The organism is Pseudomonas sp. E6002 (assembly GCF_013385565.1).
Classification (GTDB): domain Bacteria; phylum Pseudomonadota; class Gammaproteobacteria; order Pseudomonadales; family Pseudomonadaceae; genus Aquipseudomonas.
This window is the reverse complement of record NZ_JACAPT010000038.1, coordinates 1-100,711: the sequence shown is the minus strand read 5'-3', so window position 1 is coordinate 100,711 and position 100,711 is coordinate 1. Positions and strand designations below refer to the sequence as shown.

General features: G+C 61.9%; 83 protein-coding genes and 1 pseudogene. 26 read left to right on the top strand and 58 right to left on the bottom strand.

Annotation, left to right across the window (positions count from 1 at the left end; genetic code table 11):
• Positions 1-111: 111 nt before the first annotated feature.
• Positions 112-1,107 carry a succinylglutamate desuccinylase/aspartoacylase family protein gene (locus tag HX815_RS27720; RefSeq protein ID WP_177029240.1) on the bottom strand — a complete coding sequence of 332 codons (996 nt, stop codon included), beginning with the start codon at positions 1,105-1,107 and terminating at the stop codon, positions 112-114.
• 74 nt (positions 1,108-1,181) lie between these two features.
• On the opposite strand from HX815_RS27720, the pseudogene HX815_RS31785 reads away from it, so the two are divergent.
• Positions 1,182-1,694, top strand: a pseudogene (locus HX815_RS31785) (TetR family transcriptional regulator C-terminal domain-containing protein); the annotation flags it as partial.
• Here the strand turns inward: HX815_RS31785 and HX815_RS27715 are convergent.
• The 7 genes from HX815_RS27715 to HX815_RS27685 all read right to left on the bottom strand — a co-directional run bounded on the left by HX815_RS27715 (position 1,650) and on the right by HX815_RS27685 (position 9,007).
• Complete coding sequence (locus HX815_RS27715; protein ID WP_008433732.1) at positions 1,650-2,648, bottom strand: DMT family transporter; 999 nt, start codon at positions 2,646-2,648, stop codon at positions 1,650-1,652. The pseudogene HX815_RS31785 and the gene HX815_RS27715 sit on opposite strands and share 45 nt — an antisense overlap.
• Positions 2,645-3,343: an ABC transporter permease gene (locus tag HX815_RS27710; protein WP_003217050.1), complete on the bottom strand. Its 699-nt coding sequence runs from the start codon at positions 3,341-3,343 to the stop codon at positions 2,645-2,647. The genes HX815_RS27715 and HX815_RS27710 overlap by 4 nt, the downstream gene beginning before the upstream one ends.
• A 7-nt stretch (positions 3,344-3,350) precedes the next feature.
• A complete protein-coding gene (locus HX815_RS27705) occupies positions 3,351-4,055 on the bottom strand; it encodes an ABC transporter permease (RefSeq protein WP_134326647.1) in 705 nt (234 codons plus the stop codon).
• Between the two features lie 147 nt (positions 4,056-4,202).
• Positions 4,203-5,039, bottom strand: a complete 837-nt coding sequence (locus HX815_RS27700; protein WP_177029239.1) for a transporter substrate-binding domain-containing protein — start codon at positions 5,037-5,039, stop codon at positions 4,203-4,205.
• Between the two features lie 25 nt (positions 5,040-5,064).
• Positions 5,065-7,059: an aminotransferase class I/II-fold pyridoxal phosphate-dependent enzyme gene (locus tag HX815_RS31840; RefSeq protein ID WP_177029238.1), complete on the bottom strand. Its 1,995-nt coding sequence runs from the start codon at positions 7,057-7,059 to the stop codon at positions 5,065-5,067.
• Positions 7,060-7,162: 103 nt separating this feature from the next.
• Positions 7,163-7,954, bottom strand: coding sequence for a CDP-diacylglycerol diphosphatase (locus tag HX815_RS27690; RefSeq protein WP_177029237.1), 792 nt, complete (start codon positions 7,952-7,954; stop codon positions 7,163-7,165).
• Between the two features lie 69 nt (positions 7,955-8,023).
• Positions 8,024-9,007: an aldo/keto reductase gene (locus HX815_RS27685; RefSeq protein ID WP_003217060.1), complete on the bottom strand. Its 984-nt coding sequence runs from the start codon at positions 9,005-9,007 to the stop codon at positions 8,024-8,026.
• 111 nt (positions 9,008-9,118) lie between these two features.
• On the opposite strand from HX815_RS27685, the gene HX815_RS27680 reads away from it, so the two are divergent.
• The 3 genes from HX815_RS27680 to HX815_RS27670 all read left to right on the top strand — a co-directional run bounded on the left by HX815_RS27680 (position 9,119) and on the right by HX815_RS27670 (position 15,369).
• Positions 9,119-10,030, top strand: a complete 912-nt coding sequence (locus HX815_RS27680; RefSeq protein ID WP_087692315.1) for a LysR family transcriptional regulator — start codon at positions 9,119-9,121, stop codon at positions 10,028-10,030.
• 102 nt (positions 10,031-10,132) lie between these two features.
• Complete coding sequence (locus HX815_RS27675; protein ID WP_256351184.1) at positions 10,133-13,924, top strand: hypothetical protein; 3,792 nt, start codon at positions 10,133-10,135, stop codon at positions 13,922-13,924.
• A gap of 98 nt (positions 13,925-14,022) precedes the next feature.
• The gene (locus HX815_RS27670) at positions 14,023-15,369 is read left to right on the top strand and encodes a sodium:proton antiporter (RefSeq protein ID WP_177010015.1); all 1,347 of its coding nucleotides are present in this window, start codon (positions 14,023-14,025) and stop codon (positions 15,367-15,369) included.
• A 3-nt stretch (positions 15,370-15,372) separates the two neighbouring features.
• On the opposite strand, the gene HX815_RS27665 is transcribed toward HX815_RS27670, so the two are convergent.
• The 3 genes from HX815_RS27665 to HX815_RS27655 form a co-directional block, all read right to left on the bottom strand.
• Entirely contained in the window at positions 15,373-15,513 is a 141-nt protein-coding gene (locus tag HX815_RS27665; protein ID WP_003217070.1) for a hypothetical protein, read from the bottom strand.
• A gap of 11 nt (positions 15,514-15,524) precedes the next feature.
• A complete protein-coding gene (locus HX815_RS27660; RefSeq protein ID WP_003217072.1) occupies positions 15,525-15,737 on the bottom strand; it encodes a hypothetical protein in 213 nt (70 codons plus the stop codon).
• A 72-nt stretch (positions 15,738-15,809) separates the two neighbouring features.
• Positions 15,810-16,355: a hypothetical protein gene (locus tag HX815_RS27655; protein WP_003217074.1), complete on the bottom strand. Its 546-nt coding sequence runs from the start codon at positions 16,353-16,355 to the stop codon at positions 15,810-15,812.
• Between the two features lie 413 nt (positions 16,356-16,768).
• Here HX815_RS27655 and HX815_RS27650 point away from each other — a divergent pair, with 413 nt between their 5' ends.
• Together HX815_RS27650 and HX815_RS27645 are read left to right on the top strand one after the other, a co-directional pair.
• On the top strand, positions 16,769-18,178 hold the full coding sequence (locus HX815_RS27650; protein WP_003217076.1) for a circularly permuted type 2 ATP-grasp protein: 1,410 nt from the start codon (positions 16,769-16,771) through the stop codon (positions 18,176-18,178).
• A 2-nt stretch (positions 18,179-18,180) separates the two neighbouring features.
• Positions 18,181-19,131: an alpha-E domain-containing protein gene (locus HX815_RS27645; RefSeq protein WP_003217078.1), complete on the top strand. Its 951-nt coding sequence runs from the start codon at positions 18,181-18,183 to the stop codon at positions 19,129-19,131.
• A 172-nt stretch (positions 19,132-19,303) separates the two neighbouring features.
• Here HX815_RS27645 and msrA read toward each other — a convergent pair whose 3' ends face one another.
• The 3 genes from msrA to msrB all read right to left on the bottom strand — a co-directional run bounded on the left by msrA (position 19,304) and on the right by msrB (position 22,446).
• On the bottom strand, positions 19,304-19,999 hold the full coding sequence (msrA, locus tag HX815_RS27640) for a peptide-methionine (S)-S-oxide reductase MsrA (RefSeq protein ID WP_008433754.1): 696 nt from the start codon (positions 19,997-19,999) through the stop codon (positions 19,304-19,306).
• Positions 20,000-20,146: 147 nt separating this feature from the next.
• On the bottom strand, positions 20,147-21,904 hold the full coding sequence (locus HX815_RS27635) for a cytochrome c biogenesis protein DipZ (protein ID WP_177029236.1): 1,758 nt from the start codon (positions 21,902-21,904) through the stop codon (positions 20,147-20,149).
• A gap of 29 nt (positions 21,905-21,933) precedes the next feature.
• Positions 21,934-22,446: a peptide-methionine (R)-S-oxide reductase MsrB gene (gene msrB / locus HX815_RS27630; RefSeq protein ID WP_177029235.1), complete on the bottom strand. Its 513-nt coding sequence runs from the start codon at positions 22,444-22,446 to the stop codon at positions 21,934-21,936.
• A gap of 301 nt (positions 22,447-22,747) precedes the next feature.
• Between msrB and HX815_RS27625 the strand changes: the two genes are divergently transcribed.
• On the top strand, positions 22,748-23,458 hold the full coding sequence (locus tag HX815_RS27625; RefSeq protein WP_003217086.1) for a response regulator transcription factor: 711 nt from the start codon (positions 22,748-22,750) through the stop codon (positions 23,456-23,458).
• On the top strand, positions 23,455-24,921 hold the full coding sequence (locus HX815_RS27620; RefSeq protein WP_008433761.1) for a HAMP domain-containing sensor histidine kinase: 1,467 nt from the start codon (positions 23,455-23,457) through the stop codon (positions 24,919-24,921). The genes HX815_RS27625 and HX815_RS27620 overlap by 4 nt, the downstream gene beginning before the upstream one ends.
• Here HX815_RS27620 and HX815_RS27615 read toward each other — a convergent pair.
• Both HX815_RS27615 and HX815_RS27610 read right to left on the bottom strand, forming a co-directional pair.
• Positions 24,884-25,825 (bottom strand): alpha/beta fold hydrolase, encoded by a 942-nt coding sequence (locus HX815_RS27615; protein WP_177029234.1) that lies wholly within the window; start codon positions 25,823-25,825, stop codon positions 24,884-24,886. The two genes, HX815_RS27620 and HX815_RS27615, sit on opposite strands and share 38 nt — an antisense overlap.
• The gene (locus tag HX815_RS27610; protein WP_008433765.1) at positions 25,818-26,744 is read right to left on the bottom strand and encodes an AraC family transcriptional regulator; all 927 of its coding nucleotides are present in this window, start codon (positions 26,742-26,744) and stop codon (positions 25,818-25,820) included. Before HX815_RS27610 ends, HX815_RS27615 begins: the two co-directional genes overlap by 8 nt.
• A gap of 97 nt (positions 26,745-26,841) precedes the next feature.
• Here HX815_RS27610 and HX815_RS27605 point away from each other — a divergent pair, with 97 nt between their 5' ends.
• Positions 26,842-27,801, top strand: a complete 960-nt coding sequence (locus HX815_RS27605; RefSeq protein ID WP_177029233.1) for an oxidoreductase — start codon at positions 26,842-26,844, stop codon at positions 27,799-27,801.
• A gap of 16 nt (positions 27,802-27,817) precedes the next feature.
• Here the strand turns inward: HX815_RS27605 and HX815_RS27600 are convergent, their stop codons facing one another.
• Positions 27,818-30,076 (bottom strand): ATP-dependent DNA helicase, encoded by a 2,259-nt coding sequence (locus HX815_RS27600; RefSeq protein WP_177029232.1) that lies wholly within the window; start codon positions 30,074-30,076, stop codon positions 27,818-27,820.
• Positions 30,073-31,722 (bottom strand): VRR-NUC domain-containing protein, encoded by a 1,650-nt coding sequence (locus tag HX815_RS27595; RefSeq protein WP_177029231.1) that lies wholly within the window; start codon positions 31,720-31,722, stop codon positions 30,073-30,075. Before HX815_RS27595 ends, HX815_RS27600 begins: the two co-directional genes overlap by 4 nt.
• Before the next feature lie 188 nt (positions 31,723-31,910).
• On the opposite strand from HX815_RS27595, the gene HX815_RS27590 reads away from it, so the two are divergent.
• Complete coding sequence (locus tag HX815_RS27590) at positions 31,911-32,135, top strand: YgdI/YgdR family lipoprotein (protein ID WP_102369114.1); 225 nt, start codon at positions 31,911-31,913, stop codon at positions 32,133-32,135.
• Positions 32,136-32,323: 188 nt separating this feature from the next.
• Here the strand turns inward: HX815_RS27590 and HX815_RS27585 are convergent, their stop codons facing one another.
• The 10 genes from HX815_RS27585 to HX815_RS27540 form a co-directional block, all read right to left on the bottom strand.
• The gene (locus HX815_RS27585) at positions 32,324-33,754 is read right to left on the bottom strand and encodes a lipase (RefSeq protein WP_177029230.1); all 1,431 of its coding nucleotides are present in this window, start codon (positions 33,752-33,754) and stop codon (positions 32,324-32,326) included.
• A 178-nt stretch (positions 33,755-33,932) separates the two neighbouring features.
• On the bottom strand, positions 33,933-37,043 hold the full coding sequence (locus HX815_RS27580; protein WP_177029229.1) for an autotransporter serine protease: 3,111 nt from the start codon (positions 37,041-37,043) through the stop codon (positions 33,933-33,935).
• A gap of 184 nt (positions 37,044-37,227) precedes the next feature.
• Complete coding sequence (locus HX815_RS27575; protein ID WP_177029228.1) at positions 37,228-40,185, bottom strand: autotransporter serine protease; 2,958 nt, start codon at positions 40,183-40,185, stop codon at positions 37,228-37,230.
• A gap of 197 nt (positions 40,186-40,382) precedes the next feature.
• Positions 40,383-41,720 carry a TolC family outer membrane protein gene (locus HX815_RS27570; RefSeq protein ID WP_003217106.1) on the bottom strand — a complete coding sequence of 446 codons (1,338 nt, stop codon included), beginning with the start codon at positions 41,718-41,720 and terminating at the stop codon, positions 40,383-40,385.
• A gap of 2 nt (positions 41,721-41,722) precedes the next feature.
• Entirely contained in the window at positions 41,723-43,057 is a 1,335-nt protein-coding gene (locus HX815_RS27565; protein ID WP_008433775.1) for an HlyD family type I secretion periplasmic adaptor subunit, read from the bottom strand.
• Positions 43,054-44,805, bottom strand: a complete 1,752-nt coding sequence (locus HX815_RS27560) for a type I secretion system permease/ATPase (protein ID WP_134326662.1) — start codon at positions 44,803-44,805, stop codon at positions 43,054-43,056. The genes HX815_RS27565 and HX815_RS27560 overlap by 4 nt, the downstream gene beginning before the upstream one ends.
• 104 nt (positions 44,806-44,909) lie before the next feature.
• Positions 44,910-45,278, bottom strand: coding sequence for an AprI/Inh family metalloprotease inhibitor (locus HX815_RS27555; protein ID WP_050550305.1), 369 nt, complete (start codon positions 45,276-45,278; stop codon positions 44,910-44,912).
• A 74-nt stretch (positions 45,279-45,352) separates the two neighbouring features.
• The gene (locus tag HX815_RS27550) at positions 45,353-46,801 is read right to left on the bottom strand and encodes a serralysin family metalloprotease (protein WP_177029227.1); all 1,449 of its coding nucleotides are present in this window, start codon (positions 46,799-46,801) and stop codon (positions 45,353-45,355) included.
• Between the two features lie 364 nt (positions 46,802-47,165).
• Positions 47,166-48,266 (bottom strand): P1 family peptidase, encoded by a 1,101-nt coding sequence (locus HX815_RS27545; protein ID WP_177029226.1) that lies wholly within the window; start codon positions 48,264-48,266, stop codon positions 47,166-47,168.
• 9 nt (positions 48,267-48,275) lie between these two features.
• The gene (locus tag HX815_RS27540; RefSeq protein WP_003217116.1) at positions 48,276-49,640 is read right to left on the bottom strand and encodes an APC family permease; all 1,365 of its coding nucleotides are present in this window, start codon (positions 49,638-49,640) and stop codon (positions 48,276-48,278) included.
• 197 nt (positions 49,641-49,837) lie between these two features.
• Between HX815_RS27540 and HX815_RS27535 the strand changes: the two genes are divergently transcribed.
• Positions 49,838-50,632 carry a helix-turn-helix transcriptional regulator gene (locus HX815_RS27535; RefSeq protein WP_008433783.1) on the top strand — a complete coding sequence of 265 codons (795 nt, stop codon included), beginning with the start codon at positions 49,838-49,840 and terminating at the stop codon, positions 50,630-50,632.
• Between the two features lie 104 nt (positions 50,633-50,736).
• Here HX815_RS27535 and HX815_RS27530 read toward each other — a convergent pair whose 3' ends face one another.
• From HX815_RS27530 to HX815_RS27515, 4 genes are read right to left on the bottom strand one after another with little or no spacing between them, the layout of a single operon-like run.
• Positions 50,737-51,816: a polyamine ABC transporter substrate-binding protein gene (locus HX815_RS27530; RefSeq protein WP_177029225.1), complete on the bottom strand. Its 1,080-nt coding sequence runs from the start codon at positions 51,814-51,816 to the stop codon at positions 50,737-50,739.
• Positions 51,817-51,876: 60 nt separating this feature from the next.
• Entirely contained in the window at positions 51,877-52,218 is a 342-nt protein-coding gene (locus HX815_RS27525; RefSeq protein WP_003217122.1) for a cupin domain-containing protein, read from the bottom strand.
• Positions 52,219-52,245: 27 nt separating this feature from the next.
• Positions 52,246-53,652, bottom strand: coding sequence for an FAD-binding oxidoreductase (locus tag HX815_RS27520; protein ID WP_008433786.1), 1,407 nt, complete (start codon positions 53,650-53,652; stop codon positions 52,246-52,248).
• Between the two features lie 49 nt (positions 53,653-53,701).
• Positions 53,702-54,517 carry an AraC family transcriptional regulator gene (locus HX815_RS27515; RefSeq protein ID WP_177029224.1) on the bottom strand — a complete coding sequence of 272 codons (816 nt, stop codon included), beginning with the start codon at positions 54,515-54,517 and terminating at the stop codon, positions 53,702-53,704.
• Positions 54,518-54,778: 261 nt separating this feature from the next.
• On the opposite strand from HX815_RS27515, the gene HX815_RS27510 reads away from it, so the two are divergent.
• A complete protein-coding gene (locus tag HX815_RS27510) occupies positions 54,779-55,051 on the top strand; it encodes a DUF1652 domain-containing protein (protein ID WP_003217129.1) in 273 nt (90 codons plus the stop codon).
• Positions 55,052-55,199: 148 nt separating this feature from the next.
• Here HX815_RS27510 and HX815_RS27505 read toward each other — a convergent pair whose 3' ends face one another.
• Entirely contained in the window at positions 55,200-57,668 is a 2,469-nt protein-coding gene (locus HX815_RS27505; RefSeq protein ID WP_177029223.1) for a UvrD-helicase domain-containing protein, read from the bottom strand.
• A 218-nt stretch (positions 57,669-57,886) separates the two neighbouring features.
• Here HX815_RS27505 and HX815_RS27500 point away from each other — a divergent pair, with 218 nt between their 5' ends.
• On the top strand, positions 57,887-58,582 hold the full coding sequence (locus tag HX815_RS27500) for a pirin family protein (protein WP_003217133.1): 696 nt from the start codon (positions 57,887-57,889) through the stop codon (positions 58,580-58,582).
• Positions 58,583-58,709: 127 nt separating this feature from the next.
• Here HX815_RS27500 and pgm read toward each other — a convergent pair whose 3' ends face one another.
• The 4 genes from pgm to HX815_RS27480 all read right to left on the bottom strand — a co-directional run bounded on the left by pgm (position 58,710) and on the right by HX815_RS27480 (position 64,988).
• Positions 58,710-60,356 (bottom strand): phosphoglucomutase (alpha-D-glucose-1,6-bisphosphate-dependent), encoded by a 1,647-nt coding sequence (pgm, locus tag HX815_RS27495; protein ID WP_087694418.1) that lies wholly within the window; start codon positions 60,354-60,356, stop codon positions 58,710-58,712.
• 99 nt (positions 60,357-60,455) lie between these two features.
• A complete protein-coding gene (locus HX815_RS27490; protein WP_177029222.1) occupies positions 60,456-61,868 on the bottom strand; it encodes a PLP-dependent aminotransferase family protein in 1,413 nt (470 codons plus the stop codon).
• A 24-nt stretch (positions 61,869-61,892) separates the two neighbouring features.
• Positions 61,893-63,314 (bottom strand): hypothetical protein, encoded by a 1,422-nt coding sequence (locus HX815_RS27485; protein ID WP_177029221.1) that lies wholly within the window; start codon positions 63,312-63,314, stop codon positions 61,893-61,895.
• Positions 63,315-63,965: 651 nt separating this feature from the next.
• A complete protein-coding gene (locus tag HX815_RS27480; RefSeq protein ID WP_003217140.1) occupies positions 63,966-64,988 on the bottom strand; it encodes a zinc-dependent alcohol dehydrogenase family protein in 1,023 nt (340 codons plus the stop codon).
• Between the two features lie 248 nt (positions 64,989-65,236).
• Here HX815_RS27480 and HX815_RS27475 point away from each other — a divergent pair, with 248 nt between their 5' ends.
• On the top strand, positions 65,237-66,151 hold the full coding sequence (locus HX815_RS27475) for a LysR family transcriptional regulator (protein WP_003217142.1): 915 nt from the start codon (positions 65,237-65,239) through the stop codon (positions 66,149-66,151).
• Positions 66,152-66,226: 75 nt separating this feature from the next.
• Here HX815_RS27475 and HX815_RS27470 read toward each other — a convergent pair whose 3' ends face one another.
• From HX815_RS27470 to HX815_RS32025, 4 genes are read right to left on the bottom strand one after another with little or no spacing between them, the layout of a single operon-like run.
• Positions 66,227-66,412 carry a hypothetical protein gene (locus tag HX815_RS27470; protein WP_134326668.1) on the bottom strand — a complete coding sequence of 62 codons (186 nt, stop codon included), beginning with the start codon at positions 66,410-66,412 and terminating at the stop codon, positions 66,227-66,229.
• A gap of 20 nt (positions 66,413-66,432) precedes the next feature.
• Entirely contained in the window at positions 66,433-68,301 is a 1,869-nt protein-coding gene (locus HX815_RS27465; RefSeq protein ID WP_177029220.1) for an FUSC family protein, read from the bottom strand.
• The gene (locus HX815_RS27460) at positions 68,301-69,209 is read right to left on the bottom strand and encodes an HlyD family secretion protein (RefSeq protein ID WP_177009963.1); all 909 of its coding nucleotides are present in this window, start codon (positions 69,207-69,209) and stop codon (positions 68,301-68,303) included. The genes HX815_RS27465 and HX815_RS27460 overlap by 1 nt, the downstream gene beginning before the upstream one ends.
• 10 nt (positions 69,210-69,219) lie before the next feature.
• On the bottom strand, positions 69,220-69,408 hold the full coding sequence (locus tag HX815_RS32025; RefSeq protein WP_032899212.1) for a DUF1656 domain-containing protein: 189 nt from the start codon (positions 69,406-69,408) through the stop codon (positions 69,220-69,222).
• A gap of 127 nt (positions 69,409-69,535) precedes the next feature.
• Here HX815_RS32025 and HX815_RS27450 point away from each other — a divergent pair, with 127 nt between their 5' ends.
• Positions 69,536-70,330 (top strand): helix-turn-helix domain-containing protein, encoded by a 795-nt coding sequence (locus HX815_RS27450; protein WP_008433826.1) that lies wholly within the window; start codon positions 69,536-69,538, stop codon positions 70,328-70,330.
• 2 nt (positions 70,331-70,332) lie between these two features.
• Here the strand turns inward: HX815_RS27450 and HX815_RS27445 are convergent, their stop codons facing one another.
• The gene (locus HX815_RS27445; RefSeq protein WP_087694537.1) at positions 70,333-71,250 is read right to left on the bottom strand and encodes a LysR family transcriptional regulator; all 918 of its coding nucleotides are present in this window, start codon (positions 71,248-71,250) and stop codon (positions 70,333-70,335) included.
• Between the two features lie 110 nt (positions 71,251-71,360).
• Here HX815_RS27445 and HX815_RS27440 point away from each other — a divergent pair, with 110 nt between their 5' ends.
• The gene (locus tag HX815_RS27440) at positions 71,361-71,579 is read left to right on the top strand and encodes a DUF2790 domain-containing protein (RefSeq protein WP_003210829.1); all 219 of its coding nucleotides are present in this window, start codon (positions 71,361-71,363) and stop codon (positions 71,577-71,579) included.
• Here HX815_RS27440 and HX815_RS27435 read toward each other — a convergent pair.
• From HX815_RS27435 to HX815_RS27400, 8 genes are all read right to left on the bottom strand, one after another.
• Positions 71,576-72,823 carry an OprD family porin gene (locus tag HX815_RS27435; protein WP_177029219.1) on the bottom strand — a complete coding sequence of 416 codons (1,248 nt, stop codon included), beginning with the start codon at positions 72,821-72,823 and terminating at the stop codon, positions 71,576-71,578. The two genes, HX815_RS27440 and HX815_RS27435, sit on opposite strands and share 4 nt — an antisense overlap.
• 30 nt (positions 72,824-72,853) lie before the next feature.
• Positions 72,854-74,188 (bottom strand): MFS transporter, encoded by a 1,335-nt coding sequence (locus HX815_RS27430; RefSeq protein ID WP_177029218.1) that lies wholly within the window; start codon positions 74,186-74,188, stop codon positions 72,854-72,856.
• 55 nt (positions 74,189-74,243) lie between these two features.
• Positions 74,244-75,005, bottom strand: coding sequence for a 1,6-dihydroxycyclohexa-2,4-diene-1-carboxylate dehydrogenase (locus HX815_RS27425; protein WP_177029217.1), 762 nt, complete (start codon positions 75,003-75,005; stop codon positions 74,244-74,246).
• A gap of 10 nt (positions 75,006-75,015) precedes the next feature.
• Positions 75,016-76,038: a benzoate 1,2-dioxygenase electron transfer component BenC gene (gene benC / locus HX815_RS27420; RefSeq protein ID WP_008433832.1), complete on the bottom strand. Its 1,023-nt coding sequence runs from the start codon at positions 76,036-76,038 to the stop codon at positions 75,016-75,018.
• A 10-nt stretch (positions 76,039-76,048) separates the two neighbouring features.
• On the bottom strand, positions 76,049-76,537 hold the full coding sequence (gene benB, locus HX815_RS27415; protein ID WP_008433833.1) for a benzoate 1,2-dioxygenase small subunit: 489 nt from the start codon (positions 76,535-76,537) through the stop codon (positions 76,049-76,051).
• Positions 76,534-77,910, bottom strand: a complete 1,377-nt coding sequence (locus tag HX815_RS27410) for a Rieske 2Fe-2S domain-containing protein (protein ID WP_177029216.1) — start codon at positions 77,908-77,910, stop codon at positions 76,534-76,536. The genes benB and HX815_RS27410 overlap by 4 nt, the downstream gene beginning before the upstream one ends.
• A gap of 85 nt (positions 77,911-77,995) precedes the next feature.
• A complete protein-coding gene (locus tag HX815_RS27405; RefSeq protein ID WP_008433834.1) occupies positions 77,996-78,955 on the bottom strand; it encodes an AraC family transcriptional regulator in 960 nt (319 codons plus the stop codon).
• A gap of 118 nt (positions 78,956-79,073) precedes the next feature.
• Entirely contained in the window at positions 79,074-80,474 is a 1,401-nt protein-coding gene (locus tag HX815_RS27400) for a DHA2 family efflux MFS transporter permease subunit (RefSeq protein WP_102604625.1), read from the bottom strand.
• A 263-nt stretch (positions 80,475-80,737) separates the two neighbouring features.
• Between HX815_RS27400 and HX815_RS27395 the strand changes: the two genes are divergently transcribed.
• Genes HX815_RS27395 through HX815_RS27380 form a run of 4 tightly spaced genes read left to right on the top strand, consistent with a single transcriptional unit; the run spans position 80,738 to position 84,658 of the window.
• Positions 80,738-81,583 carry an ABC transporter substrate-binding protein gene (locus HX815_RS27395; protein ID WP_177029215.1) on the top strand — a complete coding sequence of 282 codons (846 nt, stop codon included), beginning with the start codon at positions 80,738-80,740 and terminating at the stop codon, positions 81,581-81,583.
• Positions 81,584-81,599: 16 nt separating this feature from the next.
• Positions 81,600-83,108, top strand: a complete 1,509-nt coding sequence (locus HX815_RS27390) for an amino acid ABC transporter permease/ATP-binding protein (RefSeq protein WP_177029214.1) — start codon at positions 81,600-81,602, stop codon at positions 83,106-83,108.
• 18 nt (positions 83,109-83,126) lie between these two features.
• The gene (locus HX815_RS27385) at positions 83,127-83,792 is read left to right on the top strand and encodes a GntR family transcriptional regulator (RefSeq protein WP_003210850.1); all 666 of its coding nucleotides are present in this window, start codon (positions 83,127-83,129) and stop codon (positions 83,790-83,792) included.
• A gap of 14 nt (positions 83,793-83,806) precedes the next feature.
• Positions 83,807-84,658: a DUF1989 domain-containing protein gene (locus HX815_RS27380; protein WP_008433843.1), complete on the top strand. Its 852-nt coding sequence runs from the start codon at positions 83,807-83,809 to the stop codon at positions 84,656-84,658.
• A gap of 30 nt (positions 84,659-84,688) precedes the next feature.
• Here the strand turns inward: HX815_RS27380 and HX815_RS27375 are convergent, their stop codons facing one another.
• The 8 genes from HX815_RS27375 to HX815_RS27340 all read right to left on the bottom strand — a co-directional run bounded on the left by HX815_RS27375 (position 84,689) and on the right by HX815_RS27340 (position 92,572).
• A complete protein-coding gene (locus HX815_RS27375; protein WP_177029213.1) occupies positions 84,689-85,663 on the bottom strand; it encodes an ABC transporter permease in 975 nt (324 codons plus the stop codon).
• Entirely contained in the window at positions 85,660-86,652 is a 993-nt protein-coding gene (locus HX815_RS27370; RefSeq protein ID WP_102369138.1) for an ABC transporter permease, read from the bottom strand. The genes HX815_RS27375 and HX815_RS27370 overlap by 4 nt, the downstream gene beginning before the upstream one ends.
• On the bottom strand, positions 86,639-88,174 hold the full coding sequence (locus tag HX815_RS27365; protein ID WP_177029212.1) for a sugar ABC transporter ATP-binding protein: 1,536 nt from the start codon (positions 88,172-88,174) through the stop codon (positions 86,639-86,641). Before HX815_RS27365 ends, HX815_RS27370 begins: the two co-directional genes overlap by 14 nt.
• On the bottom strand, positions 88,174-89,160 hold the full coding sequence (locus tag HX815_RS27360; protein ID WP_003210861.1) for a sugar ABC transporter substrate-binding protein: 987 nt from the start codon (positions 89,158-89,160) through the stop codon (positions 88,174-88,176). Before HX815_RS27360 ends, HX815_RS27365 begins: the two co-directional genes overlap by 1 nt.
• A 188-nt stretch (positions 89,161-89,348) precedes the next feature.
• On the bottom strand, positions 89,349-89,759 hold the full coding sequence (locus tag HX815_RS27355) for a VOC family protein (RefSeq protein WP_177021731.1): 411 nt from the start codon (positions 89,757-89,759) through the stop codon (positions 89,349-89,351).
• Between the two features lie 16 nt (positions 89,760-89,775).
• Positions 89,776-90,306 (bottom strand): ester cyclase, encoded by a 531-nt coding sequence (locus HX815_RS27350; RefSeq protein ID WP_177021732.1) that lies wholly within the window; start codon positions 90,304-90,306, stop codon positions 89,776-89,778.
• Between the two features lie 34 nt (positions 90,307-90,340).
• The gene (locus tag HX815_RS27345; RefSeq protein WP_177021733.1) at positions 90,341-91,357 is read right to left on the bottom strand and encodes a polysaccharide deacetylase family protein; all 1,017 of its coding nucleotides are present in this window, start codon (positions 91,355-91,357) and stop codon (positions 90,341-90,343) included.
• Positions 91,358-91,387: 30 nt separating this feature from the next.
• Positions 91,388-92,572 (bottom strand): MFS transporter, encoded by a 1,185-nt coding sequence (locus tag HX815_RS27340; RefSeq protein ID WP_177009928.1) that lies wholly within the window; start codon positions 92,570-92,572, stop codon positions 91,388-91,390.
• A 101-nt stretch (positions 92,573-92,673) separates the two neighbouring features.
• Between HX815_RS27340 and HX815_RS27335 the strand changes: the two genes are divergently transcribed.
• The 6 genes from HX815_RS27335 to HX815_RS27310 all read left to right on the top strand — a co-directional run bounded on the left by HX815_RS27335 (position 92,674) and on the right by HX815_RS27310 (position 100,569).
• On the top strand, positions 92,674-93,597 hold the full coding sequence (locus HX815_RS27335; protein WP_177009927.1) for a LysR family transcriptional regulator: 924 nt from the start codon (positions 92,674-92,676) through the stop codon (positions 93,595-93,597).
• Between the two features lie 32 nt (positions 93,598-93,629).
• Positions 93,630-94,016: a cupin domain-containing protein gene (locus HX815_RS27330; protein WP_177029211.1), complete on the top strand. Its 387-nt coding sequence runs from the start codon at positions 93,630-93,632 to the stop codon at positions 94,014-94,016.
• A 68-nt stretch (positions 94,017-94,084) separates the two neighbouring features.
• Entirely contained in the window at positions 94,085-94,495 is a 411-nt protein-coding gene (locus HX815_RS27325; RefSeq protein ID WP_177029210.1) for a DUF3757 domain-containing protein, read from the top strand.
• A gap of 225 nt (positions 94,496-94,720) precedes the next feature.
• Positions 94,721-95,962, top strand: a complete 1,242-nt coding sequence (gene mexE / locus HX815_RS27320) for a multidrug efflux RND transporter periplasmic adaptor subunit MexE (RefSeq protein ID WP_003210867.1) — start codon at positions 94,721-94,723, stop codon at positions 95,960-95,962.
• A gap of 15 nt (positions 95,963-95,977) precedes the next feature.
• A complete protein-coding gene (locus tag HX815_RS27315; protein ID WP_003210869.1) occupies positions 95,978-99,157 on the top strand; it encodes an efflux RND transporter permease subunit in 3,180 nt (1,059 codons plus the stop codon).
• On the top strand, positions 99,154-100,569 hold the full coding sequence (locus HX815_RS27310; RefSeq protein ID WP_102604616.1) for an efflux transporter outer membrane subunit: 1,416 nt from the start codon (positions 99,154-99,156) through the stop codon (positions 100,567-100,569). The genes HX815_RS27315 and HX815_RS27310 overlap by 4 nt, the downstream gene beginning before the upstream one ends.
• Positions 100,570-100,711 lie beyond the last annotated feature (142 nt).

The following is a 100,711-nucleotide window of genomic DNA, read 5'->3' as shown; positions in this document are numbered from 1 at the left end:
CGAGTGGTGGGGCAAGAGCGTTTTGCTTACTTTTGCGCTCTTCAAAAGTGAGCCGCTGTAAGAGCGGAACCAATACCAGCCATAACCGAAGAAACGGATATGTACTCCCGCCTAAGGATCCAACACCCCCCCGCTGTACCCCTCAGACAACCGCGTCCCGGTAAACTTGGCCACCACCGAACCCTGTGAAACCAGCCGCTCCCGATGCCCCGTCACCATCCGCCCGGTTTGCGCCGCATGCAGTACAACCTCAGAAGCCGGATCCCCAGGCCGCCGAATAATCCGCGCAAACCGCTCACCCTCTTCCACCTGTTCACCCAAACCTTTCTCAAACACCAACACCCCGGCACACGGCGCCAGGATGGTCTCCATGCAGCCCATATCCACCACCTGCCCGTGCCATTGCGCAATCACCGGCGCCTCATCAATCACCCCACTGGCACAAAGCCAAGCCCAGATCCCATCACCATCCTGCCCGGCCAGGGCATCACTCACATCCGCCTGCCCACGCAATTCAATCGTCGCCGCCAACCGCGGCTGCCCATGATCAATGATGGTCTCCTCAAACGACCCATCACCACCCTCGTCCCAGACAATCACCACATCCACCTGCAACGCCGCCGCAAGCGCCCGGCCCGCGGGCCAAAAGCTGCGGTGGATGTAGAGATATGGCAGGGCTTCATCATCGGTGTGCAGGTCCAGCACCAGGTCAGCATCGGCGGCCAGTTGCACCAGGCTTTTCTGCCATTGCGCCAGGTTGCTGGCTGGCCGCTCCATGGCCAATGAATGATCAAACGCCCGGTTGAAATTCTGCCCGGTGGCTTCGTGAAACCGCCCCAACAACCGCCCCTGGCGAAACTGGCCAATGCCAAACGGGTTGGCCTGGGGCACCACCGTCACCGTGCCCTTGAGCCGGCCCTGATCCTGGCAGGCCTGCAAACGCGGCAGCAGTTGATGCAACACCAGCATCCCGGCGATTTCATCGGCATGCACACCGGCCTGCAGGTGCACCCGAGGGCCGTCGCCGTCACCCTCGAAGCGCCAGGCGCCAATGTGCAGGGTGTTCCCGGAATCCCCGGGGACTTGCCACGAAAGGTCTTTTGCCATGCCGTTGCCCTCCTCTTGTTGGTTCTGCAGGTATATATTGAACACACGTTCAACCATGTATCTTCACCGAGGGTGTGCCTGTGGCCGAAGACCGTCGCGACCTGTTGATTGCCGCCACCCTCACCAGCCTCGCCCGTGACGGGCATGCCGGCATTTCCGTGCGGCGCATCGCCGCTGAAGCCGGGGTTTCGGTGGGGTTGCTCAATCACCATTTCGGCAGCATCGATGCACTGATCGCCGAGACCTACCACAAACTCGCCAGCGAACTGACCACCGCCCTGTGGCAGGAAGTCGACCAGGCCGTGGGCCCTGCCGCGCGGCTCGATGCATTCCTCGCCGGCTCGTTTTCCTCGCGGGTCATGGACCCGAAACTGTTGGGCGTCTGGGTGGTGTTCTGGAGCCTGATCCGCCACTCGAACCACGTGAACGACTCCCATGAAAAAAGCTACCGCGCCTACCTCGACCTGATCCGCCAGTTGCTCGACGACCTGGCCGAGAGCGAAGGCTTCGTGATCCACGACACGCGCCTGGCCGCCATCGGCTTATCGGCGATGCTCGACGGACTCTGGCTCGAGTGGTGCCTCAACCCCGGCACCTTCAGCCCCGCCAACGGGCTGCACATCTGCCGTTGCTGGATACAGGGGCTGCGTCACGGAGCATTCGGCGCCGACCACATCCTGTGACACGGGGTGCCGGGCGCTGAGCATGGCCAGGGTGCCGCTGATGGCGATCAGCACGGCGCCGAAAATCAGCGACACGTCCATCACCGTGCCCCAGACCAGGCTCGACAGCAGGAACGCCCAGATCAAACCGGTGTATTCAAACGGCGCCAGCAGCGTCGCCGTGGCCCGGCGGAAGCTCGCAAACAGCAGGAACTGGCCAATCCCGCCCACCAGCCCCGCGCCGAGCATGCCCAGCCATGCCGGGGTCGGCGATGGCGTGTGGGTCCAGGGCAGCGTCAGCGCCATGCAGATCACAAACACCACATTGGTGATCAGCATCTGCTCCAGCACCGAGGTGTTGTCGTCCACCTGGCGCAACTGGATATAGGTAAACGCCCAGCACAGTGCTGCCGCCAATGTCAGGGCGATTGGCAATGGGTCGAGCATGTTGCTGGGGCGACAGGCGATCACCACGCCGACAAAGCCGATGATCAGCGAAATCCACTGGCCGCGACTGGCGCGCTCCTTGAGGATCAATGCCGCGAGCAACGTGACCATGATCGGTGCGGAAAAATACAGCGTGGTCATTTCCGCCAGGGTCAGGTCTCTGGCGGCGGTGTAGTACAGCAGCCAGGCCAGCAGCGACAGCAGGCCGCGGATGATCAACAGCTTGCGGCTGACCGAGTGCCAGGCACGCTTGAGCAAACCCATTCGCCCGGCGATCACGCACGCGGCGACCACCACCAGGCTGCGCCAGAACAGGATGGTGAACACTGAATAGTCGGCCACCAGCCATTTGATCCCGGCGTCCTGCAGCGCCAGGAACGCATAGGCCAGCGAGCACAGGGCAATCCCTTGCAACGAGCGATCGGTTTTCATCCGGCAGACCTGCGCAACGGTGTGCCGCGTCGCTCGGCAATCGCGTACAGGGCTTCAATCAAAAAGGTCAGGCACAGGTAGACCCCGGCCACCAGCAGCAGCGGCTGGTAGATCTGCAAGGTCTGGGCGCGTACCACGTTGGCGGCGCCAAGCAGGTCGACCACGGCAATGGTCGAGGCCAGCGCCGTGGACTTGAGCAGCATCACCGTCTCCCCCGCCAGGGTCGGCAGCAGCAGGCGCATGGCCCGTGGCAGGCGCACCCGCAACAGTGCCTGGCGTGGCGTCATGCCGAACGCCGAGGCGGCTTCCATTTCACCCTTGGGCACGGCCAGCAGCCCGCCGCGAATCACTTCACCGACGTACGCGCCCACCGACAACACCAGGGCGAACACGATGTACCAGTAACCGTCCCGCAGGAACGGCCAGAGGAAACTCCCGCGAATCATCGGGAACTGGGCAAACAGGCTGCCCAGGCCGTAATAGAAGATGTAGATCTGGATCAGCAGCGGCGTGCCCCGCAGCACACTGGTGTAGCCCAGTGCGCAACGGGCCAGCCACTTGCGCCGGGACAGCCGCGCCAGCGCTACCAGCACCGCCAGGGCGAAGCCGAGCACTGCCGAGATCACCAGCAGCGACAGCGTCGTCTGCAAGCCCTTGGCGATCAGTCCTGCGTAATAACTTATCCACTCAGGCATGTGCGGCTCACTCGACAACCGGCATCCAGCGACGAATACGTCGCTCCAGGCGCCCGGACAGGTAGTTGGAGGCCAGTGTCACCAGGTAATACAAGGCGGCGGCCGTGAGGTAGAACAACAGGTAATGCCGGGTCGAGCCCGCCGCCTGTTTGGCGGTGTACAGCAGCTCGTTGGTGCCCACTACGCTGATCAGCGCGCTGTCCTTGATCAGATTGATCCACAGGTTGGACATCCCCGCCAGGGCGTATGGCGCCATGATCGGCAGGGTCACCCGACGGAACAGGCCAAAGCCGCTCAAGCCAAACGCCCGCGCCGCTTCGATCTGGCCATGGGGAATCGCGAGGATCGCCGCGCGGAAAATCTCCGAGGCGTACGCGCCTTGCACCAGCCCCAGTACCAGGACCGCTACCAGCGGGCCGCTGATGTTGAACTGCGCAAACCCCAGCCACAGCATCAATGCGTTGAGGCCCATCGAGCCTGCGTAATACAGCAGCAGGATCAGCAGCAACTCGGGCACCGCGCGAAACACCGTGGTGTAGCCGCGCATCAGCATGGCTATCGGGCGCGGTGCACTGAGCTTGGCGCAGGCCACCACCAGGCCGATCAGCAGCCCCACCGCAAACGAGCCGGCGGAGATCTGCAGGGTCATCCAAAGCCCTTTGAGCAGTGCATTGCCCCAGCCTTGTTCGCTGAAGTTGAGTAGATCGAACATCGCTGCTCCCTATTTCGATGACACGCAGTGACCCTGTGGCGAGGGAGCTTGCTCCAGCTGGACTGCGCAGCAGGCCCATTTTTTGGGGGCGCTTCGGACCCCAGCGGGAGCAAGCTCCCTCGCCACAAGCACTCCCTTTCTACCGGGTTAGTTTGTGTAGGGGCTGTCGCAGACTTTGCTCACATAGGCAGGCGTGTCGGCGCGTTTGCACGGGCTGACCGATACCCCAAACACGCTCTGGGACAGGTCGGCGTAGTCCTTGCTCACCAGCAACTCACCGATGGCCTTGTCGAGCCGGGCCTTGAGTTCGGTGTCTTCCTTGCGCAGGCCAGCCCCCACGCCGCGGCCGATGATCGGGTCGTAAGGCACTTCGGCGATTTCGGCCAGGCCCTGGGCCTCAGGGGTCTTGACCATCATGGCGATGGCGACGCCGTCGGCCATCATCAGGTCGGTGCGCCCGGCAATCAGGTCGGCGTTGGCCGATTCCTGGGTGTCGTAGTACTTCAGGTCAGCAATGTTCTCGTAGTACTTCTTCAGGTAGTTGGCGCTGACGGTGGAGATCTGCACGCCGATGATCTTGCCCTTCAACCCCGCCGGCGTGACCTCGACGGTGGTGCCCTTGGGGCCGGCAATGCCCAGCAGCGAGTCGTAGTAGGCGCGGCTGAAAGCGATCTGTTTTTCGCGCTCTTCGGTGACCGACATCGAGGAGAAAATCACGTCGATTTTCTTCGCCAGCAGTGACGGAATAATCCCGTCCCAGGCCACTTCCTTGATCTGGCACTCAGCCTTCATCAAGCCGCAGAGCTTATGGATCAGGTCGACTTCAAAGCCCGTCCACTCACCATTGCCGCCCTTCACCGTGAACGGTGGGTAGGGTTCTGCCGCCACCGCGAACACAATGGGTTTCTCCGCCGCCAACGCAGTACCTGCCGCCAGCATCAACACAGCACTGCTCAACCACTTTGCCAATCGTTTGGATTTCATGATCTTGCCCCGTCTTTTTTTGGAGTTAGCGAGTTTGATGCGCGTTGACGAACTGCCGGCAACGTTCACTGCGTGGGTCGATAAACACCGAGTCCGGCGAGCCGGTTTCCTCGATCAGGCCTTGATGCAAAAACGCGACTTTGGATGACACATCCCGGGCGAACGCCATTTCATGGGTCACCAGGATCATGGTGCGGCCTTCTTCGGCCAGGGAGCGAATCACCCGCAGGACTTCGCCCACCAGCTCCGGGTCGAGGGCCGAGGTGGGTTCGTCGAACAGCATGACTTTGGGGCGCATGGCCAGGGCTCGGGCGATGGCCACCCGCTGCTGCTGGCCGCCGGAGAGGAACGCCGGGTATTCATTGCGCTTGGCGGCCAGGCCAACCCGGTCGAGCAAGGCTTCGGCGCGCTCGACGGCTTCGGCCCGGCTTTCGCGCAGCACCTGGATCGGCGCTTCGATCAGGTTCTCCAGCACAGTGCGATGGGGCCACAAGTTGAAGTTCTGGAACACCATGCCGAGTGTCGAGCGAATCCGCACCAGTTGCCTGGCGTCGGCCACCAGCGGTGCGCCGGGCCGGCCGTAGTTGAGCTTGATGCTTTCACCGTCGACGTGGATGCTGCCCTGGTCCGGCACTTCGAGCATGTTGATGCAGCGCAGCAAGGTACTTTTGCCCGAGCCGCTGGCGCCGATCAGCGAGATCACCTCGCCTTCGTGGGCGGTCAGGGAGATGCCCTTGAGCACCTCGATATTGCCAAAGCGTTTATGCAGGTCGAGCACCTCAATCATCTTCTTCGCAGCCACCGGCTGTACGCTGATGATTTTCGCCGCAGGCTCGATTCGCGGTTCTCCGGCGAGCTTGGCGACGAAGCGGCTGATACGTTCACAGGCTTCGGCCAGTCGCGCTTCACCCAGGGTAAACGACAGCCGCACAAACCCCTGGGCCGGCTCGCCGAAGGCCGCGGCATCCAGCACGGAAACCCCTGCTTCGCGGAACAGCCGCCAGGCGAAATCCAGGGAGCCGAGGCCGGTGTCCCGCACATCCACCAACACGAACATGCCTGCCTGCGGGGCCCGCACGTGAATGCCCGGGCAACCGCCGAGACCTGCTACCACCAGGTCGCGGCGGCGGCGGTAGGTTTCGCGCATGCCCTGGGTGACTTCATCGTGGGCCAGCACGGCGGCGGTCGCGGCTTCCATCACGAACCCCGGCAAGCCGTAGAGCATGCTCAATACCAGGGTTTCCGCGTGGGCCACCATCGCAGGCGCGGCGACGATCCAGCCGATGCGCCAGCCGGTCATGGCATGGGACTTGGACAGGCTGCCGATCACGATGCAGCGATCGGCCATGCCCGGCAACGCGGCCAGGCTATGGTATTCGCCATCGAACACCAGGCTTTCGTAGACCTCGTCCACCACTACCCACAGTTCATGCTCGATCGCCAGGTCGGCGATCACCTGCAATTCCTGAGGGTTGAGGACAACGCCGGTGGGATTGTTGGGGTTGGAGAAAAAGATCGCCCGGGTGCGAGGCGTAATGGCGGCAGCCAGCAGTGCCGGGTCGAGGCGAAAGCCCGAGTCGGCGGAACACGGCACCCGCACCAGCGTTGCGCCGCTGGCCTTGAGGGTCGCTTCGTAGGTGACGTACATCGGGTCGAGCACGATCACTTCATCACCGGCCTGCAACAGGCACAGCGAGGTGACGAACAAGGCGTTCTGCGCACCGGCCACGGTGATGACGTTTTCAGCGTTGAGCGGGCGAGCCAGGGACTGGCTGTAGCGCGCGGCGATGGCATCGCGCAGTGCCGGGCGGCCGGGGATTTCGGTGTAGTGGGTGTCGCCCTGGCGCAGGGCCTCGACGGCGGCGTCGGTGATGAACGAGGGTGTGGCGAAATCCGGATCGCCCACACTCAGGATGATGATGTCTTCGCCTTTGCTGCTGGCCTGGAAGGCGGCGTGGTGGATGTCCCAGGCGGCTACGCCCTGCCCTGCAATTCGCTCGACAAAAGGTGAAAACCGCATGCCAGTGCCTCTCGTTCAATCAGAAAAAGCGCAAGCCCGCCTGTTACCAGGCAGGGGGTGCAGCCAACATAATTGAAACTGAACACTCGTTCAACGGCAAACTTCACCGGATGTCGTTAACAGCTAAAATAGGTCGTTGTGGTGGTTTGCTCATCAGGTTGCATTGGCGGTCCTGCAGTTCTTCGGCGGAGGCCAGGTTCCATTCCTTGAGCGTCAACCGCGTGGTCAACAGTACGAAGTTGCCGTTCGCCGCCGGTGCCAACAGCAAGCTGTAACTGGCCATGGCATCGCCCTGGGCCTGCACGTAGTCATTCAGGATGGCCAATGGGTCGCGCAGGTCGAATTCCACCGCCGACAACGTACGGGCACTGTAGGTATGCCCCTGCAGTTTTACCGGCAGGGTTTGCCAGTGCTCGTCGAGGGTTGCCGCGCGTTCGTTGAGGGTGTTGAAAATGTCGGGGCGCAGGCAGGCGATATGAATGTGCAACTGGTTTTGCGTGCGGCCATACCGCGAGTTGATCGCCAGGGATACATAACGGTCGGCAATCGGCGTTTGCAGGCCGGCCGAGAGTACATCGTGGTGTTTCCACGCCTGGGCAAAGTAATGCGGCAACAAGTCCCGGGCCAGCGCGACGTCTTCGATTCCGGTGACTTTATCGGTGGGGATCAGTAAGTCCTGGTACGGGCCGTTGATGTCCTTGAGCAGCGCGAACCCCTTGTCCGGATCAACCTCGAGGCAGGGGCGCGGATTCTGGTGCTGGTTCTGGTCGGGCACGCATTGACGGCTGACGATCTGCCACAGCACATCGGGATTGCCGCGCCATTTCCAGGCGGCTGCCACCGCCACCACACACAGCAAACCACCCATGATCTTGAACAAGGGACCGCGCTTCATGCCAAAAACCTCAACGCCAAAGGAATGTCTTTTGTGTTTTGCAGCTGCAAGACATCCCTGTCGCAAAGGTTAACGCTGGGCCGGGGCCATGAACTCCGGCCCTACCGGGTCTTTTATCGTGCTGGCCAGAATACGGTCGATATGTTGCAGGTCATCGGCCGTGAGCTGCCAGCCGAACGCATCTTCAACGCCTTTGAGCTGCTCCGGCCGGCGGGCGCCCCACAGTGCAACCGTGGGGCCCTGGTCCAGCACCCAGCGCAACGCCAGGGCCAGCACAGACTTGCCGTGGCATTCGCGAGCGTACACGTCCAATGCCGCGACCGCCGCCAGGTACTGCTCAAAGCGTGGCGCCTTGAATTTCGGGTCGAGCTTGCGCACGTCATCCCCGGTAAAACCCGTGGCCGCGTGCATGCTGCCGCTCAACAAACCCCGGCACAGCGAACCGTAAGCCAAAACCACCAGTGAATTTTGCTTGGCGTACGGCAGGATATCGCTGTCGATCGCCCGCTCAAACAGGTTGTAGGGCGGCTGCACGGTGTCCAGGTGCGTGTACTGGCGGAAATCGTCCATTTGCGCAGGCGAATAATTGCTCACCCCCACGGCAAGGATCTTGCCTTCACGGCGCAGTTTTTCCAGCTCGCCGGCGGTTTCCTCCTGAGCTACCAACGGGTCGGGCCAGTGAATCTGGTAGAGGTCGATGTAGTCGGTTTCGAGGCGCAGCAGTGAGTCTTCGATTTCCTTGCGGATACGTCGGGCCGTGGCATTGCGGCGCACCGTGCCGTCGTCCCATTGCAACCCGGCCTTGGTGGCGATCACCGCCGTGTGGCGTACACCGCGCAGGGCCCGGCCGATCAGTTCTTCCGACAGCCCAAGGCCGTAGACCGGCGCACTGTCGATAAAGTTGATGCCGCTGGCCAGCGCATGACGAATGGTCTTGACCGAGACCTCATTATCGGCGCCGCCCCACATCGAGCCACCCATGGACCAGGTGCCCAGTGCAATCCGCGAGACGGCCTTGTCGATGCCTGGGATCTTGATGGTTTCGATACTCATGAAAAAGCCTCCGCCAGAAACAATCAGTAAAAAAACGATTACTCTAGATCATCCGTGGTTGAATCGGGCTCAACGCCGCGTGCAACCCAAACCCCATATAAGGTGCTTGATATGGCTGCGTTCAATCGCTCCGAGTTGGCCGACCTGAATGTCTTCATGGCGATCATCCGTCGCCGCAGTTTCCGGCATGCCGCCAATGAACTTGGCGTCACCACCTCGGCCCTGAGCCACACCATGCGCAACCTGGAAACGCGCCTGGGGGTCAAATTGCTGTATCGCACCAGCCGCGCCGTAGAGCCTACCGATGCCGGTGTGGTACTGGCGGAAAAACTCAGTGCCGGCTTTGCGACGATCCAGGACGGCCTCGACACCCTCGAACTGTACCGCGAGGCGCCGATTGGCCGCCTGCGCCTGAACGTACCCCGGGATGCCGCGGTGCTGCTGATTTCGCCGGTGCTCGGCGAGTTCACCCGCACCTACCCGCAACTGCGCCTGGACGTGATGATCGAGGACCGCATGCTCGACATCGTCGCAGAGGGCTACGACGCAGGAATCCGCTATGGCGCCACGGTGCCCCAGGACATGGTGGCCGTGCCGCTGACCGGCGAGCTGCGCTGGATCATGGTCGCCTCCCCGGCCTACCTCGCACAGGCAGGGACACCTGCAGTGCCCAGGGACTTGCTCACGCACTCCTGTGTACGCATGTACCTGGGCGACAAGACCACCTACAAATGGGAACTGGGCAATGGCGTACGCCAGCAGCGGCTCGATGTGCCCGGCCACTTCAGCGCGGCCGACACCCAGACCATCGTTGATGCGGCCCTGCAAGGCGTGGGTATCGCCTACTGCCTGGAGAATCGCGTGCTGGCGGAACTGGCCGACGGGCGCCTGGTGGAAGTGCTGCCCGACTGGGCCTGCATCGGCGCGCCGCTGTGCATGTACTACCCCAGCCGGCGTCAGTCGCAGCCGGGATTGCGCCAGCTGATCGACATGATTCGGCTGAGGACCGCGGCGCACCCTTAGCATGGGCGCGTAAAACGCCGTATCAATCTGCATGCCAGTGGGATGGAATCGCTGAGGGGGCATCGGGTACGAAGAGTTACACCCGCTGGAGCGAAGCGCTGCTTGGGTGTACTCGATAAATTACCGGATCCCCCTCCTATGACAATTGCTCCTACTCAGGCTACGGCTTCTTTCATTCCTTTGAACGCACCTGACAAGCCGCTTCCCCCGGCGCGGCTCCAGGCCGCAGCGCCGGAAAATGCCGCGCCAGGCTCCCCCGGGACCAGGATCCCCAGCCCGCGTGCCGATGCCGACGGTGAACTGGCAGGCCAGGTAGCCAGCGCGCTGCGTCAGGTCAAGGGCGACGGCCATGACGACGCGATCATGGTCGAGAACATTCCGCCGAACTCAACGTTCGGGCAGTGGTGGTCGCAGTTGGGGCGTGCCATGGAGTCCCCGCAAGTCCGTGACTGGATGAGGGAAAACGGGATAAACCCCAATTCAGTGATGATTGACCCCAATACCGGGAAGATCACCTACCAGCGCAGGCCCTCCGCCGCCGCGCAACCCAACGGCCCCGATGACAAAGGCTGGGCGCAGGTGGGCGCACAGGTCAGGGACGCCGCACGCGTTATCGGCGACGGTAACCCGATCCCCTTCAAACCGCCGCTCTCCCAAAACAGCAACAGTGCCCCCCTGTGGTTGGTGAGCCAATTCTACAAAGAGCAAGAACATATCCTGCCGGATCATGCCCACGAGCGTGCAGATGAGTTGGCGCGCGACAAAGCTTTTACCGGCGTGAGCGGCCCGCGTTTTGCGGACCTGCACGAAACCCGTGGTGAGGATGAGGTTGAACGCCAGAAAGCCCTGGTGGGCAATACCCAGACGCTGAACACCGTGGGGCGTGAACTCAATTACCTGCTTGAGCGGATTCGATCGGGCAGCATTGGGAGCGGTGACGTTCTCGACTACCTGCAAAAGAATAAAGTCGAGCTTCACCCCGACAGCGCTTACCGCCAGGTCGGGAGCACCGACTCAGGGAGCACCATTAGCCTCAAGGAATTCCTTGAGATCAATGGCTGGGACGTGCCAACCACGCCCGAGGAGGTGGAGAACCTGACGAATTATCTGCTCAGGCCTGAACTCCAGGCGCCGCTCCATGGCAATTATGGCGGTGCGCTGGAATGGCAGCCCCCGCTTGCGCCCGAGGCGGCGAATCAGCTGCGGTCCGACCTGCGCCGCGGCAAGATCGGCGACGTTGATTTGAACGGCGCCAGGAACGTAGTGGAATACCTCATGCAGGGCAAGTCGTTCACGCCTTCCGAGCTGGCTGACCCGCAGCGGGTGCTCGACTCGCTGATCCGCTCCCCCAAGGGCAAGGCGTTGGGCGAGGCCCTCCAGGCAAAATTTGACGCGCAGTCCATCAAAGGCAGTGCCACTGATTGGCTGTTGGCGGCCATGAGTGTGGACAAAGACAACTCGTTCCGCGCGACAGACCCCAGGTCCAGGCATCACATCGCCGGTTTTGCCGTGACCGGGAACAGTACCTGGGGCAAACCCGCCTCCGGTATCGTCAGCCGGTTGGCCGAACATCTTGTCAGCACCGGCAAGGCATCGTCACCCGAGGCAGCGGCGCTACAAGCGCATCTGCTGCTCTCCACCCGCGCTCCGGAGTTCCTGGTTAAAGACATCCCGGACCAGGTCACCCCGGGTTCCCATAGTTGGGTCAGTTTTGTCACCGCGGTAGAACGCATCGAAGCGCAGTCTCCGGGTTCAACCGCAGGGATGTCCTACGGGCAGGTCATGCTCCACGCTGAGGTCGCGCCGGTCTCCGCCCAGGAGCGTTATGTCGAATATGCCGCCCAGCAAGAGGCGCTCAAGGATTGGGGAAGCGCGAACGGTATGCCGTATCCGGTGACCGAAGGCCAAATGAATGATGTACGCGATGCATTCGATGCGCAGATCACCGAGCTGAGCGCGGCCAGTCAAACACAGAGCATGCCGATGCCATTACGCAAGGAAATGGCCCTGGAGCAGTTGCGCAAAGCCCTGCCAGGCATGGATACGGCAACCCTGGAAGACAAGAGCATCACGCTGGAACCCGCCCATAGCGATTTCCCGGGGCCTTATTCGATCCTCGACTTGTATATGAAGGACGCGCTTCACCATCGACCTGGCGTCGAAGAACCACCGGCCGTAGGGGTACTTGGAATTGGGCCCCCGCCCCCCGCTGACAATCATTGGGTGACCTCATCCAGTACGTTGAACCTCAGCGAGGTGCTGGAAAAAACCAAAGACCTGCCAAGTATGCCGAACGTGTTCCAGGACGCGTTCGGGGAATACGCCGACGGCATCGAAAAAAGCGTCGCGACCCAGGTCAAGTGGATGGTTTCGCGGCTCCCTGAAGAAGACCGTAAAAACCTGGAATACGGCGAAATCACAGTGGTCAGGGAAGTCGACGTCGATAAGGACAACTTTGGCAAGGAAACCCGCAAGCGGGTGCCCGACGACAATTGCCTGCTGGTGAAAACCAGGCGCAACAACCAGGTGCACATCTACGAAATCAATCTCAGGACCGCAAAGATTACCGAGCGTACGGACCTGGGTGACTTCACGGCAGGCAAACAGCCTTCCAATCACACCCATTACCATAAAGACCTGGAAGAAGTCATACCTTCGGGCGAGTACGCACCCGGGTTGACGGATGAAAAAATCCAGGCCGCCAACCCCAAGAGCTTTGGCAGTGCCCGAACGTCTTATATTGCCGATGCCATGGTGAAGGATGTTGATATCCGGTCATTCAAAAAAGAGGCCGAGGGGGTCACCACGCTTGATACCGAGGTTCCCTTTTACAAGAAAGTCAATGAATTCCTCCTCAACCTGATCCCCTTGAGGTCGGCAATCGTCAACTTTCAAAACGGCAACATCGGCGAAGGTGTCGGCGACCTGGCCCTGGATATATTTGGGTTTGCCGTGGGCCTCGGTGCGGCAGCCAGGGGGGCCAAGGCCGTGGCCGCCGGCGCATCGGCTTTCAGCAAGTTCGCCCAGGGCGCGAAGATTGTCGGGCGCGCGGCGCTGGGGAGTTTCAATCCGTTGAGCGGGGCTGATGATCTGGCCCGGAGTGCATTGAAGCTGGGGCGCACCACGCTGACCGCTGGACGTAACGGCGTCAATCATCTGCGTGGCGCCTTGCGCAGTGTCGACCTGACGTCACTGGCGAAAAAGCCCGGCATTGCCGAAGGCACTTACAAGGCGGCCAATGCGACCGAAGAAGCCAAGGTGTTTGCGAAGTTTGATGACGCCACCGGTAATTGGCACGCCTTGAATGTGAAAACCAGACAGCCCTTTGGCGAGCCGCTGGAAAATTTCAAAGCTGACGCCGTGCCGGTAGAAGCGCTTCGCGACAAACTGGAGAAGCTCCATGCCAAAACGGGATACACCGGGACAATCTGCTACGAAAAAACCATGTTCGTCGGGATGGCAGACAATGCACTCCCGTTGAAAACTCGCGAGGCCGTGCTGGGCAGTGTGGTCAGGAGCGGGGATTCCAATTACACGCAACGCTACAAGGATCTGATGGGTATTACTGTCGAGAATACCAGCGCCGTATTCAGGCCCGCGGACATTACCGAATCAGGCGTTATCAACTTTATGAGCAATAAAGCAGACGGCAATATCGTACACACCGCCTATATTCAAAAGAGCAGTGATGGAAAGCTCTATATCTACAACACCAACCAAGCCGGCCTGGACAAAGCCATGTTCGATGCCACTGGCACTCTTGATCAATCGGTCGGTGCAACGGTATTCAGTCTTGATAATGACGGGCTGCAAAAGTTTCTCGACTCGGGGTTCACCTTTTCCTTCACCCCAAACAGCACCCTCAATGCCAACGTAACACGCCTGGCGACCTGACAAACCGCGCATTGTCCGGGCAGGCAATGCGCGTTTTTTGAACCTCTCTCTCCCGGCAAACCTCAAACGTTCACACAGACCATGCCCGGGACTATTCAATGACCTTCATCCTATGGATGGCCGTACTGGGCGCGGTGTTGCTCACCCTCGCCCTCACCTCCTCCTACCTGCGCTGGATGCCGGTCACCACCTCGGCGGTGTGCCTGTTGCTCGGCGTGGGTATCGGCCCGCTGGGCATGGACCTGCTGCATCTGGACATCAAGGCCTCGGCCAGTTGGATGGAACACCTGACGGAAGTCGCGGTGCTGTTTTCGCTGTTCGTCAGCGGGCTGAAACTGCGTCTGCCCCTCAAGCACCGAACCTGGCGCATTGCGTTTGGCATGGCCGGGCCGGTGATGCTCTTGACCATCCTCGGGACGTGCCTGGTGCTGCATTGGCTGCTGGGGTTGTCGTGGGGGGTTTCACTGCTGGTGGGGGCGATCCTTGCGCCCACCGACCCGGTGCTCGCGGGCCTGGTGCAGGTCAATAACGCGCAGGATTATGACGCGCTGCGCTTCGGTCTTTCCGGTGAGGCAGGCTTGAACGACGGCACGGCCTTCCCGTTCGTGATCTTTGCGCTGATTTTCATGCAGCACGGCGGGTTCGACGGTGACTGGCTGGGCGGCTGGGTGCTGAAAAACCTGCTCTGGGCCGTACCTGCCGGGTTGCTCGTGGGCTACTGGATGGGGCGTGGCATCGGTCGCGTCACCCTGAAGATGCGTATCACCAATGCCGACAGCACCCTGTCACCGAATGACTACCTGACGCTGGCGCTGATCGCCCTCGCCTATGTGGTGGCCGAAGCCATCGGCGGCTACGGCTTCCTGTCGGTATTTGCCGCCGGCCTGGGGCTGCGCCAGGCCGAGTTCAAGTCCACCGGCAACTCACAAACCCCGGCGGAACATCTGGCACAGCCGGTGGTTGGCCACATGGAAGTTGAGCCGGAGCATGCGTTGCATGGCGATGTCGGGCAACTGCAGGACACGCAAATCGCCGCCGGGGTGATGATGGGCGACATGCTCGCCTTTGGTGGGCTGGTAGAGCGTTCGATGGAAGTGTTCCTGGTGACCCTGCTGGGCGTGGTGCTGGTCAGCCATTGGGACTGGCGGGCGCTGGCGGTGGGGGCGGTGCTGTTTTGCGTGATTCGCCCCCTCAGCGTGCTGTCGATACCCTGGGGCAGCTTGCTGAATCGCCATCAGCGCGGGCTGGTGGGCTGGTTCGGGATTCGCGGGATCGGCAGCATCTACTACCTGTTCTATGCCATCAACCACGGGCTGGTGGGCACCAGCAGTGCGGTCGCGGTGAACCTGACGCTGTCAGTCATTGCCCTGAGCATCGTCGTTCATGGTCTCAGCACGCAGCCGATGCTGGCGTGGTATGAACGACGTGCCCAGGCACAACAATGACGTCTACTCCTGGTTTTCAGTGTTGCCGACGTCAGCGGCATCATCCAGGTCGTTAAGCGGTACTTCGGCATCATCCATCAATGAACCCGGGTCTTCATTGCCCGGGTCATTGAGTTCATCGTCTTCGTCTATTTCAACTGACATCACCGTCTCCTCTAACCGCCTTGGGTATCGATATCGGCATCGGTTTCAGGCTTGGGCTCGCGCTCGGGCTTGAAGTCTGGACTGTAGTCGTTTTCCTTGGCCTTGGGGTCGCTGGCAGGCTTGGGGTCTTTTGGCGCGTCGGCCGCGGTGCCGGGGGCCGGTTCGCCGCGGTCGATGGCGGGATCGTTACGGTTGCTGGTTTGCGGGTCGTTGTCTGTGCTCATGGCTCACCTCTGTTGGAAAACGCAGGCTGCGTAAAAGTAAGGTCCCGTGCGGGTCGGTGAAGTTCCAATTGCTTATGAGCCGGGGTTGTCCACCTGGATGTAAAACGCGTAGGCCCCCAGCATCACCCAGAACACCATGAACAGCCAGGGCGCGCGCATCGAGAACAACAGCGACTTGCGATAGCCCTTGTGGGACGACTCCATCTCACTGAACAGTGGCGACTCATCGTAGGCCAGGCCCATCACCGGCTCGCTGCGCAGCAGTTCGCTCTGCTTGTAATGCCAGTGGTCGATGATTTCGTAGGCCGCCCGAATCCCCGGCCAGGCGTTGAGGGAACTGAGAATGCCCAGGGTCGCCAGGAACACGGGCACCACCAGGGTGAACAGCTTGCCCCATTCGGGGTTCAGGTTGCCCATGCCGGACACGAAGGCGATCACCAGGAATGACTGGGCCGTGAGGTAGGCGTCGGTACGGTTGGCCAGGATGCTGGTTTCGTACTGGATTTCACGCCGGTAAAAGTCGAGACGGTCCTTGGGCGAACCGAAAATCTTCGCGTTGTGTTCGCTGTGGTCGGTCAGGCTCGATTCCGGGGTGTCGGGTGAGATGATTCTGGGCACATCCGTGCTCCGTGCTGGCATTTGAAGCAGTTTAGAAGAACCGGGCTGGTGCAAAGTTCAAGTAATCAGTGCACCGTTTTGAGGCGATAGGGCCGCATCGGTGGCGCGGGAGCTTGGGCCCGCTGGACCGGGACAGCGCTCCAGTGCGCAGCGGTCTGATTCCTTTTTGGGGCCCCTGCGCAGCCCAGCGGGAGCAAGCTCCCTCGCCACAAGGTGGATGGCACAGGCATTGCTTTAGTCCTTTATCTGCCCGGATACAGGAGCAATCGTTACCCCCCGACCCAGAGCCCACCCCAAAAGAAAGTAAGGACCAGGCCTGCTGGCACCATCAGCCACGGGCTCATAAAAAAATGCGTTTTCTAAAGCGGCAGTGCCAAAGCGCAGTTAGTCCCGGCACTGACAAGGTAATTGGAATGGCTCGATCTTTCTTTGATGAAATGAATGACGCACAAGGCGTTTGCCGTGCGCATTATCAGGAATTCTCCCGCTGGCTGGCCAACACGCCGCCAGAACTGCTGGCCCAGCGCCGCCGTGAAGCCGACCTGCTGTTTCACCGCGCGGGGATCACCTTCACCCTGTATGGCGACGAGCAAGACACCGAGCGCCTGATCCCCTTCGATATCATCCCCCGCAGCATCCCCGCCAGTGAGTGGAGTGTCATCGAGCGCGGCTGTATCCAGCGGGTGAATGCGCTGAACATGTTCCTTGCCGACATCTACCACGACCAACGCATCATCAAGGCCGGGATCATTCCCGCCGATCAGGTGCTGGGCAACGAGGGATACCAGAAAGCCATGGTCGGCCTGGACCTGCACCGCGATATCTACTCGCACATCTCCGGGGTCGACCTGGTGCGCGATGGCGACGGCACCTACTACGTGCTCGAAGACAACCTGCGTACCCCCAGCGGCGTGAGCTACATGCTCGAAGACCGCAAGATGATGATGCGCCTGTTCCCCGAGGTGTTCGCCAAGCAACGCATCGCCCCGGTGGACCACTATCCCAACCTGCTGCTCAAGACCCTGAAAAGCTCCAGCCGCCTGGACAACCCGAATGTGGTGGTGCTGACGCCAGGCCGGTTTAACAGCGCGTTCTTCGAGCATGCATTCCTGGCCCGGGAAATGGGCGTGGAGCTGGTGGAAGGCGCCGACCTGTTCGTGCACGACCTCAAGGTGTTCATGCGTACCACCGACGGCCCCAAGGCCGTGGATGTGATCTACCGCCGCATCGACGACGCCTTCCTCGACCCGCAGGCTTTCAACCCCGATTCGATGCTCGGCGTGCCCGGCCTGGTCGCGGCGTACTGCGCGGGCAACGTAGTGCTGGCGAATGCGATCGGCACCGGCGTGGCGGACGACAAGTCGATCTACCCGTACGTGCCGGAGATGATCCGGTTCTACCTGGATGAAGAGCCGGTCCTGCAAAACGTGCCGACGTTCCAGTGCCGCAAGCCGGATGAGCTGTCCCACGTACTGGCGCACCTGCCGGAGCTGGTGGTCAAGGAAACCCAGGGTTCCGGCGGCTACGGCATGCTGGTGGGCCCGGCGTCCAGCGCGGCCGAGATCGAGGACTTCCGCCAGCGTATCAAGGCCCGCCCTCACGCCTACATCGCCCAACCGACCTTGAGCCTGTCCACTTGCCCGACGTTTGTCGAAAACGGCATCGCGCCGCGGCATATCGACCTGCGACCGTTCGTGCTCTCGGGCAAGGAAACCCGCCTGGTGCCCGGTGGCTTGACCCGCGTGGCGCTGCGCGAAGGCTCATTGATCGTCAACTCGTCGCAAGGCGGCGGAACCAAGGACACCTGGGTGGTGGAGGGCTGAGTATGCTGAGTAGAACCGCCGCAGATCTGTATTGGATGTCCCGTTACCTGGAGCGTGCCGAGAACCTGGCGCGCATGCTGGAAGTCAGTTATTCGCTGTCGTTGATGCCCCAGGCCGGGCGCAGTGACGGGCTGGACGAGTTGGCCATGTCGCTGCTCAGCAGCGGCACCCTGGACAGTTACCTTGAGCGCCATCAGCAACTGGACGCCGAGCGCATGCTGCACTTCTTCGCCCTCGACGAGGAAAACCCCGCCAGTATCTACAATTGCCTGCGGGCTGCACGGGGTAATGCCCATGCGGTACGGGGGCGGATCACGGCTGATATGTGGGAAAACCTCAACGCCACCTGGCTGGAGATGCGCAGTATTGCGGCCGGCGGGTTGGCGCGGCATGGCATCAGCCACTTTTGTGACTGGGTGAAGCAGCGCTCGCACCTGTTTCGTGGGGCGACGTCCGGGACGATCATGCGTAACGATGCGTATCGGTTTATTCGGCTGGGGACGTTTGTCGAGCGGGCGGATAACACGTTGCGGTTGCTGGACGCGCGGTATGAAATGTTTGGGGAAGAGTCCGAGGAAGTCAGCGACCTTTCGGCACGCGGGTATTACCAGTGGAGCGCGTTGTTGCGGGCGCTGTCGTCGTTTGAGGCGTATACCGAGCTGTACCCGAATGCGCTGAATGCGCGGTCGGTGTCGGAGTTGTTGCTGTTGCGCAGTGATGTGCCGCGCTCGTTGCATGCGTGTATCGAGGAGTTGAGCCATATCCTGGCGGACCTGCCGGGGAGTTATGGGCGTACGGCCCAGCGTTTGGCGGCGGAGTTTGAGGCGCGGCTGAGGTATACAGGGATTGATGAGATTCTGGAGGATGGGCTGCATAGCCGGTTGACGGATTTTATCGACACCGTGCGGGAGTTGGCGCGGGCGATTCATAGCTCCTACCTTGAAGTCGTCTGATAATCGTTCCCACGCTGATCGTTCCCACGCTCCGCGTGGGAATGAATCCGGTGACGCTCCGCGTCACGACTTCAAGAGCGGACGCAGAGCGCCCTGGCGGCGTTCCCACGCAGAGCGTGGGAACGATCGTCCTGCGTGGGAACGATCGTCGAAAGTGGGAACGATCATAGGTCTACTGGTTTTTCACCAGTACCGGTTCTGCGCGGTACTGCTCAGGGAACAATTTTTTCAGCTGGGCCACCTTTGGCAGGTCGTTGATCACGATGTAGGGGTACGACGGGTTTTCGGTCAGGAAGTCCTGGTGATAGGACTCCGCCGGGTAGAAGGCTTTGCCCATCTCGATCTTGGTCACGATCGGCTTGTCGAAGGCTTTCGCGGCGTCGAGCTGGGCGATGTAGGCCTGGGCGACTTTTTGCTGTTCGGCGTTCTGGGCAAAGATCGCCGAGCGGTACTGGGTGCCGCTGTCCGGGCCCTGGCGGTTGAGTTCCGTGGGGTTGTGGGCGACCGAGAAGTAGATCTGCAGCAGCTTGCCGTAGCTGACCTTGCTCGGGTCGTAGGTCACGGCGACGGACTCGGCGTGGCCGGTATCGCCGCCGCTGACGCTTTCGTACTGCGCGGTGCTCGCCGCGCCGCCGTCATAGCCGGAGACGGCGTTTTTCACCCCTTGTACATGCTGGAACACACCCTGCACGCCCCAGAAGCAGCCGCCGGCGAAGACCGCGGTTTGCAGGTTGTTCGCGTCTGCCGGCAGGTCCATGGCCGGCGGCGCGATGGCCACGGCGTCGTCGGACGGGCCGAAGGAGAACGCCGAGCTGTGGCCGACAAAGGCGGCGAACGCCAGGGCCGGTAAGTACTTAAGCAGTTTCATCTCAGTCACTCCGAAACATCAGGATAAATGCAATCAACTGTGGGAGCTGGCTTGCCTGCGATGGCGGTGGTGAATTCAACATCGCTATCGCAGGCAAGCCAGCTCCCACATTGATTGGGTTTTCAGTTCAAGCGTTACGTCGCCGGGTTAGCCGAAGGTGAAGGCGTAAGCCGCCACGTGTGGGTCAAGAAACTCGATGCTGAACGTACGGTCCTTGATGGCATCCGGCTGGCGCACTAACTGGTACAAACGTTGTTCGGTCACGGTGCCGCTGCCATCCGGTGCGACGTCGGTGCCGTGGGCATCCCCCGGCGCCTGGCCGTCGATGCTGACCTTGAAGCGCACCGGCTTGCCGTCGGCGCCCGGGCCCAGCACCAGGTGCAGGTCACGGGCGTGGAAGCGGTAGACGATCTTGCCGTTGGCCGCTGCGAGGGTGGCTTGCTGGCCGCCGACGTTCCATGGGCCTTCCAGGGTCCAGTTGTTCAAGGCCAGGTTGCCGGCTGCCGGGTAGTTCACCACCTTGTCGGTGCCCAGGGTGCCGGTGGTCACGAAGTTCTCGGCGCGCTGGAAGCCCAGGTAGGTTTCCGGCGACTGCACTTCGTTCATGTCCGGTGCGGCCTGGATGCCCTTGGCATCGGCTTCGATCAAGCCGCCCGCCACCTTGGTAGCGCCCGCCTCACGCAGCAGTTGCTGGATCACTCGTTCGGACTCGGCGTAGTCACCCTCGCCAAAATGGTGATAGCGGATCTGGCCCTTGGCATCGGCAAAGTAATGCGCCGGCCAGTACTGGTTGTTGAAGGCGCGCCAGATCTTGTAGTTGTTGTCGATGGCCACCGGGTAAGTGATGCCCAGGTCCTTCATGGCCTTGGTGACGTTGTTCACGTCGCGTTCGAAGGCGAATTCCGGAGCGTGCACACCGATCACCACCAGGCCCTGGTCGCGGTATTTCTCGGCCCAGGCCTTGACGTACGGCAAGGTGCGCAGGCAGTTGATGCAGGAGTAGGTCCAGAAATCCACCAGCACCACCTTGCCTTTCAACGCCTCGGCAGTCAGTGGCTCGGAGTTGAGCCATTGCACGGCACCATCCAGCGGCGGCAACTGGCCTTCCACTGGCAGCGTGTCACTGTGGTTGGCGGCCATCATCGCGCCGCCGGCCATCATCGCCCCGCTCTTCTGTTCAGGCTTGGCGCTGAGTTTCTCCACCAGGCTTTGTTCCAGGCCACCGGTTGACGCCGTCGACAGGCGCGCCAGGATCCCGGTGTCCAGGCCCAGGGCGATGGCCGCCACACCGGCCAACATCAGGGCGCCGAGCCCACGACGCAGCCATTCACCAGCGCCCAGCGAACGCTTCATGAAGCCGAAGACTTTACCGCCGACCAGCAGCGCCAAGGCCAGGGAGGTGGCAGCCCCTGCCGCGTAGGCCAGCAAGAGCAAGGTAGTGCCGATACTGGCGCCCTGCAGCGCGGCGCCCGTCAGCACCAGCCCGAGGATGGGCCCGGCGCACGGCGCCCACAGCAGCCCGGTGGCCACGCCGATCAGGAACGATGCGCCCGGACGCGGCCGCGAATCGGCCCCGGCGGCTTCCGACAGGCGACTGCCCGCGGCCACCAGCGGCCGGGTCAGGCGCTCGGACAGGCTTGGCAGCAGCAGCGTCAGCCCGAATAGCGCAACAAACAGCAACGCGAGCCAGCGACCGTACTGATTGACTTGCACCACCCAACCGCCGCCCACCGCCGCGAGCGAGGCGACCAGGGCGAAGGTCATCGCCATCCCCAGCAGCAGCGGCAAGCCACTGCGCAAAAACGGCTGCCCGGTGCGAGCGAAGACAAAAGGCAGAACCGGCAGGATGCAGGGACTGACAATCGTCAGCACGCCGCCCAGATATGCGAGAACCAAAAGCCACATGGGGTAGACCCTTATAGGAAGACATTGAATTAAGTCGCGGTGAACGTCATGGCTGCGCCGTTCATGCAGTAGCGCAGGCCGGTGGGTGCCGGGCCGTCATCGAACACGTGGCCCTGATGACCGCCGCAGCGGCGGCAGTGGATTTCCTTGCGTAGCACGCCGAAGGAGGTGTCGACGTGGCTGGCCACGGCGTTTTCCAGGGGTTGCCAGAAGCTGGGCCAGCCGGTGTGGCTTTCGAATTTGGTGGCTGAGGCGTACAGGGGCAACGCGCAACCGGCGCAGGCGAAGGTGCCGTTGCGGTGTTCACTGTTGAGGGCGCTGCTGTAGGGGCGTTCGGTGCCCTCCTCCCGCAGGATCGCGTACTGCTCGGCGGTCAACAGGGTGCGCCATTCGGCGTCGGTGTGGCTGACTTCGAAATGTTCGGCGGCTTCGGCTTCGGCGATCAGGGCGGGGCCGGCGTTGATTTTTTGCAGCAGGCCACCGGCGATTACCGCGAGGCCGAGGCCGCCGCCGGCGAGCAGGATCTGTCGACGTGAATACATGAGTTGCTCCTCACACAAGTGCGGATGGCTGGCGAAGCCCCTATGGCTGACAAACAAACTGTGGCGAGGGAGCTTGCTCCCGCTGGAGTGCGCAGCGCTCCCGGCTTTTTTGGGGCCGCTGCGCGACCCAGCGGGAGCAAGCTCCCTCGCCACAATGAGGGGGGCGTACTTTTGCCGTTGCGATGAGTAAGGTTAGGCCCGGGGTGGTCGCGGAATCCTCACGCAGAGTTAAACAATTCGTGATAACTACACTGTTGCAAAAGCCGCACAATGCGCGAATCAAGAAGACAGGTTTCTATCAATGGATCAGCCCAAACGTGTCCTGGTGGTCGAGGACGATGCCCATATTGCCGATTTGATCTGCCTGCACCTGCGGGACGAGCAGTTCGAGGTGGTTCACAGTGCCGATGGTGACGAAGGCCTGCGCCTGCTGGAGCAAGGCGGCTGGGATGCGTTGATCCTGGACCTGATGCTGCCCGGCGTCGACGGCCTGGAGATCTGCCGGCGGGCCCGGGCAATGACGCGCTACACGCCGATCATTATCACCAGTGCCCGCTCCAGCGAGCTGCATCGCATCCTCGGCCTGGAACTGGGGGCGGATGACTACCTGGCCAAGCCGTTTTCCATGCCGGAGCTGGTGGCGCGGGTCAAGGCGCTGCTGCGCCGGGTCGACGCCATGGCGCGCAACTTGAAGATGGACGCCGGCAGCCTTGACCTCGGCCAGTTGTTCATCAACCCGCTGACCCGTGACGCCACCCTGCAAGGCCAGCGGCTGGACCTCACGCCCCGGGAATTCGACCTGCTGTACTTTTTCGCCCGCCAACCGGGCAAGGTATTCTCGCGCATGGACCTGCTCAACGCCGTGTGGGGCTACAGCCACGAAGGTTACGAACACACCGTCAATACCCATATCAACCGCCTGCGGGCCAAGGTCGAGGCCGATCCGGCCAACCCGGCGCGCATCCTCACGGTGTGGGGCCGTGGCTACAAGTTTGCCGAGCAATCGGCATGAGGCTGACCCTTACCCAGCGCCTGTCCCTGGTGTTCGCGCTGTTGCTGCTGATTTGCAGCGGCACGTCGGCCTGGCTGCAAGTGCGCTCCAACCACATGCATGAACTGGAAGTGGTGCAAGGCCTGTCCCGCGACCTCGCCGCGCACATCGCCCGGGATACGCAGTTGATGGACGCCGACGGTCTCAAGCCGGACGCGGTGCGCAACCTGTTCAGCCAGTTGATGCTGGTAAACCCGAGTGTCGAGGTGTACCTGCTGGACATTAACGGGCGTGTGGTCGGCAACGCTGCGCCCAGCGGCCACCTGCGCCGCGACCAAGTCAACCTGGAGCCGGTGCGCCGTTTCCTCAGCGGCGCGATGCTGCCGATCCTCGGCGACGACCCACGCAGCGTCGACGGCCTCAAGGTGTTCAGCGCCGCGCCGCTGCGGGTCAACGGCCAGCAGGCCGGCTACCTGTATGTGGTGCTGCTGGGCGAAGCCCATGATGTGTTCGACGCCCGGGATGCCACCGGCATGGCACTGAACATCGCCCTGTGGTCCATCGCCCTGGTGGCATTGTTGTGCTTGCTCGCGGGTTTGACCGCGTTCGCCTGGATCACCCGGCCCTTGCGGCAACTGACCGAGAAGGTCGGCCAGTTCGACATCAACGGCGCACCGAAAGTCCCGCAGGCCGTGGCGCCCGAGGTTGCCAGCCAGGATGAAATCGCCGTGCTCGACCACGCATTCGTGCAGATGGAGAACCGCCTGGGTGAACAGTGGCGCGCCATCACCCATCAAGAGCAGGAACGCCGGGAGATGGTCGCGAATATTTCCCATGACCTGCGCACACCGCTGGCCTCCTTGCATGGCTACCTGGAAACCCTGTCCCTGAAAGACGCCAGCCTGACCCCGCAGGAACGCCGGCGTTACCTGGGCATCGCCCTCGACCAGAGCCGCAAGGTCGGCGGGCTGGCCCAGTCGCTGCTGGAACTGGTACGCCTGGAACACGGGTTTGTGCAGCCGGTCATCGAAGGCTTTTCAATACCCGACCTGGTGCAGGACATTTTCCAGAAGTTCGAACTGACCGCGGAAGCCCGGGCGATCACCCTCACCGCCAGCCTGCCGCCGGTGGTGCCAACCGTATTGGCCGACCTGGGCCTGATCGAACGGGTACTCACCAACCTGCTGGATAACGCCCTGCGCCATACACCGCCCAATGGCGAAGTTGAAGTGACCCTGGCCCCCAAGTCCGGTTTTGTTGAAGTCACGGTGAGCGACAGCGGCCCCGGGATTTCGGCGGATCTGCGCGAAGGTCTGTTCCTGCGCGCCTTCACCATTGGTGGGGCTCGACGCGATGGCGGCCTGGGCTTGCGCATCGTGCACCGGATCCTGCAACTGCACGGTCAGGAAATCCGCCTGATCGATGTGCCAGGACGCGGCGCGACGTTCACGTTCGCCCTAGAAACCCGAGCAGCAGTTCGTTGACCTTGGGCCCCTGCTCGTTCTGAATCCAGTGGCCGCAGTTGGCCAGGACGCTTTGTTGCAGGTTCGGCACGACGTCGGGCATGCGCTTGAGGGTGTGGGCTTCGAACACGCCGACCGGGTCGCGGTCGCCGATCAGGAACAGCGTCGGTTGCAGCACCTGCCTGCCGGCGAGGAACTCGGTGCGCTGCCAGTTGCGTTCGAAGTTGCGGTACCAGTTCAACGGGCCACGAAAGCCGTCATTGGCGAAGGTCTGAACATACACGTCGAGGTCCTGCTGGCTGCACCAGGCCGGGAGCGTACCGGGCAGCGGCACACCTTCCAGCAGCTTCGCGCTGGCGGGTTTCTTCTGCAGGAAAACGTCCTGGTCCTGCATGAACAGCCGTAATGTCCGCTCGATATCGGCATCCAGTTCCTTTTCAGCCACACCCGGGGCCTGGAAGTACAGGATGTAATTGAAGCGATCGGCGTACAGCTCGCGCATAATCTCGATCACCGGCCTGCGGGAGCGTCCGGCGAACGGTACCGACATCGTCACCAACTGGCTGACGCGCTCTGGCTCGAGCAACGCCAGGTGCCAGGCCACCACGGCGCCCCAGTCATGGCCAATCATGACGACCCGGCGATGCCCGAACAGGTCCATGGCGCCCTGGATATCCGCGCACAGGGTCAGCAGGTCATAGTCGGCCACTTCCGGCGGCGCGCTGGATTGTCCATAGCCGCGCATTTCCGGGACAAACACCCGATAACCCTGGGCCACCAGCGCCGGAATCTGCTCGCGCCAGGAGTGCCAGCACTCGGGAAACCCATGCAGCAACCACACCGGCGGGCCGCTCTCGGGGCCGGCGATGTGCACGTTCAACTCAATGCCGTTGACCTTGACCTTCTGCTGCAGGGTTTCACTCATCACTGGGTTCCTTGTGTGGGGTTCGCTCGCGGTATTCCCGGGGAGAACAAGCCATCACGCGCTTGAAAGCATTGCTGAAAGCGCTGTCTGACTGATAACCCAGGGACTGGCCGATCGTGGACACGCTGTTGTCGCTGGCTTTCAAGGCCTGTACCGCCAGGTGCATACGCCAGCGGGTCAGGTATTCCTGCGGTGCCAGCCCTACCCGTTGCTTGAAGTGCAAGGCGAAGGTGGAGCGGGATTGACTCGCCACGCCGGCCATTTCACTCAATGTCCAGCGCCGGGCGGGTGCTGCGTGAATTTCCCGCAGCACCGGGGCCAGCCTTGGATCCGCCAAGGCTCCCAGCCAGCCGGTGGTATGGGTGCCCATGGAAGATTGATAGAGCCGCAGGATTTGCACCAGCATCATTTGCGCCAAATGCTCGGTCATCAGCGCCGCGCCTTGTAACGGGCTAGCGTACTCCCGGGCCAGGCGATCCAGGCACCAACGCAACACGGCGGCCTGTTCGGAGTTGGCACTCACGCGCAACACCGGCGGCAGGCTATCCAGCAACAGTCGGGCGTCGTCCCCGTAGATAAATCGTCCGCCGATCAAGAACAGATCCACCGTGGCACCCACCGTGGCGATGCCTCCCACCGCATCGGCATACACCTCACGTGCATCGAGTCCTTCAGGGCACAGATTGCTGGACAGCCTCCACGGGCGTGCCTGGGTCAACAGGAAACAATCTCCCTCATACAAGCGTATCGGTACTGCCAGCCCTTCCACTTCCAGCCAGCAACTACCCTCCACCACCGCGTTGAACTTGATGCCATCCGGCGCCGCAAAGTCAATGGCCCAGGTGCCCCCAGCCTTCAGGCCGGCGAAGGTCGAGCGATGGCTTTTTAACAGTGCCAGCACATCGGAAAGGGTATCCATAAAAGCTCCGGACGATCGCGACAGAAACACGGACTCTAGGGCATTCCGCGTCCGGGCTCCAGCGAGAGACTCTAGGCCTCCCATAAGGAGATCTTTCATGGCTGACAAACAAACCCCAATTGGCAGCGGCTTCGATGCCGGCACTACCGCCCAGCAAGCCTTGGCGGGCAGCGATTTGCGAGGCAAGACGGTGATTGTCACCGGTGGCTACTCCGGCATTGGCCTGGAAACGGTTCGCGTGTTGGTCGACGCGGGTGCGCAGGTGATCGTTCCCGCGCGGGATCCTGAAAAGGCCGAACGCAACCTCTCGGGCATCATCGGTGTTGAACACGCCAGCCTGGATTTACGCGACCCGATTTCCATCGACCGTTTTGCCGAAAACTTCCTCGCCAGCGACCGGGCATTGAACCTTCTGATCAATAGCGCCGGAATCATGGCCACACCACTGCAACGGGATACGCGAGGTTTCGAAGCGCAGTTCGCCACCAACCACCTGGGCCACTTCCAGCTAACCGCGCGGTTGTGGCCGGCGCTGCGTGAGGCTAATGGCGCACGAGTGGTTTCGGTATCATCCCTCGGCCATCGTCTCAGCCCTGTGCATTTCGATGACCCGCAATTTGAACACCGCCCCTATGACAAGTGGCTCGCCTACGGCCAATCAAAAACCGCCAACGCACTGTTCGCGGTAGCACTGGACCGACGAGGTAAAGCGGAGGGTGTGCGCGCATTTTCCGTGCACCCGGGGGAAATCCTCACCGACCTGATCCGCTACCTGGACAAGGACGACCTGGCATTCGTCGGCGCACTGGATGAGCACGGCAATATCCGCCGCGCCAGTCACTACAAGAGCCCCGAGCAAGGCGCCGCGACCTCGGTGTGGTGCGCTGTCAGCCCGCAACTGGAGGGCATGGGCGGACTCTACTGCGAAGATTGCGATGTGGCCGCTTCGTCGCAGGATGACACCCGGCGCAACGGAGTAAGACCCTGGGCTGTCGACCCGGAGCACGCCGAACGTTTGTGGCTCTTGAGCCAGCAACTGTGCAGTGTCTCGTTGTAGTTTGGGGCTCTTGTGTTCATAGAGAGATCGACCACCAGCGCGGCAATAACTGCCGCACCCGCGCTTCGCCAAACCGGTCATCAATCAGCATTACCACCCCTCGGTCCTGCTGGCTGCGGATCACCCGGCCCGCAGCTTGCACCACCTTCTGGATGCCCGGATAAAGGTAGGTGTAGTCATAACCGGCGCCGAAAATCGCGCCCATCCGCAGCTTGAGCTGCTCGTTCACCGGGTTGAGTTGCGCCAGGCCCAGGGTGGCGATAAACGCGCCGATCAGCCGGGTGCCCGGCAGGTCGATGCCTTCGCCGAATGCGCCGCCAAGCACGGCAAACCCGATGCCCTGGCTGTGCTGGGTGAACTGGTCGAGAAATGCCTGGCGTTCAGCCTCGGCCATGCCCCGTGACTGCTGCCACAGCGGGATGCGCGGGTGCCGTTCGGCGAGCAAATGCGCCACTTGCTGCAGATAATCAAAACTGCTGAAAAACGCCAGGTAGTTGCCCGGCGCCTGGGCAAACTGCGCTGCAATCAGCTCGACGATGGGCTCCAGGGACGCCTGGCGATGCACAAACCGGGTGGAGATCCGGTCGACGATATGCACCCGCAGCTGCTCGGCCTTGAACGGTGATTCCACATCCACCCAGGCCGTGTCGGGCGGCATTCCCAGCAAGTCCGCGTAGTAGTGCCGCGGGCTCAGGGTTGCGGAAAACAGCACGCTGCTGCGGGCCGCCGTCAGCCGGGGCCGAATGAATTCGGCGGGCACCACGTTGCGCAGGCACAGGTTCGATGAACTGCGCTTGCCGCTGAGTTCACGTTTGCTGATGTCGAAAATGAAGTGTTCGTTGAACAGCTCGGCGACCTTGGCAAACTGCAACGCCTCGAAGTAGAAGGCTTGCAGTTCGCCATTGAGTGCTTCGGGATAGTCGTTGAAATATTCACCCATGGCGCTGGTGCACAGGCTCAGCGCCTGCAGCAGTTTGTCGGGTTTCTGGGCGTAGGCCTGATAAGGCGCCACTTGCTCCTTGTGCAGGGCATTCCACTCACGGTTCAGGCGCTGGAGCGGCTTTTTCAGCGGCTCGGGTGCGATCTCGCGCAGGGTCTTGAGCGTGTACTGGTCGAGGGCCGCGCTGTACATCGAGCGGCCACGCTCCACCAGGTTGTGGGCTTCGTCCACCAGCACCGCGACGCGCCACTGGTTGAGCTGGGCCAGGCCGAACAGCATGGCGCCGAAGTCGAAGTAATAGTTGTAGTCGGCGACCACCACGTCGGCCCAGCGTGCCATTTCCTGGCTCAGGTAATAGGGGCAGACGTCATGGGCCAAGGCGACTTCCCGCAGGTTGCGCTGGTCCAGCAGGCGCACGCGGGAAGCGGCTTCGCGGGCCGCCGGCAAGCGGTCATAAAAACCCTTCGCCAGTGGGCAGGAGTCGCCGTGGCAGGCTTTGTCCAGGTGTTCGCAGGCCTTGTCCCGCGCCACCAGCTCCAGCACCCGCAATGGCAGATCGGGGCTGCTGTCATACAGCACCTGCGCCGCATCCAGCGCGAGTTTGCGGCCCGGGGTCTTGGCGGTCAGGAAGAACACCTTGTCCAGCTGTTGCGGCGCCATGGCCTTGAGCATCGGGAAAATCGTGCCGACGGTCTTGCCAATTCCGGTAGGCGCCTGGGCCATCAGGCAGCGGCCGGTGCTGACCGCCTTGTAGACCGTTTCCGCCAGGGCGCGCTGGCCTGGGCGAAACGCCGCATGGGGAAAGCCCAGGGTAACCGCTGCGGCATTGCGGGCTTCGCGCTGGTGCATTTCCTGTTCGGCCCAGCCGAGGAACAGGGTGCATTGCTGCACGAAGAATGCCTGCAGGTCATCAGCCTGAAACCGTTGGCTGAGCAGCGTCTCGTGCTCGCCGACAATGTCGAAGTACACCAGCGCCAGGACAATCTCCGACAACCCGAGCTTCTGGCACATCAACCAGCCATAGACCTTGACCTGTGCCCAGTGCAGTTGCCGGTGGTTGGCCGGTTGTTTATCCAGGTCGCCGCGATAGGTTTTCACCTCTTCCAGCTGGTTGCGGTCCGGGTCGTAGCCATCCGCCCTGCCCCGGACTTTCAACTGCTGGTATTCGCCCTCCAGCGCGACTTCATTCTGGTAATGGGCGCTGCGCCGCGAGGCCACGGTGCGGTGGCCGACAATCCCTTCCTGGGCACTGGGAGACGGGGTAAAGCGCAGGTCGAGGTCGCCGACCTTGGCGGTGAATTCACATAATGCACGCACCGCGACGCTGTAGCTCAAGCGGCCTGCCCCGCCCAGCGCACATAACACACAGTGACGGGCATCTGGTGTTCGCCGCAGAACTCCAGCCAGCGCAGCTGGTTGTCCTGCAGGCGATCACCGGGGCCTTTGACTTCGATCATGCGGTAGGTTTTTTCTTCGGGCCAGAACTGGATCAGGTCGGGCATGCCGGCGCGGTTGGCGCGGATATCCAGCAGCAGGCGTTCGAACCAGTGGCGCAGGTGCGCCGCTGGCAGGCAGTCGAGGGCCTGATCGAGCAGTTCTTCGCTGAGCACGTTCCAGAACACGAAGGGTGACTGGATGCCCCATTTGTCTACATAACGCTGGCGAATGGTGTGCTTGTAGCGCTCACCGTCCAGTTGGCCCAGGCACTCGGCGAACAGCTCGGCGCGCCGCAGATGAAAATCCTCGCTGTGCAGGTCTACCGGCCCGCGCTGGAACGGGTGGAAAAACGACCCCGGCAACGGCGCGAAAATCGCCGGCCAGCACAGCAGGCCAAACAGCGAATTGATCAGGCTGTTCTCGACGTAATGCACGGGTGCACCATGGTCGCTGAGGTGCGCCTGTACGCAATACTCCACCGACATCATCGGTTCCGGGGCCGGCAGTTCGAGGTCCAGGCGCACGATCTCGCGGGGTTTTGCCCTGGGCAGCGCCGGCTCGCCGAGCTTGCGTCGCAGCCTGGGTATCACGCGCAGCAAGTGCTGCTGTTCGGCAGCGCTTTCCGGGGCCTGTTGCGCCTCACGGGCCAGCCCCATCGCCTGGGCAAAATCCTCCTGGCGCTCCAGCACCCGGATCAGCCGCGCCCGTGCGCCCGGATAGGTGCAGCCCCGGTAGATAGCTTCCGCCAGGGCCAACTCGGCGCTGCGCTCACAATACTGGCCCACCTGGAACAACAGCTTGGCCCGACGTTTCTCCAGCCAGGGGTTGTCGGTGTGCAAGGTAGCGATTTGTTCCAGCACGCCATCGAGTGCCTCGCCCGCTTCAAAGGCCTGCTGGCACTGATGCAGGAACAGGAAGCCGTGCACATCGTCACGGCTGCGCAAACCGCGGGATTCGGCGCAGAATTCGACTTTCTCGTAGGTAAAGATGCCCAGGTCCGCCAGCACAAATTCCGACCAGTCCTGATAGAGATTACCGAAGAACATCAGGCGCAGGCGGTCGCACAGTTCCATCACGGTGAGGCTGTAAAGCTGATCGGCCAGGTCCGGGCACCAGTGCTGGAAGTGACGCAGTTCACAAAACTGCGTTGACAGCGTTTCCAGCCAGTCCGCCTTCCTGGCCTTGGGTTGCTCGATCCAGGGTTTGAACGCCGCCAGGATTTCCGCTTTCTGCAACAGGCCGAACAGCTCGCCGAACGACAACAGGCATTGATCCGTCACCCAACCCTGTTCCAGCAAAGGCACAACCGCCTCGTGCACCGCGCCGATCTCGACATAGTTAAGCTTGCCCGCCCGGAAATGCGCGCCCTTGCGCATCACCATGCGTACCAGTAACGCCTGGGAAGCCTGCGGCAAGCTGTCAAATTGCTGAATGAAATGCTCTTCGTCCGGGGCCAGCAAATCGGCATAACGCTGCCCCAGCCAGGCGAGCACTTGGCGGAAGTTATGCAGGTAATAGAGCGGATCTTCTAGGGGATTGGACATTTCAGGCACTGGATCAACCACTGTTTATGCATACAGAGTGCCGTCCCTGACCGACTGTTGCAATCAGTAATAGATCAAAGGCACACGCAACTTTTTGCGTAATAATGATCAGATGGCTGTCAGCCACATTAAATGAGTCTCCCCCGACCGCTCAGGTGCGGGGTTTTCGAAGGATCAGGGTAAGGGTTATGAGCATGAAGAATTTGGGTCTGGCGGTGGGTATGTTCACGTTGCTGGTATTGGCCGGTTGCTCCACGCAGACGGTGGTGACGTTGCAGAACGGCACTCAATACCTGACCAAGGACGTGCCCAACGCGAAAACCGCCGATGGCTTCTACGAATTCACCGATATCGCCGGCAAGCATATTCGCGTCAAGGCCGATGACGTCGCGACCGTGATGAAGGAGAAATAAAAAGTGGGAGCCCGTCGGCTCCCACTTTTCTTTGCCATGATCGTTCCCACGTTCTACGTGGGAATGCATCCCGTGACGCTCCGCGTCACCACTGCGCAAGACATGAACCGTGGGTTGGCCGTTGGACGCAGAGCGTCCGGGGCGGCGTTCCCACGCAGAGCGTGGGAACGATCAATCCGTGGCGCTACTTAGCCGATGGAAACCCCATCACCCCAAACCCCGGCGAGCCCAACGCCAACCAGCGTCACCGAGTCCGCGCCAAAGCTCAGCACGGTATCGCCCCCCACCACCTTGGCGTGGTCACGCCAGTCCGCACTGCCCTCCACGTCCCGGAACACCAGCTTGTCGGTCGGCTGATAACCAATCACCCGGTCCTGCCCAAACTGCCCGCCGAACAGAAAGGTGTTATGCCCGCTGTTGTCGCGGATCGTGTCATTGCCCTTGCCGCCCTCGATGAAATCCACACCCTTGCCACCCTGGATCAAGTCATCGCCATCACTGCCGATGATGAACGTGTTGCCCTTGTGCGGCTCGGCATTGCGGTTGAGGTCCTGCACCCAGGTATTGGCCCGGGCCGGGTCCGACAGGTTGGCCACGATAATCGTCGAGTCCCGGCTGGTCAGGTCGTAGAACTGCGAGTCCAGGACCCGCGTCATGCCATCCCCATACCCGGTGGGCAAATGAGAAAGCCAGGTGGGGACATTGACGATGGAAAACGGCAGGACATTCCACAGCGTCGACGCGTAGTGATCGTTGAAGCTGACGATATTGTCCGTGGTCGACTCATGGGGCTTGTCGTGCACGCCCAGTGACGAGAAGTTGAACGACGAACCGTCCAGCGCGCGAAACACCGGGTCGTTTTCATAACCGATGTTCAGCACCTTGTCGCCGGCACTCTGGGTTGGCGAGGCATAAGCCACATAGTTGGAGTCCTTGTAGAACCCCGACCATTTATTGCCGCTCAGGTCGGCCATGCTGTTGACCGCCAGGCCACCCAGGCTATGACCGCTGACCACCACGTCCTTGCCCGTCAGGCCATGACTGCCGGCATACGCCGCGACATCCTTGAGCAAGGTGCCGAAGGCTTCGCCGGCGTAGTTTTTCGCATAATCCTTGGGCCCCAGCGCCGCCAGCAGGTCGCTGACCAGATCGCCGATGGAGTCGCTGATCAAGGTTTCCCGAGGCCCCGAAGTCCCGCGAAAACCAATGCCGATTTCCAGCAGCTTGCCGTCGCCATCGTACTTGCCCAGCACTTCCACCTGCGCGGTGGTGTAGCCGGGCTTTTCACCGAAGAACGTGCCCCGGGCGTCCACCTTGCCGCCGTAGCCCAGGGTACTGGCGCTGATGGGCGTCCAGCCAGCCTTGTTGACCGCCTCAAGGGCGGCTTTTTCCGAGTCGGGGTTCCAGGGAATCCCTGGAATAACCCCCTGTGAATCGGTGCTGCCCAGCAGCGCGCCCACCAGAGTGGCGGGCAGCCCCAGGCCAAAACCGTTGTGCTGGTAACCCACGGCAAAGCCGTTGTCCAGATTGTGATAGGAGTACAGCGTGATCGCCATGGCATCGCCGAACAACGCTTTGGAGCCCTCGGTGCTGAGGTTCTTATAGTCGAAAACACCCATGGTATTGCCTCTCTTTTGTTGGAATTGTCGAGAAAGCCGAATCTGCACAAATGGACGATTGGACCGGATCAATGTGGGAGCGGGCTTGCTCGCGAAGGCGGTGGATCAGTCAACCCATCCACCGACTGGCACACCGCTTTCGCGAGCAAGCCCGCTCCCACATTTCGAACCGCAGTGTTTAGAAAGCCCAGTCCAGGCTCAAACCCACCCCATGGACTTTCTCCTTGCTGGCCAGCAGGCCGTTGTAATCCAGATTCACCTTCGCATCCTTGCTCAGCGCCAGGCTGACCCGCGCCCCCACCAATGCCGCATCACGCACCATCGACGAACTCTCCACAGTGAACGAAGGGCCGCCCGAGGCAAACGCCAGGTGCCGCTCGGAATCGACGCTGCTCAGGTTGTGCTGCCAACCCAGGGTGCCGGAAAGCTCCAGTTGCTGATGGTCATTGATATTCAAGGTTTTCAGCGCTCGAGCACCCAGGGTACTCAACACCACATCGCGGCTGTCATCCCGGCCCTTCAAGGCCGCCGCATCACCCTTCTCGGTAAACCCATCGGCATCCAGATGCACGTACGCCAGGTTGGCGAACGGTTCCAGGGCCAGGGGTTGCAGGTTCAGGCGATACGCCGCCTCGGTAAACACCTGGGTACTGCGGGCATCCACCTTGGCTTTCTGCTTGCCGGCGACTTCACCGTATTGCAGCTCGCGCTTCACATCGGCGCGGTGCCAGCTGTAGGTCGCACCACCGCTCAAGCGCAAGGCACCGATTTCATGCCCGGCATACGCACCCAGGTGATAGCTGTCCACCGATGCCCGGGAATGGGTGTCGCTGCCCATGTTCAGCGATGTATCGCTGTACCCCGCCACCAGGCCTACACGGGTGTCTTCATCCAGCGCGCCGTCCACACCCGCCAGCATGCCGCCGATGGAGGTGGTATAGCCCGCCGTATCGCTGCCGCTGTTGGTCTTGCCCCAGGCGCCCAACGCCTTGACCCAGACGTTGCCACGGCTGTCGACGGTCTGGCTCGATGCGCCCATTTGCCCTTGCTGCAAACGCTCGCCCACGGCTTCGCGCAGGTAGCGGTTGTCATTCACCAACGCGGTTTCCAGCGCCGGGTAGATCTCCCCGGACAGCTGCTGGAATGCACCCTGGGCCGAGGCCGCATTTGGCGCCAGCAACAGGCTTTCGTACACGGCGTTGCCCGCGCCCAACTGCTCGGCAGCAGCGGCCACCGAACGTTGGTTCGGGGTGGCGGCCACACTGGCAAAGGTGTTGGCATTGCGCCCCACATCCAGCTGCACGCCGTTGGCGGCGTAGTTCAGGGTGCCGCCGATAAACAGATAGTTGGGCAGCACCGAACCGAAGCTGCCGGTAATCCCGCCTGCAGCCTGGAGGATGTTGTACTGGCGACCGATCAGGCTTTCGGCCTGGGTCTGGGTCAGCAGCGTCGGGCTGTTTTCCAGGGCCAGGGTCACCGTGCCGCCGCTGAGGGTGGCCTTGCCACCGGCGACGATGCGATCACTGTTGGTGGCCGACAACTCCACCGCATAGGTGGAGCCCGCCGCGAAGCTCACATCCCCGGCCACGTTCAGGGTGCCGATGGAATTGCCCGGCGCCACGGTACCGCCGCTGTTCGCTGTCAGCGAACCAATGCGCCCGGAACCACCCACTACCCCGCTGCTGCTGACGGTAACGTCGGAGGTGATCGAGCCATTGATCGCCAGCAACCCTTGGTTGACCAGGGTCGGGCCGCTGTAGGTGTTGGTGCCGGTCAGTACCAGCGCGCCAATGCCCTGCTTGGTCAGGCCGCCATGCCCGGAGATATCGTTGCTCCACACATCCAGCCCGCAATGCACATCGGTGCACGTGCGCTGGGTCGGTTTGCCGGCATCCACCACGGCGCCAATTCCTGGCAGGTCCGCGACAAACTGGCCGGAGCCGTAGGCGCCGTCGATACGAAACTCCGCCGGGATATCCTCAGCCGTCACAAACATCCCCGGGCCGTTGATGGCCTTGCCCAGGTTGATCATGCCCCAACCGTACAGCGAGTCGATGCCCGGTGCGCCGAGGTCGGTCGCGGTGGTTTTCAGCAGCGTGGAGATCTGGTCGCCGCTCATGTACGGGAAGCGCTCCATCAACACCGCTGCACTGCCGGCCACATGCGGCGCGGCCATGGAGGTGCCGTTGAAATTGGCGTAGTCGGTGGTCAGGTTTTCCAGGGAGGTGCCGTTGATCACCGAACTGTAGATCTTGGTGCCGGGGGCCGCGACGCAGAAGCTGGCGGCATACCCGCAGCGCGAGGAAAACGTACTGATCACGTAAGGATCGGAACTGGCGGTGTCGGGATTCTGTTGCAAGGCCGCCACCGACAGCCAGTTGGGTGCAATCTCCGGCACGAAGTACGCCAGGCCCGAGATCGCATCCGGGTTGTTGCGGTTGTAGTCGTTGCCGGCGGCAAAGATCGTCAGCACGCCGCTGCGGGCCGCATCAATGGCGCCCTGATAAGCGCCACCTGCGATCGTCCCAAGGATCGGCCGAATGTTATTGAACTGCGCCTGGGCTTCATTGACCGTGAAGTTGGGGAATGCCGGGTCACGTCCACCCTTGGCGTACTGGTCACCGATGCCGATGCCCCAGCTGTTGTTGATAATGCGCGCGCCGCTGGCCACCAAGGCATCCCAGCCGGCTTTGTAGACCGCACCGTCGTTGCCCAGGATGATCCCGTCTTCGGGGCCCGGGTCACCGTTTTCGGCGCTGATGATCTGCGCATCGAACGCCACGCCGTGCATTGGCCCGCCGTCGCGGTTACCCGCGGCGATGCCGCCTACGTGGGTGCCGTGATTACCGAGCTTGCCGTTGGAACCCAGGGAAGGCGTGCCGTCGTAGCGAAACGCATCCCCGGCCTTCACCGGGATGTACGGGTCGGTGTATTGGCGAATGCCTTCGGTCACGAGCGTGACCACTTTGCCGGGGCTGGCGAATTCCGGATGCTGGGCATACACCGGCTGGTCGAAGATCCCCAGCTTCACGCCCTTGCCGGTGTAGCCGGCGGCGTAGGCGGCGTCTGCATGCACGGCGCCCAGGCCCCAGTCGGCCTTGAATTCATTACTGCGCCAACTGGCAGCATCTCCCAGTTTTCCGGTTTCCACGTAGGGTGCGGCCTGGGCGGTACCCAGGCTGGCCAGGCAACACAGCAACGCGCCGTATGGCACGCAGCTCAGGGCCTTGAGCGGGTAGCCCGGGCCTGTTGGGATGGCGGATTGAAACCCTCGTTTTGTTTTTTTCACGGTGACCTTCCTTAGTTTTTATTGCACTTGTATAAATCACGTTTCTCCCAAGCGTCGCCGACCCCATGTGGGAGCGGGCTTGCTCGCGAATGCGGTGGCTCAGCTACAGGTGCGTCGACTGACACACCGCATTCGCGAGCAAGCCCGCTCCCACAGTTGACCTCTTTCGACCTCAGGATCTTGCTCAGAACTGCCAGTTCAGGCTCAAACCCACACCCTGGATTTTTTCCCGGCCAGCCAATTGGCCGGTGTAGTCGAGGTTGACCCGTGTGCTTTTGCTCAACGCCAGGCTCGCCTGCACGCCCACCAATGCCGCGTCGCGCATCAACGGCGAGCTTTGCACCGCAAACGACGGCCCTCCGGCGACAAACGCCAGGTGCTCTTCGGATTCAACGGCACTCAGGCTGTGCTGCCAGCCCAGCGAGCCGGAAACGTCCAGTTGCTGGCGGTCGTTGAGAGGGAACGTTTTTGCCGCCCGCAGGCCCAGGGTGCTCAGCACTGCATCGCGGCTATCGCTGCCACGCTCCAGCGCGGCGGCGTCGCCTTTCTCGTCAAAGCGCTCGTTGTCCAGATGCACGTAAGCCAGGTTGGCGAACGGCTCCAGCGCCACCGAGGACACGTTCAAACGGTAGGCCGCTTCGGTAAATACCTGGGCGCTGCGCGCATCCAGCTTGGTCTTCTGCTTGCCGCTGACTTCGCCGTACTGCAAGTCGCGTTTCACGTCGCCGCGATGCCAGCTGTAGGCACCGCCGACGCTCAAGCGCCAATTGCCCAGCTCATGCCCGGCGTAGGCGCCGAGGTGGTAGCTGTCGATGGACGCCGATGAATGCGTGCCGCTGCCCATGTTCAGCGAGCTGTCGCTGTAACCGGCCACGAGACCGGCACGGGTCTGCTCGTCCAGCGCGCCGTCGACACCGGCCAGCATGCCGCCCAGTGAACTGGTGTAGCCTGCCGTGTCGCTGCGGCTGTCGGTCTTGCCCCAACTGCCGAGCGCCTTGACCCACACGTTGCTCTCACCGGTAACCGGCGTATGGCGCAGGCGCTCGCCCACGGCATCGCGTACCTGGCGGCTGTCATTGATCAGCATTGTGCCGATGGCCGGGTAGATTTCTCCCGACAGCTGCTGGAAACCCGACTGCGCCGTGGCTGCCGAGTCTGACCGCAGGATGCTTTCGTACACCGGATTACCGGCGCCCAACTGCTCGGCGGCCGCCGCCACCGACCGCTGGTTACGAGTGGCACCGACACTGGCGAAACTCGCATCACTGCGGGCAATGCCCAGTTGCACACCGTTGGCGGCATAGTCGAGGGTGCCGCCGAGGAACAGGTAGTTGGGCAACACGGCACCGAACTGGCCCTGGACCCCGCCAGCCGCCTGGAGGATGTTGTACTGGCGCCCCACCAGGCTTTCCGCCTGTTGCAGGCTGAGCAGGGTCGGGCTGTTTTCCAGGGCCAGGGTCACGGCGCCGCCGCCGAGGATTGCCTTGCCCGTGGCGACAATCCGGTCGCTGGTGGTGGGGGTGAGTTCGACCGCATAGGTGGAGCCGGCGGCGAGGTTTACATCCCCGGCCACCTGCAAGGTGCCCACGGAGTTGCCCGGCGCCACGGTGCCGCCGCTATTGACCTGTAACGCCGCGATGCGACCGGAGCCGCCCAACGTGCCGCTGTCATTGACCGTCACCGCGGACGTCAGCGAGCCATTCACCGCCAACCGGCCGCCATTCACGGTGGTCGGGCCACGGTAGGTGTTGTCGCCCGCCAGGATCAGGCTGCCCGCACCGGATTTGGTCAGGCTGCCTTCGTAGATACGCTGGGCCGCGGCTGCCGCACGGGCAGTGCCAACGGCATAGTCCGTCTGGTCCTGCTGACTCGCGCCGGCGCCCACGCCGTTCTCCCAGCCCTTATCGCGCAGGGTTTGCTGCCAGGCCAGGGTTTCGGCGCTGTCTTCGGCCTGACGCTGGATCAGCGCCTTGTCGGAGATCGCATTGCTCCACACATCGCCCTGCCCGGCCGCCAACGTGACATTCATCGGCCCGAGCAATTGCCCGGGCCCGTGCATTGCTCGGCCAAGGTCCGGCACGCCCCAGCCGACCTGAGTGGTCGGTGCATCGGTGACCGCGCCATTGAGCTGGGTGGCCGTGGTCAACAGCACCTGCAAGGCCTGCTCGTTGTTCAGGTATGGATAGCGTTCCATCACCAGCGCCAGTGCGCCGGTGGCATGGGGCGCCGACATCGAGGTGCCGGATTTCACCCCATAACCGCCATCGGGAATGGTGCTGTTGATCAACGCCCCGGGGGTGGAAATGCACCAGTACTTGGCGATGCCGCACTGGTTGTATTTCTGGTTGTTCGCCTTGTCCAGGCCCGATACCGCCAGCCAGTGGCCTTCCAGCTCCGGCTGGAAATAAGGCAAGGCCGAACGCACGCTGGCGTTGGCGTAGCCGCTGTTGCCAGCACTGAACACGTTGATCACCCCGGCCTTGGCCACCTCCGCAGCGGCATCCAGCCAGGTGTTCTGGTTGTAGTGCTGGGCATAGGCAGCGTGCAGGTCGCCAATGGTCTGGTAGCTGACATCCTTGGGTTGGCTGCCCCAACTGTTATTGATCGCGCGCACGCCGGAATCCACCAGCGCGCTGTACACTGCCTTGAAGTACTTGGGGTCTGGCGTGGGGCCGAACAGGAAGCTGTCGCTGGCGTTGGTGTTGCCGACGTAGATCTGCGCGTTGTACGCCACGCCGTGCATGCCCACGCCATCGCGGGCCGCGCCCATGGTGCCGGTGACGTGGGTGCCGTGGGAGTCATTGTTTGGGTTGAGCGCGCCGGTGGTCGTGAAGGGGCTGCCATCGACATAGGTGCCACTGGCGGTGACCGCGTGATAGCGGTCTTTTGAGGCTTCGGGATGGTTGGGGTCGAAACCCGAGTCCAGGGCGCCGATCTTCACGCCACTGCCGGTGATGCCGCTCGCATAGGCCTCGTTGGCTTTCATCCGCTCCAGGCCCCAGTCGCTCTGGAACTCGGCGGTGCGCCAACTGCCGGGGTCGCCGACTTTTCCGGCTTCGATGTACTGCCCGTGGGCCGCCACTGACAGCAGCAGCAAGGAGCCTGCGGTGAGAGGTTTGAAGCGAGGTGAACCAGTGATCATGAAGAGTCCCTTTTCTTATTGTTGAGATACCTGTGGCGAGGGAGCTTGCTCCCGCTGGAGTGCGCAGCGCTCCCAAGATCTTGGGGCCGCTACGTAGCCCAGCGGGAGCAAGCTCCCTCGCCACAACAAGCGCCCTTGCCAAAACAAGCGCCCATGCCACCAAAGCTCCCTTGCACCAAGTACCACTCGTCCAGGCATCAGCGGCTCTCAGGACCAAACGCCTCGTCCACCTTGGCCAGGTCGGTGTCACGCAAGTTGCCCGCGTAGTAATGCAATTTGGTCCAGGCCATCAGGTAGTCGTACCGTGCCTGGGCCAGGTCGCGACGGGTGCTGTACAGCTGCTGCTCGGCGTTCAGCGCATCGAGGTTGACCCGCTCGCCGCCGAGGATGCTTTGCTTGGTCGAGACCACCAGCGCTTCAGCCGAAGTCAGCGCCTTTTGATACGCCCGCAACTTGCTGACGCCCGACAGGCAAGCACTGAACTGGCGTCGCAGTTCGATCAGGGTTTCGCGAGTCTTGCCTTCCAGTTCGTACTCGGCCTGCTCCATGGCGCGGCTGGCCTGGCGGGTGGAAGCCGAGACGCCGCCACCGGCATACAACGGCATGCTGACTTCGATGCCGATGGTGTTGGTGTCGTAGCGCTGGTTGTAGGTGTTGCCGCTGTCGGATTCCTGCTGGCGCGAGCTGGCATACGCCGTGATGCGCGGCAGGTGCCCCGAACGGTTGCGCTCCACTTCATAACGCGCCACTTCCACGGACTGGCGTTGCGAGGCCAGGTTGGGGTTGTTGGTCAGCGCCAGTTCGTGCCAGGTGTCGTAATTGGCCGGGGTCAGGGTGAAGGCGGCAAACCCCGGGTTCAGCGGCGCCAGGTCGTTGATGTTGACGCTCTGCACGCCAATCAGCGCCCCGAGTTCGCGCAGCGAGGCGTCCTGTTCATCCAGCGCCTGGATTTCCTCGGCAGTCGCCAGCTCATAGCGCGACTCGGCTTCCAGGATGTCGGTGCGGGTGCCCTCACCCTGCTGGAACAGATGCTGGTTCTGCTGGAACTGCTGCTCGTAGGCCTTTTTCTTGGCGCGGGCAATGTCGATCTGGTCCTGGGCAAACAACGCCTGGGTGTAATAGGTCAGCACCCGCACCAGCAGCGCCTGGCTCTTGTCGCGGAAGCTCTCGTCGGCAAACAGTGCCTGGGCCACGCCCTTGCGGTAGTTGGCATAGGCTTCGTAGTCGAACAGCGGCTGTTGCAGGGTGAACGTGGAGCCATAGCTGTTGTAGTTGCGGTCATCGTGATAATTGCCGCCGCGCCCGTCGGGCAAGGTGGCCTGGGAGTTGTTGCGGCCCTTGTTGTAGTTGTACGAGAGCTTGGGCAGCAGGCCGGCGCGGCCGATGGTGCGGTTTTCCAGGCCGGCGTCGCGCTCCTTGATGGCACCAAGGAATACCGGATCGTTGCGCAGGGCCTGTTCGTAGACATCGAACGGGCCCATGGCGGCCTGGGCGCTGCCGCAGGCGAGCAGCAAGGCGATGAACATCGGCTTCATGCTCATTCCTCGGTCAACGCCGAGCCAGCGCGGTCCAGCAGCGGCTTGAACAGGTAATTGAGCAAGGAGCGCTCGCCGGTGCGGATGAACATCTCGGCGGGCATCCCCGGCTTGATCACCAGGCCATGGAGTTTCTCCAGGGCGCTGCTGCTGACGGTGGTGCGCAGCACGTAGTAAGGCATGCCGGTTTTTTCGTCGAGCATCTGGTCGGCGGAGATCAGGCTCACCTCCCCCGGCACCCGCGGCGTGCGGCTCTGATTGAAGGCGGTGAAGAGAATGTCCACCGGCAAGTGCGCACCGACCTTGTCCACCAGGTGCACCGGCAGGCGCCCTTCGACTTCCAGGCGGGTGTCCTGGGGCACGATTTCCAGCAGGGTTTCACCGGCACGCACCACGGCGCCTTCGGTGTGCACGCCCAGGTTGACCGCGATGCCATCGGCGGGCGCGTTGATCTCGCTGTGCTGCAGGTCGAAACCGGCGGAGGTCAATTGTTGCTCCAGGGTCAGGCTGCGCAACTGCGCGTCGGCCAGTTGGCTGCGGACTTCCTTCTGGTACTCCTCGCTGTGCTGCTGCAACTTGAGGCGCGACTCGAGGATGCCCTGCTCCACCCGCCCGCTTTCGCCGGTGTTCTGCGCCAGGTCCTGTTGCACCTGGGACAGTTGCCGCTGGTATTCCATCAGCCGGTTGCGCGGGATGTAGCCGTTGTCGGCCAGGGGTTGCAGGTTGTTCAACTGGTCACGCAGGGATTGCGCCTGGGCCGTCAGGTCACTGCGGGCGCGACGCATGCCGTTCAGTTGCGCCGTAGCGCCTTCGATACTGGCGCGAATCCCGGCCTGTTCCCGGGCAAAGGCTTCGCGGCGGCTGCTGAACAGTTGACGCTGGCCTTCGAGGACCAGTGCCAGGGCTTGGTCCGGGTTGCCGCTCAATTGCGCCGGAAACGTGATCGTCGACTGGTTATCCCGCTCGCTCTGCCACCGTGCCACGCTGGCCCAGGCCATGCGGTACTGGGCTTGCAGGGAGTGCACGTCGGCCTGGTTCTGCGTCTGGTCGAGCCGGAACAGCGGCTGGCCCTGCTTCACCGCCTCGCCCTCACGCACCAGAATCCGGCTGACCACGCCGGGGCTCAGGGTTTGCACCGCCTTGCGCTTGCCCGAAACCACCACCGTGCCTTGTACCGGGATCCCCTGGTCCAGCGGCGCCAGACTGGCCCAGAGGAAAAACCCGCCGGCGCCGACCACCGTCAGCAGCCAGCCCATGCGGGCGAAGAAACGCGCGTCGTGCTCGGGGTGGGTCTGTTCGTAATCGCGGTTGATTTGAATGCTGCTGTCGCTGCTCATGCGCCTGGATTCCTTCCGGCTTGATACTGACGGCTGAGGCTGACCCCGGCCTTTTCTCGTGGTGCTTCCTGCTGGCCGGACAGTGCGCGCAGCACGTCCTGGCTCGGACCAAATGCCTGCAAACGACCTTCGTTCAGCACCAGCAGCTTGTCGGCCTGGGCCAACGCCGAGGAACGGTGAGTCACCAGCACCACCGTGCTGCCCTGGGCTTTCATCTGCATGATCGCGCTGGCCAGGGCGGCTTCACCCACGGTGTCGAGGTTGGAGTTGGGCTCGTCGAGCACGATCAGGCGTGGCCCGCCGTACAGCGCGCGGGCCAGGGCGACCCGTTGTTTCTGCCCACCGGACAGGCCGCTGCCCTCGTCGCCGAGCACGGTGTCGTAGCCGTGGGGCAAGCGCAGGATCAATTCGTGCACACCAGCCTGTTGGGCGGCCTGCACCACCCGCTCCGGGTCGGCTTCACGAAAGCGCGCGATGTTGTCGGCGATGCTGCCGCTGAACAGTTCGATGTCCTGGGGCAGATAACCGATATGCGGTCCGAGGTCGTCGCGGTCCCAGCGATGAATGTCGGCTCCGTCCAGGCGCACGGTGCCCGCCAGGGTTGGCCATACGCCCACCAGCACGCGGGCCAGGGTTGATTTGCCGGAGCCGGAAGCACCCAGCACGCCGAGCACTTCGCCCGCCGTCAGGTTGAAGCTGACTTGATGCAAGGTCGGCACACGTCGCCCCGGCGGGCCTGCGCTGACTTGCTCGAAACTCACATTGCCCTTGGGCGCCGGCAAGGCCATCTGCTCGCCCTGAGGCGGAAACTCGCGCATCAGGTTGTCCAGGCGCTGGTAGGCCAGCTTGGCCGAACTCCATTGCTTCCACACGGCGATCAACTGGTCGATGGGGCTCAACACCCGACCCATCAAAATGGAGCCTGCGATCATCATCCCGGCGGTCATGTCGCCCTTGATCACCAGGAGCGCACCCAGGCCCAGCACCAACGATTGCAGGCACAGGCGCAGGGATTTACTCAGGGAACTGATGATCGAGCCGGTGTCGCTGGCCTTGTTCTGCAGGCCCAGGAACTGCGAATGCACCTTGAACCAGCGCTTGCGCAATGCACCGAGCATGCCCATGGCCTGGATGGTTTCGGCGTTGTGCAGGTGGCTGGTGGCCAATTGGGTGGATTGCTGGGAATAACCGCTGGCTTCACCCAGAGGCTTTTTGGTCAGGTATTCGTTAAGGCACGCCAGGGCAATCAGCAGCACGGCACCGGCACTGGCCAAGACACCCAGCCACACGTTGAACAGGAAAATCACGAACAGATAGATCGGAAACCACGGCGCGTCGAAAAACGCGAACAGCGCAGGCCCGGTGATGAATTGGCGGATGTGGGTCAGGTCCCCCAGGGATTGCCCGCCATGGCCTTCGCCCCGTTGCAGGTTGCGCTCGAAAGCGGCCTTGTAGACCCGCAGGTTGAAACGCCGCTCCAGCTGGCTGCCGATGCGAATCACGATAAAGCTGCGAATCACCTCCAGCACACCGATAAAGGCGAAGAACCCCACCACCATCAGCGTCAACATCACCAGGGTGGTTTCGTTCTGTGAAGACAGCACGCGGTCGTAGACTTGCAACATATAAATCGACGGCACCAACATCAATACGTTAATCAATGCCGTGAAACAGCCAATACTGATCAGAATACTTTTGTAGTCGCCGAGTGCCTTGAACAATGGTGCAACGGGAGTGGTCTTCGCCATGTTGCCTGATCTTCCCTGAGCCGAATGACGCGCAATAGTTTACCGAGCGCCCCAATAAGGGGCGGGCAAACATTAAAATCGGGTTATATCGTTATAACGAACTATTACGGTGCACGTTGCAATATCAATACCGCGCCGTTTTTTGCGCGACCTTCATATTCGCCTTCTTTCTGGCGATTCAAATGGGTTATGCCGGTGCCTTCGGCATTCATCAGCCAAATACCATCGGGAGTAGGCGTCCAACTAACGGGGGCTTCCCCCAGCCATTGTCCGGCGCACTCCACATCGCCCCCTAACGCGTTAGCCTGCTCAATCAAGTCCAGTGCGCACACCTGCTCTTGCTGGTGCAGCGCCCAATGCCCGGCCAACTGCGCGGAAGTAGGTAAAACCAGACTGCTTGCCATTGCTGTGGCTCCTGCCGACATAAGCAACACCTGGAAACTCCAGGCCACGGTACTGCGAAATAGCGTCATCACCTTCGCCCGTTCATGGGGTGGATGCAAGGGCAGAGGGCGGCGCGTGTGCGCCACCCTCCTTTACGCGTGTATCAGGCCACGATGTCGGTGACGGCTGCCTGGCCAACGGTGGTGACGAGGAAATCCGCCACGCCGTGCCCGGAGAAGTCCACGGCCAATGTGCCCAGGTTGGTACCCGAAGCGTAGGACAGCACCGCGTCGCCGGCATGACCGGTAAACGCGTTGACGAAGGTCAGGCCTGCACCTTTGGTGATGCCGGTGAGGTCGATCTTGTCCGAACCCGAGGTGAAGTCGAAGATCTTGTCGGCCGCACCCGGCTTGGAGTCGGAGCTGGCGCCGAACACGAAGGTGTCGTTGCCTGAGCCGCCCCACAGCTGGTCTGCACCGCCGCCGCCGAAGATGATGTCGTTGCCGGCACCGCCCTTGAGGACGTTGGCGGCTGCGTTACCGATCAGCAGGTCGTTGCCCGAACCGCCGATGGCGTTCTCCACGGTCACACCCTTGGCGATGGAAACGTTGCCCACCAGGCCGCCAACGTCGGAGAACGAGGTTTCATTGAGGTTGATCTTCTGGTTCTGGGTAAAACCGGAGAAGTCCAGGGTGTCGTTGCCGCCACCGTCCCATACCGAGAACACCAGCTTGTCGGCCGATGAAGTGGCGCTGAGGAAATCACGCCCGGTGTTGGAGTTGAAGCCGTAGGTGGTGTCACCGGCACGGGTGTTGTAGTTGGCGCCGTAGAGCTTCTGGATCGCGGCGATGTCGTCGATCAGCGGGCCGGACGAGTAGGCTTCTACCCCGCCTTTGCTGAAGTTCTGGTTGGTGTTGCTCTCGCTCCAGTAACTCATGACGCTGTAGCCACGCGTGTCCTGTCCATAGTCCGCGTCTTTGTACGAAGGGTTGCCGGTCCCGGCGTTGTAGTCGCCAGGGTGGTCCAGGCCCAGGGTGTGGCCGATTTCGTGGGTCAGGGTCTGCCGGCCATAGTTGTTCAGGTCCGGGGTCTTGTTCGGCGTGTAGCTGTTGTTCGTCAGGTACCAGGAAGTACCGTCAAGGCCGCTTTCGTTGTACTTGGCGTTGGTGCCTGGCAGGTAGGCAAAGGCCGCTGCGCCGTCCTGGCCGCCGCTGTAGTTGCCGAAGGTCATGTGGAAGTCACCGCCCGAGGCTTTCTCGGTGAAGGTGACATTGGCCACATCGGCCCAGGATTGCATGGCCAGTACGGCCTGTGCTTTCTGCTGGGTGTTGAACTGGCTGAACCCGGTGATCCCATGCTTGTTCATGGTCGCGCTCGAAGCCGAAGTCAGGAAGGTGTAGGTGAGATCGATCTTGCCGTTGCCATCCACGTCCCGGTACGCGGCGTTCTCACGCAGCAGGTGGTCGGCGGCCTGGTCAACGGTGAACGACGGTTTGCCATTGACCGTGAGGTTGCCACCGCGGTCGTATTGATGGCTAAAGCTATCGATCTGGGTGTAAGCGGTACTTGCTTGAGCCGCCGACACAATAGCTTTGTCTTTTACTTTTGACATAAACGTACTTCCTTGTTTGCAAGTGGAACAGTTTTTGTCCGACCGGACCCACTCTGGCGAGTAAGTCCGATCACTCGCCCCTTTTGAAGGCGAAAGAAAACTGACACAACCTGAAATCATTCGTCCAGCGGTTTTTATCCAAGGATAAAGTTGGGCCGGTGAACAAAACCTGCAAACACTGGCAAATAGCGCGTTATTAAAATCCAGCTATTTAAATATTAAATACTCCTAAAGACATTTGGTCGCGAATGGATCCAAAGTATTGACTGAGGTGCACTAAGAAAGTGTCACCGTGTCATTGTTAGTATTGAATAGCCACTATTTAAGTGTTTGTCCCGTATTACCGGGACAAGGCTTAGTTCACTTACTGGCCGCGCCAGCCGGTTTGGCGCAATGCCTGCAGGAGTGTGTGGGCATCCAGCGCGGGCACCCGCACACCCTGGTCGGTGGTCATGTCTTCGCCGGCCACTATGGCATTAATGATCGCCTCTTCCACGGCCTCCGCCGCCGCGCTGAACAGCGGTGAAATGTGGTCGTTATTGACCATTTGCAGGGCTGTGCTGAGGGGCGAGCCCTTGCGCCCGTAGTCGGCCACCGGCAAATCCTGATTGCCGGTGGCGAACGCCAGGAACAGGTCCCCGCTGGAGTCCTCGGTACCGCCACCCGTGCGCGCAATCCCGATGGACGCGCGTTGTGCCAGGCGCTGGCATTGATGGGGCAGCAACGGCGCATCGGTGGCGATGATCACCACGATGGAGCCCATGCCGGGTGTGCCGCGATCGGCAAAGGGTGACGGGATGTCCATCAATTGCCGGCCTACCGGGTAACCATCCACGCGCAGTTCCTGGCGCTTGCCATGGTTGGCCTGCACCAGCACACCGACGGTCCATCCACCCTGCTCCGCCGGCAAGCGCCGTGACGCGGTACCGATGCCCCCCTTGAACTCATGGCAGATCATCCCGGTGCCGCCGCCCACGGCGCCCTCCGCCACCGGCCCGGATTCGGCGTTGGCCAGCGCCTCGCGCACATGCTCCGGGCCGACGTGCTGGCCCCAGATATCGTTGAGCAAGCCGTCGTAGGTTTCCATCACCACCGGCATGCACCAGTACACGGCGGGGTCTTCGAGGCTTTCGCGCTCCAGGGCGATCAGCGTGTCGCGCACAATCCCGATGCTGTGGGTGTTGGTGATCGCCAGCGGCGTGGTCAGCAACCCCGATTCGCTGATCCACTCAAGGCCCGTGGCGTCGCCATTGCCGTTGAGCACGTGGTAGCCGGCAAAACACGGCTGATACCGCGCGGCACGGGCCCGGGGCTGGATCGCCGTCACGCCGGTACGTACGTGTTTGCCGTCGATGCGGGTCTTGATCGTACTGTGGCCGACCCGAACCCCTGGAACGTCGGTGATGGCATTCAACTCACCGGGCGTACCCAGTCCCAAGGTGATGCCCAATTGACGTGCACGCATAACCACTCCTTACAATTTTTGAAACGCCGGACTCAACCGGCCACTGATGCAATACAGGATCACCGACAGTGCCAACAGGCCGATGATAATCATGATGTCGCGAACCGAGGCGGCAATCGCCAGGGTCACCAACAGGTAGCCGGCGCCCAGCACCGCCAGCAAGGCCGGCACCGGCCACAACGGCATGCGATACGGGTGCTCGCGGTCACGCAGCAACACCCGGCTCATCAACGCGCTCAACGCCACGATCAGGTACACCAGCATGATCAGCAGCACGCTGAAAGACGTCAGGTCCGCCAGGTTGGAGCTGAAGCTGAGCAATGCCGAAGGGACCGCCAGGAACAGCGTAGCCAACCACGGGGAATCCCAGCGTGGATGAATCCGGGTGAAGAGTTTGTTGATGGTGGGTGTCCACAGCGCATCGCGGCCGCTGCTGAACACCACCCGGCCAATCTGGATGACGATGGCGACGATGGCGTTGAACACCGACAGGAAGATCCCGGCGCTGACCAGCCGCGACAGGGTTTCGTTACCGTGGCTGGTCAGCAGGTAGCCGATCGGGTCGGGGCTGCTGATCATCGCGCTGAGGGATGGCGCACCGATCAGCAAGGCGGTGATCGGCACCAGCTCGATGACCACCACCAGGCCCAGGGACCACAACACTGCCTTGTGCACGCCCCTGCCGCCACACTTCATGTCTTCGGCCAGCAAGACGGCGGGACCGTAGCCATTGAACGAGAACAGGCCGATGCCCACCGCGCCGATGACCAGCGCCCAGGGCGCCAGGTGCAGCACGCCATTCTCGACGATTTGCGGTTGCAACAGCACGCTGACCGGCTGCACCGGGTTGCCGAAGCCGATAAACACGATCACCAGCAACGCCGCCACTTCCAGCAGCAGGCAGGTGCCGGTGATCCAGGCATTCAGCTTGATATTGAGGATGCCCAGGGCGTAGCTGCACACCACAATCACCAGGGCCACGGTTTGCGAATCGAATTGGGTACCGAGGGCGTTATTCAGGTAAGTCGCCGCCCCGGTGGCCAGTACCGGCGGGATAAACAGCAGCATCACCAGTACCGTGAGGAACGTCGCGTAGCCGGCCATGCCGCCGAACACCCGCTTGGCATACACGTATTCGCCGCCGGCGCTGTTGTGGGCACGCCCGAGTTCGGCGTAGCAAAAGGCGAACATCAGCGCGAGCAAGGCGGCCATCACAAAGGCCAGGAACACCCCGCTGCCAGCCTGCTGGATGGCAAACGGCGCAATCACGAACACTGAACTGGCCGGGGTGACCGCCGAGACGGTGATGGCCACTACATCGAATACGCTCAGGGTGGGTTTCAGCACGCCGTCGGGCGTGGAAGGAGCACTCATATCGTTATCCTCTTGATTGTTCTTGGTTTGAGGCAGAAACGAAAAGGTGAAGCGGCGCAGGGTATGTTCCCCACTGACTGACGGCCAACTTAAACACTCTGTGTAAATCGGCCAATTCCCCTATTGGAGTACTCCCCTTGACGCCGCCGGGCAAAAGTCGAACCCTTGCGGCCTGAATCCTTAGCGTGGAGCTGCACATGAGCCTGTTCAGGGAAGTCGGCATGCACGCGGGCCTGGGGCGTACCGTCGCACAGATCGGCACCGGGCGTTTCTGGAAGCAACTGGTGCTGTTGCTGCACCAATGCCTGCCCTTCGACAATGCCCTGGCGATCTTCTACCCCGCCGATGGCCCGCCCGAAGCGCTGGAAGAATACGACGCACAACCGAGCAGCAAACCGGCGTCGATGCTGGTTTATCTGAATGGTTTGTACCTGTTGGACCCGTTTTTCCAGGCGTGTCGCGAGGGGTATGCCAGTGGCGTGTACCGCCTTGAGGAAGTGGCGCCGGATCATTTTCGCCAGAGTGAATACTTCCTCAATTACTTCCACGACAACGTGCTGGAAGACGAGGTGCAATTCATCCTGCAATTGCCGGGTGCGGGGACGTTATCGCTGTCGTTGGGAATGCAGCGGTTGTTTACCGGCGAGGAAACGGGGTTGATGACCATGCTCGCGGCCTGGGTGTTGCCGTTGATGCAACAGCATTGGCAGCAAAGCACCCAGCGAGTGGCCGCGCCGGCGGAAATGGCCAGCCAGATACGGGACGCGTTGAGTCATTTCGGCTGTGGTGTGTTGTCGGAACGGGAGCTGGAAATAGCGCGATTGGTGTTGCGCGGGTTTTCGTCAAAAGCCATGGCCGAACGGCTGAATATCTCGCCGGATACGGTCAAGGTTCACCGCCGGCACCTGTATGCCAAGCTGGATATCTCGTCGCAGCCGGAGCTGTTTTCGTTGTTTATCCAGTCGTTGGGGCATGACTTGGAGAATCCTTGATTCCGCGGCGTGGGAACGCCGCCCTGGACGCTCCGCATGCGCTTTTGAAGTCGTGACGCGGAGCGTCACAGGATGCATTCCCACGCGGAGCGTGGGAACGATCATCAACGCCCGGTACGAATGGTGTTCCACACCCGCGTACGAATCCGGTCGATGTTCAGTGGCATTGCTTCCAGTGCGAACAACTTGCCCATCATTTCCGGACTTGGGTACACCTTGGTGTCGCTCTTGATTGCCGGGTCCACCAGGCTGTCCGCCGCGGCATTGCCGTTGGCGTAGTGCACGTAGTTGGTGATGCTGGCCATCACTTCCGGGCGCAGCAGGTAGTTCATGAACGCATAGCCGGCTTTTTCATCCGGGGCATCGGCGGGCATGGCGACCATGTCGAACCAGATGGCGGCGCCTTCCTTGGGAATGTTGTAGCCGATGTTCACGCCATTCCTGGCTTCCTTGGCGCGGCTTTCGGCCTGGAGGATGTCGCCGGAGAAGCCGACGGCCACGCAGATGTCGCCGTTGGCCAGGTCGGCGGTGTATTTCGAGGAGTGGAAATACGCCACGTACGGCCGCACTTTCATCAGCAGGTCCTCGGCCTTTTTGTAGTCTTCCGCCTTTTTGCTGTGGTGCGGCAGGCCCAGGTAGTTGAGGGCCGCGGGCAGCAGTTCCGGGCCGTTGTCGAGGATGGCGACGCCACACTTCTGCAGTTTTTGCATGTTCTCGGGCTTGAAGATCAGGTCCCAGGAATCCACTGGGGCGTTGTCGCCGAGTACCGCCTTGACCTTGTCGATGTTGTAGCCGATACCGGTGCTGCCCCACAGGTACGGGAAGCCGTGGGCGTTGCCCGGGTCGTTGTTTTCCAGGGCCTTGAGCAGCACCGGGTTGAGGTTCTTCCAGTTGGGCAACTGGCTCTTGTCGAGTTTCTTCAGCGCCCCGCCCTGGATCTGCCGGGCCATGAAGTGGTTGGAGGGGAACACCACGTCATAGCCGGATTTGCCGGTCATCAACTTGCCGTCGAGGGTTTCGTTGCTGTCGTACACGTCGTAGGTGAAACCGATGCCGGTTTCTTTCTGGAAGTTCTTGGTGGTGTCGGGGGCGATATAGTCCGACCAGTTGTAGATCTTCACCGTCTCGGCGGCTTGGCTGAGGGTGGCGACGAATACCAGCGGCAACAGGGCAATGGGTCTCATGGTTCGATTTCCTGGCGGTTTTAGGGCTGTTTTTATGGCAGGCGATCAAAGATCAAAGAATCAGAGGATCAATACATAGGTCTTGCGCACGGTTTCCTGGATGTCCCAGATACCGGTGCTGTTGGCCGGCAACATCAGTGCGTCGCCGGCTTCTATGTGGAGCATTTCCCCGTTGTCGGGGGTGAAGGTGCACCGTCCCTGGATAAAGTGGCAAAACTCCTGGGCTTTGATCTGCCGGCGCCAGCGCCCGGGCGTGCATTCCCAGATGCCGGTTTCGACGCCGTCGCTACGTTCCACGCTCAAGGTCGAGGCCACCGCGACCGGTGTGCCCAGTGGCACGGCGACGGGCGAGGAGTCCGGCAAATGGGCGCTGAGTGTGTCTTTGAACTGGGTAATGCTCATGTTCATACCTGTGGTGATTGAAACGACTTAGTGCATGAAACCTTCCATGAACCCGGCAACCCCGCTGGCCAGTTTGCGGCGCCACGGGGCGGTGTTGGGGTTGGCCAACACCTGGTCCTCATGCACAAAACTGCGGATGATCGCGTTGTAGCCCAGCCAGCGGCAGGGTTCCGGTTCCCAGGCCTTGAGCCCGTCCAGCCGGCCCGGCTGAATCACCCATGGCTGGCGAACCAACGGCGTATCGAGCCCCAGGATCAAGTCCGCCAGGGTGCGGCCACCGAGGTTGCTGGCGCCTACGCCCTCGCCGCCGTAACCACCGGCCAGGGCGATGCCTGCCGCGTGATCGCAGAGCATGTGCGGCTTGAAGCGCCGGGACATGCCCAGGTTGCCGCCCCAGGCGTGGGTGATCCGGACTTTCTTGAGCTGCGGGAACAGTTCGCCGAACAGGTAGCGACGCAGTTCGACTTCGCTGTCGGTGAGCTCGAAGTTGTGCCGCAACTTGCCGGCAAACTGATAACCCCCGCGAGCGCCGAACACCAGGCGGTTGTCCGCCGAACGCTGGCCGTAAGTCACTTGCCGGCTGCTCTCGCCGAACGCCTGGCCACGATTCAGGCCGATCTCGTCCCAGGTGCTGGCCGGCAACGGCTCGGTGGCAACTATCAGGCTTTGCACCGGCAACTGATAGCGCCCCAGCGGAGCCAGCGTGGTGGCATACCCTTCCACCGCCGGCACCACCCAGGAGGCGCGCACCGAGGCTTTGTCCGTGCGCAGGCTGCCGGACTGCCAATGGGTGACGGGACTGTTTTCGTAGATCTTGACGCCCATCCGCTCCACCAACCGCGCCAGGCCGCGCACCAGCTTGGCCGGGTGAATCGTGGCAACGTGGGGTGCATAGATGCCGCCATAAGGCTTGGCGATACGGATCTGCTCGGCCAGTTGTTGCGGGCCAAGCCAACGGTAGTCGTCGTCGGTCAGGCCCTGGCTGTGAAGTTTGGCCAGGTACGCACGCAGGGTGGCTTCCTGTTCGGGGTAGCGCGCGGCGCAATACAGCACACCACCCTTGCGGTAGTCGCAGTCGATGCCTTCGCGCTCGATCACTTGCGCGACTTCGTCGGGGATGGCGTGCAGCAGGTCGAACGAGGCCCGGCGCTGTTCCGGGGTCAGGCCGGCCAACAGGCGGTCCTCTCCCAGCAGGTTGCCCATCAGCCAGCCGCCGTTACGGCCCGAGGCACCGAACCCGGCGGTTTGCGCCTCGATGATTGCGATTTTCAGCTCGGGCGCCTGGCGCTTCAGGTAATACGCGGTCCAGAGCCCGGTGTAGCCGGCGCCGATGATGGCCACGTTGACGTCCAGGTCCTGCTCCAGGGACGCGCGTGCCAGCAGCGACTCGTCCAACTGGTCCATCCATAAACTGATATTGCGCCATGCAGGCATGCCAAGCTCCACCACCACACTTCGATGGCAGTGATCCTAGAGCCTGGCCTCAGGGGCTGTCTTGCGCGCGTGCACGCAGGGAAATTTGTTTGACGTAGGCCTTTGGCGACAGGCCGGTGTGCTGGCGGAAGCTGCTGTAGAACGCCGACGTCGAATTGAAGCCGGCGTCAAACGCCAGTTCGTCGATGCGGATCGGCGGCGCGGCCATTTCCAGTGCAGCCAGCAAATGCTGGAGGCGTGCCTGGTTGACGTAGCGATAAAAACTTTGCCCCAGCACCTGGTTCAACAGGTAGGAAATCTGGTTGCGGCTGTACCCGCACTCCTTCGCCACCCGTTGCAGGTCCAGTTCGGGGTCCAGATAGGGTTGCTGGCGCTCGAAGTACTGTTGCAGGTCGTTGGCCATGTAGCTCAGTTGCTGCGGCGACAGGCCCAGGCGGCTGACGGTCGGGCGTGTGGTCTCGCGGCGGCTGGCAGACTGCTCGTGGACCAGGGAGGCGTACTCGTTGACCCGCCAGATCAAGCCATCGCGCACGGTAATCGCTTCGCTGGTGCGAAACGACACCAGGCCCTGGCCGCCACGCAAGGTGATGCGGTATTGGATGAACGCGGTGTCGCCGTCGGCGCGGATGCGGTCGGTGTGTTCGATCGCTTCGTCGGCGCCACGGGGCATGCTGGCTTGCAGGTATTCGCGCAGCTCGCCGGCACCCACCACGCGGTTCTGGAAGAAATCGTGGTACTGGATGTCCGGATGGTAGTACGACATCACTCCATCCAGGTCCCGATCCCGCCAGCACAGATGGTGACGCAGTACCAGCTTGGCCGTAGCTTGGGTTTTCTGGGAGTCATCCGGAATGATGTCTTGCATTGAGCGCTCTACGCCGCTGAAAAAAGAGGCAGCTTGCCCAACTGCCCGTACCCGCTCAACGGCCATTTGATATTTCCGACTAATGGCCTTTCGCTTAATACCACGCAGCACGTGACCCATATCAACGTTATTGAAAACAACTGCCGGACGGGACGAAAAAACTCCCATGCCCGATGCGAACGAATGCTATTTTTAGTGCTCACGACGGCCAGGACCAGTGACGGTCATGGCGCCCCTGCAGCGAGCTAAAGGAAGCGCTCAATGAACAAGGTGGGCAACATGAACAAAGTGACATTCCCCAACGCCTGCCAGTTGATGCGCTGGCACTTTCATCCCATGGGCTTTGAGGCGAGCATGGATGCTCCCGGCAGTATGATCGCACGCCTGTTCGACCGCGCCAGCGGGGAAACCCTGATTGCAATTGCCGGTATCCCTTGCGCCACGGTGATGAACGCTGCGGACGTGGAACGGATCATCGAGGCGGTTGAGGATGAACTGGAGTCGTTTGTGCCGCCGCTGTCGCTGCGGGCTTGATCTGGCAACGCAGGTATCCTGTGGCGAGGGAGCTTGCTCCCGCTGGGTTGCGTAGCAGCCCCAAAATCCTGGGAGCGCTGCGCACTCCAGCGGGAGCAAGCTCCCTCGCCACAGCAAGCTCCCTCGCCACAGGATTCAACGTCACCCCTTATGATTTGCTGATGCGCTGGTCGTCAAAAAACGGTTTGTCCCCGGCAACCCGGTCCGAAGCCTTTGGCACGTTCACCCCTTGGCCATCCTGGCCGTCGACATACCAATAGCAATGGCTCACCGCCCGGGTAATGCCCACGTAGGCCAGGCGCAGCACTTCGTCTTTCTGCGCGCTGTCGTAAGCTTCGGTATCGCCGTCCTTGCCCAGTCCTGCCATGCGGTAGACCTGGTTCTTGTACGGCGAACTGGTCAAGTGCTGGCAGTCGCCCAGCAGGAATACCGCATCCGCCTGCAAGCCCTTGGCGCTGTGATAAGTCAGTTGCTTGAGCCGGCGGCTGCCGTACGACAAACTAGAATCCACATTAACTACCGACTGAATATGCTCTTGCATCAATGACTTATCGCTGCTTTTTCGATACAGCATTAACACCGAGTCACCCTTTTGATAGTGCGCCAGCAGTTGTTGGCCCAGCGCCGCATCGTCACGGTCACGCACCGTGACCGGCACCAACTCCTTCGCGGTTCCACTGGCCTTGGCTTTCTTGCCGCTGATGGCCGGGGCCGCCCGCACAATGTGCTCGGCAGCATCGATCACGTGCTGATGGCTGCGGTAGTTCTCGCCCAGCATCACCCGGGTGGTCGTGGGTGACGGGAACTCCTTGTTGAACTCCATGAAATACTTGGGCGAACTGCCACGCCAGCCATAGATCGACTGCCAGTCATCGCCCACGCACAACAGCGAAGAGCGCTGGGCCCCACGCCCCACGTGCATGGCCGGCCCACGGCTGCGGATCTCCCGCAGGCTGGCCCGGATCCACGAGACGATCTGCGGCGATACGTCCTGGAATTCGTCGATCATCAGGTGCGACATCGGCCGTAGCAGCGGGTCGCTGAGCAACTTCAGGTTCTCCGGGGTGTTTTCGCCAAACAGCGAGAACATCCGGTTGTAGGTCATGACCGGTGGCGACTGGTCCAGCAAGTGATCTTCGAGGGCCTTCCAGAAAATGCTCAGTGCCTCGAAGTAAAAACGGTCTGGATCATCCTTGGCAAAACTCATCTTGCCCACGGCGGTGGGCACATCCAGCCCGAGGTTCTCGATGAACCCGGCGGCGGCAACAAAGCTGTCCAGCAACGGTGCCGAACCCAGCTCGCCCTTGACCTTGTAATCGAAGCCCGGGCCCGTTGTTGCGTCACCTGCCAGGCTGCTTAAAAGCCGCTTGGAAGACTCGTAGCTTTCTAGCCATATCAATGGTTTACGGCAGAAAGCTTGAAACAGGGTTCGCTTTACCGCCCATTCGGCACGTACTGACAGCTTGGACCCGGGTCGACTGACCTGGGCATTTTCCCGCGGGTCGAAGCCCAGTACGACCCAGGCATCCAGTTCGGCAATGTAGCCATGGCAGTGAAACTTCGCGCCGTTGATATCGAACGTCTGGCGATTGGGCTCGATGCCCTTGATCGGCCAGGCGCCGGCACGAAACCACAGGTCTTCGATCACATCGCAGAGTTCTTCATCGCGCTTGGCCGCCAGTTCGGTCACCGCCACGCGTTTTTGCACGTCCGGGTGATCGCGCTCCAGCTCCTTGAGTTGCAGGGCATGGCGCGCCAGCGGGGCGATCAGTTCGCGGAAGCGTTCATGGCGGCCATGCAGCCGGTGATAGCAGGCATTCAGTTGCTGGCGCTGGGCGTCGTTGATCCGCAATTCGAAGGGGTTGCTGTCGGCCTCATCAAAGCCCGCTTCGGTCCGCGCATTGAGGTTCTCGAACGCCTGCAGCCGCTCAAGGCCCGGCAGGCTGCGCACCATTGGCAGGATGCGTGAGTGAAAGGTCCGCACCACCGCTTGCGCGTCTTTCATACCAAGGGGTTGGCCCCACAAGGCGAGAATTTCCATGAGCTTGTTGATGAAGTCCTTGCGCGACTCACGGGTGAAGGTCACCACCGTCATCGAGCTCAGCTCGAAGCCCAGGTAATGGGTCAGCAGCAGGATACGCAGCACCAGCGAGGTGGATTTACCCGCGCCGGCGCCGGCGATCACCGAGGTGGACGGCGTATCGCTGAAAATCATCTTCCATTGCGCCGCACTCGGCTGGGCATGGGCCGGCAGCAGGCGCGCCACATCAGCCTTGATGCGTTTTTTCAACTCGGCGGTCAGCGGCAGGCGCCAATCATCGAACAGATTGTCGTCAACACCCGGCGCAGTGTGCTCATCCGGCCGGAAGTCACGAATCAGCAGGACCTGGCGGCCTTCTTCGATACCATCCGCCTTGCCTTCCTTATAGCCATACTCCACGCCGGCCGTGTGGCCACTGCGAAAGCCGTCGGCCTGGCCATGCAGCCATGAGAAACGGTGCTGTGCCCGCAGGCGCGTCAGGCCGTGACCGAATAATCGGGCGGCGAGCCGTTTCAACAGGGGCATTTCGGCCAGTGGCCGCAGTTCGGGAGGCAGATCGGGGGTGTGTTGCGGCACGCGGACTCCTGCGATGCTTTAACTCGGACAAGAGCCCTATGGTCGCCGCAAATGCCCCACAGTTCCAGCCAATTGCTTTGCGCTCATGCAGTTAGGCGATGAAGTGAAGACAAGTCCTGAGCATCGGCATCGAAGCATTCGATAGGAATCCAGCATTTTTTACGCTTTTTATCGATCTGGCGCTGCTGGATGATAGCTCCCATCCACAGGAGACGATCATGCTTGAACTTCGACCTTTCAACACCCTGGGCGGCGCCAATCACGGTTGGCTGGACGCTCACCACCACTTTTCGTTTGCCGAATACCATGACCCCAAGCGCATGCACTGGGGCAACCTGCGGGTGTGGAACGATGACCTCATCGCACCGGGCACCGGCTTCCCGCAGCACCCGCACCGGGACATGGAAATCATCACCTATGTGCGTGAGGGCGCCATCAGCCATGCCGACAACCTGGGCAACCAGGGCCGCACCGAGGCCGGCGACGTCCAGGTAATGAGCGCCGGCACCGGGATCGCCCACAGCGAGTACAACCTGGAAGCTACGCCGACCAAGATTTTCCAGATCTGGATCATTCCCAATGAGGCCGGTTTGCCGCCGTCGTGGGGCGCTAAGCCGTTTCCGAAGGGTGACCGCGAAGGGTTTGTGACCCTGGCCAGTGGCAAGGCCGGAGACAGCGAAAGCCTGCGGATTCGGGCCGATGCACGCTTGGTAGCGGCGAATCTGAAAGCCGGTGAAAGTGCCGAGTATCGGCTGGACAACGGACGCCGGGCGTACCTGGTACCGGCCACCGGGGTGATTGAAGTCAATGGCTTGCGTGCACAAGCTCGAGACGGTGTGGCGGTTGAGGATGAGCAGGTACTGCGGGTGACAGCGGTTGAGGACAGCGAGATCGTGTTGGTCGACCTCGCCTGACCGAGCTTGAATGTGGCAAGGGAGCTTGCTCCCGCTGGGGTGCGAAGCGCCCCCAAAAATGGGACTGCTGCGCAGTCCGGCGGGAGCAAGCTCCCTCGCCACAGGTTAATCAGTCATAGGTTGGGTATCAGTTAGCCGAGATCGCCCCGTCTACCAACACCTGGGCCTCTTCCACCAGTTGCTTGAGGTGATCTTCGCCGATAAAGCTCTCGGCGTAGATCTTGTAGATGTCCTCGGTGCCCGATGGCCGTGCGGCGAACCAGCCGTTTTCAGTCATGACTTTCAGCCCGCCGATCGCCTGGTCATTGCCCGGCGCGTGGCTGAGGATCTGCTGGATGCTTTCCCCGGCCAACTGCGTGGACGTCACCTGGTCTGGCGACAGCTTGCCCAGCAAGGCCTTCTGCGCCGGAGTCGCCTTGGCATCCACCCGAATGGCGAACGGCTCACCCAGTGCATCGGTCAGCCCGCGATAAATCTGGCTTGGGTCCTGGCCTTTGCGCGAGGTCATTTCCGCCGCCAGCAGCGCCGGGATCAAACCGTCCTTGTCAGTGCTCCACACGCTGCCGTCCTTGCGCAGGAACGAGGCGCCGGCACTTTCTTCGCCACCAAAACCCAGCGAACCGTCGAACAGGCCATCGGCAAACCACTTGAAGCCCACCGGCACTTCGTACAGGCGACGGCCAATGCGCTTGGCCACGCGATCAATCAAGCCACTGCTGACCACGGTCTTGCCCACCGCAGCATCAGCGCGCCACTCGGGGCGGTTCTGGAACAGGTAGTCGATGGACACGGCCAGGTAGTTGTTCGGCGCCAGCAAGCCACCGGACGGCGTCACGATGCCATGGCGGTCGTGGTCCGGGTCGCAGGCGAAGGCCACGTCATAACGGTCCTTGAGGCCGATCAACCCCTGCATGGCGTAGCTGGAGGACGGGTCCATGCGGATCTGGCCGTCCCAGTCGACGCTCATGAAGCGGAAGGTCGAATCCACTTCGGTGTTCACCACGTCGAGGTTCAGGCGGTGATGCTCGGCGATGGCCGACCAGTAGCGCACCCCTGCTCCACCCAGCGGATCGACGCCCAGGCGCAAGCCAGCGTTGCGGATGGCATCGAAGTCGATGACGTTGACCAGGTCGGCCACGTAGGTGTTGAGGTAGTCGTGGCGATGAGTGGTGTCGGCCTTCAGCGCCTGGGCATGGGTGATGCGCTTGACCCCGGCCAGCTTATTGGCCAGCAGTTCGTTAGCCTTGGCTTCGATCCACTTGGTGATGTGGGTGTCGGCCGGGCCGCCGTTGGGCGGGTTGTACTTGTAGCCGCCGCTTTGTGGCGGGTTGTGGGACGGCGTGATCACGATGCCGTCGGCCAAACCACTGGTGCGGCCGCGGTTGTAGCAAATGATGGCGTGGGAAATCGCCGGTGTCGGGGTGTACTCATCGCCTTCGGCGAGCATCACGTGCACGCCATTGGCGGCCAGCACTTCCAGCGCACTGGCGCCGGCCGGGGTGGACAACGCGTGGGTGTCGAGGCCGACAAACAGCGGGCCGTTGATGCCCTGGGCTTCACGGTACAGGCAAATGGCCTGGCTGATGGCAAGCACATGCCATTCATTGAAGCTCAGGTCGAACGAGCTGCCGCGGTGTCCGGAGGTACCAAAGGCGACGCGCTGGGTGGAGATCGCTGCATCAGGCTGGCCGGTGTAATAGGCCGTTACCAGTCGCGGGATGTCTACCAGCAATTGAGCTGGTGCCGGCTTGCCCGCAAAAGGACTGAGAGTCATGCATAAACCTCGGAAAGAGAAGGATTCGGAAAAAAGTGCAGTTTACTGGGACTTGGACTGCTCCGCGACGTTATAAATCCTACAGCAATCAGCGAAATTTCATTCAGTGCCGGTCTGTGCCTGCCTGAGCGCCAGAGCCAGCTCACCCAGGGCATTCTCCAGGTTATGGGCGCCGTCAACGGCATGACTCAGCCGCAGATGCTGGCAGTGCAGGCCACTGAGGCTGAACAACTCCCCCGGCGCAATCACCACCTGCCGGGTGAGCAGGCGCTGGAACACCTGGCGCATATCCACCGGGGCCTCTGAGCGCAACCAGAAGGTCGCGCCAGCGGCAGGCATTCGGTAGCTCACCTGGTTGCCCAGATGCGTGTCCAGCCGCAGGCCCATGAGCCGGGCCTGCTCTTTGAGTTGCGGGCGCAACTCCCGCAGATGCTGGTCTATGCGCCCGCTTTGATAGAGCCGCGCAATCGCGCGCTGGCGGATAGAGGACAACCGGAATGCGCGCAACAGGAACTGGCGCTGCAGCTCGCCGCTGAGGTGGCGCGACAGCAAATAGCCAAACGGCGCTTCCGGCCCGAGCATCTTCTCGAACGTGGAAAACACCATCAGCCGCTCGGGATTGGCCAGGTCCCGTAACGCGGTGATTGGCTGCCCGAAGCCGAGGTCACCATGGCTGTCATTTTCTAACAACCAACAGCCATGCTGGTCCAGCAATCGCACTAGCTGCAGGCGGTCATGGGTGGACAGGACTACGCCGGACGGCAGGCTGACACCGGATGACAGCAACGCCAGCTGCACCGGCTCGGTGCTGAGCAAGTGCTCGAACAACGCCAGGTCCAGGCCGTCGTCCGCCGTGAATGGCAATTCGAGAACCCTCACGCCTGCCCCCTGCAACAACCGCAGGATCAGCCAGTCACACGGTGATTCGACGATGATCGCAGCGCCCTTGAGACCCAGCACCTCGATCAGGATTTCCAGTACCCCGCGCAAGTCGGCGCCGATGTATACCTCGTCCGCCTGCCAGCAACGGGTCGGCGACGAGGTATAGCGCGCCGCGAGCGTCGCCCGCAGTTCCCACACGCCACAGGGCTGCGACCATGGCTGCAGATGATGCGGGTAATGCCGCAACAGTTCGCGCTCGAGCAGCAACAGCGCTGCGTCCAGTGACGCCGCAAGTGCCGGCTCATCGGCGCTGAGCACGCGCATTCCCGGACGTCGCGCACTGGCATAGAGGCGCTCCAGCAGGTCGCCACCGCTGCTGCCTGGCGGTCTATTCAACACCGGCCAGGCGTAGTAGCCCGACTTGGGCACCGAGTACACCCGGCCCTCCTTCTCGAGCAACGAATAAGCGTATTGAATGGTCGAGATCGACACATTCAGGCGCTCCGCCAGCTGCCGCAATGATGGCAGTTTTACCCGGGCATCCGTGCCCACCTCGCCGATGAGGTTGATCATGTAGCGATACACCGCCTGGTAGGCGAAGTCGGTTTGCCGGTCGTCCCTGAGGTTCATCGCTGGTCACCCGCCGCCACCCGCTTAACGCCCCGCCAGTTGGTAGGCTGCCAGGGCGGGCGCATCTTGCTGTGGCGTCTCGGCCATGCCCGGCACGCCGGTGGCTGGCCGCTTGCGATAGAGATGTTGCAGCAGGTCGATCGGCAACCCGCTGATGTCGATGGCCCATTGCACCAGCATCTCGGCCACCGGCTTGCCTTGCAGCGCCTTGTGCAGCTCGGGAAGTGCCACCAGCATGCCGGGGTGGCATTGGCGCAAAAAGCTTTCGAGGCGCTCGCCGTGACGGATAAACGGCGAAAACATCAGGCAGTTCAGTTGGCTTTCATCCAATCGGAACATCGCCTGCGCGTAGTCGGCCGCCAGCGCTCGGCCATCCTGGGTCGCTGCCTGGGCAATCAGGTGTTCGGGAATCTGCTTGCGCCGCATGAACAGCGCGGCCTGCTGCATGAAGCCCTGTGCGCCCTCCTCGTAATCCAGTTCCCGCAGGCACTCGGCCTGCAGGCCCCGCAGATGGGCCATCAGCAACGGGTTCGCATAGCTCGCGTGGCTGAAATGAAAGCCAAACTCGTCCGGTTCATAGCCCATGAACTGACGCAACAGCGGCCCGGAGGTGTATTCGGCCGCGTCCTTAAGGTCGGCAGCGCCGATATAGGCCAAGTGGCGATGGTTGTCCGTGTCGGACTTATCGGCAACGGCGTAGCGCTCGCCGTAAAGGTCGCAGTAATAGGCGTTGCTCCACTCGTCCATGCGCGCGAACAGCCCGCTGAGCACCAGGGGCTGGCGCGGCGGGATCTCTGCACCGCTCGCCAGCGCGGCCTTCTTCAGCCACGCCAGGTACTCCCGCTGCTTGCGCGCGGAGTCACCGCTGACCAGCGCGTGCACGCCCCCATTGCATGTGGTGACGCGCTGGTAAAAGTCACCGAGGGCCAGGTAGGCGTCGTTGCACAGGGTTTGGCGAAGATCTCCCGAAGTCAGGTGCCCCACCATCAGCATATTGCGCCGGCTGGTGTCGCGCGCCGCACTGGAGGCCGGCCGCAGGTGGTTGAACGGCAAGACTTCCTGATTCTCGACCATCAGCAATTCGACACGCGCATCGTCATGCAGGAACAGCGCGCTGTAGCCGCGATGCAGCGTGTCCAGGGCATTTTGCGACATGCCGGCATGGCGCAAGGTCGCGACCCGCAGTTGAAACGTCCGCGGCGCCCGGCCTGCAAGCGTCAGCTGGGCTGCGCGCAACAACGCCAGGACATAGCTGCTGCCGGCGCCTGCGCCGTGAGCGACCAGCACCTTGTATTCACCGATCCGCTCCATGCCGCCTGCCGCTACCACGATTCGTTGAATCAATAACTGGAGCGAGGTACGTTCTGTTCGAGAGAAATGCCCTATCAAGCGTTGCAATACTTGTTGATAGACATAGTTCATGGCTTGTTCGTGAATAGCGCTCATAGTTCTACTACCTGAGTTGAAATATCAGTTTCGGGCAATCGTTGACGGCATTTGCCTGACCTGTTGTTTCTGTAGGGGCGTTACAACATGTGACATTCAATGGAGATTAGCACCGGGCCCTACCTGCCAAGCCTGCCTTTGGGGGCTTCCAGTCCCGAAAAGGCGCCAAGCCAAGGGGCACGCAGCCCAAACCGAAAGTCTTAGGAACGCTCTGACAACTTCCTACGCTGCTTTAACTTACAAACTAGAGAAGCATCCGACATAACCCACTTCAATATTGATGTTCCGGCAAAACAGCCATGGGAAACATTATTGGGCTTGACGGATGTACGGGGTGATTTCATATATTCAATCATTGCTCAATCCTTGAGATAAAAGTGACGGGGCAATTATCGGCACTTGAATAATGATTAACAGATACAGAACGCCGGCTAAAACCGGTTCAGATGGGGGCTTGCATGGAGTATCGAGTGTGCAGACACGACAACGCCGCGCTGGGATTCAGGGCGGCGTCAGGGGCATACATCTGGTTTATCGGGCTGAAGTGCTGAAATCCCGATTCAAGCGGTGGGCAGGTTAAGTCCTGTCAAATGGCGCATTTGCCCCATGCGCCCGGGGGCAGGAATACTCGCTTGAGAATATTCCCACAGATCAAACAGTTTCTACCTGCAAGGCAACCCGTTCACGGCACGGACATTCGTCCATATAGCGGTGCGCTTCAACGAACTGGCTGAACGGAAATACCGTGGTTTTCAGCGGTACCAGCACCTTGTCGGCGGTCAGTTGGTTGATGTCACGCAGGGCTCGCTGCAAGGCCACCTGGTCCTGGATGATGCCCAGTTCCGGTTTGCCGGTGAAGTTGCCGATGCAGTGCACAAAGAACTGAATGTTCTTCTGGAACGCCGCGCAGGCCGGGAATGGCGTCTGGTTGCCACCTTGCAGGCCGTACAGCACCAGGCTGCCACGCGGCGCCAGCACATCACCCAGCAACGACATCTGCGGGCCACCCAAGCCATCGAACACCACGTCTACGCCGCGGTTGTCGGTGAACTTGTTGACTTGCATCAGCAGGTCCTGCTCTTCGGTGACGATGACCTTCTCGGCCCCGAGGGACAGCAGGTATTCGCGCTCATCACTGGTCTTGGTGGCGGCAATCACCCGCACCCCCAGGGCTTTGCCCAGCTGCACAAACGATGGGCCGGCACAGTGGCTGGCGTCCGTTACCAGGGCGAATTGCCCGGGTTTGACCCGCGCCAGGTCCATGTACGCAAAGTAGGCAATCAGCAACGGCGTGTAGTGCACGCTGGCTTCGATCGGGCTCAGGACATCCGGGTAGCGGGTCAGGGCCGAGCGCGGCAGGACGATCTGTTCGCCGTACACCGGGTAGTCATTCGGGCTCTCGGCCGGGAAGCTGGCGACCTTGTCACCCACCGCCAGGTCGTCGACACCCTCGCCAACGGCCACAACCACGCCGGCCATTTCATGGCCAAGGCCGGAAGGCAAGCGGGCATGGGACGACGCCAGGTTCTGGCGCCACAGAATGTCGTACCAGCTGATGCCAATCGCCTCGACGCGCACCTGCACTTCGCCCGGTGCGGGCTTAGCGGCTGCATGCTCTTCGCATTTGAGCACCTCGGCCGGACCAAACTTGTGAAAACGGATCGTGCGGGACATCGCAAACCTCGTCAAAGTAACCTCTATTGCCATGAACTCTATCTGGGCTTTCGGGGCAAGACCACCGGTCGCCGTTAATAGTCGACATGCCTGTCATTGATTCCGCACATACGGAAAAGGTGCCAAGCCATGTAGGAAAACTGAATTAGCCGGTGCAGAGTACCAGCCTTTCCCCGTAAGATTCATGCCGGTCATTGTTCTTATATGACCGCTCCCGTCAAGTTTACTGACGCCGCCTGGGACACAAGATGAACCGTAACGACCTGCGTCGTGTCGACCTCAACCTGTTGATCGTATTCGAAACCTTGATGCATGAGCGCAGTGTGACCCGCGCTGCCGAGAAACTGTTCCTTGGCCAGCCGGCCATCAGCGCAGCCCTGTCACGCCTGCGCGGCCTGTTCGACGACCCGTTGTTCGTGCGTACCGGACGCAGCATGGAGCCCTCGGCCCGTGCGGTAGAAATCTTCGCCCTGCTCTCCCCGGCCCTGGACTCGATTTCCACGGCCGTCAGCCGCGCCTCCGAATTCGACCCGGCCACCAGCACCGCGGTATTCCGCATCGGCCTGTCGGACGACGTCGAATTCGCCCTGCTGCCGCTGCTGCTCAAGCGCCTGCGGGCCGAAGCCCCCGGCATCGTGCTGGTAGTGCGCCGCGTCAACTACATCCTGATGCCCGGCCTGCTGGCCTCCGGCGAAATCTCCATCGGCGTGAGCTACACCACCGATTTGCCGGCCAACGCCAAACGCAAAGTCCTGCGCCGCAGCAAGCCGATGCTGTTGCGGGCCGACAGCATGCCGGGCTCCATGAGCCTGGATGACTTCTGCGCGCGGCCCCATGCCCTGGTGTCATTCGCCGGGGATTTGAGCGGGTTTCTGGATGAAGAACTGGAAAAACTGGGCCGCAAGCGCCATGTCGTGCTGGCTGTGCCGCAGTTCAATGGGCTGGGGACATTGCTGGCGGGCACCGATATTGTCGCGACCGTGCCGGACTATGCCGCTGAAGCGTTGACTTCAGCGGGTGGCTTGCGGGCTGAGGAGCCGCCACTGCCGGTGCGCACATTTGAATTGCACATGGCGTGGCGTGGGTCACAGGACAATGATCCGGGGGAACGGTGGTTAAGGTCGCGGATTCAGATGTTCTTCGGCGACCCGGACAGCCTATAAAGCAACAGCACCGCCGGGCATCACACCGAACTCGTCACTTCGCTCCGAATAGATTGCAATTCCCCGGGAACCGGCTCATCGCTGGCGATCGGCCTTGGGCCTTGAATCGCGGCCAGCCGCCCGGTGCTCAGCGAGCTTTTTTTGCTCTTGTTTGAATTGCTGTTGCCAGCGGGCCAGCGCCTCAGCCCCGTCCGATGCCTGCACCGCCATTGGCACAGACACAATCATCCCGAAAAGCGTCCAGATAAGGAGTTGCTTCATTTCATCTCACCTTCGTTGTTTTAGCTGAAACGGGTTCGGATATCGGCACGCTGGTATTGGTCGAGCAACCCCGCCAAATCCCGGTAACAAGCAGCCAGGTCGCGGGCACCAAGGCGGATCAGTGATCTCGACGTACGCCGGGCCTGGGCCGCGCTGATCGCTGAATCGAAGGCATATCTGGCAATACGCCGGTCGCCCGCTTGCACACACCTGGCGATTGATGAATCAGGCTTCAGGTCGCGTGTCTTGCGGTGCAGCAACCTTAACTGTCGACCCAGTTGAAGCGAGACGGCACCGGCCTCATCGGCGCCCGACAGCGCTTGCAGGGCAACCATCCGGTGCTGTTGCGTGGCCTGCCACTTCAGAAGATCCATGCGGTGCCCGTGACGCAGTAACCGGCGTGTGTCCTTGTGCAGCGCGGTCCTCAGGACGTCGGCGTGGCTGGCGGGTTTCCCCGGCAGCAACTGGAAGGCCAGCAGGCAGATAGCAAGCGTCACCATCCAGGCCAGGGCTTGATTCGCGAAGTCAGCGAAGTCGTATTGGGCGGTCCCGGCGGTGCCGACCAGGGTATTGAACGTAATCAGGTAGGCGACGCCTTGCAGGGCATGGCGCGGCCGGGTCGTGGCATGAATCCCGACCGCCCAGAACGCAACCAGCACCACCGTGAGCAACCCGAACCCGCTGATGTGCGGCAACAGCAGGAACTTGCACCCCGCCGCTGCCAGGATTGCGTAGAAGGTTCCCCTGGCAAGGCTCGCAATGCCTTGCTCGGGCGCCGCGCTGGTGGCCAACAAGGTGCAGAACGGACCCAGTACGGCCAGCAAGGTTGGCCCCTGGTCCCAGCCGGTGAGGTACCAGACAGCACCGGTCGCCAGCGTGGCCAGCAACGCTCGCACACCGTTACGCAGTGCAGCGCCGTAGTGTCGGTGAAACCCCACGGCGCGGGCCGGCGGCAGGGGCGCGCGCTCAAGGCAGGCAAAACTCGACAAGGCGCTGGCCAGTTCGGCCAATGGTTCATTCAGACGCCGCTGGCTCGCGCCTGATTCAAGGCTGGCTTGCAGCTCCCGGACACGATCGGCCGCCACGCAAAACCCGGGCATGGCTTCAGCCAGCTGGCGCAACTGTGCGCCGATTCCAGCGTGCGAAGGTATCGCACATTCGTCGAGCACCACGGCATGCAGATACGCAAGTCCTGCCTGCAGGGTCGCCAGCCTGGCGCGGATCAGCACCGACTCGCCCCGACCAATCCCGAGAAGGTCGTCCACTTTGCTGATATCGATGGCCAGCGGGTCCTGCGCACGCGCCGGCCCGCCGTCAAACCGCACGGCCAATAACCGCAGGGTGCGCGACGAGACGTCGCGAAGTGCCATGGTCAGTGTGCGCTCGACGGTCTTGCGGCTGAATAATGTGGCCACCAGGCTCAGGCTCAACACCCCCAGAACAACGGCCGTGCCCCGTCCGACGATATGTTCGAAACCTTGCTGCGGCGCGACGATGGCGGGCCCCAGGGCCAGGCACACGGTGTAGCCGGCGACCACCGCCGCCGTGGCCTGGTAGTGCCGAAGCACGGTCATGGCGCCGACACAAAGGCCCAGCCATACCCCAATCCCGAGGATAAACAGCAGCATTTGCTGGGCGAACAGGCTGGTCAGGACCAATGCCACAGCCAACCCCACCAGGGTGCCCAGTGCCCGGTGGAAGCCCTTGCCAACCACTGCCCCCTGCAGCGGATGGATCAGCAACAACACGGTTGAGGCGGCCGAGAACGGCGAATCCAGGTGTAATTGGAACCCCAGCCACAGGGCCAATGAGGCCGCCAAAAGACTACGCAGCACATAGCCCGAGGTAGCAGCTTCCCATGCCCCCAGCATGCGCAGTGCACGGAGCATCACATGAACGCCTGAAGCCATTGCACCAGCCTCCAGCGCGGCGCCGTGCCCTCCTCGGCAACCTCGATGCTGGCGGTCATCCCCGCCGCCAGCTCCACACCGGGCGGCACCTTGTCCAGTTCAATCCGCACGGGCACGCGCTGGGCCAGGCGTATCCAGCTGAACGTAGGCGCCACCTGGGGCAAACCACTGTTACTGCGCAGCTCGTTACCGTCGGCAATGCCCCGACCAATGCTCGCCACATGCCCTTCGAGCAGCGGTGAAAAACCCATCAGCTTGATGGACGTCGCAGCCCCCACCCGAACACCGGCCAGCTTGGTCTCCTCGAAGTAACCGGTGACCCAGAAGCTATGGCTATCGACCACAAAGATATTGGTCTCGCCCGCTGCCGCGTAGTCACCCGGCTGCAGCCGCAACTGGGTCACATAGCCGTCGACCGGCGAACGAATCGTCGTGCGGTCCAGATCCAGCCGCGCATGGGCCAGTTGGCTGCGGGCCGCATCCAGGCGCGCCCTGGCTACCGCCAGGTCCCGGGCTGCGTTGTCGGCTTCCTCCCGCGCAATCGCATCGCCGAGCTGGTTGCGGCGTTTGAGCTGTGCACTGCGCTGCTCGAAAACACTGCGCGCCTCGGCAAGCTCGGCCGTGCGCTGTTGCTGGGCAAGCAAGTAGCTGCTGCGATCGATCTGGTACAGCAACGCGCCCTTGGCGACCCACTGGTTGTCACCCACCAGCAGGTGTTCGACCTGGCCGGACACCTCGGGGGCAATACGGATAACTTGCGCGCTGACACGCCCGTCCCGCGTCCAGGGGGCCAACTCATAGGCACGCCACAGTTGCGTGCAGAACAGCAATGCGGCCAGCCCGAGCACCAGGGTGACGAGGGTCTTGAGGATGTGTTTGATGATCATCGCGCTGCCCTCAAAAGCTCAGAACCAAGGTCGAGAGCACGATCAGCGACACAAAGAAACGCGCCAGGCTGGGGTGCCAGGCCCAATCCAGCCAGCGCCGCAGGGCCCGCTCCAGTAGCCCGTACACCAGGGCTGCAACGCCGACGTAGAGCAAGAACGGAGGAATGTAGAGGTGGGCAATCGTGATTTCGCTGAGCATCGGTTGAATCTCGCAGTCGGCAATCACCTTGATCGCCTTGATGAAGATGGTAGGGACTGCAAGGTCGTGCCGATATTGAGTATGCTGCCAGGATATAATCAATTTCAGACAATCGAGGCGGTGCAACATGGGCGAGATGAAGCTCCAGGGCGTTGATCAATTCGAACTGGACAGTTTTGATCAGCCCGCCGTCGCGTTGATGCTCGGCAGCCAGCGCAACGACACCGAATTCCCCGTGCACAGCCACCGCAAAGGCCAACTGGTGGTGGCATATCACGGCGGTATCGTGTGTACCGTAGAGGATGGCGTGTGGATGGTGCCGTCGGGCTTCGGCGTGTGGATTCCGGGCGGTATCGCCCACAGCAACCGGGTGACCGCCAACGGCAGGATCGGCTATCTGTTTGTCGAGCCCGGCGCCGCCGCGCTACCGGAGAAATGCTGCACGCTGGTGCTTTCGCCGCTGGTCCTGGCGTTGATCCTGCACCTGAGCGCCCAGCCCCAGGATTATCCGCCTGCCTCTGCCAATTCGCGCGTGGCGAGCGTGCTCCTTGAACAACTGGAACTGGCTCCTTCGGAGCAGTTGTACCTGCCGCTCCCCGCTGCTACGCAGTTGCGCTTCATCGCCCGCGGCCTGGCCCAGGCCCCGTCAAACCGTTGCACCATGGCCCAGTGGGCACGCCAGGTGGCCATGAGCGAGCGCTCCCTGGCCCGCCTGGTCAAGAGCGAAACAGGCCTGACTTTTGGCCAATGGCGCAAACAATGGCAAATCATCGTGGCCTTGCAGAGCCTGGCCGAGGGCGAGTCGGTGCAACGAACCGCCGAGGCGCTGGGGTACGAGTCGGTCAGTTCGTTCATCAGCATGTTTCGCAAGACACTGGGCTCGTCGCCGGCGCGTTACATTCGCCGTACGGCAACGCGCTAGCCTCAAGGTGCCTCAATCACTGCCAACTGCTCCGCCAACAACCCCGGCAATCGCGCCTGCAAAAACCCGACCCACGTCCGCACCTTGGCATCCAGAAAGCGCCTTGATGGATACACCGCGAAAATGCTCCGCTCCCGTAGCCGATATCCGGGCAACAGCCGCACCAACGAGCCCTCGCGCAGCGCCGGGTTGGCGCTGAAGAACGGCAACAAGCTGATGCCCATTCCTTCCTGCGTCGCCTTGACCATCGCATCCGCGACATTGGTCCTGAAGGTGTCACCCGGCGAAATCGCAATCTCGCCCTCTTGCCCCTTGAACAACCACGCATCCTCCTGGAAATCCTGCAGATGCAACCGTCGATGCTGCATCAACTGCTGCGGATGCTCGGGCACGCCGTACCGGGCCAGATACCCCGGTGCCGCACAGGGCACACTGAACAACTGCCCGATCGTCTGGCTGACCAGCGCCGAATCCGGCAACGAATGGGCGATGGAGATCACCACGTCGTGACCCTCTTCAAGCGGGTCCGGGTTGTGCTGGGACAGGGTCAACTCGATGGACACGTCCGGGTATTGCTCGCTGTAGCGGGCAATCAGCGGCGTGATCAGCACCCCCAACCCGCTCATGCAATGCACCCGCAATCGCCCGCGCGGGTTGAGGTGCGCGCCGCTGGCTTCTGCCGTGGCCTCCCTGACGTCTTCAAGAATGTCGCGACAGCGCAACAGAAAGCGCTCGCCCGAATCGGTAAGGCCCAGGCGCCGGGTGGTGCGTTGCAACAGGCGGGTCTGCAGGTGTTTTTCCAGCTCGCAGATCAACCGTGATACGTGTGCCCCGGACAGGTCCAGCGCCTCGGCCGCTGCGGCAAAGCTGCCAGTGTCGACAACCCGGGCAAACACCTGCATGCCATTGAGCAAATCCATCAACATTGCCCCTCGATTGCTACGTGATACGTACGAGTCATTCACCTGTTCCTGTCTTTATCCCGCTGCGGCAATCACTAAAATGAACCCTACTCACAGAGGAACTCATCATGAATATCAAATGGCTCAGCCTGCTCCTGTTTTTCACCGCCGCCGGCGCCATGGCGGCCGGCAGCAATGAAGCGCTGGATATCCAACACGTTGTTTCAATCACGCCCGTGCCGGGCAGCTGCCAGGTAGAACCGGCGACCATGGTGTATCTCGACAGCCAGGGCGCCAGCCATACCGTCCACTACCAGGTCATGGGCACGTGCCAGGGCGGGGTTTAAAGCAGCTTCCAGGTGTAACTGAGGATCAGCCGGTTCTCGTCGATGTCGCTGCGGTAGTTTGAACGGGCCATGACATTGCGCACCCGAATGCCCAGGCCACTCAATGTGCCGCTTTGCACCACATAGCCGATATCCAGGTCGCGCTCGCGATCCTTGCCTTCATAACCCGCGCCGGTGGTCACGTTGTTACCGGTGATATAACGCACGGTGGTGGTCAGCCCCGGAATGCCCAGCGCCACGAAGTCATAGTCGTACCGCACTTGCCAGGAGCGCTCGTCGGTGTAGGCAAACTCGTAGGTGGGTACTTCGTTGCCCAGCGGCGTGATGTTGGCGAAGACCCGCGGGAAGGCACTGTCGCCATACATGGCTTGATAACCGACGTAGAAGATATGGCCGCCATGCTTGGCCGACAGCAGCGAGAAAAACGCCTGGTTGTCGATCTTGCCGAGCAGTTTGTCGCCGTCTTCCCGGGCATCGTAGTAGCCGAGGTTGGCGCCGACCGTCCACTCGCCCATTGGCTGGCTGTGCTTGAGGCCGACAAAGTCCTGGCGGTAGATGTCCTTGAGTTGGCCATGCCAGTAGCTGACGCTGGTGCGGTTGGTGTTGAAGGCGTAGTCGCCGCCGACGTAGTTGAACCCATCACTTTCAGCGCCGCGTTGCGGCACATGGCCGAGCATGGCGATCATTTTCTCGTCGCCGGCTTCGTTGCGCAGGCGGGTGGTGGTCAAGTGCCCGGCCTGCAGCGCAAGGCCGGCGATTTCGCCGGAGCTGACACTCACGCCCTGATAGCTCGGCGGCAGCAAGCGGATATCGCTGAAGGCCAGCACCGGCAGGTTTGGTTGCAGTTCGCCGACCTTCAATTCGGTCCTGGAAAACCTGGCCTTGAAGGTCAGGCCCAAACGGCTGTAATCATGCGGGGCGCTGCCGTCGCCCTTGACCGGGAGCAGGCCGGTATTGGTGCGGTCCGGGCTGCTGTCGAGCTTGAGGCCGAGGGTGCCCAGGGCATCCAGGCCAAAGCCCACGGGTCCCGGGGTGTAGCCGGATTTATAGGTCAGGATAAAACCCTGGCCCCACTCCTCTGCCTTTGATTGCTTGTTGGCGCCGACGATGTCCGAGAAATCGCGGCTGAAGTAATAGTTGCGCGCCTGCAAGGTGGCGGTGGAGTCCTCGAAAAACCCGCCCTCGGCCGCCGTCGCCGCAAGGGGCACGCCCAACAGGGATAGCCAGATACGTTGTGTGTTCATGTCGTTGCTCTTAGTTATTGTTATCGACAGTTACTGCGCCGGGGCGGCGATCACCTCCTGCCGGCCCCGACGTTCATTCAGCGCATACGCCGTCATTGCCAGCACGGCGATGGCCCCGGGGATGGCAAAGGCCATGAAGTTCAGGTGCAGCGGCAGTTCAATCCCCATCAGCGCGCCGCCCAGCAGCGGGCCGACGATGGCGCCGGTACGACCGATACCGGAAGCCCAGCCCAGGCCGGTGGCTCGAATGTTCAAGCCATAGAGTTGTGCGGCGCCGGCGTACAGCAGGATTTGCGTGCCGATGGTGGTGGCGCCGGCAAAAAAGATCAGCAGGTACAGGACCGGCATCGGGCTCTTGATACCCAGCAGGCTGATGGAGAGCAGCGCGGCGATAAAGAAACCGATCACAACCTTCACCAGGTTAAGCCGGTCACACAGCCAGCCACCGACAAGCGCCCCGGCGATGCCGCCAAAATTCAGCGCCAGCAGGAACGACAGGCTCGATCCCAGGCTGTAACCGGCACCCGCCATCAGTTTGGGCAGCCAGGAACTCAGGGCGTAGACCATCAACAGGCAGCAGAAAAACGCGACCCAGATCGCCGCCGTCCTCAAGGCCAGGCCGTGGCGGAACAACTCCAGCACCGAAGCGCCCTTGCCTTTACCGGCGCTGACGAGCAGCTGGTCTTGCGGGTCGATCCCGGTCTGCGGCGACAGGCGCTTGAGCAGCTCACGCGCCTGTTCCTTGCGGCCCTGGCGAATCAGGAACCCGATGGACTCAGGCAGCCAGTACACAATCAACGGCATCAGCAGCAGCGGGATCGCCGCGGCGAAGAACATGGACGACCAGCCAAAACGCGGCAGCATGAAAATCCCCACGCCGGCCGACAGCATGCCGCCCAGCGAGTACCCGCCAAACATCACCGCCATCAGGATGCTGCGCATTTTCTTCGGTGCGTATTCGGTAATCAGTGCGGCCGCATTGGGCATCAGGCCGCCACAGCCGAGCCCGGCAATAAACCGGCAGATTCCGAACTCAGTCGGGTTGCTGGCAAAACCGTTAATCACCGTGGCGACGCTGAACAAGGCAAAGCAGATGGCGATGCCTTTGCGGCGACCGAACTTGTCGGCCAGGCTGCCGAAGACCAGCGCGCCGAACATCATCCCGAACAGCGCATAACTGCCCAGAGCGCCGGCCTGCAGGGGCGATAGTCCCCATTCCTTCATGATCGACGGCAAGACCACGCCGTAGATGAACAAGTCATAACCGTCAAAGATCAACAGCACAGCACACAGGCTGACCACCAGCCAGTGGAAACGATTGAAATGGGCATTATCGATAATCGAATTGACGTCATGGGTACGCATGGCAGTGCTCTCATTATTGTTGTTGTGAGTCAGTGTCTGCAGGTACGGCGCTGGGTCAGCCGAGGTCGCCGCCTCCTACCGGCAAGGTGACGCCCGTGATGTAGGAGGCCTCATCAGAGGCCAGAAACAGAATCGCGCCGGCTTGTTCGTCGATGCTGCCGTAGCGCTTCATCGGGCTGCTGTCGAGGGTCTGGTCGACGATCTGCTGGTACCAGACGCGCTCCTGGTCGCTCTGGGGCTGGCTGTTGCGCGGGATCCGCCGCGGTGGCGCCTCGGTGCCACCGGGTGCGGTGGCGTTGACCCGAATGCCGCTGCCGGCGGTCTCCAGGGCCAGGCACGCGGTCAAGGCGTTGACGCCGCCCTTGGCCGCGCCATACGGCACACGGTTCACTCCGCGCGTGGCCACGGACGAGACATTGACGATGGCACCGCTGCCCTGCTCCAGCATGTAGGGCAACACGCAATGGCAGCACCACAGGGTCGGGAACAGCGAGCGGCGCACCTCGGCTTCGATTTCGTTCTCGGCGTAGTGCTCGAAGGGCTTGGCCCAGATAGTCCCGCCGACGTTGTTGACCAGGATGTCGATACGCCCGAACCGCGCCTTGGCAGCGGCCGTCACACGGGCACATTCGGCATGCTGCTCCAAGTCGGCGGTGAGGATCAGCGCCCGCTCATGCTGCAATTCATGCACGAGTTCCGAGCGATCGACGGCCACCAGCCAGGCGCCCTCTTCCAGCAAACGCTCGGCAACCCGCCGGCCGATGCCCTGGGCGGCGCCGGTCACCAGCGCAACCTGGGTGTTGAAACGTGGAGTCATGGGGGATTCCTCAGGCGGCGTCGCCGGTGACGATGGCGTTGGGGGTGAACTTCTCGTAGTGGAAGCTGGCGGGGGTGACGCCCTGGTTCTTGAAGTGCTGGCGTACCGCGTCGACCATCGGTGGCGGCCCGCACAGGTACACATCCACGTCGCCATCGTTCAGCACGTCAGCGGCCATGTGCTGGGTGACATACCCCTGCCGGGGGTGAGCGGTCTGGGGGTCGGCCACGCAGGTGACAAAACCGAAGTTGGGCAGGCGTTGGGCGAACGCCTCCAGCGCCTCGACCATCACCAGGTCCTGGTCCCGCGTCACGCCGTAGATCAGCGTGACCGGCCGGGTTTCCTCGCGCTCGGCCAACACTTCAAGCATCGACAGGAACGGCGCAAGCCCCGTACCACCTGCCAGCAACAGCAGTGGCCGCGCCACTTCGCGCAGGTAGAAACTGCCCAGCGGCCCGGTCATCGGCACCGCGTCGCCCGGCTGGGCACGCTCCAGCCAGCCACTCATCAACCCGCCGGGCACATGCTTGATCAGGAAGCTCGCGCGTTTGTCGCCGGGGCGACTGCTGAAGGAATACGCGCGGGTCTGCCCACTGTCGGGCACGCCGATATTCACGTATTGCCCCGGCAGGAACACCGGCGCCTGATCCAATTCGAAGCTGACTTCCAACGCTGCATCGGCATGCCGGGTAATACTCGCCACCGTCGCGGCAAATTGCGCGGTGCCGGTCTTGCAGGCACCGGACGGCACCGGCACGGCAATCACGCAGTCCGACTGCGGCACCATCTGGCAGGTGAGCACCTGGCGCTCAGCGGCTTCATCCTCGCTCAGAGCGTCTTCGATGTAGTCGTCGCCCAAATCATAGGCGCCGGTTTCACAGCGGCATTTGCAGGTGCCGCACACACCGTCGGAGCAGTCCATGGGCAGGTTGATACGTTGGCGAAAGGCCGCGTCGAGGACCTTTTCACCCACCTTGCAGTCGATGAAACGGGTTACCCCGTCCTCGAAGTTCAGGGCAATGGAGTACGTCATGGGCGTGTCCTCAGATGTGGTAGATATCGATGACCTGATGGATGTAGTCGTTTTTCAGCACCACCTTCTTGCGCGTGATCAGCGGCTGTTCGGCGCGGATGTCGAGGCGATAGAACGAGGTACCGAAGTACGTATCCGTGGTCTTGTAGCGATGGCTGAGGGTTTGCCAGTTGAAACGCAACTCCACGTGCTGCCCGTCGTCGGCCAGCACTTCGAGGTTGGTGATCAGGTGCGCGGTGCGCGGCTCCGGGGTGCTGGCGCTGGAGCGCTCGGTCTTGATCCGGAACACCCGGTCTTCCAGGCCGTCGCGGCTGGGGTAATAGATCAGCGAGATTTCGCTCTGGGGGTCTTCGGTCAGCGTATCGTGGTCGTCCCAGGCCGGCATCCAGTACTCGACCTTGGGTGAATAGCATTCGAGCCACTCATCCCACTGGCGGTCATCCAGCAGGCGGGCTTCGCGGTACAGAAAGTCCAGCAGGCGGTCACGGGAAGCACTCATGCCAGCACCTCCTTGTCCGTCGCGATCAAGCCTTGCTGCTCCCGTTCGATAGCGCGTTGCAGGCTCTGGGCCCAGTGGGCGTGCTGGCGCACGAACAGGCCTTCGTCCTCGGTCTTGACGCCACTGAGCTGCGGATTCATGCCCATGGCCCGGGCGTTTTCGTCAGGGCCTTCGACCCACTGTTTGGCGCCGCGGCTGAGGTCATTCCACAAGGTGGTCGCGCCCTGGTAGCCGGTCTGGCAGGCGCGGAATTCTTCCAGGTCGTCCGGTGTACCCATGCCGCTGACGTTGAAGAAATCTTCGTACTGGCGGATGCGCGTGGTGCGTTCCTCGGCACTTTCGCCCTTGGGCGCCATGCAATAGATCGTGACTTCGGTCTTGTCGACCGCGATTGGCCGTACCACGCGGATCTGCGTGGAGAACTGGTCCATCAGGTACACATTCGGGTAGAGGCACAGGTTGCGGGTTTGGTCGATGATAAAATCGGCGCGTTCCTGGCCCAGGCGCTCGGCCAGCGCCTCGCGATGGGCATGCACCGGACGCACTTCGGGGTTGAGCAGGCGCGTCCACAGCAGGATATGGCCATGCTCGTAGGCGTACACGCCGCCCAGGCTTTTCGACCAGCCATTGGCATCCACGGTGCGCGTGCCTTCGGCTTCGTAATTGCGCCGGCCCATGGTCGCCGAGTAGTTCCAGTGCACGGAGCTGACGTGATAACCGTCGGCGCCGTTTTCGATCTGCAGCTTCCAGTTGCCGTCATACACATATGACGAACTGCCCCGCAGCACCTCCAGCCCCAGCGGGGCCTGGTCGACCATCTGGTCGATGATCACCCGGGTCTCACCCAGGTAGTCGCTCAGCTCCGGGACCGTCTCGCTGAGGCTGCCGAACAGGAAGCCGCGATAGTTTTCGAAGCGGCCAAGGCGTTTCAAGTCGTGGGAGCCGTCACAGTCGAAGCTGTCGGGGTAGGCGCCGGTCTTGGCGTCCTTCACTTTGAGCAGCTTGCCGGCGTTGCTGAAGGTCCAGCCGTGGAAAGGGCAGGTAAACGAGCCTTTGTTGCCTTGTTTACGGCGGCAGAGCATCGCGCCACGGTGGGCGCAGGCGTTGACCAGGCCGTGCAGCGTGCCGTGTTTGTCGCGGGTGATGACCACGGGCTGGCGGCCGATCCAGGTGGTGAAGTAGTCGTTGATCTCCGGCACCTGGCTTTCGTGCGCCAGGTAGACCCAACCGCCTTCGAAAATGTGCTTCATTTCCAGGGCAAACAGGTCGGGGTCGGTGAAGATGTCGCGGCGGCAGCGGAACACCCCGGTGGCGGGATCTTCCTGGACGGAGTCGCGCAATTGTCGGGCGAGTCGGTCGAATGTGCTGATCATGGGGTAGGCCCTCGGTTGTTCTTGTATCAGGCCCCCCCACCTTATGTGCTTGCCCTACCCCTCAATATCCGCTGACTGCAATTCGTTATCCGCCTGGCGCGAGCCGGCGCTTCCAGGTTTGCGAAGGCAGCTCGCCAAAGCGTTTGCGATAGGCCTCGGAGAACCGCCCCAAATGCACAAACCCATGATCCAGCGCCACCTCCGTCACGCTGCGCGCCGTGGCCAGTTGCAGCATGGCGTGCACCCGCTCCAGCTTGCGCTGGCGCATGTAGTCACGGGGTGACAGGCCGACCTGGCGTTCAAACAAGGTATACAACGAACGCTCGCTGACCCTGGCGATGGCCATCAGTTGTTCGACGCTGATGTCGTCGGCCAGGTGCTCCTCGATGAACTGACGCACGGCTTCAAAGCCCCCACCCTGATCCGGTCGCGGAATCACCCGCAGGACGTTGCTGGCCAGCAGCGCCAACAGCTTGTTCGCCACAATGCGCTCGTACAGGCCCTGCACTTCGGGTTCGGCAGCGTTTTCGGCCTCATGGCAGATCAGCCCCAGCAATTGCAGGAACCCACCCATTTCGGCAAGTGCGTGGCGCGGCGCCGCAAAACGGATGCCCGGCTGCGGCAACGTCCAGTGCTGCTCAAGGCAGGCGTTTTCCAGCAGGCGCACGGGCACCTTGACGATGAATTTTTCGCAGTCGGCGGAATAGGTCAGGTCTACCGGGTCATCCGGGTTGATCAGCAGCACTTCGCCGGGGCCCAACACCTGCTCTTCGCCACGGGAGCTCGAGCGGCAGTGGCCGTGCAGCAGGATCTGCAGGTGGTAGATGGTTTCCAGCGCCACCGAGGTCACCCGCACCGGCGCGCCGTAGCTGATGCGGCACAGGTCCAGGCTGGAAAAGGTCCGGTGGCTGATGCTTGCCTGCGGGCGGCCCTTGGGCGGCAGGCGGATGCAGTGGCTGCCGACATGCTGGTTGACGTAGTCGGACACGGCATAGGCATCTGCACGGTCGAAAATCTGGCTGCGCTCACTCAATAGCACGGTCATGGTTGCGCCTTTTATTGTTATGGGCCCTGCGTATGTACTTCACCGCAGAGTGATGCGGGGGACGCAAGCCGTCCAATATTCAATAGGTGTTGCTTCATACCCCGAAGGTATCGTGGGTTCACTTTCGCTGCAAAACCGACTCACCGGCCTGGGGCGGCAGCCGCAGGTTATCCAGCAGCGCCACGCCGGCGATCACCGCCACTAGAAGAAAAGTCAGCTGGAAATCGGCGGTGGCGGCCTGCCCGGTATTGCCGTGAAAATTCATGGCAAAACGTAACAACAGCGCGCCAATCGCCACGCCCATGGCCATGCTCAGCTGGAAGAACATGCTGAACAAGGTTGAGGCGTCGCTCATCTGCGCCTTGGGTATATCAGCGAACCCCAGGGTGTTGAACAAGGTGAACTGCATGGAGCGTGACAGGCCACCCACGAACAGAATGAACAGGATCAGCGCCCAGCTCATGCGCTCGTCCAGCAGCGCACAGGCCGCAATCGCGAGCACGCCAAGGATGCCGTTGATCATCAGCACCGAGCGAAAGCCCCAGCGCTGCATCACCGCCGTGGTGAACGGCTTCATCGCCAGGTTGCCGGCAAATACCGCGAGCACCAGCAACCCCGCATCGAATGCAGAAAGGCCGAACGCCAGTTGAAACATCAGCGGCAGCAGGAACGGCAAGGTGCTGATGGCCACCCGGAAAATCGACCCGCCGCACAGGCACACACTGAACGTGCGCACACTCACCACACCCAGCGCCAGCAATGGTTGGGCATGCCGGCGCATATGGCGCCAGGCAAAGGCACCGAGCATCACGCCTGCAGCGCTGAGTAACAGGCCCTGCAACAAGCTGCCACGGCTTTGCCCGAGCAGTTCCACGCCGTACAACAGCGCCGCGCTGGCGACACCCACCAGCAGGAAGCCGCTGAAATCGAATGAGCGGGACGTGACCTCGTCGTGTTTGGGGATCAGTACCAGCGTGGCAATCAGCGCCAGCAGGCCCAGCGGCAGGTTGAGGTAGAAAATCCACGGCCAGGACGCGTGGGTAACGATAAACCCGCCCACCGGCGGCCCGAGTATCGGCGCCACCAGGCCGGGCCAGGTGATGAATGAGATCGCCCGCACCAGGTCTTTTTTCTCGGTAGCCCGCAGCACCGCCAGGCGCCCCACCGGCACCATCATCGCGCCGCTGATGCCCTGCAACACGCGCGCGGCGACGAAGGTCTGCAGGCTGTCGCTCCACCCGCACAGCAGTGACGACAGGCTGAACAGCACGATTGCCCAACCGAATACCCGCCGCGAGCCAAAGCGGTCGGCCAGCCAGCCGCTGATGGGAATGAACACCGCGACGGCGAGCATGTAGGCGCTCATACCGATGTTCACGTCCACCGCGCCCACGCCGAAGGTTTTGGCGATGTCCGGCAACGCGGTGGCGATCACTGTGGCGTCCAGGTTTTCCATGAAGAAGGTGACGGCGACCAACAAGGCAATCAGGGTTGAGCGGCGTTGGGAGGTCGACGTCATTGCTGTTCACTCAGGGTTTCGTAGCGGCACTTTATCAATAAGTGCGCGTGTGATGCCCCGCAATATTCCCGCCCCACAACGTAGCGCTCGGTAACGAATCGCACTGATTTGGTGTGCGTGCTTGCAAAAAAACGCTCCCACGCTCGTAAAAACTGAGCAAAAGACCTTCATTTCCACCACTTGGCACGATAACCGCTTACCCACTATTACAGGATTGTTGAACAATCCAAATTTCCCTGCATTCAGCAACCGAGGCGACGAACATGCAAAAAGGTCTGACGGGCAAGAACACCCTGCGCACATTGGCGCTAGCGATCACCCTGGCGTGCGTGACGCCGCTGCTGTCGGCTGCAGAGATCAAGGGCACCCTCAAACAAGGCGAGCTGTCGATCGGCTCCGACCTCACCTACCCGCCTTACACCTATCTTGAGCAAAAGACCCCGGCCGGTTTCGACCCGGAGTTCATGCAACTGATGGGCAAGCAACTGGGGCTCAAACCACGTTTTCTCGACACCCGTTTCGCCAACCTGATCCTCGGCGTCAACGCCCGGCGTTTCGACGTGGTGGCCTCGGCGCTGTACGTCACCCCCGAGCGCGCCAAACAGGTGGATTTCCTCAGCTACCTGAAGACCGGTTCTTCGCTGATGGTGCTCAGCACCGGCGACTTCAAGCCCCAGCGCCCGGAAGACCTGTGCGGCAAGCGCGTCGGGTCGATCAAGGGCGCGTCGTGGGTGCCAAAGCTGAACAAGGTTTCGGCGGACTACTGCCTTCCTGCGGGCAAGCCGGCGATCGAGTCGCGTGAGTTCCCGACGTCTCCGGAAGCCGCCCAGGCCCTGCTCGCCCAGGCGGTGGACGTGCAGATGGAAGACGCGGCGGTTGCCAAGATCACCGTGGAAAAACTGCAAGGCAAAACCGTGATCAGCTCCAGCGAGTTGATCTACCCGGTGGTGGTCGGCCTGGCCGTGCGCAAGGAAAACCCGGCACTGCTCCAGGCGCTGACCGGCGCCCTGAGCCAGATCAAGCAGGACGGCAGCTACGGCAAGCTGCTGGCGCGCTACAACCTGGCCGAGCCGAACGGCGCCGAGATCAGTGCGGCACTGGGTAACTGAAACGCGGAGCACCTTTATGCAATTCGATTGGCACTACACCCTGGGCTTGTTATGGAACGGCGACTTCTGGCGAGCCGTCGGCACCGTGGTCGAACTGAGCCTGGAAACCTGGCTGCTGGGCATTGTGCTGGGTTTTTTCCTGGCCCTGGCGCGGCAGTCGGAGCGCCGCTGGCTGCGGGACTCCGCTGGCGTCTACATCTGGTTCTTCCGCAGCCTGCCGTTGCTGGTGCTGTTGATCTTCGTCTACAACCTGCCGCAGGTGTTTCCGTCCACCAGCGTGGTGTTGTCCAACCCCTACTCCGCGGGCCTGATCGCCCTGGTGCTGAGTGAGGCGGCCTACATCGCCGAGATCCATCGGGGCGGCCTGCTGGCGGTGGTCAAGGGGCAGCGCGAAGCCGGCAAGGCGCTGGGCGTGGGTTATCGCGGCGTGCAGCGGTTGATTGTGGTGCCGCAGGCGCTGCGGGTTGCGTTGCCGACACTGGCCAACGAATACATCACCATCGTCAAACTCACCTCGCTGGTGTCGGTGATTTCGCTTTCGGAAATCCTGCTGGTGGGCCAACAACTCTACACCCAGAACTTCCTGGTGATGGAGACCATGCTAGCCGTGGCGTTCTATTACGTGTTCATCGTGACGGTGTTCAGTTGGTTGTTGCGGGTGCTGGAGAACCACCTGGACGTGACCCGGCGCAAACCCAAGGCCATCGCCCCCGCCGTGCTCGACCAAGTGGCGACGCGTCGTGCCCCCGGCCAGGCCGAGCCCGGTGAGTTTGCCTTGCAGGCTCGCGGGGTGCGCAAGGCCTATGGCGAGCTGGAAGTGCTCAAGGGCGTCGAACTGAATGTGCGCTGGGGCGAGGTGGTGTCGATCATCGGCCCGTCAGGCTCGGGCAAGACTACGCTGATTCGTACCATGAACGGCCTCGAAAGCCTCGACCGTGGCGAAATCACCCTGCAAGGCCAGCCGTTCCTGCGTGGCAGCCAGGAGCCGCAAGGCGCGCTGGGGCACAAGGTGCATATGCGCGGCATCGTGCATGTCGGCATGGTGTTCCAGGGGTTCAACCTGTTCCCGCATAAAACCGCCCTTGAGAACGTGATGCTCGCGCCGGTCTACCATGCCCATGGTAGCGGCGAAGAACTGCGCCTGTTGAGCCTGGCCCTGTTGCGCAAGGTCGGCATGCTGGAGCACGCCGGCAAATACCCGCACCAGCTATCCGGCGGGCAACAGCAACGGGTGGCGATTGCCCGCGCCCTGGCGATGCGGCCTTCGGTGATGCTGTTCGATGAACCCACCTCAGCCCTCGACCCGGAACTGGTGGGCGACGTACTGGGGGTAATCGAGGAATTGGCTCGCGAGGGCATGACCATGGTCATCGTCACCCATGAAATGAACTTCGCGTTCAAGCTTTCCGATCGTGTGGTGTTCATGGAAGGCGGCGAGATTATCCAGGACGCCGCACCGCGTGACATGCTCGAGCAACGCAGTGAACGCATGACCAAGTTCCTCAAAGACGTCCAACTGGCGTGAGCCCAAGGAGCCCCCGACGTGAGCCAAGCCAAGGAACCCAGCCTGTCGCTGGCCGACCAGGTTGCCATCGAACTGCGCGAAGACATCATCGGCGGCCGCCTGCTGCCCGGCATGCCGCTGGTGGAAAGCGAACTGGTGAACGCCTACAACGCCTCGCGCAACACGGTGCGTGAAGCCTTGCACCACCTGGGCCGCGAAGGCCTGACCAGCTACGTGCGCAACAAAGGCGTGATCGTGCGCCGCCTGGGGGTAGAGGAAGTGCGTGACATCTTCAAGGTGCGACGCACCCTGGAGCTGCAGGCCATCGCCGCCAGCAAGCCGCTGCGCGAATACCAGTCCGACCTGATGCTGGAGTCCATCGAGGCCGCGCAGCTGGCCCAGGACCGCGAGAACTGGCAAGCCTTCGGCACCCACAGCCTGCGCTTTCACCAACATATTGTCGGGCTGATGCGCAGCCCGTTGCTGGACGAGTTTTTTACCCATATTGCAGCCCAGATGCGCCTGGTGTTTTCCAACGCGCCCAGCGAGGAAACCTTCCAGAAGCCCTGGCTGGAGCGCGACCGGCAGATTCACGACTTGCTGGTTGACGGCCACAAGCAAGCCGCCGGCGAAGCCCTGGCCAGCTACCTCAATGACTCCGAATCGCTGCTGCTGGACATCCTGAGCAGCATTCCAAAACCCTGAAGCGAGGACCCACCATGTACAAGGACTACCCAGCGGCCTACCAAGTCAGCAAAGGCGCTGCCTTGCAGGTCGACAAAGCCTTCTATGACCGCGTGCGCGAGTCCCGGGACGGGCGCACCCTGATCGAGCAATTCGAAGTGCCGATCCGCACCGGCCGCGCCTGGAAAGTACCGGCAGGCCATGTGTTCCGCGTGACCACGCCGGTTGGCCCGCAGGTCGGCGACTTCAACGTGTGGAGCGCCAACGACCCCCGCGAACGCATGTGGGCGGCACGCACCCGCCAGCTGCAAGGCGCGCACGTCACCACCTACGACCGCCTGTGGTCGAACCTGCCGTTTTTGCGGCCGATGGTCACCATCACCGACGACAGCCTGGCCGACTATGGCATCGACGAACACGGCGGGCGCCTGCATGACTTGCTGGGCACGCGCTGCGACCCTTACGTGAACAAGATGCTCACGGGCGAAGACTTCCACCACCACTGCCACTCCAACCTGACCCGCGCCGTGCTGCCCCATGGCCTGACCGAGTTCGACGTGCACGACGTGCTGAACATTTTCCAGTGCACCGGCCTCAATCACGACGACATGTACTTCATGAAAGCCTGCCCGGCCAAGCAGGGCGACTATCTGGAGTTCTTCGCCGAAATCGACCTGCTGTGTGCCCTCTCCACCTGCCCCGGTGGCGACCTGTCGCTGCCGATGTGGGGCCCGGATGCGGAAGACCCGTTGAAGGTCTGCCGTCCGCTGGGGGTGGAAATCTACCGCCTCGACGACGCGCTGCTGGAGGGCTGGAAACAACCCGAGCGCGCCGCCTATAACGGCAACCATGGCCTGTTGATTGCCAAGGCCGACTGGGAAAAGTAAAGGGCAGGCCCGCACCTGGGGCGCCGAGCCTCAGGTGTTCTGCGCAATCCTGCGGCTGACAAAACTGAAGGCCAGCACGATAAAAATCAGCACGCCGGTTGCCACCTGCTGCCAGTAGAAGTTCCAGCCGATCAACAGCAAGCCATTGGCGATGACGTTGATGAACAGCACCCCCAGCAACGTGCCCGGAATATTCGCGCGGCCCTGGCGGTTCAATGTGGTGCCGATAAACACCGCACCAATCGCATTCAGCAGGAACGCATTGCCCGACAGCGGCACGTAGGCGCTCACCGTCGAACTGAGCAGGATCCCCGCCACCGCGCACACCAGCGCCGCCGCCAGCACCGTGGTGGTGACGATGCGCCGCACCGACAACCCCGAGTAATACGCCAGCAGCGGCTGGGTACCCTGGGCTAGCAGTTCGCGCCCCAGGCGTCCACGGGCCAGCAACAGGCCGTAGACCACGGCCAATACCAGCACGATCAACAGCGGCAAGGGCACGCCCAAAGGGCTGAAGCTCGCCAGTTCCAGCTTGAAACCCTGGGCGATATAAATTGGCTGGCCGCCGTCCGAGAGCAGTTGCTGGGCACTGGTGCCGATAAACAAGGTGCCGAGGGTGGCCAGGAACGGGCTGATCCGCAGCCCCGCGATCAAGCCGGCATTGAACAGTCCTACCAGCAGCCCGGCGGCCAACGCACCGGCAATCGCCACACCCAGCCCGTGCCCGGCGTTAAGCAACACCACGAAGCTGAAGCTGGCGAAATCCAGCGCGGTGCCTACCGACAGATCGATGCCACCGGCCGCCACCGCATAGGTCATGCCGATCGCAACAATCGCCAGCAGCACGAAGTTATTCAGCACCAGGCTTTTCAGGTTGCCGCCACTGAGAAACCCCGGGGCCTGCCAGGCAAACACCACCACGATGGCCACGAACACCAGCGGCAACGTCAGGGGCAACAGCGAACGCCAGCCGCCATGGGCTTGCAGGATGGATACCTGACTCATGAATGTTCTCCCCGGTTCAATGCGCTGGAAGCGGCGACCACCAGCAGAATCAGCACGCCCTGGACACCGTTGACCCAGAAGCTCGATACGTTGAGCAACTGAAACCCGTTGATCAAAAAGCCGATCAACAGCGTCGCGAGCAAGGTGCCGGGGATGCTTGCCACCAGTCGCCGGGAAAACACCACGCCAAGAAAGGCTATGGCGACCACCGACAACAGCATGTCACCGGAGCCGGTGGTGCTGCCGCTGAAAAATGCCGCTGAACACAAAGCCGCCACCGCGGCACACAACCCAGACAGCAAATAACTGGAGAGTACGTAGGCCGGCACTCGAATCCCGGCGGCCTCGGCAGCGTGCGGGTACTCGCCGACGGCATGCAGGCGCAGCCCATAGGCGGTGTGCTGGATCAGCAGCGTCAACACAAAGGCCGTCACCAGCAACACCCAGGCGAGTGCCGGCACGCCCAGCCAGGTCCCGCCACTGAGCAGGTCGAGCAACGGTGAGTCAGTCGAGACCACGGTGTTTTCGGTGAGGACCAGCTCCAGCCCGGCCAGTACATTCATGCTTGCCAGCGTTGCGAGCAACGGTGGCAAGCGCAGCACCACCACGGCCAGGCCATTGAGCAGGCCCACCGCCAGGCCGCAACCCAAGGTCAGCAGCAGGCTTGCCCACAGGTCGAGGCCTGCGTTGTTGAGTCGACTGAACACGGCCGCACACAAGCCCAAATTGGCTGCCAGCGACAGATCAAGCCCGCCGGCCACCACGTTGGAGCCGCCGCCGATAATCACGCAGGTCAGGCCGAAGGCAAGTACGCCGAGGATCGCCGACTGGCTGAACACATTCGCGATATTGCCGACTGAAAAGAAGTTCGGCGCGGCGACGGCAAAGCCCAGCAAAATCGCGAGGAATACGCCCACCGAGCCGCGCCGCAACAGCAGTACCCATAACCGTTGAGACAAGCCAGGAGTAGCAGCTTCAAGCAGGGACATGCGCCACCTCCTGTTTCACCTGCACAGCCACTGTGGACTGCACCGCACCCGTGGCACACGCCAACAGTTGATCACTGTCCGCCTCACCGGCATGGAACTCCCCGGCTATTTCACCGCGATGCAGCACCAGGATGCGGTCGCAGATCCCCAGCAGTTCGGGCAAATCCGAAGACAGCACCAGCACCGCTGCGCCCTCTTCCACCAGCCGCCCGATCACGCGATAAATCTCGACCTTGGCGCCGACGTCCACACCTACGCACGGTTCGTCCAACAGGTACACCGCCGAGCGCCGGCTCAGCCATTTGCCCAGGGCGACTTTCTGCTGGTTGCCGCCGCTGAGCTGGCTGACGGCAGCCTGCGGGCCCGGCGTCTTGATCGCCAACTCGTCGATCAGCCGCAGGCTTTCGGCCTGCTCCTTACGCTGGCTCAGTACCCCCCAGCGACTGAAACGCCCAAGCCCGGCGAGCGTGAGGTTTTCCAGCACCGACAGCAGCGGTGAAATCCCCTGGCTGCGGCGTTCTTCCGGCACCAGTGCAATCCCTTGGGCAATGGCTTCTCCGGGTGAACGCAGGCGCAACAAACGCCCCTCCAGATGAATGCTGCCGCTGTCGGCGCGCACCACACCGAACAGGGTCTTGAGCAGGTCCTTGGCGCCCGACCCGACCAGCCCGGTGAGGCCGACGATCTCGCCCCGACGCAATTCCAGGTCGATCTGCCGGTAGCGCCGGGCCAGGTTCAGGCCGCGCACCTGCAGCAATGGTTCGCCGAGCTCGACCTGCGCCTTGGGGTACATCTCCTGGACCTCGCGGTTGACCATCAACCGCGCAATCTGCGCGCTGGAGGTGTGCCGTGGCTCTACCACGGCCACATCTCGACCATTGCGCAACACCGTCACTTCATCGCACAGGCTGTCGATTTCCTGCAGGTAATGGGAGATGTAGAGAATCGACAAACCCTGGTCCCGCAGGCGCTTGACGATCCGCAGCAGCTGGTCGACTTCGCGCTTGACCAGCGCCACGCTGGGCTCGTCGAACACCAGGATCTTCGGCTTGCGAGTCAACGCCCGGGTGATTTGCAGCACCTGGCGCTCGGCGCTGTTCAGCTCGCCTACCAACGCGTCGGCGGGCAGTTGCAGCTCAAAATATTCCGCCAGCAAACGTTCTGCCTCGCGCTGCTGCCGGCGCCGGTCGACAAACGGACCACGGCGTAATTCATGGCCGAAAAACAACGCCTCGCCCACGGTAAAACTCGCCGGCAACAGCCGCTCCTGATGGATGAACTGCACGCCCAGCGCGTCCACCTGGCGCGGCGACAGTGCGGCATACGGCTGGCCGTCAATGCTCACCTGCCCCGAGTCCGCTTTGTGGATCCCCGCCAGGACCTTGATCAAGGTCGACTTGCCGGCACCGTTCTCGCCCACCAGGCCGTGAATGGTGCCGCGCTCGACCTTCAGGCTCGCATCCTCCAGCGCCAGGGTGGCGCCGAAGCGTTTGCGCAGGTGCTGCAAGTGCAACGCGGCCATCAATCACCCCGCAGTTGCTGGACCTGCGCCAGGTTGGCGGCGGTGGTCAGCAGCGTCGGCACATGGGTTTCCTTGGGCAGGTCACGCTGCCCGGCCAGGTAGCGGGCCACGTTCTGCACAGCAGTCTTGCCGATCAGCGCCGGTTGCTGGGCGACTACCGCGCCCACCGGCGAATTGGCCTGGCCGAGCAGCTCCAGCACCTCCGGCGTACCGTCCACGCCGTAGGTCTTGATCTCGGTGCGCTTGGCGTCGATCAACGCCTTGCTTGCCCCCAGTTGCGGAATGTCCCACGCCGCCCAGATCGCCGAGACACTGCCGGCCGGGTACTTGTTGAGCAATGCGGACACCTGGGAATAGGCATCCTGCACGGTGTTGGGGATCACATCCCGCAGCTCCGGCTCGATGATTTCCAGTTGCGGGTGATCCTTGAGCGCCAGCTTCAACTGGTCGTAGCGAATCGCGCACACCGGCACGCCGTAAAAGCCGTTGAACACCAGGATCTTGCCCTTGCCGCCGGCATCCTTGATCAACTGATCGGCCAGGGCCTTGCCGGTGGCGACATTATCCGAGGTGGTGTTGTTGAGGCTGTACTGCGAAGGTGCGTCGATGGTGAACAGCGGGATGCCGGCCTTGCTGATGCGCTTGAGCCACGGGTCGATCACGCTCAGGGTGCCGAGGGTCTGGATCACCGCATCGGGTTTCTGGGTGACCACGGTTTGCAGTTGGGTCACCAGGTTCTTGTCATTGCGCCCTGCATCCAGGGTGATCGGCGTGCCGCCGAGGCGCTTGATCTCATCGACCTGGGCCTGGAAGGCCTTGATATCGAAGTAGTGACTGGTGCCGGTCATGCTCACGGCAATGCGCTTGCCGGCCAGGGACGGCACCGCGTCATCGCCCTCGGCGGCCTGGGACACGGCGGCGTGGCCCAGCAACAACGCTGCGCCGAGCAAGATGTAACGTGAACGCGAGAAAAAGGTGCAAGGCATACAGGGCTCCGCTGAGCAACGGGTGAAAGGGTTCACCTGTGTGCATTGCAGAGCCCATGCCATAAATTATTTCGAATAAAATCAAGCAGATGAAAACATTGGATGACGTTGCGCTGTCCCGCCCAAACCACAACTGTCCGACTGCTGTTGCCCAGCCAACAGTTGGCCGGGAAATCCGGCCAGCCACCTCAGGCCGCCGGGTAAGCAAAGATCAGCTCGACCCTGATCCCGTTGGGGTCTTCGACAAACAATTGGTGCTCGAACAGCTCCGGCACCACCCGCTCGGTAAAAGGCAGCCCTAGCGTGTGCAGGCGTTGCCGGTGAGTTTCAAGGTCATTGCAGCGCAATGCAATGTGATCGAGCGCACTTGAGCCGTCGCCGGCAGCACGCACCCCAAGATACGTTTCAAGCTGCGCGGCGCTGCCCTGCAGGCTGGCGATATGCAGCAGCGGGCGACCTGCTGAATAAAGCCAACTGCCCGGAAAAGGAAACGCCGGGCGCCAGCCCTCCTCCAGGCCGAGGGCGTCACGATAGAAACTCACCGTCGCGTCGACATGCTCCGTGCGGAGCGTGAAGTGATCAAGGTAGTGAACGGTCATGTGCAGAGCCCTCCCGTCAGAGCGCACCCAACTGCTTCATCAGCGTCAGGTTGTCTTCGATGTGCCAGTTGGCGACGATCTTGCCCTTGCCGATCTGGTAAATGTCGGTGGCAATAAAGTCTACGACCTGCCCAGTGCCCTTGATCTGACCAAAGGAACCGGTGAAGTGCCCGCGAAAATGCAAATGTGCCACCACGCGGTCGCCGGCAATGATCATTTGCTCTACTTCACAGCTCAGGTCCGGCACCGCGCCGCGAAACGCACGGGAGGCCAGCAGCGGTCCCTCCGGCCCTTGTTTGCGCCCGGCGGGCGGTGTTTTATCGATGAAGTTGAGCGCCAGCGCTTCACGGGCCAGGCTCTCGTCACCGGTATTCCAGAAAGTGTCGTAACGCCGGGCGACAGTTTCCATGATCTTCAGTTGCGCGGCGGTCAGGCTCTTGTCCACCACCAGGACACCCGGCGTCACCAGTTCGGTGGTGGCAAACGCCACGCCGGAGAGGGTCAGGGCCAGGAATCCGGCGGCGATAAGGGGAATGGAACGTTGCATACGGGCACATCCTTTAAAGGCGAAGAGAACGAACTCAGATGGTTTCGCTTTCCCTGAGGCTGAGGGGGCTTTTCAAGGTGTATTGAGCGATGGCGTCCTTGCGCATGAACGCCACGCCGGGATGGCTGTTGGCGTACCGCAGAAACTCGTCCCAGACCCTGACCATTTGCGGCGTACCGCTGATGCGATCGTGGGCACTGATCGCCATCATGCGGCGTCGGCTTCCGGCTTCCAGGTAGAGCTGGTCGAACTCCAGCTTGACCTGTTGAAGGAATTTCGAGGGCGAGTAATTGCGCCCCTCAATCAACACGATGTCGTTGTTGCGCAGGGTATACGGGACCACGACAAAGTCCTTGCCATTGACCTGCTCGATAAACGGCTCATCGCGACTCACATCATCAATGTGATAGACGTAGCCCAGCTCCTGCAACAACGACAAGGTATTGGGCCCGCGCCGCAGCCAGTTGCAGTTGTAGCCGGTGACCGGCTGACCGGTGACGTCCTGCAACATGCTCGCGGCCTGGCGCAGGAAAGTGCGCTCTTCATCCCGGCTCATGGCAAATTGCGAGCTCCAGTGCGGGCCATGCCCCGAGGCTTCGTGCCCACGGGCGACGATCTCCCGGGCCAGCGCTGGGTTGCGCTTTACGGCGTCGCCGATCATGTGGCAGGTGACTTTCACCCCATGCCGGTCCCAGAGATCAAGCATCCGCGGAATACCTTCACGGTAGCCATAGGCAAACCAGGTATTGGTGGCCACATCCTCCGGAACACTGTCGGGAAAATCCACGTGGGGAAACGGACTGTCAGTGCCCTTGAGCGGTTGGCCGCCTGCCTCGAATTGCATGGAAATGGAAACCACCAGCCGGGTGTCCCCTGGCCAGAAACGCCCGATTGCCTTGCCGGCAGTCGCCGCGGGGGCAGCGTTGCCCGGCCCTGTCACCGCAGCTTTGGCAGCGGCCGGGCCGAGCAGCGATCCTGCGGCCAGAACAGCAGCACCTGCGCCGGCCTGGGCGAGGAAAGTACGACGATGCGGGTTATCGGTTTTGTCCATGTTGGTTCACCTCATACTGAATTCAGGGGATCAGGCAATCGCTGCAGGCCGGGTGGCTTTACCCGCGCCTTCCTGGGAAACAATGAACAGCACACCGAGCAATGGAATCGCCGCAGCCGCAAACGGAATCGCCGCCGCGCCCCAGTGGCTGTCCACCACGATGCCGCCGATGATGCCGCCCAGGGCGTTGGCCAGGTTGAAGGCCGAGATATTCGCCGTGGCAGCCAGCTCCGGGGCCTTGCCGCCGTGCTTCATCACGCGCATTTGCATGGATGGCACGTTGGCGAACGAGGCGATACCGAAGAGGAACGCGGTCACCAGGAACGGCCACTTGTAGGGCGCCACAAGGCCTGCGGCGATCAGTGTCACGATCATCGCCGCCGGCCAGAACATCAGCGAAAAGCGCAAGTTGGCGTCTGCGGTACGCGCCCCGAGACTGTTGCCGACTACCAGGCCAATGCCGACCACGACCAGCACAGCGGTCAGCATCGTCGAATCAAACCCGGCCACCTGTTCGGCGATCGGCGCGATATAGCCATAAAAGGCCATGAACCCGGCCCAGCCGAGCACCGTGAACATCAGACTGGCCAGCAGGTTGCGGTTACGGAACACCGCCAACTGGTTGATCAACGACACTGACTGCTCGGTGCCCTGGCGCTTGATCGACACAATGATTGCCAGCAACGCGAGCACGCCCAACGCGGCGACTATCAGGAATGCGGTGCTCCAGCCATATTGATTGCCAATCCACGAGCCGGCGGGAACGCCCAGCACGTTGGCCAACGTCAGCCCGGCAAACATCTGGCCGACGGCGCGGCCTTCCATGCCGCTGGCCACCAGGCGCGTCGCGACCACCGCGCCGATCCCGTAGAACGGCCCCTGGGTCAGCCCGGCAATCGCCCGGCTGACCAGCAACACGCTGTAGTCGCTGCTGAGGGCAGTCATTACGTTGGCGCCGACGAACACCGCCATCAACAACCACAGCACCGTGCGTTTTTCGTAGCGCGAGAGCCAGATGGTCAGCACCGGGCCTCCGACCACGATGGCCAGCGCGTAGGCGGTAATCAGGCTGCCAGCCTGCCCTTCGCTGATGTTCAAGCTGTGGGAGACCTGGGTCAGTAATCCGGCAATCACGAACTCGGCGGTGCCGATGGCGAAAGCCGCCAGGGTCAGCACCCAGACCTGGATGGGCATTTTCGAAGAATTGGATGACATGTCAGTCACTCCGATGGTTAACGATGGATGCAAAACTAGTTCTTTTGGCTTAACTTGATAATTGAGTCGAAATCAAAAACCACTTTCGGAAATACCGAACAATGCTGCTGAAGAACCTTGAGTTGTTTTTGCTGATTGTGGAAAAAGGCGGGTTGTCGGCAGCGGGTAGAGAGCTGGGACTGTCACCCGCCTCTGTCTCGGAAAGGCTCGCGCAGTTGGAGGGTTTCTATGGCGCCAGCCTGCTCAACCGCACCACCCGGGCGATCAACCTGACGGACGAAGGCCGCTTGCTGGTGGAAGGCGCCCGCCGCTTGCTGGCAGAGGCCAACGAGCTGCACAGCAGCATTCGCCATGGCACCCACACCCTGTCCGGGCCGATTCGCCTCAGCGCCCCGGAAGACCTCGGGCGCCAATACATCGAACCGATCCTCGCCGCATTCATGCTGGAGCATCCCGAGATCAGCATTGACCTGAACCTGAGCGACGGCTACGCCGATCCGGTGAGCCAGGGCATCGATTTCGCGGTGCGCTACGGCGAGCTGGCGGACAGCACCCTGCATGCCAGGCCGATTGGCGAAAACCGTCGCGTGCTGTGTGCGTCACCCCACTACCTGGCGCTCAATGGTACGCCCCGACACCCCGAGGATCTGGCGCGCCACGAGTGCCTGGTGATGCGCTTCGGCATCAATATTTCGCGGGAATGGACCTTCAAGCGGCACGGGCACGCCCATCGGGTGCTAGTCCAGGGCCGGCGGGTGGCGAACGACGGTGCGCTGGTACGCCAGTGGTGCCTGGCGGGCCATGGCATTTGCCTGAAATCGGTGTGGGACGTGCGCGCCGACCTTGAGGCCGGGCGATTGGTCGAGCTGCTGGCTGACTATGATTTGGGTAGTACCGCGCTGAACATCATCTATCCGCCGACACGGGTTCAACCGCGCCGTGTCAGGGTGTTGATCGAGCGGATAGTGGATGAGCTGTCGCTGCACGATCATTCAATATCCGGCCAGCCGTTAGGCCTAACTTAAGGCTCCAATGTCCTGAAACCCTGGAACCTAAAATGCCCGCCTCCCACGCTTCGACGAATTACGCCTCGATCAGCTTCGCCGAGAAATACGCCCTGTTCAGCGAGCAATGGGCGCCCAAGGTCGTCGCGCAGATGAACGACTACCAGTTCAAGGTGGTGAAGATTGAAGGTGACTTCATCTGGCACGACCATGCCGACACCGATGAAACCTTTATCGTCCTCGAAGGCACCCTGCGCATCGACTTCCGCGACGGCGCGGTGACCATCGGCCAAGGGGAAATGTACGTGGTGCCCAAGGGCGTCGAGCACAAGCCGCACGCATTGGGTGAGGTGAAGTTGCTGTTGATCGAACCCTGCGGCGTGCTGAACACCGGCAGCGAGGGTGGCGAGCGCACGGCAATCAACGACGTGTGGATTTAGCACCTTCCGGCGTTGCCTGTTTGGGCTAGTCTTTACCTCACAGTTACTCCAGACCAGGAGCACGCGTGATGAACAGGCAGCTCAGGAAAACCTCAGCCCTCGTGATTGCCCTGATGGCGTTGATGGGCAACGTCTACGCTGGCACTGGCGCCTGCCCGCCCACCCATGCCCTTAAAGATACGTACAAAAAGACGCCGACCGGGGAAGTGGTCGCCTACACCGCGTCCGGCCCGGACGGTCGGCAATGGACCGGGCAAAACCCGATGACAGAGCAGAAGGACCTGCACCAGGTCCACTTTGAAAAGGCGGTGATCCAAAGCAGCCAGGGCCAGTCGTCTGTGGCATGCCACTACCTGGATCAGAACCATGAACCGGTAAGCATGACCCTGAAAAACCAGCTCAATGCCAGGCCTCTGGGCAGCGCATGGTCAGGCAACGAATGCACGGCAACCAACCCGGCGCTCTGTACATTTGAATAGCAGACACGCCCGACAATTTATGCGGCGCGCTGTTCCTTGCATCTTGCGCAACAGTCCTTTGTCATCAACAGCATTGATAGCTCCCTAACGAAAGCCCCATGCTAGAGGGCTGGCTTTACGCTTATATCATTCCGAATGATAGTTACCTTTGTTTCATTCGATTCGTGAGATAGCACCCTGCCGAGCATGATCCGCCCATCTTAAATACATTGGCGGATGCACCTCATGGAACAGTCACTCAAACATTTGCGCTATCCCTTGGCCATTTTGGCCGTGATGGTGATGAGCGCCTGCGGCAAAGCGCCCGAACAGGCAGCCGCCATGCCACCAAGCCACGTCAGCGTGGCCAAGGTGCTGGAACAACCGGTCAATGAGTGGGACGAATTCACCGGCCGGCTCGAAGCGCCGGAAACCGTGCAGATCCGTCCGCGCGTGTCGGGCCAGATCGATCAGGTCGCCTTCACCGAAGGTGCCTTGGTCAAGAAAGGCGACCTGTTGTTCCAGATCGACCCACGCCCATTCCAGGCTGAGGTGCGCCGCCTCGAAGCACAACTCGCACAAACCAAGGCCGCCGCCACCCGCAGCGATAACGAAGCCCAGCGCGGCGAACGCCTGCGCCAGAGCAATGCGATCTCCGCCGAGCTGGCCGACTCGCGCACCACCGCCGCCCAGGAAGCCCATGCGACTGTCGCCGGCATCCAGGCGCAGTTGGACCTGGCCAAGCTGAACCTGAGCTTCACCCGTGTCAGCTCGCCCATCAGCGGCCGCGTCAGCCGTGCCGAGATCACCGCCGGCAACCTGGTGACCGCCGATGTCACCGCGCTGACCAGCGTGGTGTCCACCGACAAGGTCTACGCCTACTTCGACGCCGATGAACGTGTGTACCTCAAGTACACCGAACTCGCGCGCCAGGGTCGCCGTGGCGCGACTACCCCGGTGTACCTGGGCCTGTCCAATGAAGACGGCAACCCGCACCTGGGCCAGATGAACTTCGTCGACAACCAGGTCAACCCGGCCACCGGCACCATTCGTGGTCGCGCCGTGTTTGATAACAGCAAGGGCGAATACACCCCAGGCCTGTATGCGCGCCTGAAGCTGGTAGGCAGTGGCACCTACTCCGCCGTGCTGATCAGCGACGAAGCCGTGGGCACCGACCTGGGCAAGAAGTTCGTACTGGTGATGGACGGCGACAAGCCTGCCTACCGCGCGGTGGAGCTGGGTCCGAAGATCGAAGGTTTGCGCATCGTGCGCAGCGGCCTGACCAAGGACGACACGATCATCGTCAAGGGTTTGCAGCGCGTTCGCCCGGGGTCGCCGGTTGCACCGGAAACCATCCCGATGGCCAGCAAGGAAACCCTCGCCGCCTTGGCACAACAACGACAAGCGCTTGAAGCCAGCAACCTGGAGCAAGTGGCGCCGGATAAAGCCGCGCCCAAGCTCGCCAGTGTCGCGACTCCACGCGGTTAAGGGATACGACTCAAGATGAATTTTTCCAAGTTCTTCATTTCGCGGCCGATCTTCGCAGCGGTGCTGTCGCTGTTGATCCTGATCGCCGGCGCGATTTCACTGTTCCAGCTACCGATCAGTGAATACCCGGAAGTGGTGCCGCCGACCGTCGTGGTCCGTGCCAACTTCCCGGGCGCCAACCCCAAGGTCATCGGTGAAACCGTGGCCGCGCCTCTGGAGCAAGCCATCACCGGCGTCGAGAACATGCTGTACATGTCCTCGCAATCAACCGCCGACGGCAAGCTGACCCTGACCATCACCTTCGCCCTGGGCACCGACCTGGATAACGCGCAGGTACAGGTGCAGAACCGGGTAACCCGGACTCAGCCCAAACTGCCCGAGGAAGTGACGCGCATCGGTATTACCGTGGACAAGGCCTCTCCCGACCTGACCATGGTGGTGCACATCACCTCCCCCGACCAGCGCTACAACATGCTCTACCTGTCCAACTACGCGATCCTCAATATCAAGGATGAGCTGGCACGGCTGGGCGGCGTGGGTGATGTGCAGCTGTTCGGCATGGGCGATTACTCCCTGCGTGTGTGGCTGGACCCGAACAAGACCGCCTCGCGCAACCTGACCGCCACCGACGTGGTGACGGCCATTCGCGAACAGAACCGCCAGGTGGCGGCCGGTGCCTTGGGCGCGCAACCTGCGCCGAATGACACCAGCTTCCAGCTGTCGGTCAACACCCAGGGCCGACTGGTCACTGAGGAAGAGTTCGAGAATATCGTCATCCGTGCCGGCGCCAACGGCGAAATCACGCGTTTGAAGGACATCGCACGGGTTGAGCTGGGTTCCAGCCAGTACGCCCTGCGCTCGTTGATCGACAACCAGCCGGCCGTGGCGATCCCGATCTTCCAGCGCCCGGGCTCCAACGCAATCGACATCTCCAATGAAGTGCGCGCCAAGATGGCGGAGCTGAAACAGAGCTTCCCGGAGGGCATGGATTACCGCATCGCCTATGACCCTACCGTTTTCGTACGTGGCTCCATCGAGGCCGTGGTTCACACCCTGTTTGAAGCACTGATCCTGGTGGTGCTGGTGGTGATCCTGTTCCTGCAGACCTGGCGTGCGTCGATCATTCCATTGGTGGCGGTGCCGGTATCGTTGATCGGTACCTTTGCGGTGATGCACCTGTTTGGCTTCTCGCTCAACGCGCTGTCGCTGTTCGGGCTGGTGTTGGCGATCGGTATCGTGGTGGACGACGCCATCGTGGTGGTGGAGAACGTCGAACGGAACATCGAATTGGGCCTGGAACCGTTCCCGGCCACTGAAAAGGCCATGAGCGAAGTAACCGGCCCGATCATCGCGACCGCGCTGGTGCTGTGTGCGGTGTTCATTCCAGCGGCATTTATCAGCGGCTTGACCGGCCAGTTCTACAAGCAGTTCGCCTTGACCATTGCGATCTCGACCGTGATCTCGGCGTTCAACTCGCTGACCCTGTCGCCCGCACTGGCAGCGGTATTGCTCAAAGGCCACAACGCTCCGAAAGACGGGTTCTCCAGGTTCCTCGACAGGATGCTGGGCGGCTGGTTGTTCAAACCGTTCAACCGCTTCTTCGACAAGGCCAGCCATGGTTACGTCGGCACGGTACGCCGGGTGATCCGCGGCAGTGGTATCGCGCTGTTCCTGTACGCCGGCCTGATGGTCCTGACCTGGATGGGCTTTGCCCACACGCCGACCGGTTTCGTACCGGCCCAGGACAAGCAATACCTGGTGGCCTTCGCGCAATTGCCGGACGCCGCGAGCCTGGACCGTACCGAAGACGTGATCAAGCGCATGTCCGACATCGCCATGAAACAGCCCGGCGTGGAAAGCGCGATCGCCTTCCCCGGCTTGTCGATCAACGGTTTTACCAACAGCCCGAACAACGGCATCGTGTTCGTGACCTTGAAGCCGTTCGATGAGCGTAAAGACCCGAGCCTGTCTGCCGGTGCGATTGCCGGTGCACTGAACGGCAAGTACAGCAGCATCCAGGAAGCCTACATGGCGATCTTCCCACCGCCGCCGGTACAGGGCCTGGGTACGATCGGCGGGTTCCGCCTGCAGGTCGAAGACCGTGGCAACCTGGGTTACGACGAGCTGTACAAAGAAGTGCAGAACATCATTACCAAGAGCCGTGGCGTGCCTGAGTTGTTCGGCCTGTTCACCAGCTACACGGTCAACGTGCCCCAGGTCGATGCTGCCATCGACCGCGAAAAGGCCAAGACCCACGGCGTGGCGATCAGCGACATCTTCGACACCCTGCAGATCTACCTGGGCTCGTTGTATGCCAACGACTTCAACCGCTTCGGGCGCACCTATCAGGTCAACGTGCAGGCTGAGCAACAGTTCCGCCAGGATGAAGACCAGATCGGCCAGCTGAAAGTGCGCAACAACAAAGGCGAGATGATTCCCCTGGCGACCTTCATCAAGGTCAGCGACACCTCGGGCCCGGACCGCGTGATGCACTACAACGGCTTCATCACCGCCGAGATCAACGGCAACGCCGCACCGGGCTACAGCTCCGGCCAGGCCCAGGCGGCGATCGAGAAACTGTTGAAAGACGAACTGCCCAACGGCATGACCTACGAGTGGACCGACCTGACCTATCAGCAAATCCTCTCGGGCAACACTGCGCTGTTCGTGTTCCCGCTCTGCGTACTGCTGGCGTTCCTGGTACTGGCCGCCCAATACGAAAGCTGGAGCCTGCCACTGGCGGTGATCCTGATCGTACCGATGACCCTGCTGTCGGCCATCACCGGGGTGATTATCTCTGGCGGCGACAACAACATCTTCACCCAGATCGGCCTGATCGTCCTGGTGGGCCTGGCCTGTAAGAACGCGATTCTGATCGTCGAGTTCGCCAAGGATAAACAGCAGGAAGGCCTCGATCCGCTCGCTGCGGTACTGGAAGCCTGCCGTCTGCGTCTGCGGCCGATCCTGATGACCTCGTTCGCCTTCATCATGGGTGTAGTGCCTCTGGTGATGTCCAGCGGTGCCGGTGCCGAGATGCGCCATGCCATGGGTGTGGCGGTGTTCTCCGGGATGATCGGCGTGACCTTCTTCGGTCTGCTGCTGACGCCAGTGTTCTATGTACTGATCCGCCGGTTTGTTGAACGCGGTGAAGCGCGCAAAGCGGCCAAGGCCTTGAAGCTGGAGACACAGCAATGAGCGTGAAAGTATTTTTGCCGAGCTTGCTGGTACTGGCGCTGAGCGCCTGTGCCGTGGGCCCGGACTATAAAACCCAGCCACTGGAGGCGGCCAACGTAACGGCCGCCGCCGACGCCAAGCAGTACGACCACGCGAAGTTCGAAGGCATCTGGTGGCAACAGTTCGAGGACCCGACCCTTAACCAGTTGGTGACTCAGTCCCTGAACGGTAACCGTGACCTGCGGGTGGCATTTGCCCGCCTGCGGGCAGCCCGGGCGATTCGTGACGACGCTGCCAATGACGTGATGCCGGTGATCACCAGCCGCGCCAGCAGCGACGTGGGCAAAGGCCAGATTCCGGGCCAGACCACCAAACGCGTCAACAGTGAGCGTTATGACCTGGGCCTGGACATGGCCTGGGAAGTGGACTTGTTCGGCCGCATCCGCCGCAACCTGGAGGCCAGCGACGCTGACCAACAGGTTGCCGAAGCTGACTTGTATCAGCTGCAAGTGACGATGATTGCCGAGCTGGTGGACGCTTACGGTCAACTGCGGGGCGCGCAACTGCGCGAGAAAATCGCGGTGGCCAACCTGAAGAACCAGGAAGACTCACGCGGTATCACGGTCAGCCTGCGGGATGCCGGTGTGGGCGATCAGCTCGATGTGGTGCGGGCCGATGCGCGTCTGGCGGCTGTAGAAGCCAGTGTGCCGCAGCTGCAGGCCGAGGAAGTTCGCGAGCGTAATCGTATCGCTACCCTGCTCGGTGAGCGGCCGGACAAGTTGAGCGTGGATTTGAGTCCGAAAGATTTGCCGGCGATTGCCAAGGCGTTGCCGATTGGTGATCCGGGGCAACTGCTGCAACGTCGTCCGGACATTCTCAGTGCCGAGCGTAAGTTGGCAGCCGCCACGGCGCGGATTGGGGTGGCCAAGGCTGATCTGTTTCCGCGGGTGAGCCTCAGTGGGTTCCTCGGGTTTACCGCTGGGCGGGGTTCGCAGATTGGGTCGGCGGCGGCGAATGCCTGGTCGCTGGGTCCGAGCATTACCTGGGCGGCGTTTGACCTGGGCAGTGTGCGGGCAAGGTTGCGTGGTGCGGATGCCGAAGCGGATGGCGCCCTGGCGACTTATGAGCAGCAGGTGTTGCTGGCGCTGGAAGAATCGGAGAATGCCTTCAGTGATTACGGCAAACGCCAGCAGCGGTTGGTCTCGCTGATTCGTCAGAGTGAGTCGAGCCGGGCTGCTGCGGATCTGGCGGAGATTCGTTACCGCGAAGGGACGGTGGACTTCCTGGTGTTGCTGGACGCGCAGCGTGAGCGTTTGGCCGCCGAGGACTCCCAGGCTCAGGCCGAAGTGGATCTGTATCGTGGGATCGTCGCGATCTACAAGGCGTTGGGCGGTGGGTGGCAGCCGAGTACCACGATTGCCAGTGCCAAGTGATTTGACTTAAAGAGCTCCTTTGGTTGGTCGCATCCAGCCAATTTTTAGCCCCGTGCCGTCATTCGGTCGCGGGGCTTTTTTTTGCTCGCTTGTGGTGTGTGCATATCCGTTATTCGGTCAGGGCTGCTATTGGTTCCGCTCT

What these genes read in the sequence shown, in the direction of transcription:
- HX815_RS27720 (WP_177029240.1), bottom strand. Translation starts at nt 1,107, where the DNA reads ATGGCAAAAGACCTTTCGTGGCAAGTCCCCGGGGATTCCGGGAACACC.
- HX815_RS27715 (WP_008433732.1), bottom strand. Translation starts at nt 2,648, where the DNA reads ATGAAAACCGATCGCTCGTTGCAAGGGATTGCCCTGTGCTCGCTGGCC.
- HX815_RS27710 (WP_003217050.1), bottom strand. Translation starts at nt 3,343, where the DNA reads ATGCCTGAGTGGATAAGTTATTACGCAGGACTGATCGCCAAGGGCTTG.
- HX815_RS27705 (WP_134326647.1), bottom strand. Translation starts at nt 4,055, where the DNA reads ATGTTCGATCTACTCAACTTCAGCGAACAAGGCTGGGGCAATGCACTG.
- HX815_RS27700 (WP_177029239.1), bottom strand. Translation starts at nt 5,039, where the DNA reads ATGAAATCCAAACGATTGGCAAAGTGGTTGAGCAGTGCTGTGTTGATG.
- HX815_RS31840 (WP_177029238.1), bottom strand. Translation starts at nt 7,059, where the DNA reads ATGCGGTTTTCACCTTTTGTCGAGCGAATTGCAGGGCAGGGCGTAGCC.
- HX815_RS27690 (WP_177029237.1), bottom strand. Translation starts at nt 7,954, where the DNA reads ATGAAGCGCGGTCCCTTGTTCAAGATCATGGGTGGTTTGCTGTGTGTG.
- HX815_RS27685 (WP_003217060.1), bottom strand. Translation starts at nt 9,007, where the DNA reads ATGAGTATCGAAACCATCAAGATCCCAGGCATCGACAAGGCCGTCTCG.
- HX815_RS27680 (WP_087692315.1), top strand. Translation starts at nt 9,119, where the DNA reads ATGGCTGCGTTCAATCGCTCCGAGTTGGCCGACCTGAATGTCTTCATG.
- HX815_RS27670 (WP_177010015.1), top strand. Translation starts at nt 14,023, where the DNA reads ATGACCTTCATCCTATGGATGGCCGTACTGGGCGCGGTGTTGCTCACC.
- HX815_RS27665 (WP_003217070.1), bottom strand. Translation starts at nt 15,513, where the DNA reads ATGTCAGTTGAAATAGACGAAGACGATGAACTCAATGACCCGGGCAAT.
- HX815_RS27660 (WP_003217072.1), bottom strand. Translation starts at nt 15,737, where the DNA reads ATGAGCACAGACAACGACCCGCAAACCAGCAACCGTAACGATCCCGCC.
- HX815_RS27650 (WP_003217076.1), top strand. Translation starts at nt 16,769, where the DNA reads ATGGCTCGATCTTTCTTTGATGAAATGAATGACGCACAAGGCGTTTGC.
- HX815_RS27645 (WP_003217078.1), top strand. Translation starts at nt 18,181, where the DNA reads ATGCTGAGTAGAACCGCCGCAGATCTGTATTGGATGTCCCGTTACCTG.
- msrA (WP_008433754.1), bottom strand. Translation starts at nt 19,999, where the DNA reads ATGAAACTGCTTAAGTACTTACCGGCCCTGGCGTTCGCCGCCTTTGTC.
- HX815_RS27635 (WP_177029236.1), bottom strand. Translation starts at nt 21,904, where the DNA reads ATGTGGCTTTTGGTTCTCGCATATCTGGGCGGCGTGCTGACGATTGTC.
- msrB (WP_177029235.1), bottom strand. Translation starts at nt 22,446, where the DNA reads ATGTATTCACGTCGACAGATCCTGCTCGCCGGCGGCGGCCTCGGCCTC.
- HX815_RS27625 (WP_003217086.1), top strand. Translation starts at nt 22,748, where the DNA reads ATGGATCAGCCCAAACGTGTCCTGGTGGTCGAGGACGATGCCCATATT.
- HX815_RS27620 (WP_008433761.1), top strand. Translation starts at nt 23,455, where the DNA reads ATGAGGCTGACCCTTACCCAGCGCCTGTCCCTGGTGTTCGCGCTGTTG.
- HX815_RS27615 (WP_177029234.1), bottom strand. Translation starts at nt 25,825, where the DNA reads ATGAGTGAAACCCTGCAGCAGAAGGTCAAGGTCAACGGCATTGAGTTG.
- HX815_RS27610 (WP_008433765.1), bottom strand. Translation starts at nt 26,744, where the DNA reads ATGGATACCCTTTCCGATGTGCTGGCACTGTTAAAAAGCCATCGCTCG.
- HX815_RS27605 (WP_177029233.1), top strand. Translation starts at nt 26,842, where the DNA reads ATGGCTGACAAACAAACCCCAATTGGCAGCGGCTTCGATGCCGGCACT.
- HX815_RS27595 (WP_177029231.1), bottom strand. Translation starts at nt 31,722, where the DNA reads ATGTCCAATCCCCTAGAAGATCCGCTCTATTACCTGCATAACTTCCGC.
- HX815_RS27590 (WP_102369114.1), top strand. Translation starts at nt 31,911, where the DNA reads ATGAGCATGAAGAATTTGGGTCTGGCGGTGGGTATGTTCACGTTGCTG.
- HX815_RS27585 (WP_177029230.1), bottom strand. Translation starts at nt 33,754, where the DNA reads ATGGGTGTTTTCGACTATAAGAACCTCAGCACCGAGGGCTCCAAAGCG.
- HX815_RS27575 (WP_177029228.1), bottom strand. Translation starts at nt 40,185, where the DNA reads ATGATCACTGGTTCACCTCGCTTCAAACCTCTCACCGCAGGCTCCTTG.
- HX815_RS27570 (WP_003217106.1), bottom strand. Translation starts at nt 41,720, where the DNA reads ATGAAGCCGATGTTCATCGCCTTGCTGCTCGCCTGCGGCAGCGCCCAG.
- HX815_RS27565 (WP_008433775.1), bottom strand. Translation starts at nt 43,057, where the DNA reads ATGAGCAGCGACAGCAGCATTCAAATCAACCGCGATTACGAACAGACC.
- HX815_RS27560 (WP_134326662.1), bottom strand. Translation starts at nt 44,805, where the DNA reads ATGGCGAAGACCACTCCCGTTGCACCATTGTTCAAGGCACTCGGCGAC.
- HX815_RS27555 (WP_050550305.1), bottom strand. Translation starts at nt 45,278, where the DNA reads ATGACGCTATTTCGCAGTACCGTGGCCTGGAGTTTCCAGGTGTTGCTT.
- HX815_RS27550 (WP_177029227.1), bottom strand. Translation starts at nt 46,801, where the DNA reads ATGTCAAAAGTAAAAGACAAAGCTATTGTGTCGGCGGCTCAAGCAAGT.
- HX815_RS27545 (WP_177029226.1), bottom strand. Translation starts at nt 48,266, where the DNA reads ATGCGTGCACGTCAATTGGGCATCACCTTGGGACTGGGTACGCCCGGT.
- HX815_RS27540 (WP_003217116.1), bottom strand. Translation starts at nt 49,640, where the DNA reads ATGAGTGCTCCTTCCACGCCCGACGGCGTGCTGAAACCCACCCTGAGC.
- HX815_RS27535 (WP_008433783.1), top strand. Translation starts at nt 49,838, where the DNA reads ATGAGCCTGTTCAGGGAAGTCGGCATGCACGCGGGCCTGGGGCGTACC.
- HX815_RS27530 (WP_177029225.1), bottom strand. Translation starts at nt 51,816, where the DNA reads ATGAGACCCATTGCCCTGTTGCCGCTGGTATTCGTCGCCACCCTCAGC.
- HX815_RS27525 (WP_003217122.1), bottom strand. Translation starts at nt 52,218, where the DNA reads ATGAGCATTACCCAGTTCAAAGACACACTCAGCGCCCATTTGCCGGAC.
- HX815_RS27520 (WP_008433786.1), bottom strand. Translation starts at nt 53,652, where the DNA reads ATGCCTGCATGGCGCAATATCAGTTTATGGATGGACCAGTTGGACGAG.
- HX815_RS27515 (WP_177029224.1), bottom strand. Translation starts at nt 54,517, where the DNA reads ATGCAAGACATCATTCCGGATGACTCCCAGAAAACCCAAGCTACGGCC.
- HX815_RS27510 (WP_003217129.1), top strand. Translation starts at nt 54,779, where the DNA reads ATGAACAAGGTGGGCAACATGAACAAAGTGACATTCCCCAACGCCTGC.
- HX815_RS27500 (WP_003217133.1), top strand. Translation starts at nt 57,887, where the DNA reads ATGCTTGAACTTCGACCTTTCAACACCCTGGGCGGCGCCAATCACGGT.
- pgm (WP_087694418.1), bottom strand. Translation starts at nt 60,356, where the DNA reads ATGACTCTCAGTCCTTTTGCGGGCAAGCCGGCACCAGCTCAATTGCTG.
- HX815_RS27490 (WP_177029222.1), bottom strand. Translation starts at nt 61,868, where the DNA reads ATGAACCTCAGGGACGACCGGCAAACCGACTTCGCCTACCAGGCGGTG.
- HX815_RS27485 (WP_177029221.1), bottom strand. Translation starts at nt 63,314, where the DNA reads ATGAGCGCTATTCACGAACAAGCCATGAACTATGTCTATCAACAAGTA.
- HX815_RS27480 (WP_003217140.1), bottom strand. Translation starts at nt 64,988, where the DNA reads ATGTCCCGCACGATCCGTTTTCACAAGTTTGGTCCGGCCGAGGTGCTC.
- HX815_RS27475 (WP_003217142.1), top strand. Translation starts at nt 65,237, where the DNA reads ATGAACCGTAACGACCTGCGTCGTGTCGACCTCAACCTGTTGATCGTA.
- HX815_RS27470 (WP_134326668.1), bottom strand. Translation starts at nt 66,412, where the DNA reads ATGAAGCAACTCCTTATCTGGACGCTTTTCGGGATGATTGTGTCTGTG.
- HX815_RS27465 (WP_177029220.1), bottom strand. Translation starts at nt 68,301, where the DNA reads ATGCTCCGTGCACTGCGCATGCTGGGGGCATGGGAAGCTGCTACCTCG.
- HX815_RS27460 (WP_177009963.1), bottom strand. Translation starts at nt 69,209, where the DNA reads ATGATCATCAAACACATCCTCAAGACCCTCGTCACCCTGGTGCTCGGG.
- HX815_RS32025 (WP_032899212.1), bottom strand. Translation starts at nt 69,408, where the DNA reads ATGCTCAGCGAAATCACGATTGCCCACCTCTACATTCCTCCGTTCTTG.
- HX815_RS27450 (WP_008433826.1), top strand. Translation starts at nt 69,536, where the DNA reads ATGGGCGAGATGAAGCTCCAGGGCGTTGATCAATTCGAACTGGACAGT.
- HX815_RS27445 (WP_087694537.1), bottom strand. Translation starts at nt 71,250, where the DNA reads ATGGATTTGCTCAATGGCATGCAGGTGTTTGCCCGGGTTGTCGACACT.
- HX815_RS27440 (WP_003210829.1), top strand. Translation starts at nt 71,361, where the DNA reads ATGAATATCAAATGGCTCAGCCTGCTCCTGTTTTTCACCGCCGCCGGC.
- HX815_RS27435 (WP_177029219.1), bottom strand. Translation starts at nt 72,823, where the DNA reads ATGAACACACAACGTATCTGGCTATCCCTGTTGGGCGTGCCCCTTGCG.
- HX815_RS27430 (WP_177029218.1), bottom strand. Translation starts at nt 74,188, where the DNA reads ATGCGTACCCATGACGTCAATTCGATTATCGATAATGCCCATTTCAAT.
- HX815_RS27425 (WP_177029217.1), bottom strand. Translation starts at nt 75,005, where the DNA reads ATGACTCCACGTTTCAACACCCAGGTTGCGCTGGTGACCGGCGCCGCC.
- benC (WP_008433832.1), bottom strand. Translation starts at nt 76,038, where the DNA reads ATGACGTACTCCATTGCCCTGAACTTCGAGGACGGGGTAACCCGTTTC.
- benB (WP_008433833.1), bottom strand. Translation starts at nt 76,537, where the DNA reads ATGAGTGCTTCCCGTGACCGCCTGCTGGACTTTCTGTACCGCGAAGCC.
- HX815_RS27410 (WP_177029216.1), bottom strand. Translation starts at nt 77,910, where the DNA reads ATGATCAGCACATTCGACCGACTCGCCCGACAATTGCGCGACTCCGTC.
- HX815_RS27405 (WP_008433834.1), bottom strand. Translation starts at nt 78,955, where the DNA reads ATGACCGTGCTATTGAGTGAGCGCAGCCAGATTTTCGACCGTGCAGAT.
- HX815_RS27400 (WP_102604625.1), bottom strand. Translation starts at nt 80,474, where the DNA reads ATGACGTCGACCTCCCAACGCCGCTCAACCCTGATTGCCTTGTTGGTC.
- HX815_RS27395 (WP_177029215.1), top strand. Translation starts at nt 80,738, where the DNA reads ATGCAAAAAGGTCTGACGGGCAAGAACACCCTGCGCACATTGGCGCTA.
- HX815_RS27390 (WP_177029214.1), top strand. Translation starts at nt 81,600, where the DNA reads ATGCAATTCGATTGGCACTACACCCTGGGCTTGTTATGGAACGGCGAC.
- HX815_RS27380 (WP_008433843.1), top strand. Translation starts at nt 83,807, where the DNA reads ATGTACAAGGACTACCCAGCGGCCTACCAAGTCAGCAAAGGCGCTGCC.
- HX815_RS27375 (WP_177029213.1), bottom strand. Translation starts at nt 85,663, where the DNA reads ATGAGTCAGGTATCCATCCTGCAAGCCCATGGCGGCTGGCGTTCGCTG.
- HX815_RS27370 (WP_102369138.1), bottom strand. Translation starts at nt 86,652, where the DNA reads ATGTCCCTGCTTGAAGCTGCTACTCCTGGCTTGTCTCAACGGTTATGG.
- HX815_RS27365 (WP_177029212.1), bottom strand. Translation starts at nt 88,174, where the DNA reads ATGGCCGCGTTGCACTTGCAGCACCTGCGCAAACGCTTCGGCGCCACC.
- HX815_RS27360 (WP_003210861.1), bottom strand. Translation starts at nt 89,160, where the DNA reads ATGCCTTGCACCTTTTTCTCGCGTTCACGTTACATCTTGCTCGGCGCA.
- HX815_RS27355 (WP_177021731.1), bottom strand. Translation starts at nt 89,759, where the DNA reads ATGACCGTTCACTACCTTGATCACTTCACGCTCCGCACGGAGCATGTC.
- HX815_RS27350 (WP_177021732.1), bottom strand. Translation starts at nt 90,306, where the DNA reads ATGCAACGTTCCATTCCCCTTATCGCCGCCGGATTCCTGGCCCTGACC.
- HX815_RS27345 (WP_177021733.1), bottom strand. Translation starts at nt 91,357, where the DNA reads ATGGACAAAACCGATAACCCGCATCGTCGTACTTTCCTCGCCCAGGCC.
- HX815_RS27340 (WP_177009928.1), bottom strand. Translation starts at nt 92,572, where the DNA reads ATGTCATCCAATTCTTCGAAAATGCCCATCCAGGTCTGGGTGCTGACC.
- HX815_RS27335 (WP_177009927.1), top strand. Translation starts at nt 92,674, where the DNA reads ATGCTGCTGAAGAACCTTGAGTTGTTTTTGCTGATTGTGGAAAAAGGC.
- HX815_RS27330 (WP_177029211.1), top strand. Translation starts at nt 93,630, where the DNA reads ATGCCCGCCTCCCACGCTTCGACGAATTACGCCTCGATCAGCTTCGCC.
- HX815_RS27325 (WP_177029210.1), top strand. Translation starts at nt 94,085, where the DNA reads ATGAACAGGCAGCTCAGGAAAACCTCAGCCCTCGTGATTGCCCTGATG.
- mexE (WP_003210867.1), top strand. Translation starts at nt 94,721, where the DNA reads ATGGAACAGTCACTCAAACATTTGCGCTATCCCTTGGCCATTTTGGCC.
- HX815_RS27315 (WP_003210869.1), top strand. Translation starts at nt 95,978, where the DNA reads ATGAATTTTTCCAAGTTCTTCATTTCGCGGCCGATCTTCGCAGCGGTG.
- HX815_RS27310 (WP_102604616.1), top strand. Translation starts at nt 99,154, where the DNA reads ATGAGCGTGAAAGTATTTTTGCCGAGCTTGCTGGTACTGGCGCTGAGC.